Raw genomic sequence first — 112,033 nt, 5'->3', positions numbered from 1 at the left:
GCGTGGCGAAGGCCCTGGGGGTGCCGCCGCGCCATCCGATGGCCTGCCTGCGCTGAGGGCCTCCCCTCGTCTCTGCCCCGCGACCTTCCCCCATGAACGCAGCCTCAACGCCCTCGGCGAGCGAGATCTACGGCAGGGCCTTGCCGCCCCACCCCGTTGAGGGCGCCGTCGCCGGCCTGGCGGCGGGGGTGATCCTGGGCTTCACGGCCGGCGCCTGGCTGGCGGGCGGCGGCGGGGCGATGGGAGCCCGCACCGAGCAGCGCCTGGCGCTGGGAGCGGGGGGGATGGCCTTCGGTGGCGCAGCGGGCCTGGTGGACGTAGGCCTTCGGCGCCGCCGGTTCAGGGCCGAGGCAGCCCGGAGCTGGCGGGGCTGGCGCCCCTTCCGGGTGATCCGCAAGCAGCCCGAGAGCCGGGAGATCACCTCATTTCACCTCGCTCCGGTGGATGGCCTGCCCATTCCCACCTTCTCCCCCGGCCAGTTCCTGACCATCCAGCTGCCGATCCCGGGGCAGGGGCGACCGACGGTGCGCACCTACTCCCTCTCCGACGACCTGGCGGACGGGAGCCGGCCCGGTGCGCAATACCGACTCTCGATCAAGCGCGAACCCGCGCCCCGCGGCCTGGATGTACCGCCGGGCCGGGCCTCCTCCTGGATGCACGACGCGGTGGAGGAGGGCAGCACGCTGCTCTGTCGCCCCCCCGCCGGGGCCTTCGTGCTCCACGGGGATCGCGACCGTCCGATCGCCCTGGTGAGCAACGGGGTCGGTATCACGCCCATGCTCACGATGGCCAGAGCCGCCAGGCGCCTGGGGCTTCAGCAGCCGATCTGGTTCATTCACGGCGCCCGCGACGGCAGCCACCAGGCCTTCAGCAGCGAGATCCGGGACCTGGCCGCCCCCGGGCCAGCAGGGGTCCCAGCGCCGGTCCACGTCCATCTGGCCTACAGCCGTCCCCGCCCGGAGGACGAGGGCCGCTACCAGAGCCGCGGGCGGGTGGATGCCGCCCTGCTGCAGCGTCTCCTGCCCGAGGACGCAGACATCTACCTCTGCGGCTCCCCACCGTTCATGGAGGGGATGCTCGCTGCGCTGCGGCAGGTGCGGGGCGGGGACGGCGAGGCGATCGAGGGTGTGTTCTTCGAGGTGTTCACGCCGGCGCCGAGACCGCAACACCCCGATCCGGCCGATGGCAGCGCCGCCGGTCAGGCCGCCGAGGTGACCTTTCATCGATCCGGCCGTGAGGCCCGCTGGGCGGAGGCCGCCGGATCCCTGCTGGAGCTCGCCGAGGATCAGGGACTCACGCCCCCCTTCGCCTGTCGGGCCGGGGTCTGCGGCACATGCCGCTGCCGGGTGCTGGAGGGAGCGGTGGAGACCACCGCCACGCCGAGCGCTCCGCTGGGCGAGGGCGAGGCCCTGATCTGCATCTCCCGGCCAGCCGGCGGGCGAGTGGTGCTCGATCTCTGAATCCATGGCCCCGCTGCTGAGAGGATCCGTGCACTGGTTGGTCGGGCGGGACGCGGCCTGAGCCCCATGGACGCCCTGATCGCCTGGTTCCACGAGGAGCCCCTCGGCTCCTTCGCCCTGCTGCTGGCGATCAGCCTGGCGGTGCCGCCGCTGTTCGAGCGGATGCGGCTGCCGGGTGTGCTGGGCCTTCTCGCCGCGGGGGTGCTGCTGGGACCGCAGGGGCTGCGGCTGCTCAGCGGTGAGCTGCCGGTGGTGCAGCTGCTGGCGGATGTGGGCCTGCTGTATCTGATGTTCGTGGCGGGGCTGGAAATCGATCTCAACCAGCTGCGCAAGGTCAGGAACCGGGCCCTGGGCTTCGGGACGCTGACCTTCCTCGTGCCGCTGCTGGCCGGGTCGCTGCTGGCCCGGGCCTTCGGTTTCGGATGGACGCCATCGATTCTGATCGGGTCGCTGCTCTCCTCCCACAGCCTCATGACCTATCCCCTGCTGCGCCGGTTGGGAGTGGTGGCCAATGAGGCCGTGACAGTGACCATCGGCGCCACGATCCTGACCGACATCGCCGCCCTGATCCTGCTGGCGGTCTGCCTCGGCATCCATGCCGGGGGATTCAGCGCCGGCCGGCTGGTGAGCCTGCTGCTGCTCCTGAGCCTCTACACCGTTGTGGTGCTGGTGGGGATCGACCGGGGTGGCCGGATCTTCTTCCGCCGCTCCGGCAGCGACGAGGGCAAGCAGTTTCTCTTCGTGCTGCTCGCCGTCTTCCTGGCGGCGCTCACAGCCGAACTGGTCGGGGTGGAGAAGATCGTCGGGGCGTTCCTGGCCGGCCTGGCGGTCAACGACGTCGTCGGGGACGGCCCGGTCAAGGAGAAGGTGGTCTTCGTGGGCAGCGTGCTGTTCATCCCGATCTTCTTTGTCGACATCGGCCTGCTGGTGGATGGCCCGGCCCTCCTCAACAGCGTCGATTCGCTGGGTCTTGCCGCGGCGATCGTGCTGACGCTGCTGATCAGCAAGCTGGCCGCAGCGGCGCTGTGTGCCGGGCCCTGGGGCTACAGCACCCGCGAGACGCTCACGATGTGGGCGATGTCGATCCCCCAGGTCGCCACCACCCTCGCCGCGGTGCTGGTGGCCCATCGCGTGGGGCTGGTCTCCGACGCCGTGCTCAACAGCGTGGTGGTGCTGATGGTGGTCACCGCCACGCTCGGCCCCCTGCTGATCTCCCGGGTGGCCGTGGGGCTCAACGTGCCGGAGGCCAGCCTGGAGATCCCCGAACGGCGCCAGCTGGCCGCCGCTGACGGCCCCATGACCGTGATGGTGCCGCTCCACAATCCCGGCACCGAACCGCGGCTGATCGCCCTGGCCGCCCTGATCGCCCAGCGTCACCAGGGCCGGATCGTGCCTCTCACAGTGGCCCTGGCCCGCCCCCTGCGGGACCGCGCCGGGCAGGAGGCGGACAACCGCCGCAACCAGCAGCTGCTGCGGGATGCGGAGGCGCACAGCCGCCGCTTCGCTGTCTCGACCGAGCCGCTCTTCCGGCTGGACGACAGCATTCCCCTGGGAATCGTGCGGGCCAGCCAGGAGCAGCAGGCCGACCTGGTGGTGATGGGCTGGAGCGATTCCGGCACCCTGCCGGCCCGGGTTCTGGGCAGCGTCATCGGCAGCGTCTTCAGCCAGGCGCCCTGCCCGGTGGTGGTGGCCCGGATGCGGCAGGCCCCTCAGGATGTGCGCCGCATCCTCGTGCCGGTCGAGACCTTCACCAGCCGGGGCATCCGCATGGCGGCCTACGCCCGCCTGCTGACCGAGGCCCTCGATGCCCGCGTCAGCCTGCTGCACGTGATGTCACCGGCCCGTAGCGGCCGCCGCCGAAGCTGGGCGGGCGACCAGCTGGAACAGCTGGCCGCCAGGGTGGGTCTGCCGGAGACCAGCGAGATGCGCGTGCGCGATGCCGTGGATGTGGCGGGCGCCATCGTGCGGGAGGCCGAGGGGTTCGACCTGGTGATCCTGCACTCCCAGCGTCAGCCTCTTGCGGCCGAAGGCTTCGGCTTCAGCATCCTCACCAATGCCCTGATCCGGCGCCTCGCCAGTTCCTCGATCGTGATCGGCGAAGCCCCCGAGAGCTGAAGCCAGCTCAGGTGAGCGGGATGCCGTTCCCTAGGCTCCAGCTCTGTCCTGCCCGGGCCAGGCCGATCACGGCTCCGGGAGGGCCTTCTCCCCCTTCCGTATGACCACCACCGCCAGCTCGGCACCGAAAGCCGGTCGGATCTTCAACTACATCGGACGCCACAACATCCGCGGCGACTTCTTCGGTGGCCTCACGGCCGCCGTGATCGCCCTGCCGATGGCCCTCGCCTTCGGTGTGGCCAGCGGTGCCGGCGCCGCAGCCGGCCTCTGGTCGGCGGCCATCATCGGCATGGTCACGGCTCTGTTCGGGGGCACCCCCGCCCTGATCTCGGAGCCCACCGGCCCGATGACCGTGGTCTTCACCGCCGTTCTGGCGACGCTGACCACACGCGCCGACTCGCCGGCCCAGGCCCTGGCCATCGCCTTCACCGTGGTGATGCTGTCCGGGGTTTTCCAGATCCTCTATGGCGTCTTCCGGCTCGGGCGGTACATCACCCAGATGCCGTACACGGTGATCTCGGGGTTCATGAGCGGCATCGGCACGATCCTGATCGTGCTCCAGATCGGCCCTCTGCTCGGCCAGGCCCAGCCCCCGGGCGGCGTGCTCGGCACCCTCCAGAGCCTGCCGGAACTGCTGCGGGGGATCGAACCTCTGGAATCCCTGCTGGCCCTGATCACGCTGGCGGTGCTGTGGTTCACCCCGGAGCGCCTCAAGCGCGTGATTCCGGCCCAGCTGTTCGCCCTGATCGTGGGAACGATCATCTCCCTGGTGGCCTTCCGTGGGGTGGAGCTGCGCCGCATCGGAGAGATCCCCAGCGGTCTGCCGCAGCTCACCCTGCCGGCGCTCTCCCCGGATGTGCTGCAGCTGGTGCTGATCAACGCCGCGCTGCTGGGCATGCTCGGCTCGATCGACTGCCTGCTGACCTGCCTGGTCTCCGACAGCCTCACCCGCACGGAGCACCAGTCCAACAAGGAGCTCGTGGGTCAGGGGGTGGCCAACATCGCCGCCGGACTCTGCGGCGCCCTGCCAGGCTCCGGGGCCACCACCGCCACGGTCGTGAACATCCAGGCCGGTGGACGCACCGGCCTTTCGGGGATCCTCAGGGCCGTGATCCTGGCTCTGCTGATCCTGGCCGGATCGGGGCTCGCGTCCCGGATCCCTCTGGCCGTGCTTGCGGCGATCGTGTTCAAGGTGGGCATCGACATCGTCGACTGGGAGTTTCTGGGGCGGGTGCCCCGCCTCTCACGCAAGGGTGCCCTGATCACCTACGTCGTGATCGCCCTGACGGTTCTGGTGGATCTGATGGTGGCTGTGGGCGTGGGCATCTTCATCGCCAACATCATCACCATCGACAAGATGAGCGCCATGCAGACCCGCGGCGTCAAGTCCGTGAGCACGGGAGATGATGATGCGGACATCAGCGACAGCGAGAGGGATCTGCTCCAGCGGGCCGCTGGCCGCGTGCTCCTGTTTCAACTCAACGGGGCCATGATCTTCGGGGTGGCCAAGGCGATCAACCGGGAACACAACGCCATCGGTGAATGCGATGCGGTGATCTTCGACCTCAGCGAGGTGGAACATCTCGGTCTCACCGCCGCCCTGGCGATCGAGAATGCCGTGGAGGAAGCGATTGAAGTCGGCCGCAACGTCTACGTGGTCGGAGCGCATGGCAACCCGCGCCGCCGGCTCGAACAGCTGAAGCTCTACGAGCAGCTGCCCGACGACCACACCGATCTCACCCGCCATCAGGCTCTGGTTCACGCCGTGGGCAGCCTCACCTGAGCGGAACCCGGCGGCAGCTGATGGCGACGGCGACCGTCACACTGTCGCCCCCTCAACCGCCTCAGCCCCCCCCCAGCCACCGCCCGGCGTCGAGTCCCTCCCTTAACAGAGTGAGCCAGCCGGCGGCTTCCACATAGCTCTGGGCGGGAATCACGGTCAGTCCGAGGGCAGCGGCATCCACAGTCAGAGCGCAGGGGTTCTGCACGGCGATCACGGGAATGCCCCGCTCGGCGCAGGCCAGCACGGCCGCACCACCGAGTGCCCCGGCCGGTGCCACGACGGCCCCGATCCGGTCGCTCGTCAGATCGCCGGGCCCCACGTCCCCCGGCGCCACCAGGTCCGGTGCCTGCGACAGGCCCACCAGCACGCAACTGAGGAAGGTATGGCCGATCTCCTCCGCGGCAGCGCGCGGATCCAGATCCGCCATCACCGGCAGCGGGGCGAGGGCCGGGGCGTGGGCACAGGGCAGGCCCAGCTCACAGACGAGCAGGTGGCTGATCACGGCCTCAGCGCCGGCGAGCCCGTCGACCCCGTCACCGCGGCGATAGGCCGCCAGGGCCTCACTGTCGGGCTCATCGGGAAAGCGGGCCACCACGGCAATGGCCTCGGCACCGGACGCGACCAGAGCCTCCCCCCCTCTGAGCAGGCTGGACGGGTTCTCGAGTCCGCCCCAGCTGGTGCCTGAGGACCCCAGACGAAGGCTCACGCCAAAGGGGGCATCGCTCACCAGGACCGGGCCGATTGGCAGGCCGAGGCTGACGCGCACCGCATCGGCAACCTGGCGATGACGCCGTTGCAGCTCCGGCTCCAGGCCGGCATCGATCAGCAGCCCGACTCGCCTGGACCGCCTTGGCCGCAGGGCCAGCTCCGCCGCACAGAACCGATCGAGAGCCCACCCCTCCACGTAAAGGAGTCGGGGGTCTGGCCAGTACAGCGCCGCGGCATTCAGCACATTGGGGTGGGTGATCAGGCCGCCGCTGGCGGCGGCCAGAAGCCGTGCCGCCGGAAGTGCATCGCCGGCATACCCGCCAACCTCACAGCCGATCCCGGTGGGCACCACCATCACGGTGGGGAATGGGGCAGCGGCACTCATGCAGGCCGCAGAATCACCGCCTCGACCGTGAGACGTCGCCCGCCGGAGGCGGGGTCCGGGGTACAGGCCGTGATCGCCCATCGAAGCGGCTCACCATGAGCAGCCAGGGCACTGAGAACGGCTGGCCTGAGCGGACCGTCAGGGACGACCAGGCTCAGTTCGATCCCATCGGGGGTCGGGGGCATCGGGGACGAGCCGCTTCGGAGTCTGACGGCCGATTTGCTTATTTCTGGTACTGACCGAACTGGGCCTGATAGAGGGCATCCTCCTGCTGCGCCAGCAGGCTCAGGTCGCTGCGGGGGTAGGCGACGCAAAGCAGGGCGTAGCCCTGCTGCTGCAGCTCGGCCTTCACACCCATTGCATCAGGCTGGTGCACCTCACCGGCAAGCAGCCTGGCGGCACAGCTGGTGCAGACGCCCGAGCAGCAGGAGCTCGGCAGGGGAACGCCCTCCGACTCGGCCGCCGAAAGGACGGTCTGATCCTCACGGCAGACGAAGCTGTAGGTGGAGCCATCAAGCTCCGCAGTGATGGAGAAGGACTGGGACACCGGCGCAGCGACGGGGACGAGGGGGGAGAGGCTCAGCTCATCACGGCCGAACCACCCACCACTTCCAGGATCTCCTGCGTGATGGCCGCCTGACGGGCCTTGTTGTAATCCAGCGTCAGCGTCTTGGCGAGAGCCTTGGCGTTGTCGCTGGCATTGTTCATGGCGGTCATTCGGCTGGCCAGCTCGGAGGCTGCCGCTTCCTGAAGCGAACGCAGGAGCTGGTTCTGGAGGTACAGAGGCAGCAGAGCGTTCAGCAGCTGGTCAGGGCTCTGCTCGAACACCATATCCGAGGGGAGCGCCGGCTGCTCATTGCTGGGTGCACTGCCGGTCTCCACGGTGAGTCGGCCTTCGCGGGTTGTCAGACGGAAGATTTCATCATCCGGGCTGGCGATCCCCTGGGGATCCAGGGGGAGGAGGGTCTGAACGACCGGCCTGCAGCTGACCAGGTTGATGAACCGGGTGTAGATGATCTCAACCCGATCGGTTGTGCCGGAGAGAAACTCCGCCAGGATCTCGCCGGAGATGGTGTTGGCCTCGTCAGCGGTGGGCACCTGCTCCAGGCCACTGAAGGTGGCCCGCATGGGATAGGAGCGGTTCTTGAAGTAGGTGATGGCTTTGCGGCCCACCAGCACCAGCTCCACGTTGTAGCCCTGCTGCTTGAGCTCGCTGAAGCGACGCTCCGTGCGCTTGATCACATTGGTGTTGTAGCCGCCGCAGAGACCACGGTCTCCGGTGACGGCCATGAGGGTGATCGACTCCACCTCCCTGTTTTCGAGGAGGTTGGCATCGGTTTCATCGAAACCGACCCGGGTGAGGATGTTCTCGAGCACACGGGCGAGCCGGTCCGCGAAGGGACGGCTGCGCAGCACCTGTTCCTGGGCCCGGCGCACCTTGGCTGCGGCCACGAGCCGCATGGCTTCGGTGATTTTTCGGGTGTTCTTGACCGACTTGATGCGGTCGCGGATTTCCTTGAGATTGGCCACGCTTGTCCCTCCCTCAGACCGTGGCCAGGAGCGTGGACTTCACCTCAGCGATGGCGTCCTTGAGGATGGCCTCCGACTCGGGGCTGAGCACCTTCTCCTCCTGAACCTTGGCGATGAACTCAGCCTTGTTGGTACGGAGGTATTCGCGCAGCTCACGGGTGAAGCTGGTGACCTGATCCACCGGCACCTCATCGAGGAGCCCCTTGACGCCGGCGTAGACGATTGCCACCTGCTCAGCGAGGATCAGCGGGCTGAACTGCGGTTGCTTGAGCAGCTCGCGCAGGCGCTTGCCGCGACCGAGCTGCTTCTGGGTCGCCGCATCCAGATCGGAGGCGAACTGAGAGAAGGCCGCCAGTTCATCGAACTGGGCCAGCTCGAGCTTGAGGGTGCCGGCGATCTTCTTGATGGCCTTGGTCTGGGCAGCACCGCCGACGCGGCTCACCGAGATGCCCACGTTGATGGCGGGCCGGAGACCGGAGTTGAACAGATCGGAGCTGAGGAAGACCTGACCATCCGTGATCGAGATCACGTTGGTGGGGATGTAGGCGGAAACGTCACCGGCCTGGGTCTCAATGATCGGAAGGGCGGTCATCGAGCCCTTGCCCATGGCATCGGAGAGCTTGGCGGCACGCTCGAGCAGGCGGCTGTGGAGGTAGAAGACATCGCCGGGATAGGCCTCACGACCGGGGGGGCGACGCAGCAGAAGCGACATCTGGCGGTAGGCCTGAGCCTGCTTGGTCAGGTCGTCGTAGACCACAAGGGTGGCCTTGCCCTTGTACATGAACGACTCGGCGATGGAGGCGCCGGTGTAGGGCGCGAGGTACTGCAGCGAGGCGGGTTCGGACGCGCTGGCAGCGACCACGACGGTGTAGTCGAGGGCACCACGCTCCCTGAGGACGTCGACGACGTTGGCAACGGAGGCCGCCTTCTGGCCGATGGCCACGTAGACACAGACGACGTCCTGATCCTTCTGATTGAGGATCGTGTCGATGGCGATGGCGGTCTTGCCGGTCTGACGGTCGCCGATGATCAGCTCGCGCTGGCCGCGACCGATCGGAATCATGGCGTCGATGGCCGTGATGCCGGTCTGCATGGGTTCATGCACCGAGCGTCGCTGGATGATGCCGGGGGCCGGCGATTCAATCAGGCGGGATTCATTGGTGGCGATGTCACCCTTGCCGTCGATGGGCTGGCCGAGGGGATTGACCACACGCCCGAGCATGGCATCGCCGACGGGCACGGAGGCGATGCGACCAGTGGCCTTGACGGTGCTTCCCTCCTGGATTCCGAGACCTTCCCCCATCAGCACGGCCCCGACGTTGTCGTCCTCAAGGTTGAGGGCGATGCCTTCGGTGCCGTCCTCGAATTCGACGAGTTCACCGGCCATGGCCTGTTGAAGGCCGTAGATGCGGGCGATCCCGTCTCCCACCTGAAGCACGGTGCCGACGTTGCTGACCGAGACGGACTTGTCGTAATCCTCGATCTGCTGCTTGAGGATCGCGCTGATCTCGTCGGGGCGAATGGAAACCATGGTGAAAGGCGGTGAGGAGGAGAGGCCGGGAGGGAGACCGGAGGGGGTGAGAGGGAGAGGGGTTCAGGCCGTGCGGGCCAGCGCCAGTCCGAGGCGCCTGACCTGACCGGACAGGCTGGCGTCAATGACCTGCGATCCGAGACTCACGACGAAGCCCCCGATCAGGGAGGGATCCACAGTCAGATCCATGTCGACGGACTCGGTTCCAGCCACCTGGAGAATCCGGCGCCGAAGCGCCGCCTGCTGGTCATCACTCAGAGCGGTGGCGGAACGCACGGTGGCCAGGGCGATGCGCTTCATCTCGCGGTAGAGCTCGAGGTAGCGGTTCAGGACCGAATCCAGCACGGCGGTGCGATTGCGATCAGCCAGAAGGCGCAGCAGATTGAGGAGGGCCGGGGTCACCTGCTCGGCGAAGAGCAGCTCCAGTGCCGCTTTCTTGGCGGCGGGTTCGAGCACGGGGCTCGTCATGGCCTGCCTCAGCTCATCCGAGGACTCCCAGACAGCAAGAATGTCCTTGATCTGCTGGAAGGCGAGATCGCTTTCATCCCTGGCCTCGCACACCTGGAGGAACGCTTCGGCGTACGGAGTGGCAATGGCATTGAGCAATGGCATCAGGCTTGCTCCAGATTGGAAAGGGCTGTGTCGATCAGGCGTTGCTGGCCATCGGTGTCCAGCCTGGAGGGGAGCTGCTCGAGAACCCGCTCGATCGCAGCGAGGGCTGCCTCACGACGCAGCTCCTCGGTGATGCGAGCGCTCTCGGCACTCATGTCGGCGAGGGCATCCTGCTTGAGAGCAGCCATGGCCTCAACGGTTCGCATCTCACTCTCACGACGGATGCCCTGCGCCCTGGCCTCGCCATCGGCGCGGATCTGCTGGGCCTTGGCCTGGGCGGCGGAAAGCTCGCTTTTGGCGGCCGCAAGAGAGGTTTCCGCTTTGGCGAGACGCTGCTCGGCGTCACTCAGGTCGCTGAGGATCGCCTGACGGCGGCGCTCGAGGATGCCGCCGAGAAAGCCTCTCAGGAACCAGGTCAGCACCGCGATGGTGATGACGAGGTTGACCAGATTGGTCTCAAGCGGATTGAAGTTGAAGCCGAAGCCGCCGTGGCTGGCCAGAACGAGATGGTGGAGGTCAGCGTGCATCAGGCGGCCAGGAGACGGTCAATGATCATGGAGCTCATCCGGTCCACATCGGACTGGAGAGCCGATGTGGCTTCACGCCGCTGGATCTCGATCTCCTTGCGGGCCTTTTCGCGGGTGGCATTGGCTTCAGCTGTGGCCTCAGCGAGAGCATCGCGATAGAGGCGATCCATTTCCTGCTCGGCCTCGAGGATGAGGGCCTGGGCCTGCTGGCGTGCGCCGCGGAGCTGCTCGGTGAGATCGGCTTCGAGACGCTCGACTTCGGCCAGCTTGCGCTTGGCCTCGGCGCGACTGGTGGTCACGTAGCTCTCACGCTCCTCGACGGCCCGTCCGACAGGGCGGAAGAACAGGGCGTTGAGAATGAAGGTGAGAAGGACCACCTGAACCGCCATCAGCGGCAGGGTGGCATCGAGGTCGAACAGGCCTCCCTCGGGGGCCGCGGCGGCGGCGAGCTGGAGCCAGCTGGTCATGGATGCGAAGGGCTGAAGCGCTGACGTGGATGGGAGCGCGGCGGAGTGCCGCCGACGGAACCGCCGGCCGACCCGGTTCAGGGCCGACCGGCGATTGGATCAGCCCGCGAAGGGGTTGGCGAACAGCAGCACCAGAGCCACCACCAGGCCGTAGATGGTGAGAGCTTCCATGAAGGCCAGGGAGAGGAGCAGGGTGCCCCGGATCTTGCCCTCGGCCTCGGGCTGGCGGGCGATGCCCTCAACGGCCTGGCCGGCAGCGGTGCCCTGTCCGATGCCAGGGCCGATGGCGGCGAGTCCAACGGCGAGGGCAGCGGCCAGAACGGAAGCGGCGGAGGTCAGTTCACTCATGGGTGGAAAGAAAGGCTTGGAAGCGCAGGTGGTGTTGGGGAGCGCAGGAGGTGCTCGGTATGGGCTGGCGCGCCCGGGACACCCATGGGGTGGGCCCGGTTCCACCCGGACCTGCGCGCCGAAGATTTAGCAGACGGAGGTCGACACAACGTCGGGTTCCGCCTGCCGTTAAAGGGACTCAGTGTTCTTCGTGAACGGCCTCGCCGATGTAATTGGCGGCGAGCGTCGCGAAGATCAGGGCCTGGATGGCACTGGTGAACAGGCCGAGGAACATCGCCGGCAGCGGCACGAGGACCGGAACCAGGAAGGCCAGAACGGCAACGACCAGTTCGTCGGCAAGGATGTTGCCGAACAGACGGAAGGACAGGGACAGAGGCTTGGTGAAATCCTCGATGATCTTGAACGGGAGCATGATCGGAGTCGGCTCCACGTAGTACTCGAAGTAGCGCAGCCCCTTCCGGCTGAGGCCGGCATAGAAGTAGGACAGCGACACCAGCAGAGCCATGGCGACGGTCGTGTTGATGTCCGCCGTGGGAGCGCCGAGCTCACCGCTGGGGAGTTCGATCAGGCGCCATGGGATCAGTGCTCCACCCCAGTTGGAGACGAAGATGAACAGGAACAGGGTGCCGACGAACGGCAGCCAGTCGCGGTAAGCCTTTTCGCCGATCTGCTCGCGGGCGAGGTCACGCAGGTAGTCCCAGAGGAACTCGAGCAGGTTCTGAACACCGCGCGGATCGCGCTCCATGCGCCGGGTGCCGGCGATGATGAGCGCCAGAAGGGCACCGATCACAACCCAGGAGCTCAGGAAGACCTGGCCGTGCAGGTTGAGGTTGCCGATTCGCCAGTAGAAGTGCTGGCCGACTTCGAGTTCGGCGAGCAGCGGAGGCATGGGCAGCGGGGGCATGGAAGCGGAGATCGGTTGGAGACAGCTCAGGGCTCGAAGGCGGCCTGAACCAGCAGAGCGGGCTTGTAGACGAGAAAGCCGAGGATGGCCGGGAGGAGGTCCAGAGACGGCAGTCGGGACACACCGACCACCAGCAGAACCGGGACGACCAGTTGAAAGCGTCCAATCTGACGACTGTTGCTCCCCAGGCGGGCCACGCTGCGGGCGAGCAGACGCAGGTAGAGAACACCGGCGACGGCACCGACCAGCACACTCAGGGAAGTGGTCATCCCCCAGATCAGAGCACTGATCAGAGAGGCGACGACGCCGAGTGCCGCTGTGGCCAGCAGACAGCGGATCTGCAGTTGCAGATACGCGTCCATCCCGCTATCAACGGCACAGGGAACGGGTTCCGGTCCTTCGACGTAGGAAACCTGCACGTGCAGCGCTGATGGCAGGAAAGCGCGCGGAATCTATCACGCGCCCTCCGGCGCAACCTGCGAGACATCCCGCAGCATCAGCACCTGCTCCCGCACCAGATCGCGGATCAGGCGCGACCTCTCGTCCGGCCCCATCGCGAGTGGAAGCGCGTGGAACGGTGTGCCGGGCGCAGCCCGCTCCAGGGCATCCAGCAGGGACAGGGCGGCTTCCGTGAGATGGATGGGCTGCATGTCCCGTCCGAGAAGCTGCTGGGACGGGTAGCCCCAGAGGCACGGACTCCGCTCACCGGTCAGGGAGAGCAGCGCATGATCCTCCGAAGGGTCCCGGCGCACGAGCGGCTCTCGGCTGACGAAGAATTCCAGATGGCTGATGGCGGGATCCAGGAGCTCGACCAGTTGCCAGCGGCGGCGTTCCGGCAGGGCCAGCGCCCGTTCCAGCAGCTCTCCCTGCAGCAGACGGGCCGGGTCCCAGACCTCGGGGTTGGAGAAGCCGGCGAAGGACAGCCCCGCGGCCTCGATCAGGTCGAACAGACCGTTGAGGTCGTACACCGCCTCCTGCGGGTGCAGATACATGTCCGCGAAGTTGGACTCGGCAGCGGTGTCGATGGCCCAGCGTTCCTCGTGGCTGCGGCGCAGCGCATTGGCCTCCGGCAGATCGGCCAGAAGCCGGCGCGCCAGGCCCACACCCTCACCATCCGGCTGGAGACCGAGGCTGGCCAGAGCGGCCTGGGTCCGGCGGATCTCCCATCGGCCCGCAGCGGCATACAGAAAGAGATGCATCACTCCATCGGGGGCCAGAAGATCCGCCAGGGCGCGAAGTCCGGCCAGAGGGTCACGCAGGTGGTGCAGCACACCCACGGAATTGATCAGATGGAAGGGACCTTCCCCGGCGAGGTCGAGCAAGCTGCGCTGTTCCTGGCGCAGGAGGACCCGCTGGTCCCCGCCCGAACGCTGCAGGCGGGTTCTCGCCAGGTCCAGCGCCCCGCCGCTGATGTCCACCGCCAGGATCTCGGCACCGGGGTTGAGATGGGCGAGGTAATCGGTGCTGACTCCGGTGCCGCAGCCGGCGTCCAGGATGCGCAGGGGGGAAGGGTCCGAGGCGGGCAGCACTCCGATGCAGGCGCTGACCACGCAGCGATGGCACCAACGCCAGTTGTATCCCGGCGGCGGCCCGTCCTGCATCGGATCGCCGGGGTAGGGGAAGCGGTCGTAGAAGGCGCTCACGACGGGAGTGGCGGCATCGCTGGCGGGCGATGGCGTGGCCGCGGTCATGGGCGGGATGACAGGGGTGAGGGCAGCTTTTCACGCCGCCGCATGGCGGGGCAGGGACGCTGCAAACATTTGTTCATCAGCCCCGGAGCGGATCAGGGCACAGCCGTAACGTGCCTGGACCAGGCTTGATCGTGTCCATGACCGTGACCGCCAGCAGCGGCAGCCCCAGAGTCTCTCCTCAGCTCTATGACACCCTGCCGCTCTCGAGCGTCCGTCAGGCCGAGCAGGAGGACCGCTTCCCCGACGGCGGCGAACTGGAGACGCTGAAGACCTTCTTTCAGAGCGGGCGGGAGCGGCTTGAGGCGGCACGACGGATCAGTGCCAATGCGGAGCAGATCGTGGCCCGGGCGGCCAACCGGATCTTCGTCGGTGGCACGCCGCTGTCGTACCTCGACCAGCCCCTGATTCCGCGCGGCCGTCCCGCCGAGGCGGGCGTGGCTCTGGCGGCGGATCAGGAAGCGTTCGCCTCGTCGGTTCAGACGTTCGCGGGCACCTCGTCGCAGGAACGCGGCGGCCCGTCCAAGCTGCTGTCGCGAATCCTGGAGGGCACGTCCTCCGATGTGGAGACCCGCGTGGTGCTTCCCGCGGGATTCACCCCGATCAGCGTCTCCCTCTACGGACCCGCCCGGATGCGCAAATCGGTGCGCGATCTGGGCTGGTTCCTCCGCTACGTGGGCTACGCCCTGGTCAGCGGCGATCCCAGCATCCTGGCGGTGAACACCCGAGGGCTCCGGGACGTGCTGATGCGGGCCTGCTCGCTGGCCGCCACCAATGTGGCCCTCCAGGAGATGCGGGCAGCCGCAGCCGAGCTGGTGGTGGATCTTCCAGCCGGACGCAGGCAGCTGCTCCTCTGCTTCAACGTTCTGCTGAAGGAGCTCTCCGTTCCCACCCCCAGCACGCGCCGTCGCCTGGGCAGCCCGGTGAACCAGGGACTGGAGCTGCCTGCGATCTATGCCCTGGCCGCCGAGGGGGCTCAGCGGTTCGTGATGACGCCGGGCCTCTCCGGGGCCGAGAAGAGCGAAGTGATCCGCGCCGCCTATCGCCAGGTGTTCGAGCGCGACATCGTCAAGGGTTACTCCCAGGTGGTGTGCCCGGTGGAAGCCACACAGGTGGCTCAGGGTCAGATCTCCATGCGCGAGTTCATCCGCGCCCTCTGCCGCAGCACGGAATATCGGCGTCAGTTCTATGGCCGCTTCGTCAACTCGCGAGTCGTTGAGCTGGCCTACCGACACATTCTGGGCCGTGGCATCAGTTCGATTGAGGAATTCAGACGCAGTTTCGCCATCGTCAGTGAGCAGGGATTGGCGGGTCTTGTGGATTCCCTGGTCAATTCCATGGAATACGCCCGTGTCTTCGGCGAAGAGACCGTCCCCTACCTGCGCGATCTCGGAGAAGAAGCCCAGGAGAGTGCGGGCTGGGGCTCCAACCGCAGGCTGTTCCGCTACAGCGCCCCATTTGAGGGGGCTCCTCAGTACATCACTCTCTACGCCAGTTACAGGCAGCCAATCGCCGATCAGCATGCCTATGGCGGAGCCAATGATCCGCTCGCTCTCACCTACGGCGCGATCTTCCCGTCCAGCACGGCCTCCGTCAGCACCCGCCCTGCACCGGTGAGTTACGACAGCCGCCGCCTGCTGGTGGGCAACGGCATGAATCAACCGGGACAGATGAACAGCCCCGCCTTCCGTGCCTCCCGCCCCAGGCGGGTGGGACCCAGGGTGGTGCGCCTGCAGCAGATCGCCACAGGCGGAGCCTCAACCCCGATCCGGTCCGGCCAGCCCAGCCTGCGATCGACCGAGTCGAGCACCCAGTCGGTGATCCAGGCTGTGTACATCCAGGTGCTCGGCAGCTCGGGCTACGCAGGCGAGCGGGTGAAGGTTGAGGAAATCAAGCTGGAGAACGGCGACATCTCCCTCCGGGAATTCGTCAGGCAGGTCGCACGGTCGGCGGCGTTCCGCCGCCGCTACTGGAATGGCCTGTACATCACCAAGGCCATTGAGGTGATGCATCGGCGTCTGCTGGGCAGGCCCACCTTCGGCCGCTGGGAAATCGACGCGCTGTTCGACACTGCAGCCCGCCAGGGCTTCTACGGACTGGTCGATGCTCTGGTGAACGGCAGTGAATACAACGACTGCTTCGGAGAGGACACTGTGCCATTCGAACGCTTCATCACACCGAACGATCTCAACACCCGGCGTGCCCCCGGCCTCTGCAGGCCGCTCAACCCGGCCGCCATCGCCGACCTCACCCCAGCCAAGCGCCCCGACACCCCGAGACCACGCCAGTTGAGAACAATCGGCGATCTGACGGAGCGCAATCTGCCCGATCGCAGGCGCGTCATCCGCGGCGTGTGGACAGCCAGGATTCAGGGAAGCGATCCCTCGGCCCCCACGTCAGCACCGGCTGCCGCGGAATCCGGGCCGGGAACGATTCGCAGACCGCCCGTGCCGCAGCGGCGCTGGAACCGCTGAGAGCCAGGACCCGGAATCCAGCCCGGAGTTTCGAACGCCAAACACCGGCCGGGATCAGTGCGATCCCGGCACCGATTCCCTGTCGGTTGATTCCATTCATGCGACATGAATCCAGGGCCAGGTTGGCCTGAACGGCAGGGGGATCCGACGCTGTCTGTCCTGCCAGCGCCTCAGGGCGCTCGACGAGGCAAGACATGATGCAGACCGGCAGAAGTTGGTGCCCTTTCTTGCGATGAAGAACTGTTACCAGCGCTCGGGCCCCCGCTCAAGCCTGCCGCAGACTGACATCACAATCGTTCATCGATTGTCCGTTGGTAACCAAGTGCTTCGCGGCGCCTGGAGCCCCTGACCAGGGCTGTACGCTTACCGACGAACCATCTCACCCCATGGATAACGGTCTCCGTCACGGTGGCCGCTTGTTTCGAGGCAGAACTGCATGAGCATCGTCTCCAACTCGATCATCAACGCGGACGCTGAAGCCCGCTACCTCAGCCCTGGCGAACTCGACCAGATCAAGTCATTCGTGACCGGCGGCCAACGTCGCTTGCGCGTGGCCCAGGTTCTGGCCGAGAGCAGGGAACGCATCGTCAAACAAGCCGGCGGCCAGCTCTTCCAGAAGCGCCCCGACATCGTTTCTCCCGGAGGCAATGCCTACGGCGAGGAGATGACGGCGACCTGCCTGCGTGACATGGACTACTACCTCCGCCTGGTGACCTACGGCGTCATTGCCGGTGATGTCACCCCGATCGAGGAGATCGGAGTGATCGGAGCCCGCGAGATGTACCGCGCCCTCGGCACGCCCCTCGAAGCCATGGCCGAGTCCATCCGTGAGATGAAGTCCGTCGCCATGGGTCTTCTCACTGGCTCCGACGCCGAGGAGGCTGGCTTCTACTTCGACTACGTCATCGGCTCACTCTCCTGAAGAGCCACCTGCCTGCTCCTCGCACCCATCCCAGCTCACCATGCAAGACGCGATCACCAACGTCATCAACCAGGCCGACGTCCAGGGGCTCTATCTCGACACCGGTTCCATGGATCGGCTCGAGCAGTATTTCGCCAGCGGCGAACTGCGCGTTCGTGCTGCCGCCACCATCAGCGCCAATGCGTCGGCGATCATCAAGGAAGCCGTGGCCAAGGCACTGCTCTATTCGGACATCACCCGTCCGGGCGGCAACATGTACACCACCCGCCGCTATGCCGCCTGCATCCGCGATCTGGATTACTACCTGCGTTACGCCACCTACGCCATGCTCGCGGGTGACACCTCCATCCTTGATGAGCGCGTGCTGAACGGCCTGAAGGAGACCTACAACTCCCTCGGCGTTCCCATTGGTGCCACGGTGCAGGCCATTCAGGCCATGAAGGAAACCACGGCGTCGCTCGTGGGTCCCGATGCCGGCAGCGAAATGGGCGTTTATCTCGACTACATCTGCTCAGGCCTCGGCAACTGACGTCGCCGGGTCATCGCCCCTGCGGCGAACCCTGTGTTCACCCTGATTCCACATCATGCGCCTGTTCAAGGTCACTGCCTGCATCCCATCACCTGAAAAGGTGAGAAGCCAGCGTGAGCTTCAGAACACCTATTTCACCAAATGGGTTCCGTATGAGAGCTGGTTCGCGGAGCAGCAGCGAATCATGAAGCAGGGTGGCAGGATTCTCAAAGTGGAGCTGGCCACTGGAAAGATGCAGGTGAATGTGGGCAACTAAGCCCACGATCCCTGCGCACAGCATCATCCACTTCACCGCATCTCAACGGACTGGGGTCCCAATCCGTCGAGAAGAACATGGCCCGGTCTGAAGGACCGGGCTTTTGTCTTGGCAGAGCAGCACGGCCATGACGTGTGACGCTCGGCGCTGAGCGGCTCACGGCAGAGATCCACCCGCCCATCCGGCCACCTTGGCGCGGGGCTCCGGATCCGGCTCAATGGTTGTGGTTCACGATCAACAACGGGGTGTCCAGCGCGGCTCATCAACACCGCGGCCGGAGCAGGCGTGCCGCCGGCCCGGGACGTGACGGTCGTCCGCGGAACACCGCGGACGGACGAAGGAGAGCCTGGCTTCCACTCCCCTGGGAGCAATGGCCCTCTGAGGCCCGCCTGATGCTCGGGCTGGTGGCCATCTGGAGTCTGGCCGGCCTGCTGATCCTGGCGTCCGCCAGCTGGTGGGTCGCTGAGCGGGAGATGGGAGATGGTGCGTACTACGTGAAGCGACAGCTGGTCTGGCTCGCGGCGAGCTGGAGCCTGCTGGCACTCGCCATGAAGGTGAGCCTGCGCCGCTGGTTGCGTTTCGCCGGCACCGGACTCTGGCTGGGCTGCCTGCTGGTGGCGGCCACGCTGGTGGTCGGCAGCACCGTGAACGGTGCGAGCCGCTGGCTGGTGATCGGACCGTTTCAGATTCAACCCTCCGAGCTGGTGAAGCCGTTCGTGGTGCTGCAGGGCGCCGCGCTCTTCGCCCACTGGCAGCGCAGCAGCATCGATCAGAAAGGCCTCTGGCTCTGCACGTTCGCAGGTCTGATCCTGCTGATCCTCAAACAGCCCAACCTCAGCACCGCGGCGCTCACGGGGCTGCTGCTCTGGCTCATGGCGCTCGCCTCGGGCGTGCGCCTGCGTCTGCTGCTCGGCACGGCCGTCAGCGGTGTGATGGTGGGCTGCCTCAGCATCGCCCGGAACCCCTACCAGCTGGAGCGGGTGGTGTCCTTCCTGGACCCGTGGAAAGATCCGCAGGGCAGTGGCTACCAGCTGGTCCAGAGCCTTCTGGCCATTGGATCCGGCGGGGCCACGGGACAGGGTTATGGCCTGTCGACTCAGAAGCTGCTGTACCTGCCGATCCAGTCGACCGATTTCATCTTCGCTGTCTTCGGCGAGGAATTCGGCTACGTGGGTTCGCTCGGACTGCTGCTCTTCCTCCTGGTCTTCGGTTTCGTCGGTCTCCGCATCGCACTGCACTGCCGCAGCAACCAGGCCAGGCTCGTGGCCATCGGTTGCACCAGCCTCCTGGTTGGGCAGTCGATCCTGAACATCGCCGTGGCCACCGGGTCCATGCCCACCACCGGCCTGCCCCTGCCGATGGTCAGCTATGGCGGCAACTCCCTTCTCTCCAGCCTGATGGTGGCTGGACTGCTGCTGCGTTGCTCCCTGGAGTCGAGCTCTCATCTGGCCATGGGGCGCTCCCGGTCACTCAACCGGGAGCTGCCATCTGCCGGATAGGGTTGACGGCCTACACAACCCCGCAGACATGGATGGGCTTGGGCTCATGGTGTCCGACCTCGCCCTCCGCGCCGAGGAGATGCTGGAAGCCGCTCTCGGGGCCCCATCGGCAACCACCCTGCTGGTGGTGTTCGCCGGCGGGCTGATCACCAGCCTCGGCCCCTGCTCCCTGTCGCTTCTGCCGGTGACCCTGGCCTATCTAGCGGGGTTTGAGGACGGTCCACGCTCCCCCTGGCTGCGCAGCGGCAGTTTCGCCTCCGGAGTGATCCTCTCCCTGGTGATCCTCGGCCTGATCAGCGGCACGCTGGGTCGCCTCTACGGACAGATTCCCGGCCTGATTCCGACACTGGTCGCCCTGCTGGCCCTGCTGATGGGCCTCAACCTGCTGGGAGTCGTGCCGCTGCGCCTCCCGGCGGGCCCCGATCCGGAACGCTGGCGCAGCCGTGTTCCCTCCCCCCTGGCGCCGATGGCCGCGGGCCTCGCCTTCGGACTGGCCGGCTCCTCGTGCACCACACCCGTGCTGGCGGTACTGCTGGCCTGGATGGCCCGCACCGGTGACCCCGTCCTCAGCACGATCGTTCTCACCACCTTCGGAGCCGGGCAGGTCGTGCCGCTGCTGCTGGCAGGAACGGCGGCCGCCAGCCTGCCGACCCTTCTCAGCCTTAGGGGAGCCGGCCGCTGGGTTCCCTCCCTCAGCGGTGTGGTGCTGGTCAGCATGGGTCTGCTCACCCTCGTCGCCCGCTGGAGCTGAGCGTGGCGCGCCTGCTCTCCTGGATCTCCAGCCTCAGGCTGGCCATCGTTCTGCTGCTTCTGATCAGCCTGGCGAGCGGGCTCGGCACCGCCCTGCCTCAGCAGGAAGCCAGCAGCTTCTACACCCGCTACGACGCCGCCCCCTGGCTCGGCGTCGTCAACGGCACCTGGATCCAGCGGCTGCAGCTGGATCACGTGTACTCCAGCGCCTGGTTCCTCGGCCTGCTCGCCTGGCTGGGACTGGCCCTGATCCTCTGCAGCTGGCGGCGCCAGTGGCCCGCCCTGCAGCAGGCGCTGCGCTGGGTGGACTACCGGGAGCCCCGTCAGCTGAGCAAGATGGCCCTCTCGGAGCGGGTGCCCTGTGACCGGCCGCAGGCGGTGGTGCCGGGCCTGGCCGAGGAACTGCGCCGCCGAGGCTGGCAGGTGCGGCTCGCGAACGATCGCCTGGCCGCCCGCCGTGGCCTGGCGGGCCGGATCGGGCCACTGCTGGTCCACACCGGCCTGATCGTGCTGATGGTGGGAGCGGTCTGGGGCAGCCTGGCCGGAGCCCGGCTGGAGCGCTATCTGGCACCGGGGCATGACATCGAGATGCTGGATGCCTCCGGTTCAGCCCAGGTCACGCTCCGCCTGGACTCCTTCAGCGTCGAGCGGGATCCGGCCGGCCGGCCCGAGCAGTTCCGCTCCATGCTCCGCCTCTGGCCGGGGGCCGCCGATGCCGCCGGCGATGGTCCGACCGTGCAGCGCGAGATCAGCGTGAATCACCCGCTGCGTTACCGGGGCATGACCGTCTACCAGGCGGACTGGTCACTGGCGGCGATCACGATCCGTTTCGGCAACAGCCCGCCGCTGCAGATTCCGCTTCAGCCTCTCGAGCAGCTCGGTGATCAGGTGTGGGGTGTGGTGCTGCCGACGCAGAAGGACGGCAGCGATCCCGTGCTGCTCGCCCTCACCAGCGAGCAGGGGCCTGTTCAGGTCTTCGGCGGCGATGGCCAGCTGCTGGGCAGCCTTGCGGTCGGCCCGGGGGGGGACTCCCTGCCCTCCCTGCCGCTGCGGGTGCAGTCGGTGCTTCCGGCGAGCGGACTGCTGTTCAAGCGCGATCCGGGCGTGCCGCTGGTCTACGGGGGCTTCGGCGTGGTTCTGATCGGTGGCGGCCTCAGCGTGATCGCCACCCGGCAGATCTGGGCCATCGCGGATGCCAGTCACGGCAGCCTGTACCTGGCGGGCCTCTGCAATCGCAACCTCACCGGCCTGGCGGATGACCTGCCGGTTCTGACCGCCGCGGCCTTCAGCAGGGCCGGCGGGACCCGTGGCTCACCCGGATGACGGTGTGTACATTGCCGCGCGGGTGAAAGTCCGCCTCGATCTGCATCCAGTCGGGTTCAGAGGCCTCCACACAATCGTCGAGGATGCGATTGACCACTTCCTCGTGGGAAATCGAACGATCCCGCCAGGAGTTGATGTAGAGCTTGAGAGCCTTCAGCTCCATCACCCTGGGACCGGGCTGATAGAGGAGCCGCAGCACAGCGAAGTCGGGATAGCCGGAGAACGGGCACAGACAGGTGAACTCCGGCAGTTCGATGGCGATTTCGTAGGTGCGGCCGCGCCTCGGATTCTCGAAACACAGCAGTTGTGCTTCGGCGATCGCCCGCTGCCCGTACAGGGGACGCACGGTCGCGGCGTCGCTGGATGCATCGGTCTCCGGCCCTGCAGCCGCCGGTTGCGGCACTGACACCGTTGACTCCATTCTCGCTGTCCCGCGTCAAGGGGTCACGCTACCGATCCGCAGACCGCGGCCACCACCGAGGACCTGTGACGCCGCGTGACGAAGCCCTGGAAACGTTCACCATGGACAGCGACAAGCCGCTAAAAAGGCATCGAAGGACAAAACGTTGAGCGGCGCCTGACCGTCGCTCCTCCCCAACCGGAGGAAGCGACCAGTCGTCCACCGCTGGAAGTAGCCCCACCGCACGGCGAAGCAACGCTCTTTCTCGAAAAGCGGCGCCGGACCCATCCGGACGTTTCTTTCCTTGAGGGACCCAGCCATGACCAGCCCCACCCTGTCGTATCGCGGTGTGCGCTACGACGCCTCCAGCCACACGCAGCCGGACAAGGCCGATGTGGAGCACGTGTATCGCGGCCACCACTACCGCTCCTCGCTCCGTCACGAGGCCGCGCCCGTGGACGAGAGCGTGACACTGCAGTACCGCGGTCAGCGTTACCACCATCACGCCGCTGCCGGCAAGGCCTGATCCAGAGCCAGGAGCCACGGCCGCCTGGTGCCCAGTCAACCCCGTGGCGGAGTCCGGGTTTCAGGACGCCGCCAGGGGGGAACCACCTCGCCGTGACATCTCGTAGCAACGGCTACGCCAGAGCCAGGTGCGTTGGACGGTAATGGTCTCAGCGCACATGATCGCGATGGATCTGAGCCTGGTCGGCAGCAACGGCGCCTTTCGACTTCAACCGTCGTCCGTGCTCGGGATGCTCTGGCTGCAAACTCATTTCGAAACCGATCACTGGGATCTTCTTGCGGCCGGTCGGGCCAGCATCAGTGCTGACTCGATCGACACCCTCTGCGAAGACGCCGAAGCAGGTGGACTTCGCCTTGTGAAATCCAGCGCTGACGCCAACCGTGTGGCTCAGGATCAGTCCTGACATCACCTTTCATTCCCTTCCCTTCATCTGCCGAGCCAGAGTCAGCTTCCATGAAGAAAGTCGAGGCCATCATCCGTCCGTTCAAGCTGGAGGATGTCAAACTCGCCCTCGTGAACGCGGGCATCATCGGCATGACCGTCAGTGAAGTCCGAGGCTTCGGGCGTCAGAAAGGCCAGGTGGAGCGTTACCGGGGCTCGGAATTCACCGTCGAGTTCCTGCAGAAGCTAAAACTTGAGGTCGTTGTGGATGATGAGCGGGTGGATGCGGTGATCACCGCGATTGCCGAGGCGGCCAAGACCGGTGAGATCGGCGATGGCAAGATCTTCATCTCTCCCGTCGACTCCGTCGTGCGCATCCGAACCGGCGACAAGGACAGCAGCGCACTCTGAAGCAGAGCCACAGTCCAGCCGCGACCGGCTCTGAACCGAGCCTCCCATCCCAACCTGTGGACGGGAGGCGCGTTAGTTGGTGAGGACGGGCCAGCCGCTCAGCCTGTTCCGGTGGCTTCAGCCACCACCCGGGCCATCACGACATGGCTCAGGGGCGATCCACCCTCCCGGGCTGCGAGCACCTCGTCCCGCAACCAGAGCAGATACTCCTGATTGCCGGCGGGTCCACGGATCGGGGAGGCCACGGTCCCGGCCGCTGACCAGCCCAGCTCCGCGGCGGCTCCAGCCACCTGGCTGATGGCCATCAGCTGATCGGCCGGGTCGCGCACCACGCCTCCCTTCCCCACCCGGGAGCGCCCCACCTCGAACTGGGGCTTGACGAGAAGAACCGCCTCGCTGCCCTCGGAACAGGTAAGACTCCTCAGGGCCGGCAGCACCTTGATCAGAGAGATGAACGACACGTCCGCCACGGCCAGATCGGGCCAGGGTGCGCCCGGGGTGTAGAGGTCCGGGGCCGTCAGATGGCGCAGGTTGGTGCGTTCCCGCAGCGTCACCCGGGGATCGGTTCTCAGCGACCAGGCGGTCTGGCCGTAGCCCACATCGATGCCATAGACCCGTTCGGCCCCGCGCTGCAGGAGGCAGTCCGTGAAGCCGCCGGTGGAGATGCCTCCATCAAGGCAGCAGCGCCCCTCCACCTGGATCGGGAACGCCTCCAGAGCGGCCTCGAGCTTCTCTCCTCCGCGGGAGACAAAGCGGGGGGGACGCGACACGCAGGGACGAAGCTCCTGGCTGACAAGCTGACCGGGCTTGTCCAGGCAGGAGCCATCCGGTGAGCGCACCCTGCCGGCTCGGATCCACTGCTGCGCCTGCTGACGGCTGGCGGCGAGCCCCAGCTCGACAAGCCGTCGATCCAGGCGTTGCTTGGAGGCCATGCCGTCATAAAACCACAGAGGAATCGGAAGCAATTCCTCAGTCCGGGCTGCAGCTTCCCGAGGAGGCAGATGATGATTTCCCTGCCTCGAACCCGATGGGACAACCAGTCGAGCAGTCGCGCTGTCTTCGCCCGACGCCACCGTCCCCCAGCCGTGGCAACCGGGTGGTGGAGCTTCTGCACCCCGGCATGTTCGTGACCCTGAGGAACCAGCCCCGGGATCTGCCCCCCTTTCAGGTGGTGCGTTGCCGTGGGGGACGCTGCTGGGTGCGGCAGCAGAGCTGGGGACCCCACATCTGCTGGGAAGTGCCTCACCACCGCCTGAGCAGCGGCAGGGCCTGAGCGGGTCCGCACCCCCCCGCCGCTCGACAGGCCGGGTTCCAGTCGGTTCCTAGATTCCCGGGCTGAGCCGCCACCGGGTCGCCGTGATCGAGCGCTACACACTCCCCGAGATGGGGCGCCTCTGGAGCGAGGAGGCCAAGTTCCAGAGCTGGCTGGACGTGGAGCTCGCCGCCTGCGAAGCCAACCATCAGCTGGGTCGCATTCCCACCGACGCGATGGAGACCATCCGGGCGAACGCTGGATTCGATCCGGCACGGATTCTGGAGATCGAAGCCGAGGTCCGTCACGACGTGATCGCGTTCCTCACGGATCTGAACGAGCGGGTCGGTGATCCGGGCCGCTACATCCATGTGGGCATGACCAGCAGCGACGTGCTGGACACCGGGCTGGCGCTGCAGTTACGTCGTTCGGTGGCCCTGCTGCGCCAGGAGCTGAGCGGCGTCGAAGAGGCGGTGCGCGACCTGGCGATCCATCACAAGGACACGGTGATGATCGGCCGCTCCCATGCCATCCACGGTGAACCGATCACCTTCGGCTTCAAGCTGGCCGGCTGGCTGGCGGAGATTCGCCGGCACGGCGAGCGACTGGAACGGCTGGAGCGCGACGTGGCCGTGGGCCAGATCAGCGGCGCGATGGGCACCTACGCCAACACCGACCCGGAGGTGGAGCGGATCGCCTGTGAGCGGCTGGGACTGACGCCCGACACCGCCAGCACCCAGGTGATCTCCCGCGATCGCCATGCCGACTACGTGCAGTGCCTGGCCCTGGTGGGGGCCTCGCTCGACCGCTTCGCCACAGAGATCCGCAACCTGCAGCGCACGGATGTCCTGGAGGTGGAGGAGAGCTTCGCCAAGGGGCAGAAGGGCAGCTCCGCCATGCCCCACAAGCGGAACCCGATCCGCAGTGAACGCATCAGCGGCCTGGCCAGAGTGCTGCGCAGCTATGTGGTAGCGGCCCTCGAGAACGTGGCCCTCTGGCATGAACGCGACATCAGCCACAGCTCCACCGAACGGATGATGCTGCCGGACTGCTCGGTCACGCTGCATTTCATGCTGCGGGAGATGGCGCAGGTGGTGCGGGGACTCGGCGTGTACCCCGACAACATGCGCCGCAACATGTACCTCTACGGCGGCGTGGTGTTCTCCCAGCGGGTGCTGCTGGCTCTGGTGGAGCAGGGGCTGGAGCGGGACGAGGCCTACCGGCTGGTTCAGCGCCACGCCCATGCCGCCTGGAACACGGAGGGGGGTGATTTCCGCGCCAACCTCGCAATGGATCCCGCGGTGAGCGAGCGCCTGGGTCCCGATCAGCTGGAGGCCTGCTTCAGCACGGACCAGCACCGCGCCAACCTCGGGGTGATCTGGCAGCGTCTGGGACTCTGAGATGGGGCACACGCCGAACAGCCTCCGGGATGAAGCCTCTGCAGCCACCCGGGAGGAACGGGACAGCCTGGGAACGGTGCCGGTGGCGGCTGACCGGTACTGGGGAGCCCAGACCGAGCGGGCCCGGGGCAACTTCGCCATCGGCGACAGCCGGATGCCGCTGCCGATCATTCATGCCATCGCCACGATCAAGAAGGCGGCGGCTCTGTCCAACTGCCGTCTGGGCGTTCTGGACCGGGAGCGGTGCAACTGGATCGTGGCCGCCGCCGATGAGGTGATCGCCGGGAGGCTCGATGATCACTTTCCCCTGAGCGTCTGGCAGAGCGGCAGCGGCACCCAGACGAACATGAACCTCAATGAGGTCATCGCCAACCGGGCCTGCGAGCTGGCCGGCGGTGAGAGAGGCACCAAGGTTCCGGTCCATCCCAACGACCATGTGAACCGCTCGCAGTCGACCAATGACGTGTTTCCGGCCGCCATTCACCTGGCCGTGGAACCGCTGCTCCGATGTGAGCTGCTGGCTGAACTGGAACGGCTGATCAGCACGATGGAGCGGAAGGCCGCCAGCTGGGCCCAGGTCGTGAAGATCGGCCGCACGCACCTGATGGATGCGGTGCCCCTCACCTGCGGTCAGGAGGTGGGCGGCTGGGCGGCCCAGCTGCGGGCCGCATCCGCCCGACTACAGGTGAATCTGGATGAGCTGCATCAGCTGCCCCTGGGCGGCACGGCCGTGGGAACAGCACTCGGCACGCCTCCCGGCTATTCCGATGCGGTCTGCAGCCTGCTGCGGGATTGGACCGGCCAGCCCTGGCGCCAGGCGGACAACCTCTTCGCCGTGATGGGCAGTCACGACGGGCTGGTGGACCTGATGGACCGGGTGCGGATGCTGGCGATCGCCCTGCACAAGCAGGTGAACGACATCCGGCTGCTGGGATGCGGGCCGAGGGCCGGCTACGGCGAGCTGGCGCTGCCGGCGAACGAGCCCGGCAGCTCGATCATGCCCGGCAAGGTGAATCCCACCCAGTGCGAGGCCGTGGCGATGGCCACCGTGCAGGTGATGGGCGATGCCGGCGCCATGGCCATGGCGGGCGCCGGTGGCCACCTGCAGATGAATGTCTACAAGCCGCTGCTGGGCCTGACCCTCATCCGCAGCATCACCCTGATGCGCGACTGCTGCCGCTCCCTGCGGGACAACCTGCTGGAGCACCTGGAGCTCAACCGCGAGCGGGTCGCGGAACTGCGGGACCGCTCCCTGATGCTGGTGACGGCCCTGGTGCCGGAGATCGGCTACGACGCCGCCTCACGGGTGGCCCTGCATGCCCACGAGCAGCAGCTCTCGCTGCGGGAGGCCGCTCTGGCACTGGAGGCCATCAGTCCGGACCGCTTTGATGCGGTGGTGGATCCGATGCGGATGGCCCATCCGCATCAGTCGGCGGAGTGAGCGCCGCGCCAGCGGGGGGTGTGCCGGGAGGCACCCGTTCGGTGGCGGGATTGGCGGCGGCTGCCTCCGCGGCCGCGGCGGCGAGGATGTCCTCTGATTCACAGACGGGGAAGCGGTTGATGGCCCGCAGCGCCGCGCGGGCGCCCCGACGCAGCTGCTCGCTCACGGCTTCGCAGTAGGGAACCTGGGTCAGCAGATCGACGGTGCGGCGCAGCAGGCGCACCACATCGCCCTCATCGAGGGAGGTGTTGGCGATCAGGTCATTCCAGGAGCAGCCGCGGGCCCAGGCCTCGACCAGTCCCATCAGCTCCGGTTCCCACCAGGCGGGCATCACCACCTGGGCCCGTTCCTGGGCCCGGAGCAGCTCGCGACGCAGGCCGGCGATGTCCTGAAGGGCTTCCTCGGCGGCGGGAGGGGGAGGGAAGCCGCTCCAGAGGTCGGGGCGACTCACCTCGGTGCTGATGGCCTCCAGCACCGCGGCCAGCTCGGGGGGCTCGAGGGCATCCAGATGGCCGCTCATCAGAGCGAGGCCCAGCCAGAGCTCGTTGTCGCCCCGGAGGGCCGCCACGCTGCGACCGATCTCCGTGGGTTCGAGATCATCCAGGCAGCCGAACTGCTGCAGGATTCCGATCAGGGCCAGGAAGGTCTCCCAGTGGCGGTTGGCACGGTGGTGCAGCAGCTTCTGGCGCTCGCCGATCTCCAGCTCCAGCTCCTCCATGCGGCGACGGTGCTTCTTGAGCTGCTTGCGGTCGCCCCAGCGATGGGCCGGATGGAGCGTCAGCTCCTCCTCGAGCTCCGCCACCAGCCGGGCCTGGGCCTGCACCTCGCCGGCGAGGTCGTACTGGGGCGTGCTCATGTCATGGCGGGAGGCCATGTGCCCCACCGCCAGGGCCAGCCCCGCACTGGCTCCGTCTCCATGCCGGAGCTCGCCGGAGCGTCGCAGATCCGGCGGATCGAGGTCGCGCACCTGCAGGCAGCTGAGTTCGGCATGGAGGCAGACCACCGCCTGGCAGGGCAGCAGCAGCCAGAGGTTGTCGTCGGTCAGACAGAGCAGCAGCGGGAACTGACCGGGCCCGTCGCGCTTGGCCACCAGCACGGCCGGTGTGACCCGTCCCCGCAGCTGGGGGGACTTGAGGCTGATCAGGGTGCCCTCGCTGGCGAACTGCAGCGCCAGGGTCAGCTCATTGGCCAGGGTCTCCTCCGCCTGCTGCTGGAGGATGCGGAGCAGGCGCCGTTCCTCCCGCAGCCGGCCGCGCTGTTTCTCGTAGGTCTCGAACACCTCCCAGGGAACGTCCCCGGCCGTGTCCTGCAGGCTGTCCAGCTGGCTGCGGAGCTCGTCGAGCAGCGCTTCTTCCTCCACCAGGTCGAGGCTGGCGAGATAGCGGCCGAAGCTGCACTCCACCAGCTCGCGGGCCCGCGCCAGCTCGTAGCGCTGCAGCAGGTTGAGCACCATCCCGTAACTGGGGGTGAACTGGCTCACCAGGGGGTCCGGTGGGCTGATGGCCAGCTGCCCGGCTTCCCGAACCCCCTCGAAACGACTCTGGACGGTGACCACGTAGCCGCGCGTGTCGAGCCCCCGGCGGCCGGCCCGGCCCGCCATCTGCAGGAACTCGCTGCTCATCAGCGGGCGGTGGCCGCGCTCGGTGCGTTTGGAGAGGGCCGAGATCACCGTGGTGCGGGCGGGCATGTTGATGCCGGCCGCCAGGGTCTCGGTGGCGAAGACCACCTTGACCAGACCCTGCTGGAACAGGTCTTCGATCAGCTCCTTCCAGGCCGGCAGCACGCCGGCATGGTGGGAGGCGATGCCGCGCAGGAGCGCATCGGCATGCTGGCGGTCGCGCACGGCCTCGGGGTTGGCGGCGCTGTAGGCGGCCAGCCGCTCCTCGAGCAGGGCCCGCTCCCGGGGATCCAGCAGGCAGAGAGGACCGAGATCCCGCACCGCCCTGTCACAGCCGCGCCGGCTGAAGATGAAATAGATCGCCGGCAGCATGGCGCGCTGGGCCATCTGGTCGACCACGAAGGCGATCGGCGGCGGTTCGGGCTGGGGCGGCCTGGGGCTGCGCCCCTTGCGCCGGGCTCCCTTCGGCGGTCTCCAGACCTTGCAGTGGGGATGGAGGCCGGTGCGGGCCTCGTTGAGCAGCGGGTGCAGCCCCTTGGCACTGCAGAAGCTGAACTCCAGCGGCACCGGCCGGTGATCGCTGAGCACGAGCGTGGTGGGTCCATGGACCCGTTCGATCCAGTCGGTCAGCTGGCCGGCATTGGCCACCGTGGCCGAGAGGGCCACCAGCTGCACCGGAGACGGGCAGTGGATGATCGATTCCTCCCAGACCGTGCCGCGCTGGCTGTCGTTCATGTAGTGGCACTCATCGAGCACCACTGTTTCCACATCGGCCAGCGGGTCATCGTGCTCATCCGCCTCGGCGTAGAGCATGTTGCGGAAGATCTCCGTGGTCATCACCACGATCCGGGCCTCCCGGTTGAGGCTGAGATCGCCGGTCATCAGGCCCACGCGGTCGGAACCGAACTGGGCGCGGAAATCCCTGAGCTTCTGGTTGGAGAGGGCCTTGAGGGGGGTTGTGTAGAAGACCTTGCGGCCATGGGCCAGGGCCCTGTGAATGGCGTACTCACCGACCAGGGTCTTGCCGGAACCGGTGGGGGCGCTCACCACCACGGAATGGCCCTGGTTCAGGGCATCGATCGCCTCCAGCTGGAAGCCGTCCAGAGGAAACGGAAACAGGTTCTGCAGCGGCGGCACGTCCATCCGGCTCCCGGGGCTGAGGGCGGGAGACCCGCTGCTGGCATCGGGCGGTGGGCCCATGAGCGCGGCGCGCGTTCGAGCACTGTATGGCCGCTCTTCCCGCGTCCGCCTCTCAGACTGGGAACCAGCCCGCCTGCCGTCCCGCCCCGTGGTCCCTCCCAGCCGGGATCCCGCCATCCGGGATCTGGCCCAACAGCTCACAGCGCTCCCCACCGACGGACGTCGCGTGCTGCGCTGCCTGCAGCCGTCGGCGGAGAGCGGCTGTCTGGAGTCCCCCACGGAGCCGGGGCGACTGGTGGACCTGGCCAGCAACGACTACCTCGGTCTCAGCCGCCACCCGCAGGTGCTCGCCGCAGCCGCCCGGGCGATGCGGGAGGAGGGACTGGGCGCGGCGGCCTCCCCTCTTGTGACTGGCCGTCGGCCCAGCCACAGGGTGCTGGAGGAGGAGCTGGCGCGGTGGCTCGGCCGCGAGCGCGCGCTGCTCTTCCCCAGTGGGTTTCAGGCGAACCTGGCCGCGGTGGTGGCCCTCACCGGCCGTCGCGGCGTCGTCCTGGCCGATCGGCTGAGCCATCATTCGCTTCTGGCAGGTGTGCGCTGCAGCGGCGCCCGCCTGCAACGCTTCGCCCACAACGATCTGGCCGATCTGGAGCGGCGCCTCACGGCCTGCGAGGCGTCGCACCGGACCGGGGCTCCACCGCCGCTGGTGATCAGCGAGAGTTGCTTCAGCATGGAGGGAAGCAGTCCGGACGTGGCCGCCCTGGCCGGGCTCTGCGCCCGCCACGGAGCCCGGTTGCTGGTGGATGAAGCCCACGCGCTCGGGGTGCTCGGCGAGGGCGGACGCGGCCTCTGCCACCGGCTCAACGATCCGGTGACCCTGATCACCGGGACCTTCGGCAAGGCCTTCGGCAGCGGCGGAGCCTTTCTCGCCGGCGACGCCGTGATGGGCGACTGGCTGCTGCAGACCAGCGGGGCCTACCGCTACAGCACCGCCCTGGCGCCACCCCTGGCCGCCGCCGCGCTGGCGGCGCTTCAGCTGATCGAGACCCATCCCGGATGGGTGCGGGAGCTGGCGGCAGCGGCAGACATCTGGCGGCAACGGCTGACGGCAGCGGGTTGGCCCCCGCTGCCGGGCCGCGGCCCGATCCTGCCCCTGATCGTGGGCAGCGACGCCGCCGCGCTCACGCTGCAGCAGGAGCTGGAGCGGGCCGGCGTGCTCTGCATCGCGATTCGCCCACCCACCGTGCCGCCGGGCAGCGCCCGCATCCGACTCGTGGTGCGGCGGCAGAATCCCGCTGCGGCCCTCGAGACCGTGCTGACCGTGCTCGACGACGTGGGAGGCAGGCTGAAGGCAGTCCCCCACGCCCCATGAGCATCCCCGGCAGGCTCCGCATCATCGCCATGCACGGCTGGAGCGGCGATGCCGCCGGCTGGGCCCCCTGGGCCGAAGCGGCGCGGCAACGCGGCTGGAGCTGGTCCAGCGGCGAACGCGGGTATGGCGGGGGTGCCCCCTCGATGCCGTCCTGGCAGGACTCCGGCGGCGAGGCCGCTGGCGGGACACGCACCCTGGTGGCCCATTCCCTCGGCTGGCACCTCGTGCCGCGAAGCCTGCTGGAGAGCAGCGAGCAGGTGGTTCTGCTGGCCAGCTTCGGGCGCTTCGTCCCCGAGGGCCGCGAGGGTCGCTCGCTGCGCCAGGCGCTGGAGGGCATGGAGACCTGCCTGGCGCAGGGTGAGGGTGAGGGTGAGGCGATGCTGCAGCGCTTTCTGGCCGAAGCTGCCGCACCGCAGGAGGCCTCCCTCATGCCGCCCGGCCCGGCGGATCGACCGCTGACGGAGGAGGGCCGACGACGCCTGCTGGCCGACCTCGGGCTGCTGCGCGACTGCGAGGGAGTGCCGGCGGGGCTGCCGGTCGGTGCCCGCATCCTCGTGCTGGAAGCGGGCGAGGACCGCATCGTGCCGCCCGCCTCCCGGCAGGCCCTGCTTGCCGAGCTGACCGCAGCCGGGCACCGGCCCGAACGCCGATGCCTGGAGGGGGTGGGCCATGCCCTGCTCAGCCCGCTGCTGCTCCCGACGGTGCTGGCGTGGCTGGAGCAGACAGCGTGAGCGGCTGATGGGAGGACATCTGCGCGCCGTGCAGGGTCACCCGGACTTCCAGAGACGGATGGACTGCTGCTTCTCGGAAGCGGCGGGCCGCTATGAGCGGGAGGCCCGCCTGCAGCAGGCGGTGGCCCGACGACTGGCGCGGCTCTGCGGGCCCCTGCCGGTCCCGGCCGGACCGCAGCTCGATCTGGGTGCCGGAAGCGGTTTCCTCGCCAGGGCCCTGAAGGAGCGGCGGCCCGAACTCGATCCCGTCCTGCTGGACCGGAATCCCAGCTGGGGTGGTGCGGCCGATCCCCGCCGCCGTCTCTGGGATCTGGAGCGGGGGCTGCCCGGCGACCTCCGCCCCGCAGCCCTTCTCGCCTCCAGCTTCACCCTGCACTGGCTGGAAGCCCCGGCACGGACCCTGCAGCTGTGGCGTCGCTCCCTGCGGCCGGGGGGGCTGCTGCTGCTGGCTGTCCCGGTCGCCGGCAGCCTGCAGCAGTGGCATCGGGCCGCTGCCCTCGCGGACGTCCCCTGCACGGCCCTCGACCTGCCGGACGCCACGGGCCTGCTGCGAGCCAGCGACGGGCTGCGGATCCACCGGACCGCAACGGTGGTCTACACCCAGCGGGCCGACCACCCCGGAGCGCTGTTGCGGCAGTTCCGCCGGCAGGGCACCCAGGCCAGCCGTCAGGCCTCCCTCAGCGCAGGCCAGTGGCGGCGTCTGCTTCGCTTCTGGCCGGTGGAGCAGGGGCCTGCCGCCCTCAGCTGGCGCCTCCTGCTGCTGGTGGCACAGGCTGGGGAGCAGCATGGCGGTTGAGAGCGCAGCGATGGTCAGCAGCACGACAGAGCATCCAGGGCCGCCGGCAACGTCGGGGCTGGTGGTGTGCGGGACGGACACCGATGTGGGCAAGACGCTGGTCAGCGCCCTGCTGGTTCAGGGCCTTGGCGCCCAGTACTGGAAACCGGTGCAGTGCGGCCTGGAGGGCGGCGGAGACCGGGACAGGGTTCAGCAGCTTCTGCAGCTGCCGGACGAGCGGTTCCTGCCGGAGGCCTACCGGTTCGAGCAGCCCGTGTCACCCCACTGGGCGGCCGAGCGCAGCGGGGTGACGGTCCGCACGGAGCAGCTGGAGATCCCGTCCCATCCGGGCCTGCTGGTGGTGGAGACAGCCGGGGGCGTGATGGTGCCCCTGCGGCGGGACTGGCTTCAGGTCGACCAGCTGGCGCGCTGGCGCTGGCCCGTGCTGCTGGTGGCGCGCAGCGGGCTCGGCACCCTCAACCACACCCTTCTGACCCTGGAGGCCCTGCGCAGGCGAGGGATCGTCGTGCTTGGTCTGCTGCTCAACGGTCTCCCTCACGAGGACAATCCGCGCACCCTGGAGGCGATGGGCCAGGTCCCGCTGCTGGGGACGCTGCCGCCTCTGCCGTCGCTGCACCGGTCGGCACTGGAGGAACAATGGCAGCAGCTCAACCTGGCCTCCAGGCTCCTTCCATGGCTGCGCGCAACGTCCTGATCACCGCGGCGCTGATCGCGTTGTGCGGGGGGATCCTGGTGCTGTTCACCGATGTGGAGGTCGGCCTGGTGCGCTGGGTCAACTGCGGCCCCCTCTCCACCCCCGGTGAACGTGACAGCAACGTCTGCCGCTAGGGCCGGTACCAGGCGGAGCGCAGCATGATGCGGCCGGCGGGAAGGCCGAGGTGGGCGAGGCCCTGGGGCCACGGGCAGGAGCGCACGGTGCGGGCCACGTAGCGGGTGGCCTGGTCGACGGACCAGCCCTGCTGCAGCCTCTGGTGCACGAACTCGACCTGCTGGGGCGACCATCCGGCCGACTCCAGAGAGAGCTTCAGGTTCGTCCAGGAGCCATCGAGGAACGTCTCCCGCAGGGGGTGGAGCCTCAGGCGGAGCGGGCGCTTATCGAAGGGCTCGACGTGACGCTTGGATAGTGATGAGCGGCGCCGGGACTGCATCGCACCCAACCGTGACACCTTCACTATGCCAAGACCCGCCCTGCCGACCACGACGGATCACGGAGCGCCGACTCCGGGGCGCTGGCACCCCCATCTCTGGCATCCCTTCACCCAGGAGGCCACGTCTCCTCCGCCCCCCCTGGTGCTGGCCGGCGAGGGTGCCGAACTGGTGCTGGAGGGCGGGGAGCGGCTGATCGACGCCATCAGCAGCTGGTGGGTCACGCTGCACGGCCACGCCGAGGCCTCGATCGCCGCCGCCGTGGCGGACCAGGCCCACCGCCTGGAGCAGGTGATCTTCGCCAACTTCCGCCATCCCCAGGCGGAACGCCTCGGCGAGCGACTGGCGGCCCTCAGCGGTCTGGAGCGGTTGTTCTTCTCCGACAACGGCTCCACCGCCGTGGAGGTGGCCCTGAAGACCGCCTGGCAGTGGTGGCGCAACCGGGACAGTGACCGCCGCCAGTTGATCGCCTTCGACGGCGCGTATCACGGCGACACCTTCGGTGCGATGGCACTCGGGGCCCGCTCCCTGTTCAGCGCGCCGTTCGAGCCCCTGCTGTTCGAGGTGGCCCGCTGCCCCTGGCCCGCCACCTGGTGGGACGACGGCGACTGCAACGAGAAGGAGCAGCAGGCTCTGGCCCGGCTCGACGCGCTGCTGGAGGTGCCCACCGCCGCGGTGATCCTCGAGCCCCTGCTCCAGGGGGCCGGGGGCATGCGGATGGTGCGGCCCGCCTTTCTGCGCGGCGTCCAGGAGCGGGTGAGCGCGGCCGGTGCGCTCCTGATCGCCGATGAGGTGCTCACCGGTTTCGGGCGCTGCGGCCACGTGTTCGCCAGCCTCGGTGCGGGCCTGAAGCCGGATCTGATGGCGCTCTCCAAGGGTCTCACCGGCGGATTCCTGCCGATGGGAGTGACCCTGGCCAGCGAACGGATCTACCAGGGCTTCCGGGGCGAGGACCCGCGACTGACCCTGTTTCATGGCCACAGCTTCACCGCCAACCCCCTCGGCTGCGCCGCGGCCAACGCCAGCCTCGATCTGCTCGAACAGGCGCCGGAGCGCTTCGCCGGCTTCGAGGAGCGTCACCGGCCCCACCTGCAGCGGCTGGCCCGGCATCCCGCCGTGCGACGGCCGAGGCTGGTGGGCACGGTGGCGGCCTTCGATCTCCCCGTGGACGACCCCGGCTACCTGAACCCGCGGGGCCGGGCCATTCAGGCCGAGCTGCGGCGGCGGGGCGTGTTCGTGCGTCCCCTGGGAGAAGTGATCTATCTTCTGCCGCCGCTGTGCATCAGCGACGCTCAGCTGCAGCACTGCTACGAGGCTCTGGAAGCCGCGCTGCCGCAGTGACGATCAGGGCCCGGCCTGAATCGCGGCCTCCACATCCGCGCGGGACAGGCCATAGGGGAACAGCCGCTGGTTGCGCTGTTCCCCCTGCCGCCACTCAACCCGCAGATCCTCAACGTCAAGTTCGATCGTGGCTCGCCAGCGCTCCCGCTGCAGGCCCCACAGACAGGGATTACCGGGATCTCTCCGGGCTCCGAGGCGCTCGAGCCACTGCTCCAGGGCCGGCAGGGAGTGGTGGTACAGCGGCGTGCTGCTGGACGGAAGATCAGGCATGGGAGCGGGCCAGGGTCGGCGCGGCAGGAACGACGTCGGCACTCCGATCGGCGGACGCGGCGGAAACCGGCTGAGCCGGAGCTGCGGAACCCCAGCTGGGCGTGGTCACCAGCTGAACCCCACGGGCCCAGGCCAGGCCCAGGCCGATGACCAGGCTGAACAGGAGCGCGACGGCCAGCAGCAGCAGCGCGAACCACTCGCCACCCGACAGATCGCGGCGGCTGGAGGCGACCGTCACCACGCGACGCTGAACCGGAACGGGCTGCGAGAGGCGCCTGAGGGCCTCGTCGTAGGCCTGCCGGCGTTCCGGATCGAGCAGCGTGGCGTACGCCCGCTGCAGCAACTGGAAGCGTGCGGAGGCCTCGGCCGCCGGCAGCGAGGTGGTGTCGGGGTGGTAGCGCTTGCTGAGCGTCCGGAAGGCCTGGCGCAGCTCACCGGCACCGGCCTCGGGGCTCACATTGAGTAGCTGGTAGTAGCTCAACGGGGGCGCCCGGGCGGCCATGATCGATCCTAGGAAGGCTTCCATCTGGGTCTGTGCCGGTTCGCTCCGAGGAGATCAACGGCGATGCGGAGCAGCTCGGCCACCTCATCGGCTGGACGCCCGGCAGCGACCAGATGGAGCAGCTGCGCATGCTGCAGAACCTGCTGCTGCAGTGGAATCAGCGGCTCAACCTCACCCGCCTGGTGGAGGGAGACGACTACTGGATCGCCCAGGTGGTCGACAGCCTCTGGCCCCTCCTCCCCTGGATCGAGCGGGGCGGAGAGCTCGAGGCGATCGATGTGGGCACCGGCTGCGGATTCCCCGGACTGGCCCTGGCCATCGCCCTGCCGGGGGCCCGGGTGTGCCTGGTGGATTCCGTCGGGCGCAAGCTCGAGGCCGTGCAGGCCATGGCCGCCGCGCTCGGACTGGCGGGGCGGGTGCGCTGCCGCCACGAGCGGATCGAGCTCACCGGACGGGATCGGAGCTGCCGGGGCCGATTCGATCTGGCCCTGGCGCGGGCGGTGGCACCCGGCCCCGTCGTGGCCGAGTACCTGATGCCGCTGCTTGCGCCGAGCGGGCGGGCCGTGCTCTACCGGGGCCACTGGAGTGAGGAGGATCAGCAGGGCCTCAGCCGGGCGCTGCGGCCGTTGAAGGGAACCCAGCTGCACCTGGAGCAGCGCCGGCTGCCGGCGGACCGGGGCCTGAGAACCGCGATCGTGCTCGCGCCGGACGGACCCTGTCCGCAGGCCTATCCCAGGGCGGTGGGTGTGGCCGGCAAGCATCCCCTCGGGACGGTCCCCGCTGCCGGCGGCTGAGGCCAGCGCAGCCGCTCAGTCGCCTCCGAGCCGGCGGGAGCCTGCATCGCCGAAGTGGGCCTTCAGCTCCCGCAGCACGGTGGGGATGCGGTGCTGCAGGGGACTGGCCTGCAGCACCGCCAGCAGATCCGCCTCACTCACCCCCTCATCCAGCGCATTGGCATTGGCCCCTGGGAACCAGTGCCCCCCATTGCCGAGCAAGCCGTAGCGGGCGCGCACATAGCTCTCCAGATCCCAGGAGCGCCAGAGGTCATAGAGCCAGAGCAGCACCGGAAGATTGATCTGCCCCGGCGTGGAGGACCAGTCCGGCAGGCCAAGGCGCCAGTGGCTCAGCCAGCTCCGGCCCATGCGCTCGGCCCGTTCGCCCTGGAGCCGGCGCTGAATCGGCGGCAGCAGATCGCCCGCCTCGGGCAGGCGTCGCACCGCTTCGAGGTGGAGATCCAGATCCTCCGGGCGGGCGGCACCGACGCTGATCGTGTGCACCCCGGGTGCCGAGAGGCAGAAGAGGTCGTTGAACACGATCGGATGCAGCGGCCGGCAGAGCTCGAGCAACCGCTGGGATGGGCTGTGGAGATGGCCGCCCTTGTCGGTGGGGCTGATGATGAACACCCCCATGTCGCGGCGCATCGCGGCATCGATCGCCGCCCGGTTGGACTGGTTGATGTAGTACCAGTGCAGGTTCACGTAGGCGAAGGCACCGCTCTCGATCGCCGCGATGATCAGCGCTGTCGGAGCGTGGGTCGAGAATCCGATGTGCCCGATCCGCCCCTCGCGCTGCCAGCGCCGGGCCACCGCGACACAGCCATCGGCTCCGAGGCACCACTCCAGATGGTCCGGCTGGTTGATGCCATGCAGCGACAGCAGATCGACCCGCCGCACTCCCAGACGCTCGAAGCTGGTCCGCAGGCGTGATTCGAAGCCCGCGGCATCGGCTTCCGGCGGCACCTTGGTCTGGAGGATCCGATCGGGATCGGGATGCTCCGGCAGCAGCCAACCGAGCTGACGCTCGGAGCTGCCGTAGAAGCGGGCGGTCTCGATGTGATGGAGCCCGTGCTCACCGGCCCGGTGCAGCAAGGCGTCGAGATTGCGCTGACTGGCGTCCGTGATGTCGGAGGGGGCCACGTCCTGCCAGCTCTGCTGGAAGCGCATGCCTCCGAGCGAGAGGACAGGCATGGCGAGCCCCGTGGCCCCGAAGCGCCGGCTGGGCACCGTGCCCATGACTCAGCCGCCGCGAGGCAGGACCCGCTTGTGGCGGGAGGGGGACGGGAAGCCGAGAGGCTGAATCTCCATGGCGTCGAGCTGGTCGCGCAGATCGGAGAGATCCTCGAAGGGAACCCAGTGAATGCAATCGACGGGGCAGGTGTCGATGGCCTCCTGGATGCGTTCGGTGCTGTCGCCGTCCTGACGGATCACCCGGCTGCGTCCGTAGGTCTCCTCCACCAGGAAGGTGTTGAAGGCCACATGGGCGCAGTAGCGGCAGCCGATGCAGACCGACTCATCGACCCACACGGCACGCTCCCGCAGTGCACCACCGAGGACGGGGTCCAGGCCGCTGGGTGTGTCCCGCGGCGTGGGATCGACGTCGAAGGCGACGCAGGGATCAGGCATCCCAGCGGCTCACCACCAGCTCAATGGAACCATCGACGCCCTGCTGCTGCTCGCTGACCACGAAGCCCTCCTCGGTCGAAGCCTGAAGGATGGTGCGCAGGGCATAGCGCTGGGTCAGCTGGGCGAGAAAGCGCTCGATCGGGACGGGCTGCTTCCAGAGGGCCAGATCGGCCACCAGCTCGTAGGCGCCGGTCTGGGCGTTGAAGCGGAAGCCGATGTCGGGACCATCAGCAAGCGGAACCGCCACATCGGCCTCCACGGACTGGCCCTGATAGCCGCTGACGAGACTCGGGCCTTCGGTGGGGGCATGACCCAGGTCCCGGAGGGCCTCCAGGAGCGGCAGCCGGTGACGCAGTTCGGTCTTGACCGTGCTGAAGTGAGACATGAGAAGCGGCGGTGGTGAGAGGCGCGGGAGGAGGGAACCGTTGGCGGCAGGGGGCGGCTGAACAGGCGTCAGGAGTCGCCGGTGCTGACGGTCTCCCCGGAGAGGGAGACGCCGACCGAAACGGACTCTGAGGCCTGGAGGAACGCCTCGGAGCTGGCGACCCGCTGCTGAACGACACCGAGAGAGGCCTCGATGCGCTCCGTCAGGTCGTGACAGGCGGGGCCTGCAACACCTTCAACGGTCTCCTCAACCCGACCGTCGGCGTGAATACGGAAGCGGATGGAGCGTTGCGGCACGGCAGGCCCGCGAATGCAGCGGATGCTAACGGCGGCAACCGAGCTGTGCCGGAGGCCGGACTGAGTGCGAGAACCTCAGACCAGCAGCCCTTCTTCCACCAGGGTCTGGACCCGTTCGAGCACATCCGGGTCCTCCAGCTGTTCGAGCGCCACCCGGGCCTCATCGCGCACGCCGGGATCCCCGTCATGAACCATGGCGTGGAGGATGGCGGACACCACCTCCTCCTGCCTCAGGGACATCAGCAGGGGATGGAGCCGGCCGAGCCCCCAGATGCTGTTGCTGCGCACCACCGACTCGCTGTCGATCCGCAGGCTCAGCAGCAGCTGCGCGGCGGCGGGGTCCGCCTTGGCCGCGCTGGTGCTGCCGGCATCGGCCAGGGAACTGGAGGCCCAGAGCCTCACCGCGGCGATGTCGAGCTGGAGCGCACGCATCAGTGGATTCAGCACCGGGGCGTCCGGGTAGTTGCCGAGGCTCCAGGCCACCGCCTTGCGCACGTAGCCGTTGCTGTCGTTCTGCAGCAGCTGCAGCAGGGGCTCAACGGCCAGAGGGGAGGGATTGCGGCCCAGGGCATAGACCGCACTCATGCGCTTGATCGGGCAGGCGGCATGAAGGAGACCGAGCAGATGCGGAACCGATCGCGGATCCCTGTGCTCGCAGAAGATGCGCAGCCCCTGCAGCTGCTGGTCATGGCTGCCCTGGAGGAGCAGCAGACCCTGATCGCACTCGGCGGCCGCATCCAGACCCGCCTCGCCCTGATCGGTCAGCTCGTCGAGGGGGTCTCCACTGAGCTCGGCCGCCAGTTCGCGCGCCAGAACCTCGGGATCAAGCGCGAGCTCCTCGGGGCTCTGTGAGCTGGCGGCGGCGGGGCCAGGGTCCGTCATCGGCGCATCGTAGAAGCTGCCTGGTCACAGGTTCCGGGCCTCGGCGCACCGAAGAACCAGCGGCTCACTGCAGCGGCGCCGGAGCCTGCATGTCACCCGGAAGCCACAGGCGCGCGCTCACCACCAGAAGGGCCAGCGAGAACAGCGCAACGATCAGAATCGGCAGAAGAACCGAGCGGAAGAAGCCCACACCTGGAGCACAGCAGAGGGCATCATCCCGCCTGCCGGTCAGCCATCGCGAAGGACCAGGCCATGCGGCGCCAGAGCACGGCAGCAGACGGGACAGCCACCAGCAGCCCGCCCCAGCCCCAGATCGACTGATGCAGCAGGAAGCCGCCGAGGCCGAGCATGGCGCCGAACAGCAGACCGCAGCCGCTCAGCAGCCGCACGATCAGATCGAGAGGGGATTCATCGGCCAGCACGCCCGTGCGCCGGCGCCAGGCCGCCCAGCCCGGCCCGCAGGGGCGCACCGTACGCACGAAGCGCTCCAGCACCTCGGCGGACTCCGGTGGCGTGGCCAGCATCACCAGCACCCAGATGACGGCGGTCAGGCCAGTGGTCACCGTCAGCCGCAGGCCGTAGTCATCGATGCGAAGCAGAGGCACCACCGAGGTGGACAACCCGACGAGGAACCCCCCGAGCATCGCGGCGAGCTCGGCCTGGGCATTGATCCGCCACCAGAACCATCGCAGCAGCAGCACCACGCCGGGGCCGGTGCCGATGGCGATCACCAGGCGGAACACCGTGGCGATGCTGGTACTCAGCAGGGCCATCAACACGCTCAGGAGCACCAGCAGGACCGAAGCCGCCTGGCCCACCAGCAGCAGCTCCCGCTGACTGGCGCCGGGTCTGAGGAAGCGGAGGTACAGATCATGGGTCAGGTAGCTGGCTCCCCAGTTCACGGCCGTGCTGACCGTGCTCATGAAGGCGGCCACCAGGGAGACCACCACCAGGCCGAGCAGCACCGGCGGGAGCAGCTGCACGGCCAGGGCCGGGTAGCTGAGTTCCGGATCGCTCTGATCGGGCAGGAGAACCAGGGCGGCCAGGGCCACCACGATCCAGGGCCAGCTGCGCAGCAGATAATTGACCCCGAGAAAGACCCAGCCGGCCTTGGTGGCCTGCCGTTCATCGCGGGTGGCCAGGAGGCGCTGGATGAATTCGCCGCCGCCGTCGCTGCGTCGGAAGCTCCACCACTGCAGGGCGATGTAGGCCGAGAAGGTGGCGACACTGATCCCGGAGCCCTCCAGCCACTGCAGACCGCCCCCATCCAGCTGCCAGGGCACGAGGCTGAGGAGCTCGGGCCGCTGGAGCTGATCAAGCTTCTCCAGCAGGGTCGTCATCCCGCCGGCGGCACGCACCGCCGCCACCGCCACCGCGAGGGCGCCGGCCAGGGCCAGGATCAGCTGGACCATGTCGGTGACGACCACCGCCCAGAGGCCTCCGAGGGCGGTGTAGATCAGCACGAGCGCACCGATGCCGCCCAGCAGCAGGGCCGCGTCCGTGATCTGCAGCGGGGGCAGTCCACCCGGCAGAGCCCATTGCGCCAGCACCCTCTCATCAACGAGGCCAAGGGCCTGGGCCACCTTGCGCATGGCCAGGAAGGCGTAGCCCAGGCCGATGCAGTTCACCGGAACGGCGAACAGGAACGCCTTGATCCCCCGCAGCCAGGCGGCTGGGGCACCGCCGTAGCGCAGCTCGGTGAAGGCGGCATCGGTGAGCACGCCGCTGCGGCGCCAGAGCGGCGCGAACACCACCGCCATCGCCACGTGGGCCACACCGAAGCTCCACCACTCCCAGTTCCCGGCCAGACCCCTCAGGCCGACCAGCCCCGCCACATAGAGCGGGGTGTCGACGGAGAAGGTGGTGGCCGCCATGGAGGCGCCCGCCAGCCAGCCGTTCAGGGAGCGGCCGGCGGCGAAATAGTCGTCCTCGCTGCGGTTGCGGCGTGACAGCCAGATGCCCAGCAGCAGGCTGAACAGCAGGTAGGCGGCAAGGATGACCCAGTCAACGGCAGCCATGCGGGAGGGGGAGCGGCCGTCTCAGGCCTGGGGTGGACTCTGATGACGGCGCAGCTGGCCACAGGCCGCATGCTCATCGAGGCCGCGGCTGGCGCGCACGCTCACGGCCAGGCCCCGTTGCTCGAGGGCGCGACGGAACCGGCTCACCGCGGCGTCGGCGGGGCGATCGAAGCCGGCCCCGGCGACGGGGTTATAGGGGATGAGATTGACGTGGCTCTGGAATCCGTGAAGCCGATCGGCCAGGGCCGACGCCTGGCGGGGGCTGTCGTTGACACCCCCGAGCAGGGTGTATTCGAAGCTGACGCGACGGCCCGTGCTGGCCACGTAGGCGCGGCAATCGGCCAGCAGCGCATCGATGGGGTAGCCCTCGGCCGTGGGGATCAGATGCTCTCTCAGGGCCTGGTCCGGCGCATGGAGGCTGACGGCCAGGGTGAACTGAACCCGTCCGAGACGCTGCAGGGCCAGCTCCGCCAGACGGGGGATCGTTCCCGGCACGCCGACGGTGCTCACCGTGATGCGGCGCTGACCGATGGAGCACTCCCGCTGGATCGTGCCGATGGCCGACAGCACGGCCTCCATGTTCAGCAGCGGCTCGCCCATGCCCATGAACACCACATGGGAGGGACGCCGCTCCATGGCCTCGCGCACGCTGAGCACCTGGTCGACGATCTCGTGCGGATCGAGGGAGCGCTGCAGTCCACCCATGCCGGTGGCGCAGAAGCGACAGCCCATGGCACAGCCGACCTGACTGGAGACGCAGACGGTCAGGCGCTGATCGGTGGGGATGCCGACGGTTTCGATCAGAGCCCCATCCGCGGCCTCGAGCAGAAGCTTGGTGGTGCCGTCGGAGGCCACAGAGCAGGCGGCCCGGCTGGATCGCCCCACCCGGAGACCATCCGCCGCCAGTTGCTGACGCCAGGCCGAAGGAAGCACCGTGACCTCCTGCAGGTCATGGCAGCCGCGTGTGTAGATCCACTGATGCAGCTGCCGGCCGCGATAGCGGGGCTGGCCGAGATCCTCGGCCAGACACTCGAGTTCGTCCTGGCTGCGGCCGAGGAGGGCCGGGGAAGCCTGGCTCACCAACTGAGCAGACCGTGACCGAGACGGATCTCCACAGCGATCAGGGCGATGAAGCCGAGCATGGCGAGCCTGCCGTTGAGGCGCTCGGTGTGCTGGTGGAAGCCGAAGCGAGGCAGGCGGCGGCTGGGCACATCCCGAGGTTCCGGTAGGGCGATGGGCTCAGTCATCACTCAGCAGCCCCTCCTCCTGAAGGTTTTCCACGGCGGTGGGGTCGGGTGCGGAGGCGGTGCCCGACTCGCTCTCCTCCGAGGGACGCTCGAAGGCCGCGAAGGAACTGGCGGCGGTGGGCTCGATCCCATGGCGGGAGCGGGTCGCCTCCAGGTCCTCTTCGGAGGGATCGTCGAGAACGGCGGCACCGGTGGACTCGGCCGGAGCCGGGGTCTCCACGGTGTAGTCGGGCCGCAGATTGGTGGGGCGGCGGTAGCCCGCTGTCTCCTCATCGAGGATGTCGGGGTGGGGACCGGCCTCGGCGCGCAGTTCCTCCTCGAAGCCGCTGAAGCCAGTGCCGGCAGGGATCAGACGGCCGATGATCACGTTCTCCTTGAGACCGCGCAGCCAGTCGCTCTTGCCTTCGATGGCCGCCTCGGTGAGCACGCGGGTGGTTTCCTGGAAGCTGGCGGCCGAGATGAAGCTGTCGGTGTTCAGCGAGGCCTTGGTGATGCCGAGCAGCACGGGCGTGAACTCGGAGGGGGCACCGCCGGTGATGGCCATGGCCTGGTTCACCTGCTCCACCTGACGGAGTTCCATCAGTTCTCCGGGAAGAAGCGTGGTGTCACCGGCATCCTCCACACGCACCTTGCTGGTCATCTGACGCACGATCACCTCGATGTGCTTGTCATCGATGGTGACTCCCTGCGAGCGGTAGACGTTCTGAACTTCGCTCACCAGAACGCTCTGGAGCTGGGCGATGGCCTGCTGCGCCGCCTCGAGAAGCGGTTTGCGGCCGCGAAGATCGTCAAAGAAGCACTCGAGCAGGTCGTGGGGGTTGATGGGGCCATCGGTGAGCAGTTCACCGGCGCTCACCTGCTGGCCGTCACTGACCATCACATTGCGACCCAGAAGAATGGGGTAGTCGCTGAGGGCATCGTCCGATTCAATCACCTGAACGATGAGTGAATCGTCGTCCTCACCCTGCTTGACCTGAACCGTCCCGGGCTTGCGGCAGAGCACGGCGGCATCCCGCGGACGGCGGGCTTCGAGCAACTCCTCGATCCGGGGCAGACCCTGGACGATGTCACCGGTTTTCTGGCGCTCGAAGACCAGCAGCGCCAGTGGATCGCCCCGCTGAACGAGATCGCCGTCGCGCACATGCAGGACAGACTCCGGAGACACCATGAAGGGCCGGGCCAGACGGATGGTGAGGGTGGAGCCATTCACCGTCTCCACCTGACCGCTCTCGCTGGATGGCTGGGACGGAGCCAGCAGATCCCCCTCCACGATGCGCTGGCCGGGCTGCACCAGGGGTTCGCCACTGATGGTCACCGTTGCGGTGTCATCGTCCCGCTCGACGATCATGCGGCGGACGGGCTCGCCATCGGCGGGTGTCGGCAGCTGCACCAACCCGGACTCCTTACAGAGGATCTGGGTGGTGGCGATCACATCTCCGGCCTTGACGGAGCTGCCTCCTTCCACCTGGAGCTCGGTGTGGGTGGACCCGTGGCTGGCATCGGAGAGAGTATCCCGACGGACCAGAAGGGTTTCGAGGATCACCAGCTGCAGGCGTTCAATCGTCTTGGCACGCCGATCCGGAACCCGTTCCACATCCACGGTCATCTGGGGTGTGGTGTCGAAGGTCTCCAGGATGAGCTGGGTCTTGAGCAGCTCAACGCCCTCGACGGACTTGATCAGTTCACCGTCCTTGAAGGCCAGCCGCTGGGTGGCCTTGAGGCCGAGATGAGGGCCGCTGGGTTGTTTGACCACCGCGAGATCCGGGAGCTTCGCGGCATCGGGGATGGAGTACTCCTCAACGGGGCGCAGCAGCAGCGCACCGCCATCGGGTGTGTCCACGGTCTGGACATAGACCATGGCCTCCGCCGTGAGGTCGTCACTGATGGCTTCGCCGGGATTGACCAGGACGCCATCGCTGCGGAAGCGATCGAGCACCTTGCTGTCGCTGCAGAGATGCAGCGAACCGGAACGGACGATGATCTCGCGCAGAATGTCGTTCTTCTGAGTGACGGTGACAATGCCGGCGGTCTGGCTGAAGATGTCCTTCACCACCTCCGTGCCGGCCTCGATCCACTGACCGTCCTCGATCATCAACAGGGAAATGTCCTTGTTGATCTCGTGGGTTTCCTGCGGGATCCAGAGCAGAGTGCCGCCCTTGTTCACCTCGTAGCCGTTCTTGGCCGAGCGCGCCCGTTTGATGGCCAGTCCAGGTGCGTACTTGACCAAGCCACCGGTCTGGGTGTGGAAGCGATCGTCAGCCAGTTCGGCGATCACCTCGCCGTTGCCGATCTTGCTGCCGGGCTGGGTCTTGAGCAGATAGCGGGTGCCGTCCTTGGCCTCCAAATGCCAGATCTCACCGGAGTGGGTGGACTGCTCCAGCAGTTTGAAGTCCTTCAGCGTGAGGCTTGTGGTGACGATCTGCACCTCGCGTGAGTCGCCGGTGGATTCGCGCAGACGCACGGCACCCCCGTATTCGCTGACGAGGCGGCTCTCAGCCAGCACATCGCCTTCCTTGACCTCCACATCCCCGGGAACACAGGGCTGAGCGTTCGGGGGAAGGTTATAGACATCGCCATTGAGGACCCACATGCGGCCGAGACGGGTGGCCTTGTGGGTGATATTTCCCTGGCGGTCGGTGACTTCACGCGGCTGGATGATCTCTTCATAGCGAACCTGACCGGCCCGATCACAGATCACATCCTTGGTGGCTTTTTCAACGCTCTTCTTGACCGCCGTGCCCGAGACGATCTGAGCAAGGATCGTGTCCGCAGGCACCTCGTCGTCCTTGGAGACGAAGAGCAGCGAGCCATTGGTGATGTCCACATTCTGCTTCTTGCCCTTGCCGCTGGGTTGCACCGTAAGGGTGAAATCCGTTTCAGCCTGCTGCGCTTCCACCCCGTGAGGCGTGCGGTAGGGGCGCAGGCGGGCCTTGCTGCCGAAATGGACGGTGCCGGCGATGGTGGAGCGCACCACGCCGGTTTCCGCGGTGGACACACCCCCTGTGTGGAAGGTGCGCATGGTGAGCTGGGTTCCGGGCTCGCCGATGGACTGGGCGGCGATGATGCCCACCGCCTCACCGAGGTCCACCAGCTGGTTGTGAGCCAGGGCCCAGCCATAACACTTGCGGCAGACCGAACGGGCGGCTTCACAGGTCAGCGGCGAGCGCACCATCACGGTTTTGACTCCGGCCGACTCGAAGCGCGAGGACAGGGGCTGGTCGATCTCGGTGTCCCGCTCCGCCAGAACCTCCCCGTCGGCTCCGGTGACCTGCTCGGCGGTGAGACGGCCCACCAGCTTGGAGCCGAAGCCCCGTTCGTCGGCCGTGACGAAGATGCCACGTGTGGTGCCGCAGTCGTCCTCACGGACGATCACATCCTGAGCCACATCGACCAGGCGGCGGGTCAGATAGCCCGAGTCAGCGGTGCGCAGGGCGGTGTCCACCAGACCCTTGCGCGCCCCATACGAGGAGATCACGTACTCGGTGACCGTGAGGCCCTCGCGGAAGTTGGTGCGGATCGGAAGGTCGATGATCTCACCCTGCGGGTTGGCCATCAGACCCCGCATGCCGACCAGCTGACGCACCTGTGACATGTTGCCGCGGGCGCCGGAGTTGGCCATCATCCAGACGGAATTGAGCGGATCGTTCTCGTCGAAGTTCTTGCGAACGGCACCCACCAGTCGCTCATTGGTTTCCGTCCAGGTGTCAATGACCTTGGTGTGCCGCTCCACTTCGGTGATCTCACCGAGGCGATAACGCTCCTCGGTGGCCGTGATCTCCTCCTCGGCTTCATTGAGCAGCTGCTTCTTGTCGTCGGGGACCTTCAGGTCATCGACTGAGATCGAGACCGCGGCCTGGGTGGCGTAGTGAAACCCGAGGTCCTTCAGCTGGTCGGCCATCGCAGCCGTGGCGGCGGTGCCATGGTGCTTGTAGGCCCAGGCCACCAGTTGGCGCAGACCCTTCTTGTCGATGACCCGGTTGCGGAAGGTGGGCCGCTTCAGATCACCAGCAGGCTCGTTGCTGCCGGGTGCGGTGGCGGAGGGCAGCTGGGAACGGGTCATGTCGGACGCGGAGAGGACGGCGTGTGAGGAGTGAGTGAATCGGGGAGTGGGAGGCTCCGGTCAGACGCGGAGCCGGGTGCGGAGATCAGCCGACAGCGACGGCGTCCATGATCGTGTGGTTGATCACGACGCGCCCGACGGTGGTGAGCAGGTAGCGGCTGATCAGGGCGCCGTCTTCATCGAGCCGGTCACGCCGCAGGGGCCATTGCTCGATGCGCGTGCCGTCGCTGAGTGTGTCGGTCGCGATCGGTTCATCGGAGTCGGCATCGTCTTCAACCTCGCCGTTGAAGCGGACCCAGACCCAGTCGTGCAGGCCGATGCGCTTGTCCTCGAAGGCGGTGAGAACGTCGGAGAGGCTGGCGAAGGTGGCGGCACGATCGCCGAACTCAGGCTGAGGCCGTTCCCGTTGAAGAGCTGTGAGGTAGTAGGCGCCGAGCACCATGTCCTGAGACGGGGTGATGATCGGCTCACCGGTGGCCGGGGAGAGAATGTTGTTGCTGGCCAGCATCAGCATGCGCGCCTCGGTCTGGGCCTCGATCGCCAGAGGCACGTGAACAGCCATCTGGTCGCCGTCGAAGTCGGCGTTGAAGGCGGGGCAGACCAGGGGATGGAGCTGGATGGCTCGACCATCGACGAGCTTGGGCTCGAAGGCCTGAATACCGAGACGGTGCAGGGTCGGAGCACGGTTGAGCAGGATGGGATGCCCATCAATGACCTCCTGCAACACCTGCATCACCTCATCATCGGCCTTCTGAATGAGCTTCTTGGCCGCCTTGATGTTGTTGACGATGTTCTGCCTGATCAGGCGGTGGATGACGAACGGCTGAAACAGCTCGATGGCCATTTCCTTGGGCAGGCCGCACTGGTGCATCTTCAGCTTCGGACCCACCACGATCACCGAACGACCCGAGTAATCGACACGCTTGCCGAGGAGGTTCTGACGGAAGCGGCCCTGCTTGCCCTCGATGATGTCGCTGAGTGACTTGAGCGGGCGGTTGTTGGCCCCCACCACGGTGCGTCCCCGGCGACCGTTGTCGATCAGGGCATCAACAGCCTCCTGCAACATCCGCTTCTCATTGCGGACGATGATCTCGGGAGCCAGGATCTCCTGCAGGCGGGCCAGTCGGTTGTTGCGGTTGATGACGCGCCGGTAGAGGTCGTTGAGATCACTGGTGGCGAAACGGCCGCCGTCCAGCTGCACCATGGGGCGCAGGTCCGGCGGGATGACCGGGATCACGTCGAGCACCATCCACTCGGGCCGGGCTTCGGTGGCGATGAAGTTGTCGATCACCCGAAGGCGCTTGATCAGCTTGGCCCGCTTCTGGCCGCGGCTGCCGCTGATCTCCTCACGCAGTTCTTCAGCGATCTGGGCGAGCTCAAGATCCTCGAGCAGCTCCTTGAGGGCCTCGGCTCCGATGCCGACACGCGGCTCGTTCTCGATTTCGGAGTCTTCAGCGTAAATCTCATCCTCGATTTCCAGCCACTCGTCCTCCGTGAGCAACTGTTTGTACTTGAGATCCTTGTGGTCGCCGGGATCAAGGACCGTGTAGCAGTTGAAGTAGACGATCTGCTCCACATCACGGAGGGGCATGTCGAGCAGGATGGCCACATAGCTGGGGATGCCCTTGAGGTACCACACGTGGGACACGGGCGCCGCCAGCTTGATGAAGCCCATCCGGTGACGCCGCACCCGGCTCTCGGTCACCTCAACGCCACAGCGCTCACAGACGATGCCGCGGTGACGCACCCGCTTGTACTTGCCGCAGTGGCATTCCCAGTCCTTGGATGGGCCGAAGATCTTCTCGCAGAAAAGGCCATCCATCTCCGGCTTGAGGGTGCGGTAGTTGATCGTCTCCGGTTTCGTCACCTCGCCGACCACCTGACCGTTCGGGAGGGTGCGCTGGCCCCACTGCATCACCCGCTCCGGGGAGGCGAGGGTGATCTTCACATAATCGAAGTGATTGCCGGAGCGAAGATTGCTGTTGGACATGGCGATGAGAGATCAGGAAACGGCGAACGGATTCAGAGCAGCACGGAAACGGTGCAGTGAACGGAGTCAGTCATCGTCGTAGTCGGCAACACCCAGCGATTCGTAGGTCGGGCGGTTCGGTGTGCTGCGACGGGGGTTGACGTCCTGCATCAGATCGACCTCCTCACCTTCATCGGTGTACACAGCGATATCGAGGCCCAGTGACTGCAGCTCACGCATCAGCACCTTGAACGATTCAGGGGTTCCGGGCCTGGGAATCGGCTTGCCCTTGACGATGGCGTTCAGCGCTTCGTTTCGGCCCTGCATGTCATCTGACTTCACCGTGAGGAGCTCCTGCAGGGTGTAGGCCGCTCCATAGGCCTCGAGCGCCCAGACCTCCATCTCGCCGAGACGCTGACCACCCTGCTGGGCCTTGCCACCGAGGGGCTGCTGGGTCACGAGGGAGTACGGGCCGGTGGAGCGGGCATGGATCTTGTCGTCCACCAGGTGAACCAGCTTGAGGATGTGGGCATAGCCGACAGTGACGGGCTGATCGAACGGTTCTCCGGTCCGGCCATCCACCAGCTGGATCTTGCCGGGGTTCTCAGGGTCATACACCCACTCCCGACCGGGCTCGCTGGCCGCTTCGGAGAGGTAGGCCTCAACGGTCTGACGGGATTTCTCAGCCCCGTGCATCTCGTCGAAGGGCACCACTTTGACGCGACAGCCGAGGTTCGCTGAGGCCCAGCCCATCAGGCACTCGAACACCTGGCCGACGTTCATGCGGCTGGGAACCCCAAGGGGATTGAGCACGATGTCGATCGGCGTGCCGTCCGGGAGGTAGGGCATGTCTTCGCGGGGAAGAATGCGACTGATGATTCCCTTGTTGCCGTGGCGGCCGGCCATCTTGTCGCCGACCTGGATCTTGCGGCGCTGGGCGACGTAGACCCGCACCACCATGTTGGCGCCGGGGGGTAGCTCATCACCCTGCTCGCGGGTGTAGATGCGCACGTCCACAACACGTCCGCGTTCCGTGCTGGGAACCCGCAGAGAGTTGTCGCGGACATCGCGGGCCTTCTCACCGAAGATGGCACGCAGGAGTTTCTCCTCGGGCGGCTGGTCGGATTCGCCCTTCGGTGTCACCTTACCGACAAGGATATCGCCGGATTCAACGAACGCACCGATGCGGATGATGCCCATCTCATCGAGGTTGCCGAGGGTCTCCTCAGCCACATTGGGGATCTCACGGGTGATCTCCTCGGGGCCCAGCTTGGTCTGCCTGGCCTCGATCTCGTACTTCTCGATGTGCACCGAGGTATAGAGGTCATCCTGAACCAGACGCTCGCTGACAAGGATGGCGTCCTCGTAGTTGTAGCCCTCCCACGGCATGTAGGCGATCAGGACGTTCTGCCCCAGGGCGATCTCGCCCCCCTCACAGGCTGAACCATCGGCCAGCACCTGGCCCGCAATCACGCTCTGCCCCTGCTGAACGATGGGACGCTGGTTGAGGCAGGTGTCCTGGTTGGAACGTTGGTACTTCTGGAGGAGATGCAGGTGCTCCCGCCCATCCTCGTCCTCGATGACGATGGTGTTGGCATCCACGAAGGTCACGGTCCCGTTGACACGGGTGATCGGAACCATGCCGGAATCGCGGGCGACCTGGGTCTCAAGGCCGGTGCCCACCAGGGGACGCTCCGGGCGCAGCAGAGGCACGGCCTGACGCTGCATGTTCGAACCCATCAGCGCACGGTTGGCATCGTCGTGCTCAAGGAAGGGAATCAGGGAGGTGGCCACGGAGATCACCTGGACCGGTGAGAGCTGCACGTAATCGACCTGCTCGGGAGGCACCTTCTCGAAATCCTGCCGGTAGCGGACCGGAATCAGCTCCGCCGTGATGCGACCGTCGGCGTCGGTGGCGACGTCACCGGGAGCGACCCTGCACTCGTCCTCGCGATCAGCGGAGAGGTAGATGGGATTGCCATCCTTGTGAACGATGCCGTTCTCGACCTTCCAGAAGGGAGTTTCGATGAAGCCGTAGTCGTTGACGCGGGCGTGGGTGGCCAGCGAACCGATCAGGCCGGCATTGGGGCCCTCCGGTGTTTCGATCGGGCAGATCCGGCCGTAGTGGGACGGGTGAATGTCACGAACGGCGAAGCCGGCACGCTCGCGGGTCAGGCCTCCCGGGCCCAGGGCACTGATGCGGCGTTTGTGCGTCAACTCAGCCAGAGGGTTGGTCTGGTCCATGAACTGGCTAAGCTGGCTGGAGCCGAAGAACTCCTTGATCGCGGCGACCAGGGGCTTGGGGTTGACCAGCTGCGCAGGCGTGAGGGAGTCGGTCTCGCCGACGGTCATTCGCTCCTTGATGATGCGCTCGAGTCGGTTGAGACCGACCCGGACCTGGTTCTGCAGAAGCTCGCCGACGGAACGGACGCGGCGGTTGCCGAGGTGATCGATGTCGTCGAGGGTGGCGCCACCGACATCGAGCTCAAGATTGATCAGGTAGTCGATCGTCGAGAGGACATCCTCGGCCGTGAGGGTGCGGACCGTGTCGGGAATGGTGAGACGCAGCTTCTTGTTGATCTTGTAGCGGCCGACCCGACCGAGGTCGTAACGCTTGGGATCAAAGAAGCGGCTCTGAAGCAGTTGCTGGCCACCGCTGACTGACGGGGGCTCACCCGGCCTCAGTTTCTTGTAGAGCTCAAGCAGAGCCTGGTCTTCAGAGCTGATGCCCTCATCATTGGCCGCCTCGATCGACTTGGTGTAGTACTCGGGGTGACGGAGCTTGTCGAGCACATCATTATCCGAGAGCCCGATGGCACGCATCAGAACGTGCGCACTGATCTTCCGGGTCTTGTCCACCCGGACATGCAGCAGGTCGTAGCGATCAGTCTCGAACTTCAGCCATGCACCCCGGTTGGGAATCATGCTGGCGTTGAAGGTCTTGCGACCGTTCTTATCCTGCTCCTCCTTGAAATAGACGCCTGGACTGCGAACAATCTGATTGACGATGACGCGTTCAGCGCCGTTGATGATGAATGTGCCGCGTTCCGTCATCAACGGCAGCTCGCCGATGAACACCTCCTGTTCCTTGATTTCGCCGGTTTCCTTGTTGACAAGCCGGCACGTCACATACATCTGGGATGCGAAGGTCGCATCACGACGCTTGGCCTCTTCCACATCGTGACGCGGCCGCTTGAGGCGGTACTCGCTGCCAACGAAGTGCAGCTCCAGCTTGCCGGTGTAGTCGGTGATCGGCGAGAAGCTCTCCAGTTCCTCGATCAGCCCCTTCTCGAGAAACCAGCGGAAGCTGGCCCGCTGCACCTCCACCAGATCAGGCAGATAAGTGGCGGTCTTGGCGACCTGGATCGCGCTGCTCATGCGGGAACCTGGGGCAGGAAGAGGATTGGAGAGGAGGACCCTGTTGGCTGGACACGCAGGCGACAGGCCTGGTGGAACGCAGCGTGGATTCCGATCAGATGCCGCGGAAATGGCACCGGAGGCACCGGAGGCATCGGGATCGAGGCAGGGTCAAGGCGGCCTGGCGGAGTCGGGGCTCAGAGGCGGAAGAGGCAGCCAGAGGAAATGGCAATGGCAGCCCAATAGAAGATCTTACCTCAAGACGAGGCTGCGCTTCACGGAAGGTTGAACAGTGCCCGGGCGTTGGCGGTGCTCTGTTGCGCGACCGTGGCGAGCGAGACCTCTCTCAGCTCAGCCACCCGCTCAGCCACATGGGCCACCAGCGAGGGTTCATTGCGCTTGCCCCGACGCGGCACTGGGGCCAGAAAGGGGCAGTCGGTCTCCACGAGATAGCGATCAGCCGGAACAAGCCGGGCACAGTCGTGAGTGGCCTCAGCCTTGGGGAAGGTGACGATGCCGCTGAAGCTGATGTGGAAGCCGAGGTCCAGAAACGCCGCCATCTCAGTGGTGTCACCCGCCCAGCAGTGCATCACGCCACGCGGACAGCAGCCGCGCGCAGCCCGCTCACGCAGCAGGTCCAGCATCGGCTCGGCGGCATCGCGGCAGTGAATGATCACGGGCAGGTCGAGGTCCACAGCCAGATCCAGCTGCGCCGCCATCACCGCCGTCTGCTGATCGAGGTTGCGAGCCCGGAACAGATCCAGCCCAAGCTCCCCGATGGCCACAACGCGTGGATCGGCCTCAGCCGCCCGGCGAAGCACGCTCTGGGTGTCCGCCTGCCAGTGCTCCACATCCAGCGGATGGACCCCGACGGCATAGCGCAGCTCGGGAATCCGGTCGGCCAGGGCGCGAATCCCCTCGATCTCGCCGGGCACAACGCAGGCGTGCAGAAGGGACACCACACCGGCGGCCCGCCAGCGTTCGATCACCGACTCAAGATCGGAGTCGAACGTGCGGAACACGAGGTGACAGTGGCTGTCGATCAGCTCGGTGGCCGGCCCGGAGGACAACCGGAGGTCAGGAGAGGCCTGCACCCCGGTTGCGCTCACGAGGAGGGAGCTTCGACCGCCTGACGCACGGCGGCACTGAGGCGGGCCTTCTGATGGGCGCCGTTGTTGCGATGAAGCACGCCGGTCTTCACGGCCTTGTCAATCTTGCTGAAGGCCGCATTCATCGAGGTGCTGACCTGCTGCCTGGCCGACTCGGCGGGATCCTTGCTGTAGGCCTCACAGGCCTGGAAGCAGCGCTTCATCAGGGTGCGGACCGCTGACTTGTACGACTTGTTGCGGAGGCGATTGCGCTCCGCGATCAGGACGCGCTTCTTGGAGGATGGGTTATTGGCCACAGGCTGAAGAGAAGTCGCCGCGGGGCGATACTGGTCGATCCGAGATCTTAGATCAGGCCCTGTCGCCGGTCAGCCCATCCCGTCTGCTCGCTGCGCAGCCCGTCCACCCCTGCCCCGCCCACCCGTTGAACGTGACCGAACGGCCGTCCCAGAGGACCGCAACCGCCAGCGCCGATGCCGGTGGGCAGCCCGGGCCGGACATGGCCCGCATCGATGATCCCCGGCAGGCCGGTGCCCGGCTGGATGCCATTGCCGCTCGCACCCGCTCGGACGATCAACGCCAGGCGGAAGCCAGCGTTGCCCAGATCATCGAGGCTGTACGCCGCCGCGGTGACGCCGCGGTTCTCGAGTGCAGCGAGCGATTCGATGGCTGCCGGCCCGAGCCGCTCCGGGTCCCCGAAGCCCGGATCCTGGACGCCTGGGAGAGCTGTGATCCCGGCCTCCGCAGCGCTCTGGAACTGGCCCACCGCCGCATCTCCGATTTCCACCAGCGCCAGAAGCCCTCCGACATCCATGTGAGCGGCATCCACGGCGAGGAGCTCGGCAGGCGCTGGCGCCCCGTTGGCAATGCCGGCCTCTACATTCCGGGCGGCCGGGCGAGCTACCCCAGCACGGTGCTGATGAACGCCGTGCCCGCCAGGGTGGCCGGGGTCCAGCGGATCGTGATGGTGACGCCGCCCTCCGCCGACGGCTCGGTGAACGCCACGGTCCTGGCGGCCGCCCATCTCTGCGGCATCAATGAGGTCTACAGGGTCGGAGGGGCCCAGGCGATCGCCGCGCTGGCTCATGGCACCGAGAGCATCGACCGGGTCGACGTGATCAGCGGGCCCGGCAACCTCTGGGTCACCCTGGCCAAGAAGGCGGTGTACGGAGAGGTGGGGATCGATTCCCTCGCCGGTCCCAGCGAGGTCCTGATCATCGCGGACCAGAGCGCCGATCCCGAACAGGTGGCGGCCGACCTGCTCGCCCAGGCGGAGCACGACCCCCTCGCGGCGGCGATCCTGCTCACCACCTCCCGTTCTCTGGCGGAAGCGGTGCCGATCGCTCTGGCCACGCAGCTGGAACGCCATCCCCGGGCCGAGGTGTGCCGGGCGTCGCTGCAGCGCTGGGGGCTGATCGCTCACTGCCCCTCGCTGGAGGCAGCGGCCCAGCTGAGCGATCGGTTCGCCCCCGAGCATCTCGAGCTGCTGGTGGAACGGCCCGCACAGCTGGCCGACCACATCCGTCATGCCGGAGCGATCTTCATGGGCCCCTGGTCTCCGGAAGCGGTGGGGGACTACCTGGCCGGTCCCAACCACACCCTGCCCACGTCCGGTACCGCCCGTTTCGCCGGCGCCCTCAGCGTGGAGACCTTCATGAATCACACCAGCCTGATCCGGTTCAGCCAGGCAGCCCTGGAGGCCACCGGCGCCGCGGTGATCGCCCTGGCCGAGAGCGAGGGGCTGCACAGCCACGCCCAGTCGGTGCGCCAGCGTTTGAGCTGACACCGGCGGCATCCCCGGGGCGGCCTCCGCAGCGCGGGAGCCCCCCCGCTCAGACCTGCCGGGCCATCTCGCGCACGGCAGGCTCCCCTTCGACGATGTCCCCGACGAGGACGCGGTCGGCCAGGCCGGTGAACAGCCCGTTCTCGAGGACGCCGGGGATGTTGTTGATGCGGGCCTCCAGGGCAGCGGGATCCCCGATCCCGCCCTCGACCATCACATCCAGCACAAGGTTGCCCTGGTCGGTCACGACGGGGCCGGCCTTGCGCGTGGCCATCCGCAGGTCGGCGCTGGAGCATCCCATCCCCATCAGCGTGGCCTGGACCTGACGCCAGGCCCCGGAGAGCACCTCGACGGGCAGCGGGAAGGACAGATTCAGACGGGTGACGAGCTTGCTGGCATCCACGACGATCACGAAGCGATCGGCACGGGCCGCCACCAGCTTCTCCTGCACATGACAGGCGCCGCCGCCCTTGATCAGCTGGAAGGCGGGGTCCACCTCATCGGCACCGTCGATGGCGAGATCGATCCGGTCCACGGCGTTGAGACCCTTGAGGGGAATCCCGAGCTCGGAGGCCAGCACCTCACCCTGAAACGAGGTGGTGACACCCAGAACATCGCGCAGCGAGCCGGACGCCAGACGTTCGGCGAGAAAACGGATCATGTGGGCCGCCGTGGAGCCGGACCCCAGACCCACGACCATGCCATCGGAGATGAGGTCAACCGCCGCACGCGCCACGGCTTGCTTCATCCGGTCCTGCAGATCCGACACATCCCGTCCTCAGAGCGGCGCGACCGTAGCAGCGGGCCTGCGCTGTGGAGGGGATGGCCTCAGGCCTGGCGGGGCATCGCCTCGGGAGTCACGCTCAGCCGCAGCTGGCGTCCGCCACGCAGCACCGTCAACGGAAGCGGCCGATGCAGCTCGGCACCCTCCACCAGCGCCAGCAGGGCGGCCGGATCGGGGATGGAGCGATCGCCTGCCGCCACGACCAGGTCACCACGGCGGAGGCCGGCGTCCTCGGCCGGGCTGCCGGCAATCACCTTCTGCACGAGCGCGCCCTCGCGTTCCGGCAACTGCAGCACGGCGTTGGGATCACGGTTGTGTTCGCGCGCCAGTCGGGCCGTGAGGGGGACCAGCTGTACCCCCAGGTAGGGGTGCAGCACATCGCGGCCATCGCTCAGCTGGGCGGCGACCCGTTCGGCCAGGGCGATGGGGATGGCGAAGCCCAGGCCGGCGCCCGGGCCGGAACGAACCAGGGTGTTGATGCCGATGACCTCCCCGGCCGCGTTGACCAGGGGGCCGCCGGAATTGCCGGGATTGATCGCCGCATCGGTCTGGATCAGATCGAGACGCTTGTCGGCGAAGCCGAGGCTGCTGATGTTGCGATGCAGGCTGCTCACGATGCCGAGGGTCACCGTGCGCTCGAGGCCGTAGGGGGTTCCGAGGGCGATGGCCCAGTCCCCCACATCGAGAGCATCGGAATCCCCGAGTGGAGCCGCCTGAAGCCCCGGAGGGGGCGTGATCCGCACCAGGGCGATGTCCGTGACGGGGTCGGCACCGACAACCGCGCCATCCACCTGTTCGCCGCTGGCCATGGTGACCGCAACCTGGTCGGCGCGATCGACCACGTGGGCGTTGGTGATGATCAGCCCGTCCTCATCGATGACAAAACCCGAGCCCTGGCCCCGCTCCCGGCCCAGAGCCCCCGGGTCCGCCAGCAGATCCCGCAGCAGCGGATCGAGCAGGGCGGGATCGAAGACGGGACGCTGCACCGTGCGTTCGGTGTCGATCCGAACCACGGCCGGTGCCACGCGCCGCGCCGCACCCGAAACGAAGTTGGTCAGCTGGGCCGGGCCCGGCACGGCGTCGGCCGCGCGGGCCACAGGCGCCAGCGGGCCGGCGAGCAGCAGGGCCAGAAGGACGAGGGCGGCCAGCCAGGACCGGCGGGTGATCGGAAGCACAGCCGTGGCACGAGTCTGAGCAAGCACGCTACTGAGATGGATCGGGCCAGCGCAGCAGGGTGTCCCTCCAGCCACCATCGGGCCACAGCTGCAGCAACCGGCCGCCGGGCCATTCGGGCCGGCCGAGCGGACAGGGCTGAACCGGCGGGGCCTGCACAAGGGTGGATGGACACCCCAGCAGGGCAGAGCTCAGGCCGTGGCGATCGGCGCCGCGCCAGTGCTGATGAATGTGCCCGAAGACAACCACGCGGATCCGCGGCTCGGCCCGGACGACATCCATCAGCCGGTCTCCATCCGCTAGCCCCATGGCATCGAACCCTGGATCGCCGATCGGCACGGGTGGGTGATGGAGGGCCAGCAGCACCGGTCCCTCACTGTTGGTCAGGTTGTGCGTCAGCCAGCGGATCTGCCGATCTCCGAGCCGGCCGCCGGCACAGCCCGGCTGATGGCTGTTCAGCAACACCAGAGTCCACGAGCCGAGACGACACCAGGAGGGAGCCACCAGAGCCCGGCGTCCGAGCACGGCCCGGAGCAGCGAACTCTGCTCATGGTTGCCGGGCGTGACGGCGACAGGGAACGGCAACTCCGCCAGCAGGGCCCGCAGGTGCACGTAACCACCCCAGCTCTCGTCCTGGCAGAGATCACCGCTGATTAGCAGAAGGTCCGGGCGGGAGCCGCACTGCCGCAGCGCCGCCGCCAGACCGTGATGCAGCTGAAGCAGCGCGTCCCGGCCCCGGCAGCGGCCGCGGGCGTCGGCGAGCAGATGCGGATCGCTGAGCTGGAGAAGGGTGAGCGTGCGCTCTGACGGTGGCATCGACTTAGGTTGATGCTGTGTTGAGTGGTCCGTTCATGGTCTCCGCCGCCTCCGCCAACCGCCAGCGCTGCAGCCTGTGCAAGGTGGAGATCGAAGCCCTGCCAGGAGGCCGCGAGCAGGTGCTGTTCAGCCAGGGGGAGCCCGGCAGCCGGGCCAAGCTCTGGGCCCGCGTCTGCCAGTACTTGCGGACGCCGGAGCAGTGCGCCCAGTGCATCAACCAGGATCCGGGCCGGCGCGGAGCCGTCCAGGAGACGGATTACTACGCTGAAGCTCCTCGGCTGGACCTGCCCCAGCAGTGAGCCAACTGAACCGTCCGGGGCATTGGAGGGCGATCCCCTAGGTTGGATGCGCCGGATGGCATGTCTGTGCTGATCCGTTCCCGAGCAGCGCGAGGGGCGGTTCCACGCAGATGGCACATCGCCCCAGATGCCGGAGGCCGCCCTTCCGTGCGTCCGCCCTCTTGCCTCACCCCCTGATCCCTGATCTGGAGCGCCTGGCGGCGGACGCCGCAGCCAGCGATGCCAAGCAGGTCTGTGGCGTCCATCTGTTCACCCACAGCGCGCCGATGACCATCCAGGTCCAGATCCGCCAGGCCGATGGCTCCGATGTGAGCCTGGACGACTGCGCCGGATTCAGCGCGGTTCTCGACCGGCTGCTCGAGGCCAGCGAACTGATCCGGGAGGCCTACGTGCTGGAGATCAGCAGTCCCGGCCTGGGCGATGTGCTCAGGGATGACCGCGATTTCCGCAGTTTCAGGGGGTTCCCGGTCGAAGTGAGTCTCCGCGACGCCGAGGGAGCCAGCCGCAGCCGCGAGGGCCGGTTGCTGGAGCGCACCGAGACGGACCTGCTGCTGACGATCCGCGGCCGGGTGACCCGAATCCCGCGCGAGACCATCCTCCAGGTCCGGCTGCGTCAGAGCGACGAGGAGCCCTGAACCCGCTGGAACCACCGCCAGCCTCCCCTCCACCCTTCACCGCGCGTCCCGCGCAAGCCCGAACGACCCATGGCTCTCGTACTGCTCCCAGGACTCGCCAACCTGATCGACGACATCAGCGAGGAGAAGAAGCTGCCGCCACAGGTGGTGGAAGCGGCCCTGCGCGAGGCGCTGCTCAAGGGCTACGAGCGCTATCGGCGCACCCTCTATCTGGGCATCAGTGAGGACCCGTTTGAAGAGGATTACTTCAGTAATTTCGATGTGGGCCTCGACCTGGACGAAGAGGGCTACCGCGTTCTCGCCAGCAAGATCATCGTCGAGGAGGTTGAAAGCGAGGACCACCAGATCGCCCTGGCCGAAGTGATGCAGGTCGCTGAAGACGCCCAGGTCGGAGACACGGTTGTCCTGGACGTCACTCCTGAGAAGGACGACTTCGGCCGCATGGCCGCTGCGACCACCAAACAGGTTCTGGCTCAGAAGCTGCGAGACCAGCAGAGGCGGATGATCCAGGAGGAGTTCGCCGACCTCGACGACCCGGTGCTGACCTCACGGGTCATCCGCTTCGAGCGTCAGTCGATCATCATGGCGGTGAGTTCCGGTCTGGGCCGGCCGGAGGTGGAAGCCGAGCTGCCCCGACGCGACCAGCTCCCGAACGACAACTACCGGGCCAATGCCACCTTCAAGGTGTTCCTGAAGGAGGTCTCCGAAGTGCCGCGGCGTGGGCCGCAGCTCTTCGTGTCGCGGGCCAATGCGGGCCTGGTTGTGTATCTCTTCGAGAACGAGGTGCCCGAAATCCAGGAAGGCTCGGTCCGAATCGTGGCTGTGGCCCGGGAAGCGAACCCACCCTCCCGTTCCGTGGGCCCCCGCACCAAGGTCGCTGTCGACAGCAACGAGCGTGAGGTGGATCCGGTGGGCGCCTGCATCGGCGCACGCGGCTCGCGCATCCAGCAGGTGGTGAATGAACTTCGTGGCGAGAAGATCGACGTGATCCGCTGGTCACCGGACCCCGGCCAGTACATCGCCAACTCCCTCAGTCCGGCCCGCGTGGAGGTGGTGCGCCTGGTGGATCCCGACGGCCACCACGCCCACGTGCTCGTGCCGCCGGATCAGCTCAGCCTGGCCATCGGCCGGGAAGGTCAGAACGTCCGCCTGGCGGCCCGGCTCACCGGCTGGAAGATCGACATCAAGAACGCTCGTGAATACGACCAGGCCAGTGAGGACGCCACCGTGGCCGAACTGATCGCCCAGCGTCAGGAGGAGGAACAGCTTCAGGCGGAAGCGGAGGCTCGACTGGCCGCCGAGCAGGCTGCACGGGCCGAGGAGGACGCCAGGCTGCGCGAGCTTTACCCCCTGCCTGAGGACGAGGAGGAGTACCTGGACGAGAGCATGGCGGCGGTGGAGGACGCCGGGGAGCACTCCGGGGAAGCCGAGCCGGAGCCTGCTCCCGCCCAGGGGGTCGAGGGCGAGGGCCCGGTCGAAGGCGAGGGCGAGGGCGAGGTCCGGTGATGGCCCGTCCCGTCCTCAGGCGCTGTGCGGCCTGCCGCCTGCTCGCTGACCGGAGCACCCTCTGGCGGGTGATCCGGGATCATGAGGATGGAGTGGTGCTCGATCAGGGGTTCGGCCGTTCGGCCTACCTCTGCCGGAGCACCGAGTGCCTCGGGGAGGCCATACGCCGCAAGCGGCTTCAGAGGGCTCTTCGCTGCCCGGTGCCGCAGGCTGTGATCGCCGCTCTCGAGGAGCGTCTGCGCGCTGACGCCACCGCGGACGCTGAGGCAAGATGACCACTGGCCCCTAGGGAGGGCCCCGGCGCCACACCGTGCCCGGATCCATTGGAGACCTGAATGACCAGCAGCGGCAAAGTCAGAATTTATGAGCTCTCCCGGGACCTGGGCCTGGAGAACAAGGACGTGCTGGACGCTGCCGAGAAACTCTCCATCGCCGCGCGCAGCCACAGCAGCTCGATCAGCGAGGCCGAAGCCGGACGGATCCGCCAGCTCGTGAGCGGCAGGAAGGGCGGCGGCGACGCCCCAGCGCCGGCTGCGCCGAAAGCGATCCTGTCGGTGCGCAAGGCCGCCCCGACCGCTCCGTCGGCCGCCCGCAAGCCGGCCCAGGTGCGCCAGGCCAGCGGCGAGGGCGCTCCCTCGGCCGCTGCCCCGAAGCGATCCGCCCCGCAACCGGCCACTGCTCCGTCCGCCTCCAGCCCGGCCGCTCCCGCGAGGCGCAGCGCGCCCCAGAGCCCACCCGAGCGTCCCGTGGCGCGCAAGCCGGCTCCCAGCCGCCCGGATCGACCTGCGGCGCCCGCGCGACCCGCCGCCCCATCCCAGAGCCGGACCAGCCCTCCCTCCAGGCCCGCATCACCGGCTGCCACGCCGGCCCGGCCCGCGCCAGGACGCCCCCCGAGCCCGGCAACCCCGGCCAGACGCCCCGCCGCCGCCACGCCGCCACCGCCGGCCCGACCCGCCCCCGCCAGGCCCGCACCCCGGCGGCCGGGCGCTCCGGCCCCCACCCCGGCAACGGGAACCGGCCGACCCCGCACGCCGGCCAAGCCCCAGCTGGTGGGCAGGCCTCAGCCCACGCGCCCGGGCGCTCCGGCCGGGGGTCGACCCACGGGAGCCGCCGGCCGCCCGGCACCGGCAGGGCGGCCGGCGTCGCCTCAGCGCGCCGGTCAGCCCCAGAGAGCTCAGGCTCCCCTGCGTCCAGGCGCACCGACCCCAACTGGCGCCGGCCGGGGTCAGGCGCCCGTCCGGCGTCCGGCGCGATCGCTGGAGCTGGTGGGCAAGCCCATCCGGCGCCAACCCGAGGGCAGCGGTGGCCGCCCCGGTGCCCCGACCCGTCCCGGTGGCATGCCCGCCGGCATGCGCCGGCCGGTCGCCCCCGGCGAGCTGATGCAGCTGCAGAAGCCCGGGGCCCGGCAACCGGCTCCGCCGCCGAGGCGCCCGGGCAGTGCCCCGGCCGGTGCCCCCGGAGCCGCGGGCGGAGCCCAGGCCACGGCACCGTCGGCGACACCGCCATCAGCGCCGAGGCGCCCCGCTTACAGGCCTGCAGGCCCAGGTGCGGCCGGGCGACCCAGGCGGCCCGACTGGGACGACAGCGCCCGCCTGGAAGCCCTGCGCAGCCGGGCACCGCAGCGGCAGCGCCAGAAGGTTCACATCATCGGTGAGAACGATGATCAGCTGGCCACCCAGACCGGCGGCTTCGCCGGTGGGCAGGATTCATCGGTGCTCCAGGCGAGCCTGGCCCGCCCGGCCAGGCCCCGCGGCCAGCAGAAGGTCAGCGGCTCCAAGCCGGTGGCGGCCCTGCGCAAGCGCCGCAAGGAGACCACGCGCCAGCGCCAGCGACGCCGCGCCATGGAGCTGCGAGCCGCCCGGGAGGCCAAGCTGGTCCGGCCCGAGATGCTCATCGTTCCCGAGGGCAATCTCACCGTGCAGGAGCTGGCCGACAAGCTCGGCGTGGAGAGCTCCGACATCATCAAGTCGCTCTTCTTCAAGGGCATCATCGCCACAGTCACGCAGACACTCGATCTGCCCTCGATCGAAGCCGTCTCCCAGGAGTTCGGCGTGCCGGTGCTGGAGGACGACGTCGAGGAGGCCGCCAAGAAGACCGGCGAGATGATCGAGGAGAGCGACCTGGCTCACCTCATCCGTCGCCCGCCGGTGGTGACCGTCATGGGTCACGTCGACCACGGCAAGACGAGTCTGCTGGACGCCATCCGTCAGACCCGTGATGCCGCCGGAGAAGCCGGCGGCATCACCCAGCACATCGGCGCCTATCAGGTGGCCGTCGACCACGGCGGCGAATCGCGCCGCCTCACCTTCCTGGACACCCCCGGGCACGAAGCCTTCACCGCCATGCGGGCGCGGGGCACACGGGTCACGGACGTGGCTGTTCTGGTGGTGGCCGCAGACGATGGCGTCCGGCCCCAGACCCTGGAGGCCATCAGCCACGCCCGCGCCGCCGAGGTGCCGATCGTGGTGGCCATCAACAAGATCGACAAGGAAGGCGCTCAGCCCGACCGGGTCAAGCAGGAGCTCTCCGAGCGTGAGCTGGTGGCTGAGGAGTGGGGTGGTGACACCGTCATGGTGCCGGTGAGTGCCATCCGGGGCGAGAACATCGACAAGCTCCTGGAGATGATCCTCCTGGTCAGCGAGGTGGAGGATCTCCAGGCCAATCCCGACCGGCTGGCGAAGGGCACCGTCATCGAAGCCCACCTCGACAAGGCCAAGGGTCCGGTGGCCACCCTGCTCGTGCAGAACGGCACCCTCAGAGCCGGCAATGTCGTGGCGGCCGGCCCTGTTCTGGGCAAGGTGCGGGCCATGGTGGATGACTCCGGCCAGCGCGTCAAACAGGCCGGCCCCTCCTCCGCCGTCGAGGCCCTGGGCTTCAGCGAGGTCCCATCGGCCGGCGATGAATTCGAGGTCTATCCCGATGAGAAATCCGCCCGGGCCGTGGTCGGCGAACGCGCTTCGGAAGCGCGGGCGAGCCGCCTCGCCCAGCAGATGGCGTCCCGCAGGGTCAGCCTCACAGCCCTCTCCGGTCAGGCCAGCGACGGGGAACTCAAGGAGCTCAACCTGATCCTCAAGGCCGACGTGCAGGGCTCGGTGGAGGCCATCCTCGGCTCCCTCGAGCAGCTGCCCCAGGGCGAGGTTCAGGTGAGGGTGCTGCTCTCCGCACCGGGCGAGATCACCGAAACCGACGTGGATCTGGCTGCCGCCTCGGGTGCCGTGATCGTGGGCTTCAACACCTCCATGGCCTCCGGCGCCAAGCGGGCGGCGGATGCCAACGGTGTCGACGTGCGCGACTACGACGTCATCTACAAGCTGCTGGAGGACATCCAGCTCGCCATGGAGGGCCTGCTCGAACCCGAACTGGTCGAGGAAGCCCTCGGGGAAGCCGAGGTGCGGGCCGTCTTCACCATCGGCAAATCCGCCGTGGCCGGCTGCTACATCACCAGCGGCAAGGTGCTGCGGAATTCCAAGGTGCGGGTGCACCGGGGCAAGGAGATCGTCTTCGAAGGCGACCTCGACTCCCTCCGCCGCGGCAAGGACGACGTCAAGGAAGTGGCCACCGGCTTCGAATGCGGCATCGGCTGCGATCGTTTCGCCAACTGGCAGAACGGGGATCGCATCGCCGCGTACCGACTGGTCACGCAGCGCCGCTCCCTGAGCACCTGACCTGAGACGCCAGCGTGACCGTCAGCCCGGCCTCGCCTTCTCTCTCACCCGTCCGGGCGAGCCGTGAGGACCCCCTGATCTGGCTGCAGCTGCTCGGCCCGACCATCTGGCCGCTTGAGACCCTGCTGCTGCTGCTGGTTCTGGCCAACGACGGCCCGGTCGGCCTGCCGGCACTCGAGCGCTTGTTCGCCTGGGGGATCGGGGCCGTGCTGCCGGCGACGCTCCTCTGGCGCATGCCCCCGAGTCCGTTCTCCCTGCTGCTGATCCAGAGGCCTGAACAGGCGTTGAGCGCCTGGCAGCAGCGCCTGCTCAGGCCCGATGCCATGCCGCGGCCGGTGCGCGTCCTTGCCGCCGCAGGACTCCTGCCCCTCCTCGCCCTCCTGAGCCGGATCGACGGCATGGCCCCCCAGGCCTTCAGCTGGTCGCCGTTCCGCGACAGCCCCCGGCTCCTGGGTCTGCTGCTGGCGGCCGGGCTGCTGGCCGTGATGCTCTGGCAATGGCAGCAATGGGTTCAGGCGCTCTGGCTCCTGACCCGGGGCCCATCTCCCGGATCTGAGGAGCCTCAGCCCGGCACGCCGGGTTTCGATGCCGGCAGTCCCGCTGGCGAGCGGCTCAGCCTCGGCCTGCCGCTGCTGCTGCTGCAGCCCCTGTCCTGGGCCAGAGCAGCCGGGCAGGATGTCGCACCCCAGCCCGCTCCGGAGGACTCATCTGTCGAGATCCCCCCCGGGACTGCCGGAGTCGCGGTTGCGGTCCCACCAGAGCAGCGCGGCGAAGAGGAGGAAGGCGCCGAGTTGCAGGAGCAGATCGCTGCCGGCGACCTCCCCGCCACCGAGCAGACGGGAGAGCATGACCATCAGGCCGATGGCGCCGGAGCCAGCGAAGGCGAGCCAGAGCCCCCGCCGGAGTCCCCGCCAGGGGGTGCGTGATTCAGCCAGCAGGCGGCGGCGCAGCTCCGGATCAAGGCCGGAGGAGCGGTCCTGTTCACCCATGCGCTGCCCAGTGGCTGACCTGCTAATTTCACACCAGCGCCGGTGTAGCTCAGGGGTAGAGCAACTGATTCGTAATCAGTAGGTCGCAGGTTCAAATCCCGTCACCGGCTTACATCGTCAACTGACGATTGACTACCCTGCTTTGTTCGTTCTGCCGGGATTCTGCCCAGCGGAAATGATCTTTGGCCTTCTCGATGGCGGCTGGCTTGCCGCGGCGCAGGCTCTGGCAGCAGCGGCGGCGACAGCACCGATCATGAAGATCAGACACCGGCCCGAGCATGCGCGCGCCACTGGAGGACTCCGACACCGCCGACGGCAGCGGTCTGCGGCGGGTGGCCCTCACCTGGGTGAATCACGCCGGAGCCACGCTGGTGAAGGTGGTTCCCATGCACGCCTTCCGGCGCAGTGTGACGGAGGGCGTGGGCTTCTCGCCGGTGTCGGACGCGTTCCGCACGGATGGCGCCATCGCGTCGGGACACCGTCTGGCGGTTCCCGATGGAGACCTGCGCCTGAGGGCTGATCCCGCCTCCCTCGCCCCCCTGGAACCAGCGACGGGCTGGGGCTGGGCAGCGGGTGATCGCTGGCAGCGCGACGACGTGCCCTATGCCGCTGATCAGCGCCTGTTCTGCCGCGCCCAGTCGCAGCGGCTGGCCGCCGCCGGACTGAGTCTGAGCGCGGGTTTCGAGCTGGAGTGGATGCTCGCGGAGCCCGGCGCGGACGGGAGCTGCCGGCCCACCGTTGCCGGCGGTCCCTACGGAGGGGATCGCCTGGTCAACGGACTCGACTACGCCAGCGCGCTCCTGGACGCACTCGAGGATGCCGATCTGCCCTGGCTGCAGTTCCACCCCGAATACGGAGCCTCCCAGTTCGAGCTGTCTCTGGCTCCGGCTGCAGCACTGGAGGCCGCCGATCGGCTGGTGCGGGCCCGGTTGGTCATCCAGCGCGTGAGTGAGCGGATCGGTGCCCACTGCAGCTTCAGCCCGAAACCGTGCCTGGACGGCGTCGGCAATGGCGGTCACCTGCACTTCAGCGTGCAGCGCAACGGCACACCCCTCCTTGAAGGGGGTGGGGGTGAGGCCGGCCTCACGGCGGAGGGAGCCTCGATCCTGGCTGCGGTTCTGGACGAGCTGCCGGGCCTGATGGCGCTCACGGCCCCGTCGGCTGTGTCCTATTTGAGGCTGGTGCCGGGCACCTGGGCGGCCCCGTTCCAGGTGTGGGGGGTGGAGAACCGGGAGGCCGCTCTCAGGCTGATCCCCGCGGCAGCGGATCACGCGCCCGCCCATGCGGAGATCAAGGTGGTGGATCTGATGGCCAATCCCTACCTGGTGCTCGGGGCCCTGCAGGCGGTGGTCGGCGGCGCGCTGCAGCCGCTCCGGCAACTGCCGGCCCCGGTGCACGGCGATCCGGAGCGCGACCCGAACGCCCGCCAGCTGCGGCTGCCCCGCTCCCTGGAGGAATCGTCCGCCGCCTTCGCCGCCTCAACGGTGCTGGTGCAGGCGATGGGGGAGAGCCTGCACGGGTCCCTGCTGGACAGCATGGCCGCGGAACTCCAGCGCAGCGCGGGGCGGACACCAGCCCAGCTGGTGCAGGGGCTGCGCTGGTGGCCCCTGGTGGGCGGAGCGCCCGCGCCAGTGCGGCAATCCGGCGGCTGAAACAATGGCCAACCCACGGCGGCTCCAGGCCGCCGGGATCCGTGCCTCACTGCCTGGTTGATGGAGCCCTCACGGCTGGAGACGCTGAGGCGGAGCTACCGCCTCGACGCAGCCCTCAGCGAAACCTTCCTCGTGCTGACCCTCGGGGCCAGCCTGATCGGCACCCTCGGGCTGCTGGCCAACAGTGCCGCCGTGGTGATCGGGGCCATGGTGATCGCCCCCTGGATCCTCCCCCTGGGAGCGGGCGCCTTCGCCGTGATCCAGGGCGATCTGCCCCTGCTTCGGCGTGCCCTGATCACCCTGATGACCGGTGTGGCTCTCACCACACTCCTGGCCATCGGACTGGGCCTGGCGGCCGGACTGCCCAGCTTCGGGAGCGAGGTGAGCAACCGGATCCGTCCCAATCTGCTCGATCTGGCCATCGCCCTGGTGGCCGGAGCCATCGCCACCTACGCGAAGTTGCGGCGCGGTGCGGTGAGCTCCGTGGCGGGAACGGCGATCGCCGTGGCGCTGGTGCCACCGGTCTGTGTGATGGGCCTGCTGCTGTCGCATCGCCTCTGGCAGGAGGCGGCCGGTGCCGGACTCCTGTTCACCACGAACCTGCTCGGCATCCTCAGCGGCGGCCTTCTGGTGATGGGGGCACTGGAGCCGGCCTTCCGCCAGCGCCTGAAGCGGAGCCGCATGAGCTACACCAGCTTTGTGCTCACGGCCCTGCTGCTGGTGCCATTGACCGGCAGCTTCTGGGATCTGGTGGGCAGTGCCAGGCGCGAATCCACGCGCCAGAAGGTCGCTGAAACCATCTCCGAAATCCTCCGGCGCGAAACGCTCACCCTGGGCGAGGAGGCGACCATCGAATCCGTCCGCATCGACTGGTCCCAGAACCCGCCGCTGGTGCGGACGGCGGTGCGGGTGAGCGATCCGGACCTGCCGACGCCCAAGCAGGTGGCGGCGGTGCAGGCCTACCTGAATGAGCGGCTGGGCCTGCGGTTCCGCCTGCTGGTGGAGCGATCCGCCGTGGTGATCATCGGTCCGGAGACACGGCCCAACGCCCCGGAGGACCTGCCGGTGCGGGAGGGCGAACGCACCGAGGCACAGCGCTATCCGCTCGAGCCCCCACCGCCTCTTCCCCCCCTGCCGCCGGACGAGCCTCTGCCGTCGTTCGACTCGATCACGGAACAGGGCGACCGGGAGCCAACGGAAGGCGCCCGAGAGGTCGCGCCCTGACTTGATTGATCAGGGGAAGCCGGTACGTTAATGGTGGTTTTCCGTTTCGGTTGGGCGAACGTTCAGAGCCACCGACCTCGGCGAGTCCTCATCCGAGGGCGATCGGTCTGACGGTGGATGCTCTCGAGAGCGCCAGGGCCCGATTTCCCGATCTGGGGTACCGCGAATTCCGGGTGCTCAGCCTGATTGCCGCCACTCCCGGCATCACAGCACGCCAGCTGCAGGATGTGACGGGCTACGACCAGGGACAGGTCGCCCGCATCCTCCTGGCTCTGTATGACCAGGAGCGCGTGCAGCGCGGTGCAGATCCGGAGCAACCGAGGCGCTACTGCTATTCGATCGCCCCGGGTGAGGCCGCGGCAGCCCTGGAGCAGGCGGGCCGAGAGGTTGCACAGCGCTGGTGCTCCGGCGAGTCCGCAGGCCTGGAGCTGGTCCTCGCCGGGATCTCACGGGCTTCAGCCAGGGAGCGACGGGCGATCTGGAATCAGGTGCGTGCCGCGTTCCGATCTGAGATCCAGGCGGATCTGCAGGACGGAACGCTCAGTGCGGACGGCGAAACCACTCCGGTACGGGTGCGCATCCTCAAGCGGGACAGCGACGACGCGTCCCTGAAGCGTCTGATCGACATGCTCAACTACCGCATCTCGGACGATGCCACCCTCAAGCGCCTGATCGAGATCCTCAACTACCGCGTCATCTAGGGCCCTCATCATGAAAAGAGCCCCCGCTTGTGCGGGGGCCGTCTGCAGGCAGCCGGGTGATCCGGCCCTGGCAGTGGGGGTGGATCAGCCGATCGCCGGAGCGGTCAGGGCCACAGGCGTGGACTCGGCAGCAGCCAGGTCCAGCGGGAAGTTGTGAGCGTTGCGCTCGTGCATCACTTCCATGCCCAGGTTGGCGCGGTTCAGCACGTCAGCCCAGGTGTTCAGCACACGGCCCTGTCCATCAAGGATGGACTGGTTGAAGTTGAAGCCGTTCAGGTTGAACGCCATCGTGCTCACGCCAAGGGCGGTGAACCAGATGCCGATCACAGGCCAGGCAGCCAGGAAGAAGTGCAGGCTGCGGCTGTTGTTGAAGCTGGCGTATTGGAAGATCAGGCGACCGAAGTAACCGTGGGCAGCCACGATGTTGTAGGTCTCCTCTTCCTGGCCGAACTTGTAGCCATAGTTCTGGCTCTCGCTCTCGGTGGTCTCACGAACCAGCGAGGAGGTCACCAGCGAACCGTGCATGGCGGAGAACAGGCTGCCGCCGAACACACCGGCCACACCCAGCATGTGGAAGGGGTGCATCAGGATGTTGTGCTCAGCCTGGAACACCAGCATGAAGTTGAAGGTGCCGCTGATGCCGAGGGGCATGCCGTCGGAGAAGGAGCCCTGACCGAAGGGGTACACCAGGAACACGGCGCTGGCAGCAGCCACGGGGGCGCTGTAGGCGACGCAGATCCAGGGGCGCATGCCCAGGCGGTAGGAGAGTTCCCACTCACGGCCCATGTAGCAGAAGACGCCGATCAGGAAGTGGAAGACAACCAGCTGGTAAGGACCGCCGTTGTACAGCCACTCATCCAGAGAAGCGGCTTCCCAGATGGGGTAGAAGTGCAGGCCGATGGCGTTGCTCGAAGGCACAACAGCACCGGAGATGATGTTGTTGCCGTAAAGCAGCGAGCCGGCAACCGGCTCACGGATGCCGTCGATGTCGACGGGGGGTGCCGCGATGAAGGCGACGATGTAGCAGATGGTGGCGGCCAGCAGCGTGGGGATCATCAGCACACCGAACCAACCGACATACAGACGGTTGTTGGTGGAGGTGACCCATGCACAGAACTGGTCCCACACCGAAGCGCCGGAGCGCTGCTGAATGGTGGTGGTCATGAGATCGGAAAAGATGTCTGCAACGGAACCGGGGCGAAACCCAGCCCCGCCAGCAGGCGGGATGGAAGGGGCGCGGGCGGAAACCCGTCCCACGTCCACAACGACTGTAACAGAACATTGCGGGTTCGTTACATGGATTTAAGGATCGGGAGGCGGGGGCAGGGGCCTTCCAGCCGGTGCCGGGAGGGTGCATCCTGAAATTCGCGCACGCGGCCCCGGCCATGACCTTCTCCCTGCGGAACCTTGCGACCGCCGTCATGGCCGCCGCCGGCACGCTCGCGCTGACCGCATGCCAGCCGGGAGGCGACGCGACGGCCCTGACCGAGGAGCTGAAGCGGCTGGAGCTGAGAATCGACCAGCTCGAACAGCGTCTCAGCGGCTCGGGCAACGAAGGCGGTTCCGGCGAGGAGGACCCGACGGTGCCCGCCGGTGCGATTCAGTCGCTCACCTTCCGCATGGGCACCGAGGACGACCGGCTGAGGGTGTATTGGGCCGACGGCAGCACCAGCGACCTGCCCTGCACCAAGGAGCAGGCGGTGTGGGCATGCGGATGACCCAGCTCGGACCGGCAAGGACACGGCTGGGCCCGCCGGCCTTGAGTCTGGTCGCGGCTCTTGTGCAGGCAGGGGCCGCTGTGGCCCAGGTGGACAGCGAAGCCGTGTTCGCACGGGCACGGGCCGTGAATCTGGCGCGCATGCACGCCGAACGCCTCAACGGCGGGCTCTCCGGCTACCGGGCCGCCGCCTGCATGCACAGAACCGGCAGCACGGACTGTCTCATCGGTGAGGACGGTGAGGGCTACACCTTCCGCTTCCGCGGAGGCCCCCCGGGCTGGGAGCAGGAGGTGCCGCCGGTCCCGACGGTCGAGAGCGTGGTGACCATCGCCCTCGACGGCCGCTCCGTGGTCGCCGTGCCCTACAACGGCCCGCTCGTGCCGGACGATGAGCCGGCGGCGGCCGGGGACAGCTGAGGCGAAGGCGGGACAGCAAGCACCCGCTGGAGCGCTTCGATCCATGCCGGCTCGACAGGCCAGCACTCTCTCACGGTGAAGCTCATGGCGATGCCCTTCTCCCGGTAGGCCGCTTCATTGATGAACACCGGCACCAGGGGCCCGGCCGCCCCTCCCCCCTCGCTCCACTGGGCGAGGTGATGCGGCTCCAGCACCATGTCCTCACCGCCATGGGCCTCGAACAGCGGATCCCCCAGGGCCAGAGGCTGCCAGTCCCGCCCCTGGCGGGCCGGATGGATGCAGGCCATCGCTTCGCCGCTGCCATCCCTGGGCACATCAAGACTACCCAGGTGGCGGTGCACCTCCAGGTGAGCCGGCCAGTTCAGCGGCGCGCCGGAGCGGCAATCCTGGAGGACCTCGATCGCGGTCTCGAGCGCCAGTCGCGTCTGGCGGATGATGCGGGAGTCGAGCACGCCCTGCGCCACCGGTCCCACCTCGATCACCACCCCGCAGGGCCAGGCCTCCACCAGAAAGCCGGTCTGGGAGGCATCGCCTTCGTGCAGATAGACCGGCAGCCCCAGGCGTCGCTGAATGCCCGCGGCCAGGGCGAGATCGCCTCCGCGGCGGCCGTACACCACCAGGCAGGCCCCCATGGCGGCCGTGGTGCTGTGCAGATCGATGGCGACGGAACAGGGCTGCTCACCGCCTGTGCCCCAGAACCGCAGCAGATCCCGGGCGCGCCGCACCTCGAGCGGATCGCCGGCAGCAGCAGGGGCATTCCGCGCCTTCAGAAAACTGCGGTTGAGATCGCAGTCGATGTAGCGGCGGTTGCACGCCAGGGCGTCGGGATTGGCCGTCACCGGCCGCACCCTGATGGCCCCGGGCCACGAGGGCTCCGGCCAGGACTCAAGCAGCCAGGCGGCATTGGGCTCATTGCCGTGAGTGGCGGCTGTGATGAGCACCTGCGGCGTGCCGTCCTCGCCGGATGGCCTCTGCATCGACGGGTCAGCCCAGCGGTTCGCTGCACACTACGAAGTGCATTGCACCAGCGCTCCCATGAGCCTGCCCCGATGGCTGGTCGCTTCCGTTCGAGCGGGATGGCACTGGCAATGGCTGCAGCTGATGGGCGGGCTGGGTCCGGCGGACCGCCAGGGCAACTACCGCCGACCGGCGAGTGCGGTGCCGGAGGCGGGAGCGGTCCCGGCGAGCGCCGATGAGGCCGGCCGGCACTGGCTGGTGATCGGTCGCAGCTGCCCGTGGGCCCACCGCGTCTGGCTGGTGTGGTCGCTGCGGGGCCTCGGCTCCACGCTGACCCTGGCGGAAGCCAGTCCCGACCTGCGGGGAGGCCGGTGGATCCTCGATCCTCCCCGCGATGGGTTCAGCACCCTCGCTGACCTCTACCGGGCCCACCGGACGCCCAGGCAGCACCGGCCAACGGTGCCGGTGCTGCTGGATCGGATCGGAGAGCGGGTGCTCTGCAACGACAGCGCCGGGATGATGGACCTGCTCAACCGCTGGCCCGCTGAGCCCGGGAGCATCGATCTCGACCCACCCGACTGCCGGGAGGCCAGCCAACGCTGGCGCCTGCGGTTGCAGGACACGGTGAACGACGGCGTTTACCGCTGCGGCTTCGCCCGCTGCCAGAGCGCCTACGAGCAGGCCCACGCTGAGCTGATGCAGGCGCTCGAATCCGCGGACCGGGAGCTGAGCCAGGCCGGTCCCTGGCTCTGCGGAGCATCACTGACGCTGGCGGACCTGTGCCTGTTCACCACCCTGATCCGCTGGGAGCTGGTGTACGAACCGCTCTTCGGCTGTTCCGGCCGACCGCTCTGGTCGTTCAGTTCCCTGTACCGCTGGCGGGCGGCCCTCTACAACCTGCCGGAGGTGCGCGCCACCTGTGATGGCGCCGCCTGGCGGCAGCACTACTTCGCCGGCCTGTTCCCCCTGAATCCCGGGGGTATCGTTCCGCTGCCGGCGCCACTCGAGCAGATCGTCACCGGCATGTCCGCACCAGCACCGGCCCGACCATGACGCGCTCCGGTAGCCCCGACCCTGCCCCAGCGGAAGCCAGGACCGAGGTGTTCGAGGGCGTGTACGGCAGCTTCACCATCACCCCCGCGGACCGGCGTGAGGTGCTGGCCTACCGGCTGAGCCTGATCAGCCTGGCTCTGTGCCTGGGAGGGCTTCTGATCAGCTGGGATCTCCCATCCCTGGAGATCCGCCCGTGGCTCTGGCCCGCCGGCATGGTGATCAGCCTCGGGCTGGCTCTGAACTGGATCCACATCTATCTCCGCCCGCTCCACCGTCTGCTGCAGGTCTTCTGGCTGGTCGGATCGATGGGGATGGCCGCCCTGCTGGTCCGCTCCGATGCGGGCGAGCTGCCCGCAACCCTGCTGGACCAGCGCCTCTGGCTTCTGGCGGTGGGCCCCTTCTTCGCCGCGCTCACCGGCATCGGCTTCAAGGAGTTCTTCTGCTTTCGCCGGCCGGAGGCCATCGGCGTGACCCTGCTGCTGCCCCTGGCCCTGCTTGGCCTTCTGCTGGGGGTCCTGCCGCCACTGGCCAGCTACCGGCTGATGCTGATCGCGGCTGCCTTGCTCCTGGTGCTGGGCCTCCGCAAGCTGCCGATGGAGGCGGCGGCGGACGTCGGCGACAAGAGCGTCTTCGCCCATCTGGATGGGGCCGCCCCCGGCATTGCCGCCTGACCGGCTTCTGCCCCCGCCCTCGGAGCGCCCCGGAGATCCGGGGGCAGCGATGGGCCTGCCTGCGCTGCTTTGTGCTTCTTTCCTGATCCTCGGCATCAGCTGATGATGCGGGCGTTCCGCCGATGGAGGACTGCCCGTAAGGTGGAACAGACATGGAGCGGCAGGACACGCCGGCCTTTCTCATGAAATCCATCGACGAGCACATCCAGAAGGATCAGAGCGAGATCCAGCAGGCACGCGCCGAAGGCAATACCGGCAAAGTCCGCCACCTTGAGGAGGAACTGCAATCCCTCAAGGAGTACAAGGACCACCATCCCGGTGACCAGCACGATCCCACCTCGCTGGAAATGTATTGCGACACCAACCCTGAAGCGCCGGAGTGCAGGGTCTACGACGACTGAAACAGTCCTGCAGCCCGGCTGAAGCCGGGCGTTTCTGTATCACCGCGGGCAGCATGGTTTTCGAGGGCTGCTCCAGGAGAGAATGAGCTGATCTGTCGCCTCCAGGCCGAATTGGATCACCTGGATTGAGACGACGTCGTCACAATCCACGCGTCTGGGTTGCTTAGCAAGCGGATCCATCAGCCCTCAATGCATCAGTCTGTATCCGATGAAACGGATACCACCGATTGCATGACTGGTGAACCGAAGTACTTGGGACCGGCAGCCCGACAGATCACTCACCTGTTTCAAGGTGCTTCAACGAAACAGAAAAAAAGGGAGCTTCAACCAAGCAGGAATAAAAGATAACCTCCTCACACCACCACTGCATCTCATCGCTGGCGGCGCTTCGGGGCTGCCGCGGAGATCCCTGGCGGGTGAAGAGAAGCCAACCAGCGAAAGCCTGTTCTCAAGCGCATGTCTCCGCCCCCTTCCGGCGTCACCCACCACTTGTTGCGGCGAAATTGTTGCGGCGAAACCCACCACCTGACGGGGTCTTCAGGCTCCCCGCCGATGAGCGAGATCAGACGTCCTCGTTGAATCCGGCGGGTGTGTCCGTCAGGCGGCAGGTGACCGACTCCTCTTCGCGCAGCGGCGCGACCTTGGCGATGGGGCGACCCATGGCCCGGAGCTGATTGATCTCCTCTCGTGTCTGGCAGCGGGCGATCACCCGACCATCCTTGTGGTAAGCGGTGTAGAAGGTCATGGTGGACAGACCTGGCGTAACCCCGTTATGGCCATGGATGCAATCGGCCACAAGCCGCTGTAACCAAGCCCTCACCGTTGCTCGGCCAGCGCCTCCCAGACCGAGGCGGTCAGCGCCTGAAGGCCCTGCCCGGTGACCGCAGCGATGGGCAACACCGCCCGTCCGGATGCGGCTGACAACAGATCACAACGCCGGCGGCACTCCTCCTCATCGATCAGGTCGCACTTGCTGAGCACCAGCAGCCTTGGCCGCTCAGCCAGTCCGTGGCCGTAGGCCTCCAGCTCCTGCAGCACCACCCGGTGGTCCTGCTCCACCGATTCAGCCGAGGCATCCACCAGATGCAGCAGCAATCGGGTGCGTTCGATGTGGCGCAGGAACGCATGGCCGAGGCCCGCCCCCTGCGAGGCCCCGGCGATCAGGCCGGGGATGTCGGCGAAGACGGTGCCATCGCCACTGGGCCGGCGCACCACACCGAGATTGGGCACCAGCGTGCTGAAGGGGTAGGCGGCGATCCGGGGACGCGCCGCCGACAGCACGCTGATCAGGCTGCTTTTGCCGGCGTTGGGCAGACCGATGATGCCCACCTCCGCCAGCAGCTTCAGTTCCAGCTGCAGCGGCAGGCACTCGCCCTCGACTCCCTCGGTGCAACGCTCGGGAGCCCGGTTGCGATTGCTCAGATAGTGGGCATTGCCCCAGCCGCCGCGGCCGCCGCTCGCCACCCGCAGCCGATCGCCGGCGGCGGTCAGGTCACCCAGCAGTTCACCGTTGTCCGCATGGCGCACCTCGGTGCCGCAGGGAACGGTGATCAGGCGATCCTCGCCGCCGGCGCCGGTGCAGCGGTTGGGCCCGCCGCGGCGGCCATCGCCGGCCTTGAACTCCCGCTGGTAGCGGAAATCCAGCAGCGTCTGGAGGTTGGCATCGGCCTGCAGCCACACGTCGCCGCCTTTCCCGCCATTCCCGCCGGCCGGCCCTCCGGCGGGCACGTACTTCTCGCGGCGGAACGCCACGATGCCGTCCCCACCGCGGCCGGCACGCACGTTGATCGTGGCCTGATCGATGAACTGCAAGGCCGGGTGGGGCAGCCGATCCACAACCCTAGGATCGGCGTCACCGCAGTCAGACCTTGGCCGAGGTCCGCTTCGAGCAGGTCAGCAAGAGCTTCCCCGGCCGCGGCGGTGGCGAGCCGGTGCAGGTTCTCGATCGGGTGGATCTCACGGTTCCCGACGGCGAGTTCCTCGTGCTGGTGGGGCCCTCCGGTTGCGGCAAGAGCACCCTGCTGCGGTTGCTCGCCGGACTCGATGAACCCACAGGCGGGGAGATCCTGCTCGACGGCCAGCCCATCAGTCGGCGCCCGCCGGCCCGGCGCGATGTGGCGATGGTGTTCCAGAGCTACGCGCTCTATCCCCACCTGAGCGTGGAGGACAACATCGGCTTCGGGCTGAGGCGGCGGCAGAAGCGCGGACCGCGTGAGGTGCTGGTCGACCAGCTGCACCGCTGGTCACGCCGCTGGCCCCGGGCGATGCGGGTGCGATCCCTCCGCGAGGAGCGCGTCGAACGGCGGGTGGCCGAGGTGGCCGAACTGCTGGAACTGGACGCGGTGCGGCAGCGACGGCCCAAAGAGCTTTCCGGCGGTCAGAAGCAGCGGGTGGCTCTGGGTCGGGCCATCGCCCGGGAGCCGTCGGTGTTTCTGATGGATGAACCCCTGAGCAACCTCGACGCCAAGCTTCGCTCCGGCACCCGGGCCCAGATCGTGGGCCTGCAGCGCAGCCTCGGCACCACCACGATCTACGTGACTCACGACCAGGTGGAGGCGATGACCATGGGCCATCGCATCGCCGTGCTCAACCAGGGGCGGCTGCAACAGCTCGGTACCCCGATGGAGCTCTACCGCTGGCCCTCGAACCTGTTCGTGGCGCAGTTCATCGGCAGCCCGCCGATGAACCTCCTGCCGGTGCAGGTGGCCGCCGGCGGCACGCTGCTGCTGGGAGAGCGGCGTTTCCCGATCGATGGCGTGCTCGAGGCGGCGGTGGAGGGCCGGGTGGGTGCATGCCTCACCGCTGGCCTGCGGCCGGAGGATCTGAGCGTGGCCCCGGCCACCAACCGCAACCTGCCGGCGGATGTGGTGCACTGCGAGGCCCTGGGCAATGAGCAGATCGTCAGCGCCCGACTTCTGGATGGGGACCATCTGGTGCATGTTCGTGCGCCCGCCAGTCCGGAGCTGGCGATCGGCCAGCGGCTGCATCTCGAGGTGAATGCCGCCGGCTGGCGCCTGTTCGAAGCCGACGGCGAAGCGATTGCCATTCCCCGCCCGCAGGCGGCCTCATCCGAGCCGGTGCTGCCCAGCTTCACGACCTGAATCCGGCCGGTGCCTCAGCGCGGCCAGATCACGCTGCAGCCGGTGCCGCCATCGCCGGGTTCCGCATCGCTGACCCTCTCGACGTAGGGAACGGTGTCGAGCCAGGAGCGGAGGCCGCGCTTGAGGCGTCCGGTGCCGATGCCGTGGATGACCCAGAGCGGTCCGCGGGCATGGCGCAGCTGCTCCTCCACCATCGCCTCCGCCTCGTGCACCCGCAGGCCGCGGACATCGATGGTGTTGGCGGCAGTGCGCACCTGAGGTCCGGCTCCGGTCGCCGGCAGGCGGTGACGCACCTGCACCGCCGCTGCCGGTGGATCGGGAGGAGCCGGGCGGCGGCCATCGAGGGCCTCGATCGCGCTCAGCTCCACCGTCATCCGCATCACACCGCAGCGCACCACCAGCTGGCGTCCTCCCTCCACCAGTTCCAGCACCTCGGCCGCCTTACCGAGGGAGAGCACCCGCACCCGCTCGCCGGGCACAGGCCGCCAGCCGCTGTGGTCGCGCCGTTCCGGGTGGGGCCTGTGCTGCTGCTGGAGGCGCTTGAGCCGCTGGCCGGCCTGGCGGGCCTGCTCTCCATCCGGAGTTCCCTCCCGCAGGCGCCGGATGATGCGGCGCACCTCCTTCTGGCCGGAGCGGATCGAATCCTCCAGCTGACGGCGCCCCTCCTGCTGCTGCTCGGCGGTGCGGTGCTGCTGCCGGCGCCAGCCCTCCATCAGCTCCTCATGCAGCAGCTCGGCGCGCATCAGCAGCGCCGCGGCCTCCTCCGCCGCTTCCTGCTGGCGCTGCCGCTGGTCCTCCAGGCCGGCGATCACCGCGTTGACCTCTCCCACGGCCGCCGGAGCCAGCAGCTCCCCGGCCGCATCCACCACAGCGGAGTCCAGGCCGAGGCGGGCGGCGATGGCGAGCGCATTGCTGCGGCCGGGGATGCCCCATTGCAGGTGATAGGTGGGCGAGAGGGTGTCGTCGTCAAAGGCAACGGAGGCGTTCTCGAAGCGCTCGTCGTTGTACTTGAGCGCCTTGAGCTCACCGAAATGGGTGGTGGCGATCGTGAGGCGGGCCGCGCCGGCGAGGTGGCGCAGCAGGGCGGTGGCCAGGGCGGCCCCCTCCGAGGGATCGGTGCCGGCTCCCACCTCGTCGAGCAGCACGAGGGCCGGTGCGGTCGAAGCGGCCAGGGCGGCCAGGATGCGACTGATGCGGCGGATGTGGCCGCTGAAGGTGGAGAGGTTCTGCTGCAGCGACTGCTCATCGCCGATGTCCGCCAGCACCTGGGCACACCAGGGCAGGCTGGCGGTGCCGTGGCAGGGCAGGAACAGGCCGGCGCGGGCCATCAGCGCCACCAGACCCACACTCTTGAGGGTCACGGTCTTGCCGCCGGTGTTGGGGCCGGTGATCGCCACCACCCGGATCGCGGCCGACACCTGCAGATCGACCGGCACCACCGGCGCACCCCCCTGGCGGCGCTGCTGCCAGAGCAGCAGCGGATGGCGCAGACCGCGCAGCTGGAACGGCGCCTGCGGATCGGACTCCAGCACCGGCGGCACACCGCCGATCCACTGGCTGTAGCAGGCCCGGGCCGTGCCCGCATCCAGCTGCTCCAGCACATCCTGCAGCCGGCGCAGAGCCGGCACGTGCGTGGCCACCAGGCCACTGAGCTGACGCAGCAGCTTCTGTTCCTCCTCCCGCTCCCGGCTCTCCAGATCGCGGATGCGGTTGCCCAGGGGAACGAGGGCCTGGGGTTCGATGAAGACGGTCTGACCGGAGGCCGAGCTGTCGTGCACCAGGCCCGCCAGCTGGGACTGGGCTCCGGCCTTGACCGCGAGCACGGGCCGGCCGCGGCGCTCGCTGATCACCGTGTCCTGCAGGATCGAGGCATGGCGCCGCATCACCTCCTGCAGCCGCTGGCGGCGCTGCTCACGGCTGGCCTCCAGCTGCAGCCGCACGGCGGCGAGATCCGGGCTGGCCCGATCGGCCAGGCGCCCTCCCTCCTCCAGGCAGAAGCGCAGCCGCTGTTCCAGCTCCGGCAGGGAGGCCACCGGCTCCACCAGGGCGCTGCAGACCGGCCGCAGCTCCGGATCGAGAATCTGCCGCCGCAGCCGGCGCCCCGCGCCCAGGGTTCCGGCCAGGGCCAGCAGGTCCTCACCCTGAGCCGTGCCCTCCTTCTCGCAGTGATCGAGCAGGGGGGTGAGCGTCACCACCCCGTCGAAGCTGAGACCTCCCTCCAGCAGACCATCGAGGGCGAGCAGCTCACGGGTCTCCGAGAGACGGGCCTGGCTGGCCTCCAGGCTGCCGGGGAGCTGCAGATGCAGGCAGCGATCGCGTCCGGCAGCGGTGCCGGCGAAATGGGCGAGGTGCTCGAGCAGGCGGGGCCACTCCAGCAGGGCCAGCGCCTCCTCCATCACCGCCGCGGCCTCAGCGCCGGCGGTCGGCGGGGGGCTGAGACAGGCCGCGCCGCTCACGCCCCGCCGGGCTCGCGCAACCAGGTGGCCGCATCGCAGGCGTGGTAGGTGAGGATCAGATCCGCACCCGCCCGCTTGAAGCAGAGCAGGGTCTCCAGCACCACGGCCTTCTCGTCGATCCAGCCGCGCTCGGCCGCCGCCTTGACCATGGCGTATTCGCCACTCACGTTGTAAGCCGCGATCGGCTGCTCGCTCTCCTGGCGCAGCCGATGGATCACATCGAGATAGGCCAGGCCGGGCTTGACCATGAGGATGTCGGCACCCTCCTGCTCATCGAGCAGAGCTTCGGTCAGGGCCTCCCGCGCATTGGCCGGATCCATCTGATACGTGCTCTTGTCCTCCGGGATCGGCTTGGAGGCATCCGTGCGGGGGGCGGAATCGAGCGCCTCGCGGAAGGGGCCGTAGTAGGCGGAGGCGTACTTGGCGGCGTAGCTGATGATGCCCACGTGCTCGAAGCCGTGCTCATCGAGCGCCTCGCGGATGGCCCCCACACGGCCGTCCATCATGTCGCTGGGACCGATCAGATCGGCTCCGGCGCGGGCCTGGGCCACCGCCTGCCGGCAGAGGATCTCCACTGTCTCGTCGTTGAGCACCACGCCCTCGGAACTGACGATGCCGTCATGGCCGTCGCAGGAATAGGGGTCGAGGGCCACGTCGGTCATGATCGTCATGCCCGGGTGGGACTCGCGCAGCCGGCGTATGGCGCGCGGGATCAGGCCGCCCTCGTTGAAGCACTCGGCTCCGTCCTCACTCTTGAGGCCATCGGCGACTTTGGGGAAGAGCACCACGCAGCGGATGCCCAGATCCCAGGCCCGCTGCACCTCACCGATCAGGCCATCCAGGCTCCAGCGGACAGCGCCGGGCATGGCACCGATCGGCTCGTTGTCGGTCCCCTCGTGCACGAACAGGGGATAAATGAAATCGGCCGGCCGCACATGGCACTCCCGCACCATCTCACGCAGGGCAGGGGTGCGCCGCAGACGGCGGGGGCGGTAGGTGAGCTCCATCGAGGGCCGTGTCCTGGGGCGATCCTAGGCAGCGTCAGAGCGCGGCCTGGCGCACCCAGTCGGCCCGCAGGTCCTCCCGGCGGGCCTCCCGCAGCTCCCTGAGCAGCTGGCGCTCCCGCTCGCTGATCGAGCGCGGGGTCTCCAGCCGCAGGCTCAGGAGCAGATCACCGCGACCCTTGGGCGAGGGCCAGCCCTTGCCCTTGACCCGCAGCACCGCACCGGGGCGGGTGGCCGGCGGCACCGTGATCGTGGCGGGGCCATCGGGGGTGGCCACCGACACGTCTCCGCCCAGCACCAGCTCATCGACGCTCACCGGCAGTTCGGCCCGGAGCTGCTGATCCGTCACCCGCCAGATGGGGTGGGGCTCGAGGCGGATCAGCAGGTAGAGGTCGCCGCGCCGGTCGCGGCTCGGCTGCAGATTGCCCTTGCCCTTGAGGCGCAGACGGGTGCCGTCCTGGACGCCGGCGGGGATGCGCACCTGCACGCGCTCATCGTTGACCGAGAGGGTCCGCTCGCAGCCGCGGAAGGCATCCCGCAGCGACAGGGACAGGGTGGCCTCCGCATCGAGGGACACCCCGCCCCGCCCGCCGGCGGGACCGCCGAAGCCGCCGCTGCGGGGGAAACCGCTGCCGAAGCCGAAGCCGCCCGGTGCGGCTCCGCCGCCGCCGAAGCGACCGAGCAGGTCGTTGATGAAATCGTCGAAGCTGCCGTAGCGGCCGAAATCCACATCCACGCCAGCGGGCCCGGCGCCGCCGCCCACCTGGTTCCAGTACTGGCCGAACTGCTCGTAGCGGCGGCGCTTGTCGGGATCGGAGAGCACCTCATAGGCCTCGCTGATCTCCTTGAAGCGGGCCTCGGCCGAGGCATCGCCCGGATTCACATCGGGGTGGTACTGGCGCGCCAGCTTGCGGAAGGCCCGCTTGATCGTGTCGGCATCGGCGCCGCGATCCACGCCCAGCACCTTGAAGTAATCGCGGTAGTCGCCTGCCGCCATGGAGACCCTGCCCGATTCCGAACCGCCGGACCAGTCTCCCAGCTGGGCTCAGCAGATGCGGGGCAGCAGTTCGCCGCTCACCGGTGGCAGGCAGCGCTGGGTGCCGTAGGGCGTGCGCAGCACCACATCCGGCACCGGGCCGGCCTCAGCGGGCCGGCCCACCTCACCGATGCACACCCCGCCCTCGGGTCCGAGCACGGCCATGGCCGCCTCCAGCTGGTCCGGGGCCACCACCAGCAGAAAGCGACCTTCGTTGGCCAGCTGCAGGGGGTCGAGGCCGAGCAGATCGCAGACCCGCTCCACGGCCGGATGGAGCGGCAGGGCACCCTCCTCGATCCGGAAGGGGCAGCCGCTGTCCTCCGCCAGTTCCTGCAGCACCGCCGCCAGGCCGCCCCTGGTGAGATCCCGCAGGAGGTGGGGATGCACCCCGGCCTGCAGCAGCCGTTCCACGGCGGGCCAGAGGGGCGCGCAGTCGCTGGCCACCGGTGGCTCAAGCTCCAGGCCGTGGCGGATGGCCAGGATCGCCAGGCCATGGCGGCCCAGGTCACCGCTCACCACAAGCCGGTCACCCGGGCGGATCGAGCCCGGGCCGATCGGCCGCGAGGCCTCCACCTGCCCCACGCCGCTGGTGGTGATGAACAGGCCATCGCCCTTGCCCCGCTCCACCACCTTGGTGTCGCCGGTGCGGATCACAACGCCGCACTCCCGGGCGGCTGCGGCCATCGACGCCACGATCCGCCGCAGCTGGGCCAGGGGCAGCCCTTCCTCCAGCACCATCGCCACGCTGAGGTGCAGGGGTCGGGCACCGGCCATGGCCAGGTCGTTGGCCGTGCCGGTCACCGCCAGCCGGCCGATGTCGCCACCGGGGAACTCCAGCGGCTGCACCACGTAGCCATCGGTGGTGAAGGCCAGCCGCCCCCCGGGCGGTTCGATGGTGGCCGCGTCGTGAAGGGGAGACCCGCCGCCGTGGAGGGGACGGAACTCCTCGGCGATCAGCTGCCGCATCAGCTGTCCACCGCCGCCATGGGCGAGGCGGATGCACTCGCTCATCCGCAGCGGGCGGGGATCCCGGCACCGCGGTAGCGGTGGTAGGCCGCGCAGGCCCCCTCGGACGACACCATCGGCGCACCGAGGGGATGCTCGGGGCGACAGCGGCCACCGAAGGCCGGGCAGTCGCTCGGCAGGGCACGACCCTGCAGGATGCGGCCGCTGATGCAGGGGTTGTCCTCCGGGGCGGCGGCTGTCGGCCCCGGCGGATCCAGCAGCGGAAACGCATCGAAGCGGCGGTAGTCCTCCCGCAGGGCCAGGGCACCACCGGTGATGGTCCCCAGCCCCCGCCAGGGCGCCGACACCGGCTCGAACACCGCCTCCATGGCGGAGCGCGCCTGCGGGTTGCCGTCGGGCCGCACCACGGCGCCATAGGCGTTGCGGACCCCGCAGCCACCCTCCTCCAGCAGCCGCACGCAGGTGACCACCCCCTGCATCAGCTCCTCGGGCTGGAAGCCGGTCACCACCACCGGCAGCCGATGCCGCTCGGCCAGGGCCTGCAGCTCACCGAGCCCCATCACCGCCGCCACGTGGCCGGCGGCGAGGAAGCCGTCGATGGCGCAGTCCGGCTCCGAGAGCACCGCCTCCATCGCCGGCACCACCCGCACGTGCGAGGCGAGCACCCGCAGGTTCTCGATCCCCTGCCGCCGGGCCTGCAGCAGGGCCACGGCGGTGGCCGGAGCCGTGGTCTCGAAGCCCACGGCCAGGAACACCACCAGCCGGTCGGGATGGCGCCGGGCCAGGCTCAGCGCCTCCAGCGGCGAGGTGAGCAGGCGCACATCGCCGCCCGTTGCCCGCAGCCCCAGCAGGTCCGCACCACCGACCGGATCGCTGCCCGGCACCCGCAGCATGTCGCCATAGGAGGCCAGGATCACCTCCGGCCGCCGGGCCAGGGCCAGGGCGGCATCCACCGTGGCGGCCGGGGTGACGCAGACCGGGCAGCCGGGCCCGTGGATCAGCCGCATGCCAGAGGGCAGCAGCTGATCGAGCCCCCAGCGCACGATGGCGTGGGTCTGGCCCCCGCAGACCTCCATCAGGGTCCAGGGACGACTGGCGAGGTCCTCCAGCTCAGCGGCGAGGGCATTGACGCGCGTGGGCGGCGCATCGGCCGCCACGGGGGATCCGGTGAGGAGAGTCATGCGTGGGGGCCGGCGTGCAGGCTGTGCAGGGCGCGCACGTACTGGGCCCGCTCGAAGGCACTGGGTTCGGGGCAGCGACGCTGGCTCATGCAGCCGATCAGGGAGCGGGCGGAGGCGTACTCGTGCTGGTGCAGCCAGTCGCTCAGCTCGCGGCGCAGCAGGCTGAGGCGGGCCGGGCCGTGGCGGAGCAGGGCACCCACCACCTGGGTGACGCTGGCCCCCGCCATCAGCAGCCGCACCACATCGGCGCCCCGCTGCACGCCGCCGCTGGCGGCCAGGTCCATTGGCACACGACCATGGAGCAGGGCGATCCAGCGCAGCGGCAGCCGCAGCTCATGGCTGTTGCTGAGAATCAGATTCGGGCGGATCTCCAGCGTCTCGATGTCGATGTCCGGCTGGTAGAAGCGGTTGAACAGCACCAGGGCATCCGCGCCGGCCTCGGCCAGGCGCCGGGCCAGGGCACTGAGATTGGTGTAGTAGGGGCCCAGCTTCACGGCGAGCGGCAGGCGGGTGTCCCGGCGCACGTCGGCCACCAGCGACACCAGCTCCTGCTCAATCGCCTCGGAGGAAAGGCCTGGGTCGGTGGGCACGCTGTAGACGTTGAGCTCGAGCGCCGAGGCTCCGGCCGCCTCGATCCGCCGGGCCGTGTGGACCCAGCTGCCGGGGTGAAGGCCGTTGAGGCTGGCGATCACGGGGATGCTCAGCCGCCGCCGGGCCTCCTCCACATCGCGCAGGTAGAGGTCCTCGCCGCCGTGCACGGCCGACTCCTCCGGCAGGTAGCTGAGGGCCTCGGCATAGCTCTCGGCCCCCTGCATCCAGTGGCTGTGCAGCATCATCTGCTCGCGCTCGATCTCCTCCTGGAAGAGGGAGTGGAGCACCACCGCACCGGCACCGGCGGCCTCCAGGGCCGGCAGGGCCTCGGGGCTCTCGCTCAGGGGTGCCGCCGCGCCCACCACCAGCGGATTGGCCAGCCGGAGGCCGAGGTACTCGACCGAGAGGTCCGGCCCGAAGGCATCGTGCTGCTGTGGGCCGGCGGGCCCGGGCGTGGTGGTGGTCATGGCTGCTCCTCCCGGGCGGGACGGGTGTCGGCGGCGGGGCGGCTGTCCCCCGGCTGGGCGCTGTCGGCCAGGGCCCGGTAGAGGGCCATGCGGCGGGCGTGGTTCCGCTCGGCCTGCTGCACCAGCGCCCGGGCCCGCTCGGGCTGGGAGAAGCGCAGCATGCGGAAGCGGTTCTCACCCTCCATCGAGGCCGCCAGGCCGCGGGGGTTGGAGCGGCTGTCGATCTGCAGCGGGCTCTCGCCCCGCTCCAGCCGGCGCGGGTCGTAGCGGTAGAGCAGCCAGCGGCCCGAATCCACGGCCGATTTCTGGTGCGCCAGGCCCTGGGTCATGTCGATGCCGTGGGCGATGCAGTGGCTGTAGGCCAGGATCAGCGAGGGACCCGGGTAGCTCTCGGCCTCGAGGAAGGCGCGCAGGGTGTGCTCATCGCGGGCCCCCATCGCCACGCTGGCCACATAGACGTGGCCGTAGGTCATGGCCATCAGCCCCAGATCCTTCTTGGGCATGGCCTTGCCGCCGGCGGCGAACTTGGCCACCGCTCCCAGCGGCGTGGCCTTGGACATCTGCCCGCCGGTGTTGGAGTACACCTCGGTGTCGAGCACGAGCACATTCACGTCACGGCCGGAGGCCAGCACGTGATCGAGGCCGCCGTAGCCGATGTCGTAGGCCCAGCCGTCGCCGCCGATCAGCCAGACGCTGCGGCGCAGCAGGCCATCGCAGCAGTCGAGCAGCCGCTCCGCCTGCCGGCGCGACTCCCGCTGCTCCGGTCCGGCGGCGGCGATCAGCGCCCGCAGGCGATCGCGCAGCTCCTCGACCCGCTGGCGCTGCTCGGCCAGGCCCGCCTCACTCGACTGATCCGCCCGCACCAGGGCCTCCCTCAGCTGCAGCGGCAACGCCTCGCCGAGGGCCTCGAGCAGGTTGAGGGCCGTGCTGCGGCGCTGATCCAGCGCCACGCGCATGCCGAAGCCGAACTCGGCGTTGTCCTCGAACAGGGAGTTGCTCCAGGCCGGTCCCTGGCCGGCCGCATTGGCCGCCCAGGGAGTGGTGGGAAGGTTGCCGCCGTAGATCGAGGAACAGCCGGTTGCATTGGCCACCAGCATCCGATCGCCGAAGAGCTGGGTGGCGAGCTTGATGTAGGGGGTTTCGCCGCAGCCGGCACAGGCTCCGGAGAACTCGAACAGGGGCTGCTGCTGCTGCTGCTGACCGATGCGGTGCAGATCGAGCGAGCGCCGGTCGCGCTCCGGCAGGCCGAGGAAGAAGTCCCAGCTGGCGCGGCCGGAGGCCCGCAACGGACGCTGCTCCTCCATGTTCAGCGCCTTGCGCCGCGGCTCCTGCCGGTCGCGCACCGGGCAGACCTCCACGCAGAGGTGGCAGCCGGTGCAGTCCTCCACCGCCACCTGGATCGTGAAGCGCTGCTCGCGGGGGGCGGGCGGGCGGGCCGGGGCGTGGCGGAAGCCGGCGGGGGCGTCCTGCAGCGCAGCGGGCTCCACGGTCTTGGCGCGGATCACGGCGTGGGGGCAGACCATCAGGCACTTGCCGCACTGCACGCACAGGTCCTCATCCCAGACGGGAACCTCCTCGGCGATGTTGCGCTTCTCCCAGCGGGAGGTGCCCACCGGCCAGGTGCCGTCGCAGGGGAGGGCGCTGACCGGCAGGTTGTCGCCCCGGCGCTGCAGCATCGGGCCGATCACATCGCGCACGAAGGGGGGCGCAGCGGCCAGGCGCTCGGACAGGGGCGGATCCGCGTCCTCAGGGTCGGCATCGGCACCCGCCGCATCGCGCTCGAGCCGATCGCGCTCACAGGCCAGGGGATCCAGCGGCAGCAGATGGTCGAGGGCCGCCTCCAGGGCCTGCAGGTTGCGGGTCACCACGGCCTCACCCTTGCGGCCATAGACCTTGCGGATGGAGGCACGGATGCGCTCGATCGCCTCCTCCCGCGGCAGCACGCCGCTCACGGCGAAGAAGCCGGCCTGCATCACGGTGTTGATGTGGCGTCCCATGCCGGCCTCGCGCGCCACCCGGGAGGCATCGATGACCCAGACCGTGAGCCCCAGCTCCAGGATCCGCACACGCAGGTCCGCCGGCATGCGCCGCCAGCTCTCCTCGATGCCGTAGGGGCTGTTGAGCAGCAGGGTGCCGCCGCGGCCCAGGCCGTCCAGCACATCGAAGCGCTCAAGGAACTCCCACTGGTGGCAGGCCACCAGGGTGGGGTTCTGGATCAGGTAGGCCGAGCGGATCGGTCTGGGCCCGAAGCGAAGATGGGAGACGGTGACCGAGCCCGATTTCTTCGAGTCGTAGACGAAGTACCCCTGGGCATGGAGCGGGGTGCTCTCGCCGATGATCTTGATGCTGCTCTTGTTGGCGCCCACCGTGCCGTCGGAGCCGAGGCCGTAGAACACGGCCCGCACCTCGTCGTCGGGCTCGATGCGGAAGCCGTCGTCGACGGCGATCGAGGTGCCGCTCACATCGTCCTCGATGCCGACGGTGAACCCGCCCCGGCCGCCGGCGGCGAGGTGGTCGAACACCGCCTTCACCATCGCGGGGGTGAACTCCTTGGAGGAGAGGCCGTAGCGGCCGCCGATCACCCGCGGCATCGGGCGGCCCGGATGGCCGCTGCTCCAGTGCTCGCTCAGAGCCGCCAGCAGATCGAGGCAGAGGGGTTCGGCCGGGGCGCCGGGGTCCTTGCAGCGGTCGAGCACGGCCAGCTGCCGCACCGAGGCGGGCAGGGCGTCCACCAGAGCCGAGCCATCGAAGGGCCGGAACAGACGCACCTTGAGCACACCCACCGCCTCACCGGCGGCCGTGAGGGCATCGACGGTCTCGTGGGCGGTCTCGCAGCCGGAGCCCATCAGCACCAGCACCCGCTCGGCCTCGGGCGACCCCACGTACTCGTAGGGCGCGTAGCGGCGTCCGGTGAGGGAGGCGAACCGGGCCATCGCCCCGGCCACCAGCTCCGGTGCGCGCCGGTAGAAGGGATTCACCGACTCGCGGGCCTGGAAGTACACATCCGGGTTCTGGCTGGTGCCGCGGATCACGGGGCGATCCGGCGTCAGCCGCCGCTCATGCAGCTCCCGCAGCGCGTCCTCCGGGATCAGCTCGCGCAGGGTGGCGTCATCGATCGGCTGCACCTTCTGGATCTCATGGGAGGTGCGGAAGCCGTCGAAGACGTGCAGGAAGGGCAGCCGGCTGCGAACGCTGACGCTGGTGGCGATGGCCGCCAGATCGGCGGCCTCCTGCACCGAGGCGGACACCAGAACGCCCCAGCCGGTGCCGCGGGTGGCCATCACATCGCTGTGGTCCCCGAAGATCGAGAGTCCCTGGGCCGCAAGCGACCGGGCCGCCACGTGCAGCACGGAAGGGGTGAGCTCGCCGGCGATCTTGTAGAGGTTCGGCACCATCAGCAGCAGCCCCTGGGAGGCGGTGAAGCTGGTGGTGAGGGCCCCGGCCTGCAGGGCGCCGTGGATGGTGCCGGCGGCGCCGGCCTCGCTCTGCAGCTCCACCACCCCGGGCGACTGGCCCCAGAGGTTGGGCCGGCCGGCACTGGCCCAGCTGTCGGCCCATTCGCCCATCGGCGAGGCGGGGGTGATCGGGTAGATGGCGATCACCTCGCTGAGGCGATAGGCCACCCGCGCCACGGCCTCGTTGCCGTCCACGGTGATCGGCTGGAGCGCGGTGGTGTCCGCCGAAGGCCTTGGGACTGTGGAGGTCATGGGGCCGGGTCCTCCTCAACGATGCTCAGAGCCACGCCCACGTGCACGAGCACGGCATCACCGATGCGGGCCTGGGGCAGGCAGGCCAGGCTCACCGGCTGCCGCACGCCGCCGAAATCCACCTGGGCCCGGCGCCAGAGATCGGCATCAGCCTCTGCGGCCGCCACCCCCTCCGGGGGCGAGATCTCGATCGAGACGATGCGACCGGGGGTGGCCAGGCACATGGGACGCGCTGGGGCCTGAACGGGGCTCTACAGGGGTCATAGCCAGATCGCCCGCCAGCGCCCAGAGCTGGCCGAGCGCCAGGCCGCCGTCACCGGCCGGGAGGGCCTCAGCCCAGTGGGGAACAGCCTTCCGGGCGGTGAGGACCTGCTGGCATTCCTCCACCAGCAGCCGGTTCTGAAAGCAACCGCCGGCCAGCAGCACCGGCCGGGGCCGCCCGGCCGCAGGCTCCGCCGCGGCCCCATCGCAGGGCCCGGCGGCCTCCACCAGATCCGCCAGACCGCGGGCCAGATCGCGGTGAAACGCCCAGGCCAGCGCATCGCGGGCGGGCGAGGGCTGATCGGGCGCCATCCCCGCTGCGGCCAGGGGCGCGAGGCGGTCCAGCAGCGCCCCGAGCCAGGGACGCCAGTCGAGCAGGACCCGGCCGCCCTCCCGCCGCACGGGCATCGCCGCGAGCGCGGGGCAGCCGCTGGCTCCCGATCGCAGCGAAGCCGGCCGGTGCCGCTCGGCGGCGGCCTGGAGCGCCAGGGCGGACTCCCCCTCGAAGCTGTTGCGACGGCTCAGCTGCAGCAGGGCCGCCACACCATCGAACAGGCGGCCGAGGCTGCTGGTGAGTGGCGCGTTCAGCCCTCGCTCGAGCGAGCGGAGCAGCAGGGCCACATCCGGCTCCGGCAGGGCCAGCAGCCGGCCCGCCGCCGCCGGCGAGGGAACGGCACCCAGCACCTGGAGCAGCCCGAGCGCGACCCGCGGCGGCTCCCGGTGGGCCTGTTCACCACCCGGCAGGGGGAAGGGCAGCAGCTGGCCGCGGCGCCGCCAGCCGGAGCGGCTGATGTGCAGCAGTTCACCGCCCCAGAGCGGCGAACCGGCCCCGGGCCCGAAGCCCAGACCGTCGCAGCAGAGGGCCGCCAGCGGCAGGGGCAGACCGTGCTCGGCGGCCACCGCCAGGGCATGGGCCAGGTGGTGCGGCACCGGCAGCAGACGGGCCACGGCCTCCTGCTGCTGCAGCTGGCGGGCCAGGGCATGGCTGAGGTAGCCGGGGTGGGCATCGCAGGCGAGATCCACGGCGCCGGCCTGCTGGGCCAGGGCAGCCCGCACCCCCGCACCGAGGCGCTGCAGCGCGCGGGGATCAGCCGCATCACCCATGTGGGGCGCGGGCCAGACCCTCCCCTCCAGAGCCAGTGCCGGGGCCAGCTTGAGATCGCCGCCCAGGGCGATGAGCGGACGCTGCTCCGGCAGGGCCAGTTCCAGCGGCCGGGGGGCATGGCCGCGGGCACGGCGCAGCAGGCTGGGCCGGCCGGCGATCACCTGCACCAGGGAGTCGTCCAGGGGCCGGGCGATGGGCCGGTTGTGCACCAAAAAGCCATCGGCCACCTGCTGCAGGCGTTCCAGCGCTTCGGCCGGATCGATGGCCAGCTGCTCGCCCGAGCGGTTGCCGCTGGTGGCCACCAGCGGCCCGGCGAAGGCCTCCGCCAGCAGCAGGTGCAGGCCGGAGGCGGGCAGCATCACGCCCAGGCAGGGCGAGCCCGGCGCCACGCCGCCTGCGATGGAGGCGTCGCCGGCCCGGTCGCGGCGACGCAGCAGCACGATCGGAGCCTGGGGGCTGTGCAGCAGCCGGCGCTCCTCGGGCCCGATGCAACAGAGCGGCTCGATCGCTCCCGGATCGGCCACCAGCAGGGCCAGGGGTTTGGCGGGCCTGCGCTTGCGGCGGCGCAGCCGGGCCACGGCGGCCTCCGATCCCGCATCCACCAGCAGCTGGAAGCCGCCCACCCCCTGCAGCGCCACGATGCCGCCACGCCGCAGCAGGGCGACGGCCCCATCGATCGGATCACCGGGCAGCGGCTGCCCACTGCGGTCCAGGTGCCTCAGACGCGGGCCGCAGCGCTGGCAGCCGATGGTCTCGGCGTGGAAGCGGCGATCGGCGGGATCGTGGAATTCACGCCGGCAGTCCTCGCAGAGGGGAAAGGCGGCGAGGGTGGTGTGGGCCCGGGCGTAGGGCTCGGCGGTGGCGATCGAGTAGCGGGGCCCGCAGCAGCTGCAGCTGATGAAGGGATAGCGGTGGCGGCGGCTGGCGGGATCGGCCAGCTCGGCGCGGCAGGCCGGACAGGGCGCCAGATCGGGCACCAGGGCCGGGGCGATCAGCCCGGCGCCCAGGGGCCGGGCCGCGGACGCGCCGATGTGCACGCCGGTGGGGCCGTCGGCACGGGGCGGCAGCCAGCGCGGCTGCAGCCGCTCCAGCCGGGCCGGGCCGGGCAGCTCACGGCCGAGGCGATGCAGAAAGCGCTGCAGGGCCCGGCGCTCGCCCTGCAGATCCACCCGCACCGAGCCGGCGACGTTCTCCACCTCCCCCGCCAGGGCGAGCTGGCTGGCCAGCCGATGCACGAACGGCCGGAAGCCCACACCCTGCACGGTGCCGCGGCAGTGCAGCAGCAGGCGAGCGGGCCGGGGCACGGGCTCCGCTCAGCGCACGGCCAGGGCCCGGGCCGTGATCGCCTCCCGCAGCTCGGCCATGCCCGCACCGGTTCGGGCCGATCCTTCGAGAATGCGGGCGGTGGGCGCCACCTGAGCGATGTGGCGGCGGGCGTGGGGGCGATCGAACGCCACCGCCTCCGCCAGATCGATCTTGTTGATCAGCACCAGATCGGCGCTGTGGAACATGGCCGGGTACTTCAGGGGCTTGTCCTCCCCTTCGGTCACCGCCAGCAGCACCAGCCGCAGGCTTTCGCCCAGGTCGTAGGCGGCCGGGCAGACCAGGTTGCCCACGTTCTCGATCACCAGCAGCCCCAGGCTGCCCAGATCGAGCTGCTCCAGCGCCGGCTCCAGCATCGACGCCTCCAGGTGACAAGCCTGGCCGGTGGTGATCTGCACCGCGTCGATGCCGGCGGCCCGCAGACGGCGGGCGTCGTTGTCGGTGGCCAGATCGCCCACGATCACCCCGAGCCGGCCAGGGCCGGTCCAGTCGCGACCCAGCCGTTCCAGCAGGGCCGTCTTGCCCGAACCGGGAGAGGAGAGCAGGTTGATCACCGGCAGCCCGGCCGCCTCGAAGCGCAGGCGCAGGGCGGCGGCGTGGGCGTCGTTGCGGGACAGCAGGGCCCTGCCGAGCTCCAGGCGCTGGGGTGACGGGGCCGGCGCGGCGATCACGCCGCAGTTGCAGGTGGTGCACATCGCAGCGGTCCTCTCGGCGGGGAGTCAGCGGGGAGCGGGATCGTCCAGCTCGATGGAGGCCAGCTGCAGTTCGCGGCCGCGCAGGAGCTGGCGGCTGATGGCCCCGCAGCGGGGGCACTCACACACTCCATCCTGAGCAGGAAACGGCGTCCGGCAACTGCCGCAGAAACACTCGGCGGCCACCGTCTCGATCTCCAGACGCGCCCCCGCGGCCGCTGTGCCGGCCATCACCACGCTGAAGGCGAGCGTGAGGGCATCCACCTCCACGCCCGCCAGGCTGCCGATCCGCAGCGCGATGGCCGTGATGCAACCGCCGCCATGCTGCTCGGCCTGCTCGAGCACCTGGTCGCGCACCGCCTCCATCAGGCTCAGCTCATGCATGGCCGCCCCTCGCGTTACCGGCCACCACGCAGCCCTCCTGCAGCCAGCGCTGCAGCAGATCGCGCGCCACCGGCAGGGAGTACTCCAACCGGGCCGAGAACTCCGTGCCGTGGGCGAAGGCATGGCCGGGAACCCGCAGCCAGGCCGCGGCTGGAGCCCGTCCGTAGAGCGCCGCGCTGATCGCCAGCAGCTGGGGGGGCTCGAGCCGGTGGCTGACGCCATCGACGCCACCGCATGCGCCAGCCGGGAGCGGGTCGAGCCGGGGCTCCGGGACCGGGGCCTCCACATGCGCATGGGCATCCGACGGGTCCGGCGGCGCCAACCAGGCATCGATGAACAGCACCCGCTGCAGCGGCGCCAGCTCGGCAGCGAGTTCCGGCGTGAGCTGGTGCACGCTGCGCCCGCCCGCCTCCTCGGCGAGGAGCGCCCCCACACCGTCGTCGCCGCGCAGGGGATTGCCGATCCCGATCACAAGAGCAGCCGGGCCAGAGCGCTGTGGCGTCGCCATGAGATCAGGCTGGGAAGCAGCCAGGGCGTGTGCACATCAGCGTGATGAAGTGAAAACTTGGAGCGCCCTCCTCGCGCAGTGAGCAGGAATCAGCCCAGAAGCAGCCGTGTCGGCCGCGGGCAGCAGATGCTGGCTCAGACGCTGAATCCGCTCAGGAGGAACAGCTGTAGTGCGACACACCGCCCGCATTGAAGAAGCGGCGCGGCCTGCGTCGGTAGTAGGTGTCTTCGATCTCCTTGGATTGCTCGTCGTAGGGGCGACTCAGCACCTCCTGCAGCTCCCGGACCAGGGTGAAGTCCCCCTCCATCGCCTGCTCGTAGGCGGGCACCACCAACCACTCACGCCAGGTGTACTTGGGATTCACCTGCAGCATCGCGGCGGACACATCGGCTGCGGAAGCACTCTTCAGCACCTGATGGCGCCAGCTGCTGAGCCACTCCTGCCACTCCTGGCTGAGCGGCTCAGAGGGCGGCAGGTAAAAACTCTCCTTCAGAGCCGAAACCGACTCCGGGATGCGGGAGAGTTCGCGGAAGAAGATGGTGAAATCCACCTTGGTGTGGGCCATCAGCTGCAGCAGGCGATGCACGAGCTTGCTGTTCACCTCGGGCAGTCCCAGCTTGGCGGCCCACATGCGATCAACCCGCTCGTGCATGGCATCGTCAAAGCCGAGGCGGATCTGATCGAATTCCTCACACAGCGGCGAGGCATCGTCGATCAGGGGCTTCAGGGCCGACCAGAACATGTGGTAGTTGGCTTCCGCCGCCACCGGCTGGTTGAAGAAGGAGAAGTGGTCACCCCCACCGACCCAGGGCTGGAAGCCGGGATCGAAGAGCTCGCAGAAGCCGAATGGGCCGTAGTCGAGCGTGAAGCCACCGGCGGCACAGTTGTCGCTGTTGAAGTTGCCCTGGCAATACCCCACCCGGAGCCAGTCGGCCACCAGGGCCGTCAGGCGATCGCGGAAGCAGCGGGCCAGGGCCACCACCTGCTCAGGGAAGGTCAGCGCGGGATCGATCTCGCGGCGGTATTCCCTGTCGATCAGATGGGAAACGATCATCCGCAGCTCCTTCAGGGCCTGCGGCTGCGAGCCGCCGCGACTGCGACGCGCGAAGAGCTCAAGCTGGCCGACGCGCAGAAACGATGGGGCGACGCGGGTGGAGATCGCCGCTGGGTTTTCCACAAGGATGTCGGGGTCGGAGGCCCGGGAATCCTCCGAGTACCAGGGCCGCATCACCGTCTCCAGGCCGGACACGTACAGCGTCAGCGACCGCGATGTGGGCACGCCCAGGGCATGCATGTGCTCCTGAGCCAGGAACTCCCGCACGCTGGAGCGAAGCACGGCGCGCCCATCGGCACCGCGGCAGTAAGGGGTGGGGCCGCCACCCTTGAGTTGCAGTTCCCAGCGCTGCCCGTTGAACAGCCCCTCAAAGACCGAGATCGCCCGGCCATCGCCGTAGCCATTGCCGGTGCCGAAGGGACACTGGCGCGTGTACTCCGTGCCGTAGATCGACAGGGCATAGCCTGTGGCCCAGCCCACGGGGCGCATCGGCGCCACCGCGGCGCTGAGGTCACCGGAGAAGATGCGGCGGAAGCGATCATCGAACGCCAGCTCATTGCTCAGGCCGAGTTCACTGAACAGGGAAGAGCTGTGGGCTACATAGGTGGATGCCGGCAGCGGCGTGGGCTTCACCGGCACGAAGTGACCAGAAAACACCTGGCGGGGATGATGATCGATGCCGTCGTCACTCGCATCCGGATCGGCGTTGAGAGACTCCATCAGGGAGTAATCGGCCGCCTGAGCAAACTCCTCAACACTGGAGATGCGCGCCTGTTCCGACGTCGCCGGCGAAGGAGGCAGCGTGGCCGTCTGCTCTGTGCTGGACATCGAAACGGCAGCTATCGATCGTGAAAAGCCATCGTAATGGCGTGGCCACAAGACGTGTCGCCGCCAGCGACGCCCCGGACGGGGCAGGGGAAGGACGGTGTCCGTCCTCAATCGGTTGCGGAACCCACCACCCGATTCCGACCGGCTCGCCTGGCGCTGGAAAGCGCCCGATCCGCTCTGGCCAGCTGTGTGTGCAGACAGACCACCAGAAACGCATCCGTGGAATCAGGGCGAACGTGACACCAGCTAGAACGATCATTGCCAGAGCACTCCATGACCTCCAGCAGCCCATCGCATGTGGTCGTGATCGGAGCCGGCTGGGCGGGCTGGGGCGCCGCCAAGGCCCTCTGCGAGGCGGGGGTTCGCGTGACCCTGGTTGATGGGATGGCCGATCCGACCGGCCGCCAGCCAGTCACAACCGCAAGCGGCAAGCCCTTCGAGGCGGGAACCAGAGGGTTCTGGAAGGACTATCCCAACATCAATGCCCTCACCGACGAACTGGGGCTGGACGGCATCTTCACGGACTTCACCAGCAGCGCGTTCTGGTCTCCCGATGGGCTGGAAGCCACTGCTCCTGTGTTCGGGGCCTCACCGCAGTGGCCCAGTCCCCTGGGCCAGATGGTGGCCACGATCGAACACTTCAAGCGCCTCCCGATTCAGGATCGCCTCACCATCGCCGGGCTTCTCTACGCGATGCTCGATCTGTACCGGAGCGAGGAGGTCTTCGAGGACTACGACGCGCTGACGGCACAGTCGCTCTTCACCAGGCTGGGCATCAGTGAACGACTGATCAATGATTTCCTCAGGCCAACCCTGCTGGTGGGCCTGTTCAAGCCACCCGAAGAGCTCTCAGCCGCGGTGACGATGGAGCTCCTCTACTACTACGCCCTGGCCCATCAGGACTCGTTCGATGTCCGCTGGATCCGATCGAAGAGCATTGCGGAACACCTGTTTCAACCCCTGAGCCAGAGGCTGATCGCACAGCATCAGCTCCGGGTGCTGGGAGGAACCCTGGTGACCCGGCTGAACGTTTCCCCGGCGACGAAGGCCATCACCTCGGTTGAGCTGAAGAACACGACCACCAACGAAGTCGAGAGCCTGGATGATGTGGACGCCGTGGTGCTGGCCGTGGGAGCCAAAGGCCTCCGGTCGCTGCTGGCTGAATCACCGGACTGCAGCGCGGCGGTGCCCGAGCTGAGCGCTGCCGCATCGCTCGGCTCGATCGATGTCGTGTCCACGCGCCTGTGGCTGGACCGCTACGTGCCGGTCGCCCACCCGGCCAATGTGTTCTCGCGCTTTGAATCGCTTGAGGGAGCAGGCGGCACCTTCTTCATGCTCGACCAGCTGCAGAAGGGATGGGAGCGAGAGCTCTGGGGCGGCGATGAACCCCAGGGTTCCGTGATCGCCAGCGACTTCTACAACACAACGACAATTGCAACGCTGAGCGATGAGGCCATCATCGATCGACTGATGCACAACCTGCTGCCCACGGCCCATCCAGACTTCCGGGCTGCCAGGGTGCTGGATTCCGAGGTCCGCCGCTATCCAGGCTCGGTGTCGCTCTTCTCGCCCGGCAGTTTCCACAAGCGGCCGCCGCTGGAGAGCTCAGCAGAGACGATCGTCTGCGCCGGTGACTGGGTGCGGATGGGCGAGCGGGAACATGGCGCCAAAGGCCTGTGTCAGGAACGCGCCTATGTGTGCGGCCTGGAAGCGGCCAACTCCCTGATCCGGCGCGGGATCGTCAGCGGCACGGGCACAACGGTCTCCGCTCAGCATGCCGTGATCCCGATTCGCCCCGATGAACCGCAGGTGATTCTGGGCCGGGCACTGAACAAGCTGGTGATGGATCCGATTGAGGCTTTGGGGCTGAAGCTGCCTTGGTTGGACGATTAAAGCCTGAGCTCACCAGTCGTCAAGGTGACGAAGGCTTTCCGGCAACTAAACCGCCTAGAGGGTCAAATACACCCTGCTGCGCGATTGGCTAGTCGCGGCCTTCCCCACCGCAACTTATAATCAAGGATTTCAGTTCTTTAATCGACAGGACTGACTTCCCGCGATGAAGCATTGCATGGCAGTTTGGACAAACCGGGCGAAGGTCGATAATAGGATCAACTTTGTATTCCTCCCCAATCTCTAACAAAGGCTTTAAATGATGCACGTGGATATAGCCCTTTCCTAGTTCGCCATAAAAGCTCTGAAAATGGAAGCCACAAACACTGCAACTATGCCCCCATCTGCCGATGCACCTGTCCCTTGCTCTTGGATCTCGCTCATAGGCATTGACTGTGACCTGCTTCTTGGTTCCCTCTGAATAAGTCAATCCCTCAAGCAGCTCATCTGCATATGGAAGGGAATAGTCTCCGCACCTCTCCGACCATAGTCGTTCAATCTGTACCGCGACATCAAGTGGTATGGATTTCCCTGATCCCTGAGACCGCCACAAAGACGGATGAAACCGCTTAAACTCGTCAGGAGTGATCTTAATTCCAGAGGTCGGATCGAATAACCGATCAAAGCGCACCATGACGTAGTTGGCCTTCTTTCCCTCAAGCCGCTTAGCTTCGTTGTAATGGTCATCGGCAAACGGCTCGCGAACAACTTCCCCTGAACCGAATAAGCCCGTTAATCCAGACCCCTGACGCATCAGGAAGAACCGGGAGCCATTAGGAATATTCTTCGTGCCGCCGCAACTCCACCGCTGCTCGTTCTGGCCGGAACGAAACTCACTGATGTACTCATCAAGTTTCTCTTCGGCCCATTCGGATGGTTTCCAGGTCAGGAGGTATGCACTCATGGTTTAGTAGCTGACAAGACTTAAGCTCAGCGGCGGGAAGCAGCTCAAGGCGGCAGTCATCGCGCATGTCAGCCCCGCTCGCCGAATCTCGATGCTAGATCCCGCACTTGGCAATTTCATCTCTAACATCCACACCAAGTACCAGCTTAAGAGAGACAATCTGCGGTGGAATCAAACCTCCAAGCACAAGAATTGATGAGCATTCTCTTCGCCCTTGCTTCATGGCTTCTTCGGCACGCAACACCGCCTCATATTTCACGCACTGGAAGACCCCTCTTACCAAATCTGCTAGTGACGCGCCTTCAGGCTTGATTTCAACTGCGATTTGGTGTCGATCATCCGAGAACACGATGTCTACTCGATCTGCAGAGTAAAGAGAGAACTCCATCTTGCCTTTGCCAAGCGATTGAGGGAGGCCGAGCCACTCAGGGTGACCAGCAACGGCAATCTTGAGGCGGCGGTGCTCATCGCCTTCTCCCTCGTCATGTCCAGTTGTGGAGAATATTTCGCTGACACCTGGCAGGCCATCACTTAATGGGGGTAGCGGGCTTAAATCGTAGGCCCTCAGCACCTCATCCCAACGATTGAACTCGTAAACCTCGAACAGCATCGTATCCACAATCTGCCTGCGTACTGAATTAGCTGCAGCCTTGAACCTTGCTGCATCAGGCGCAAACCATGAGATCCCATCTCCTGGCAAGCCAGAGGCTTTGCTTACAACTAAAGCTTGAATCGGCGGCACTTTGCATCCCCACTTGCTTGCAAGCGCCAGCATTTCATTCCCAATTGCACCTAGCGGCCAGTTCAGCGTGCGGGGGTTTGAGATCCTTAGCTCAGACGCGAGCTGACTGTAGAGAATTGTTTGTCTGGCCTTGGCCTGCCTGACGAGAATTGGTAGCGCTTGTCGAGCGCGCCTTTGGTAGAGCTTGTTACCAACAAGCCCTCCGACTGAAGCCTCGCCTGTTTCGCTCACAAGTATTCCTCACGAAGATCGCACAAGCACTAGCCGGATCCGTCGATTACCGACTGAGGCGATGCTCTGACACCCTAAGACTCCCGAGTGAGTCGCGGCCCTTGATCAAAGAGGCTGTGCTTTATCAGCGGCTCAGCCCAGCACCTCACACAAGCGCTGCTCTTGGACGGATGTGCGAACCACCAAGCCCCCCTGCCACCCTCACTCCCGCATCCGCTCCGCCAGCAGCGCACCGCCGGCATCGCGCAGCTCGATGTGGAGCGGCATCTGGCCGGCGGCGTGGGTGCTGCAGGACAGGCAGGGATCGAAGCAGCGGATGCCGGCTTCCACCCGGTTGAGCAGGGGCTCGGGGATCTCGGCATCGGCGGCCACGGGCTCGTTGATGAATTCGCGGGCGATCTGGGCCACGGTGCGGTTCATCGCCAGGTTGTTCTGGCCGGTGGCGATGATCAGATTCACCCGAGTGATCAGGCCGTTGTCGTCGACGCGGTAGTGGTGAAACAGGGTGCCGCGCGGTGCTTCGCTCACGCCCACCGCCTCGTTGGCATTGAGTGAGGCGCTGGCACGGATGCGGTCGGTCATCAGGCTGTCGTCCGCCACCAGCTGCTCGATGCCCTCCAGGCAGGCCACGATCTCCACCAGCCGGGCGTGGTGGAAGGCGAACGACGACGTGACGATGCGGCCGCCGCTGGCCTCCGTGCCGCTGCGCTGGCGGAACTCCTTCAGTTCGGCATCGGCCCATGGGCTGCCGATCGACTCGCACACGTTGAGCCGCGCCAGCGGCCCCACCCGGTAGATCCCCGCCGGGTAGCCCATCGGTTTGTAGTAGGGGAACTTGAGATAGCTCCACTCCTCCACCGCCTCACCGAGGTAATCGGCGTAGTCGTCCTCCGAGAGGCCATCGGCCACGATCCGGCCCTCGCTGTCCACGAAGCGGATCAGGCCGTCGATGCACTCCCAGCGGCCGCCGGGCCCCACCAGCCCCATGAACAGGGAGGGGAAGTCGCCGAAGCAGCGCTGTTCGTGCTGCAGCGGCCCGTCGAGCAGGCCCTTGAACAGCTCCAGCGCCGTGGTGATCGTGGCCTTCGCCTCCGGCAGCCGCTCCAGAATCCAGGCCCGGGCCTCGGCGCTGAGATGCGAGCGCACCCCACCGGGCACTGCCCAGGCCGAATGGATCTTGCGCCCTCCCAGCAGCTCGAGGATCTGCTGGCCGAACTGACGAAGGCGGATGCCGGCGCGGGCCAGATCGGGATCGGCCGCCATCAGGCCGAACACGTTGCGGCGGGCCGGATCGCTCTCCCAGCCCAGCAGGAAATCGGGGCTGCTGAGATGAAAGAACGACAGGGCGTGGCTCTGGCAGAGCTGGGCCAGGTTGAGCAGCCGCCGCAGCTTGCGGGCCGCCGGTGGCGGCTGCACCGCCAGCAGCTTGTCGCCGGTCTTGGCGGCGGCCAGCAGATGGCTCACCGGGCAGATGCCGCAGATGCGGGCCGTGATGCCCGCCATCTCGGTGAAGGGCCGCCCCTCGCAGAACTTCTCGAAGCCGCGGTACTCCACCACGTGGAAGCGGGCATCGTCCAGGCGCCCGTCCTCGCCGAGATGGAGGGTGATCTTGGCGTGACCCTCGATGCGGGTCACCGGATCGATCACAACGGTGCGGGCCATGGGGATCGCGGGAGAACGGAACGGGCGCTGGAACGAGGGGGCGGCGCAGCCTCAGCCGAAGCGGAGCATGTCGGCCCCCTCCATGGCGGGCCGCTGCCCCGCCAGCAGCGGAGCGATGGCCTCACGGATGCGGTCGGCGGGAGGCGGGCAGCCCGGCAGATAGACATCCACCGGGATCACCGCATGCAGCGGCAGCACCCGCTCGAGCAGCTCGGGAACCACGCCGGGGGAGTGGGGCAGGCGGGCCGTGTCGTCGGCCAGCTCGAGGTAGCTGCGCCGCAGCACGTCCTCCGGACTGGCGAGCAGATTGCGCAGGCCGGGCACATTGGCACTGATGGCGCAATCGCCGAAGGAGATCACCGTGCTGGTGCGCTCGCGCACGATCCGCGCCAGCTCCAGGTTCTCCTCATTGGCCACGGCACCCTCCACCAGGGCCACATCCACCCCCTCGGGGTAGGTCTTCAGGTCGCTGGCAACGGGCGAGAACACCACATCCACCTTCTCGGCCAGATCGAAGAGGAACTCATCGAGATCGAGGAAGGACATGTGGCAGCCGGAGCAGCCGGCGAGCCAGACGGTGGCGAGACGGATCTTGGGCATGGCGGTCACTGGTTGAGCCAGACGTGCTGCTCGCGGGCCGATCGCAGCAGTTCGGGCCAGTTGCGATGGGGGCGCTTCTCGGCGGTGGTGTCCTCCCGGCGCACGATGGCGCCGGTGGGGCACACCTCCACACACTTGCCGCAGGAGGTGCAGGCCTCCACCTCCCCCCAGGGCTGATCGAGCCCGGCGATGATGCTGCAGCTGCCGCCGCGGCTGGCCACATCCCAGACGTGAGCGCCCTCGATCTCGTCGCAGACCCGCACGCAGCGCGTGCAGAGGATGCAGCGGTGGTGGTCGATCGTGAACTGGGGATGGGAGGCATCCACCTGCCGCTGCGGGTAGCGGTACGGGTAGCGGCTGTGGTCCATGCCCACCTCGGTGGCCACGTTCTGCAGCTCGCAGGCCCCGTTGGCCACGCAGAAGGCACACACGTGGTTGCCCTCCGCGAAGAACAGCTCCACGGCCATGCGGCGGTAGGCCTGCAGCTCGGGGGTGTGGGTGGCGATGGCCATGCCCTCGCTGGCCTCGGTGGTGCAGGCGGGGAAGAGGCGGCCGGTGCCCTCCTGCTCCACCAGGCAGAGGCGGCAGGCGCCAACGGGGGTGAGCCCCTCCAGATGGCAGAGGGCGGGAACGGAGGCGCCGGCGGCCTTGATCGCTCCCATCAGGGAGGTGCCGGCGGGAACGGCCACCTCCTGGCCGTTCACGGTGAGGGTGACGACGCTCATGACGCGGAACCTCCCTGTGACGGGACGCCGCCGGCGGCTTCGTACTCGGCGCGGAAGAAGCGCAGGGTGCTCAGCACCGGATTGGGAGCCGCCTGACCGAGGCCGCAGAGGCTGGTGGCGCGCACCATGCCGCAGAGCTCCTCCAGCCGCTCCAGATCGCCCGGACCGGCGCGGTGATCGGCGAAGCCGTTGAGCAGCTCCAGCATCTGCACCGTGCCGGCCCGGCAGGGCAGGCACTTGCCGCAGCTCTCGTTGACGCTGAAGCGCATGAAGTGGCGCGCCACATCCGGCATGGAGGTGGTCTGGCTCATCACCACCATCCCGCCGGAGCCCATCATCGAACCGAGCGCCTTGAGGCTCTCGTAATCCACCGGGGTGTCCAGCTCGGAGGCGGGGATGCAGCCGCCGGAGGGTCCACCGGTCTGCACCGCCTTCACCGAGGTGCCGTCGGTGACGCCGCCGCCCATCTCCTCCACCACCGTGCGCAGGGGGATGCCCATCGGCACCTCCACCAGGCCGGTGTTGTGGATGGCGCCGGAGAGGGCGAACACCTTGGTGCCTTTGCTGCCCTCGGTGCCCATGGCGGCATACCAGTCGCCGCCCTCCCGCAGGATTACGGGAATGGAGGTGAAGGTCTCCACGTTGTTGATCAGGGTCGGCGCCCCCCAGAGGCCCGACTGGGCCGGGTAGGGCGGCCGCGGGCGCGGCTGGCCGCGCTGACCCTGGATCGACTGGAGCAGGGCGGTCTCCTCACCGCACACGTAGGCCCCGGCGCCCACCCGGATGTCGATCTGGAGATTGAAGCGGCTGCCGCAGATGGCATGGCCGAGGAAGTGCTTCTGGCGGGCCTGGCGGATGGCCAGCTGCAGGCGCTCGATCGCCAGGGGGTACTCGGCGCGCACATAGACGAAGCCCCGCTCGGCGCCCACGGCGAAGGCCGCGATCGCCATCCCCTCCAGCAGCCGGTGGGGGTCGCCCTCCAGCACGCTGCGGTCCATGAAGGCGCCGGGATCGCCCTCATCGGCGTTGCACACCACATAACGGGGACCCGGTGGCTGCAGGGCGACCGTGTCCCACTTCAGGCCGGTGGGGTAGCCCGCGCCGCCGCGGCCCCGCAGACCGCTGCGGCGCACCTGGTCGCGCACCTCCTCCGGGCTGAGCTGTTCGAGGCAGCGGCGCAGCTGGCCGTAGGCGCCGTGCTCCAGCGCATCGGCGATGGAGGAGGGGTCGATGCGGCCGCAGGTCTCCAGCACCACGGGCCGCTGCAGATGGAAAAAGGGGTGGGCGGGATCCAGGTGGTGCGGGGCCAGCTGATCGGCGGTGGCGGCCCGGATCGGCGAGGGGGCGGCGGGCAGGCCCGCGCCGGTGGCCCGGATCAGTTCGGCGGCCTCACTGGAGGGCACGCCGCCATAGAGAGAGCTGGCACCGGAGGTGTCGTCGCAGGCCACCAGCGGCCCGCGGCCGCACAGGCGCAGACAGCCCACCGGCTTGATCGGCAGGTCGGCGGCGCTGAGGCCCGCCGCATCGCGGGCCTCCAGCAGGGCCTGGCGCAGGGCGCCGCTGCCGGCGGAGCGGCAGCCGCTGGAATCGCAGCAGCGCAGCTGAGGAGAGGTCATGAGGCGGCTCCGCGGGTGGCCGATGGCAGATCGAGCGCATCGAGGCGGGCATCGAGGGCCTCGGGGTCCTCGGCCGGAAGCTTGGTGATCAGGTTGCCGTCGATGACGGCCACCGGCGCCTGACCGCAGGCCCCGAGGCAGCTCACGTGCTGGAGCATCCACTCCCCGCCGTCGGGCGGGGCGTCCATCGTCACCCCGAGGCGGGCCTCGAGCTGAGCCGCCAGATCGGCGCCGCCGCGCACGAAGCAGGCCGTGCCCAGGCACACGGCGCAACGGTGCCGTGCCGGGGGATCGAGGGAGAACAGGTGGTAGAAGCTGGCCACCCCGAAGACCCGGCTCAGGGGCATGCGCAGCTCCTCAGCCACCTGGCGCAGGGCCGGCTTCGGCAGGTAGCCATGCATCTCCTGCACCCGGTGCAGGACCTCGATCAGGCTGTCGGCCCGCCCGCCCTGCTGGCGGATCAGCCGGCTGATGCGCTGACGCGTGTCGGCTGGGGATTCAGGGGTACTGGTGGCCATGGGGCCCCTCGCGCTCCACTGTCGGGCTAGCCATGGGGTCAGGGAGCCGTCCATAGATGAGCACTCCATGACCTCCGCCAGCGCGGCACCGCCCACCGGGCTCCTGCTCGATGCGCGCTTCCGCGACCACCTCACCCCCGCCTGGCATCCGGAAGCGCCCGCCCGCATCGACGCGATCGCCGCCGCCCTGCGCCGCAGCGACCTGGCCGGGCGCTGCCGGCCCCTGCTGCCGCGGCCGGCGAGCGACGCGGAACTGGAGCGCTGCCACAGCCGCGAGCACGTGGCGCGGGTGGAACACGAAGCGGCCGCAGGGCGGCGCGAGCTCTCCAGCGGCGACACGCCCCTTTGCCCGGCCAGCGCGGCCGTGGCCCGGCTGGCCGCCGGCGGTGTGCTGAATGCAGTGGACGCGGTGCTCTCCGGGCAATGCCGCAACGCCTTCGCCGCGGTGCGCCCGCCCGGGCATCACGCCAGCCGCGACGTGGGCATGGGGTTCTGCCTCTACAACAACATCGCCCTGGCGGCCCGCCACGCCCAGCAGCAGCACGGCCTGGAGCGGGTGCTGATCGTGGACTGGGACGTGCACCACGGCAACGGCACCCAGGCCATCTTCTGGGACGATCCCTCGGTGCTCGTGTTCGGCACCCACCAGGAGCTGCTCTATCCGATGAGCGGCTTCCGCCGGGAGCGCGGCGCCGGCGCGGGCCTGGGCACCACGATCAACTGCCCGCTGCGGGCCGGCAGCGATGGCGCCGCGGTGCTGGCCGCTGTCCGCGAGCAGCTGCTGCCCGCCGCCGACGCCTTCGCGCCGCAGCTGGTGCTGATCTCAGCCGGGTTCGATGCCGCCGCGGCCGACCCGCTGGCCGATTTCCAGCTCACGGCGGCCGATTTCGGGGCCCTGAGCCGGCTGGTGCTGGAGCTGGCGGAGCGGCTGAGCGGCGGCCGCCTGCTCTCGGTGCTGGAGGGGGGCTATCACCTGCCGAGCCTGGCGGCGGCGGTGGAGGCTCACGTGGCGGAGCTGGTGGCGGCCGCGGATGCGGCCTCGGGCGCGGCGGGAGGTTCCGCCTCCAGGTCGTAGGCGGCCAGCACCACCTCGGGAGTGCGCTGGAGGCGGAATCCGAGCTTCTCGGCGATGCGCTGCATCGGCCGGTTCTCGTGGAGGATCTCGGCGGTGATGCGGCTGAGGCCCTCGTCGCGGCCGATCTCCAGCAGCAGAGCCAGCACCCGCGTGCCAAGGCCCTGCTGCTGGTGGGGATCGCTCACCAGCAGGGCGAATTCGGCCTCATTGGTGCCGTGGCTGCGGCTGAGGCGGCCCACCGCCAGCACCTCATGCCGGCCGCTGCCGGGATCCTTGCGGTCCACCACCACCGCCATCTCCCGGTCGTAGTCGGTGAAGCAGATGCGCAGCAGCCGTTCATGGGCCGTGCGCTGGCTGAGCGACATCATGTGGAAGTAGCGCAGGTAGACGCTCTCCTCCGAGAGGGTGCGGTGGAACGCCACCAGCAGCGGCTCGTCCTCGGGGCGGATCGGCCGCACCGTGGCCACGCCGCCGTCGTTGAGGGTCAGCTGGCGCACGTACTGGCTCGGGTAGGGCCGGAAGGCCGGCCGGGGAGCCAGGCAGGTGGCCCCCTCGGTGACCTCCAGCACGATGCGGGCATCCAGCGCCATCAGGCTGGGGCTGTGATCGCCGGGGAAAGCCACCAGGGGGTTGATGTCGAGCTCGCGGATCTCCGGGTGCTCCAGCACCAGCTGGCTGATGCGCACCAGCAGCCGTTCCAGCGCCTCCAGATCGGCGGCGGCCTCGCCGCGCACCCCCTGCAGGGCCTGGTGCACCTGGGTCTGCTCCATCAGGCGCCGGGCCAGGGTGGTGTTCAGCGGTGGCAGGGCCACGGCGCTGTCGCGGTAGACCTCCACAAGGCGCCCGCCCGTGCCGAACAGGATCACCGGGCCGAACTGGGGATCGAGGCTGCTGCCCACGATCAGCTCCAGGCCGCCCTGCAGCGGCAGCATCGGCTGCACGCTCACCCCGGCGAAGGCGGCCTCACCGTGGCGCTCCAGCACCGCCTCGCGGATGCCCCTGAACGCGGCGCGCACGGCCGCCTCACCGCGCAGGTTGAGCCACACCCCCTTCACATCGCTCTTGTGGGTGACGGTGAAGGAGTGCAGCTTCAGCACCACCGGGTCGCCGAGATCCCGGGCGGCGGCCACCGCCTCCTCCTCGCTGTGGGCCAGACGGATGCTGTTCACCGGGATGCCGTAGCCGGCCAGCACCTCACTGGCCTCCCATTCGCTCAGCAGCGTGCGACCACCGGCCCGGGCCTGCTGCAGCACCTCATCGACGCGGCGGCGTTCCGGCGGACCGCCGAACTCCGATTCCGGCAGCAGGGCCGGCGTCTCGTAGAGGCCGCGCAGGTTGTAGCTGTACTGCCAGAGCCGGCAGAACAGGCGGGCGGCGGCATCGGGGAAGGCGTTGGTGGCGATGCCCGCGGCATTGAGGCGGGCCTCACCGGCGGCCACCTGGGAGCCGCCCATCCAGCAGGCCACCAGCGGCTTGGTTGCCGACCGGGCCAGCTCCAGCAGCCGCTCGGCCGTTTCCGAGGGATCGGTCATGGCCTGGGGGGTGAGGATCACCAGCAGGCCGTCGCTGGTGGCATCGGCCAGCACGATGCGCACCGCCTCGGCGTAGCGGTCCGGATCGGCGTCGCCAAGGATGTCGATCGGGTTGCCGTGGCTCCACTGCGGCGGCAGCAGGGCATCGAGCGCGGCGGTCGTGGCCGGCTCCAGCAGCGCCACCCGGCCGCCCTCCATCACAAGGGCATCGGTGGCCAGCACACCCGGGCCGCCGGCATTGGTGAGGATCGCCAGGCGCGGCCCGGCCGGCCGGCGCGGCTGCTTCGAAAGCAGCTCGGCCATGTCGAACAGATCGGAGAGGCGATCGACCCGCAGCACGCCACAGCGGCGGAAGGCGGCATCGAGCACCGCATCGCTCACCACCAGCGCCCCGGTGTGGGAGGCGGCGGCCCGGGCCGCCTCGCTGGTGCGGCCGCCCTTGATCACCACGATCGGCTTGGTGAGCGCCACCTCCCGCGCCGCCGAGAGGAAGGAGCGGGCGTCCCCGATCGACTCCATGTAGAGCACGATGCTGTGGGTCTGGGGGTCGTCGCCCAGGTAGGTGATCAGATCGCCCCAGCCCACATCGATCATCGAGCCGATCGAGGCGAAGACGCTGAAGCCCACGTTCTCCTGGGCGCTCCAGTCGAGCACCGAGGTGCACACCGCGCCGGACTGGCTGAGAAAGCCCACATGGCCGGGCTGGGCGCTGGCGCCGGCGAAGGTGGCGTTGAGCCCGAGGCGGGGGTTCATCAGCCCCAGGCAGTTGGGCCCGAGCAGGCGCATGCCGCTGCGCCGCAGGCTGTCCTTGATGCGGGCCTCGAGGGCGATGCCCTCCGGGCCGATCTCGCGGAAGCCCGCCGAGAGCACCACCGCGGCGCGCACACCCGCATCCACGCACTCCTGGATCAGATCGGGAACGGTGGCGGCGGGTGTGGCGATCACAGCCAGATCCACCGCTTCCGGGATCGCCGCGATGGAGGGGAAGGCGCGGATGCCGAGCACGCTGTGGCGCTTCGGATTCACCGGGTAGACGGTGCCACCGAAGGGATGGCTGATCAGATTCCAGAGCAGGGTGCGCCCGACGCTGCCGCGCCGCTCGGAGGCCCCGATCACCGCCACCGTGCGCGGCTCGAACAGAGCCTCCAGCGGCTGGTGCTCGCTGCGGAGGATGTCGTAAGTGCGATCGGTGATGCGCCCCGACGGCGCGGCGCTCGCTTGAAGGTCCCGATGCGACTCAGCAGCCATGGGTCCACCTCGGCAGCGGTGTGCAGGCCATGGGTCCGTGGCTCCTCGAGATCGGCGCGGGGCCCTTGCCTCCTGCAGCGTAGGAAGGCGAACTCAAAAGGAAACCAAGCAGGGAGGGGGATGTCAGCTGATCAGCTCCTGGGGTGACCACTGATGCGTGTCAGGTCACCCCGAGCCCGACCTCCTCGATGAAGCAGACGCAGCCGAGGTGGGCGCAGGGGCGCTCGTCGACGCACTGCTGCTGGAGCTCGGTGGCCTTCTCCAGGGTCATCGGCAGAGGTGGGGCGTCCGTGTGGACCTTCTTGCCGCGCCTGAGCGTGAGCCAGCGCCGTTCACCGTCCGGAGTCACGACAGCGATCCGGTAACCGGTCGGTGTGGACATGGCGCTCCCTTCCGTTGATCCAAGACTGGCCTGTCGGTTGCCGCACCGCAGCGACCACAGGCGACTCGTGCACCCGACCGTCATCTGGGGCTTGACTGGGGCGGTTCCTGTCGCCGCCATGCCCCGCCTGACCGACCGCCACCCATGGCTGTTTCAGGCGCGGGTGCACCAGAAGCGACTGGAGCGGCGCTGGCAGGACGCGCTTGGGCGCACACCCTTCGCACGCACGGGATCGAGCGAGAGCCTGGCCTGCCGGCAGACCCGGCATCAGTCGCTGTTGCGGCGGCGGCTCGGGGATTCGGACCCGCAGCTGCAGGAGAACAAGATCATCAATCTGGGCCTGGCCAATCGCCACATCGACGGGTTGATCCTCCAACCCGGTGAGGTGTTCTCCTTCTGGAGCTGCGTGGGCCGCACCACCGCCGCCAGGGGCTATGTGGACGGCATGCAGCTCTCACGCGGCGAGGTGCGCACGGGCATCGGAGGCGGCCTCTGTCAGCTGGCGAATCTCCTGTACTGGATGGCCCTCCACACGCCACTCACGGTGAGCGAGCGGCACCACCACAGCTTCGATCCCTTCCCCGACGAGCAGCGGACCCTGCCCTTCGGCAGCGGTGCCGGCGTCTTCTACAACTACATCGACCTCCGCTTCACCAACCCCACAAGCCAGCCCTTCCAGCTGCGGGTGTGGCTCACGGACCATCATCTCAAGGGCGCGATTCACACCTCGGACACCTGGCCGGTGAGCTACCACGTCTTCGAACGCCAGCACAGGTTCAGGCGGGATGGCGACCGCATCATCCGCAGCAACGAGATCTGGCGCTCCCGCATCGACAAAGCCAGCGGCAAACAACTGGGTGAGGAGTTGTTGATGCACAACCGGTCGGAGGTGAAATATGCCGTGGATCCGGCTGTGTTGATGGAATGCCAGACGGAGAGTCGATCCTCGGAAGACAGAGCGCAAGACCGAGTTGATTCGGACGAGTGGCCCGGTGTCAACGAGGCCGCAGAAGCGACCTCTGACCAAGACAACTCGGCACTGCTCGATTCCAATCCTGGCGAGGAGCAGCGCGTGGACTCCTCATCAGGCTGAGGTGCCTGGCAGCAGTTGCCGCTCACGCCGCAGGAACAACGCCGCGATGCCGCTGCCGAGAATGGCGAGGGCGGCCATCACATAGAACACGGCTCCATAACTGCCGAAGAGATCGCGCAGACGGCCGGCTAGGAGGGTGCCCACGAGGGCGCCGGCGCCGTAGGCCGTGAACACGATGCCGTAGTTCTGGGAGTAGCGCTCCGCATCGAAGAAGCGCAGCGTGATGGTGGGCGCCATGGCCAGCCATCCCCCCAGACTGAACCAGAACAGGCTGAAGGCGACGAGGTAGCTGACCACCTGGCCCGGCTGGGCGTTCACCATGAGCACACAGGCGATCAGCACCAGCCCATAGGACAGCAGCGCCACGTGATGGGGCTGGAAGCGATCACTCAGCCAGCCGAACAGAGGCCGGCTGACGCCATTGAACAGGGCGAAGAGCGACACGCTGGAGGCGGCCACAGCGGGATTGATGGCGATGATCTCCTGTCCCACCGGGCTGGAGATGCCGATCGCACTCAGCCCCACCAGCGTTCCGATCGCATAACAGCTCCAGAGGGCATAGAACGACCGCTGACGCCACAACGGCCGCGGCCGGCAGGCCGGGGCCACAGCACTCGCCTGAGGTGTTGGCTCGGTGGAACCGTCTGGCAACCAGCAGCGGGGCGGGAGACGCATCAGCAGCGACAGGGCCACGATGATCACGGCGATGGCGATGCCGAGCAGCCGAAGGGTGGGGCGTACCCCGTAGGCGGCGAGCAGCTGATTGGCCAGTGGCGCGGTGATCAGCGGCGAGAGCCCGAAGCCCACGATGGTGAGCCCCACCGCCAGACCCTTGCGGTCGGGAAACCAGCGCGACACCACCAGAATCGGCACGCCATAAACGATGCCGATGCCGGTGCCGCCGATGGCGCCGTAGCAGAACGCCAGGCTGCCGATGTCCTGAGCGAAGCTGGCCAGGATGTAACCGCAACCGATCACCAGGCCGCCGATGGCCGTGGTGCGCCTGGTGCCGACGCGGGGGATGGCGAAACCCGCAATCGGCATCACCAGCGCATAGAACACCAGAACGAGCGTGAACGGCAGCAGGCTCTGCGTTGCACTGATGGCCAGTTCCTGCTCCAGCGGCGTGCGAAAGATGCTCCAGGCATACACCGTGCCCATGCAGAGCATCACGATGAGGCCGAAGAGAATCAGCAACCAGCGCGACAGCATGGCCGAGCGGCCGAACAGCAGCACGTTGCCGGGATGAACAGACGCCGACTCCAATCGTCCTCTGAATCGCATCGTTCAGAGACTGTAGAGAGGGTGTCTGGGTGCTTCCAGGCTTCGTTGCACAAACGCCGGCAACCAGGACTGGTGGCGAGGCTTCAGTCGTCCTGCTTGAGGAAGCGGCCGGATAGACGCACCGCCAGATAGATGGCGGCGGCGGCATAGGACACGAACGTGACGGCCTGGCCGGGGGTTCCGGTGGCGTAGGCGCCCCGCTCCAGCAGCACGAAATCGGCCAGGGAGGCGGCGGTGCCCCAGAGCACCACCCACACACTCACGTACACGACGCCGCGAACGGTGCTGTTCATGGATCCCCGATGGCGACGCAAACCCTACGGCCCATGGCCGCATGGCAGGCTGACCTCTGGTCAGGGCAACGGGATGAGCATCACTGGACCCGATGGCGTGGACGCGGCCATCGCCGCCGGAATCGACCTCGATGGAACGCCGATCCCACCGGCCATGCTCAGCCTCTATCGGGAGGTGATGGCCCTGGAGGGCGCCCGCACCCGCAGCGGGGTGACCAAGTCGATGCGCAACCGCATCGTGCGCAGCGGCGCCAAGCACCTGGATCAGGCCACTCTCGATCAGCGGCTGCGCGATGCCGGCTGGGATGGGCTCAAGGCCAAGGAGATCGCCTTCTTCTACGGCTGAGCGCCCGCAGCGGATGGTCAGGCCTGTTCCGCCGTTCCCCAGGCGTGCAGGCTCTCGAGAACGGGGATCAGATCACAGCCCTTGGCCGTGAGCGAATACTCCACCTTCGGTGGCACCTCCGGGTAGACGCGGCGGTGCACCACACCGGCCTGCTCCAGATCGCGCAGCTGGCTGGCCAGCACCTTCTCACTCACGCCATTGAGGGCGCGGCGCAGGGCCGAGAAGCGCTGGATGCCGTCGGCCAGCTCACGCAGGATCTGCACCTTCCAGCGCCCCCGCATGACCTGGAGCGCGAGTTCCGCCGGGCAGTCGTCGTGCCGATGGCTGTTGAGGAAGCTGTCGGATTCAGCCATGCGAACCAAACGGTAAGGATCCCACTTTCGCGTACGGTCTTGTGCCGCGACGGAGGAATGACACACACTTTTTTCAGTCACTCATCAACAGCGATGGCACATCCCGCCGCACTGGAACTGGACGCTGGAACCCATGCCCTGTGCATCTGTGGCAACAGCAGCAACGGAGCCTTCT

Annotated in this window: 106 protein-coding genes, 1 tRNA gene and 3 pseudogenes (2 of these 110 only partly in view); 46 read left to right on the top strand and 64 right to left on the bottom strand. The window is 68.2% G+C overall.

The genetic code is table 11. The features are described from left to right. The 4 genes from ald to EVJ50_RS13710 all read left to right on the top strand — a co-directional run. Window positions 1–56, top strand: partial view of an alanine dehydrogenase gene (gene ald, locus EVJ50_RS13725; protein WP_150884594.1) — the final stretch only. The gene continues 1,084 nt to the left of window position 1, outside the view; 56 of the gene's 1,140 nt are visible here — the last part of the coding sequence; the start codon falls outside the window, past its left edge; the stop codon is at window positions 54–56. 36 nt (window positions 57–92) lie between these two features. Further along, the gene (locus tag EVJ50_RS13720; protein ID WP_150884592.1) at window positions 93–1,460 is read left to right on the top strand and encodes a 2Fe-2S iron-sulfur cluster-binding protein; all 1,368 of its coding nucleotides are present in this window, start codon (window positions 93–95) and stop codon (window positions 1,458–1,460) included. A gap of 66 nt (window positions 1,461–1,526) precedes the next feature. Next, on the top strand, window positions 1,527–3,575 hold the full coding sequence (locus EVJ50_RS13715; protein WP_150884590.1) for a cation:proton antiporter: 2,049 nt from the start codon (window positions 1,527–1,529) through the stop codon (window positions 3,573–3,575). A 100-nt stretch (window positions 3,576–3,675) separates the two neighbouring features. Beyond that, entirely contained in the window at window positions 3,676–5,358 is a 1,683-nt protein-coding gene (locus tag EVJ50_RS13710) for a SulP family inorganic anion transporter (protein WP_150884588.1), read from the top strand. A gap of 61 nt (window positions 5,359–5,419) precedes the next feature. Here the strand turns inward: EVJ50_RS13710 and EVJ50_RS13705 are convergent, their stop codons facing one another. The 11 genes from EVJ50_RS13705 to EVJ50_RS13650 form a co-directional block, all read right to left on the bottom strand. Beyond that, window positions 5,420–6,451, bottom strand: a complete 1,032-nt coding sequence (locus EVJ50_RS13705) for a DUF3326 domain-containing protein (protein WP_150884586.1) — start codon at window positions 6,449–6,451, stop codon at window positions 5,420–5,422. 223 nt (window positions 6,452–6,674) lie between these two features. Next, complete coding sequence (locus tag EVJ50_RS13695; RefSeq protein WP_150884582.1) at window positions 6,675–6,998, bottom strand: 2Fe-2S iron-sulfur cluster-binding protein; 324 nt, start codon at window positions 6,996–6,998, stop codon at window positions 6,675–6,677. Window positions 6,999–7,030: 32 nt separating this feature from the next. Next, complete coding sequence (locus EVJ50_RS13690; RefSeq protein ID WP_150884581.1) at window positions 7,031–7,981, bottom strand: F0F1 ATP synthase subunit gamma; 951 nt, start codon at window positions 7,979–7,981, stop codon at window positions 7,031–7,033. A gap of 13 nt (window positions 7,982–7,994) precedes the next feature. Further along, entirely contained in the window at window positions 7,995–9,512 is a 1,518-nt protein-coding gene (gene atpA, locus EVJ50_RS13685) for a F0F1 ATP synthase subunit alpha (protein ID WP_150884580.1), read from the bottom strand. A 63-nt stretch (window positions 9,513–9,575) separates the two neighbouring features. Then, window positions 9,576–10,124 (bottom strand): ATP synthase F1 subunit delta, encoded by a 549-nt coding sequence (atpH, locus tag EVJ50_RS13680; protein WP_150884579.1) that lies wholly within the window; start codon window positions 10,122–10,124, stop codon window positions 9,576–9,578. After that, window positions 10,124–10,651: a F0F1 ATP synthase subunit B gene (locus EVJ50_RS13675; protein WP_150884578.1), complete on the bottom strand. Its 528-nt coding sequence runs from the start codon at window positions 10,649–10,651 to the stop codon at window positions 10,124–10,126. The genes atpH and EVJ50_RS13675 overlap by 1 nt, the downstream gene beginning before the upstream one ends. Continuing rightward, on the bottom strand, window positions 10,651–11,118 hold the full coding sequence (locus EVJ50_RS13670; protein ID WP_150884577.1) for a F0F1 ATP synthase subunit B': 468 nt from the start codon (window positions 11,116–11,118) through the stop codon (window positions 10,651–10,653). Before EVJ50_RS13670 ends, EVJ50_RS13675 begins: the two co-directional genes overlap by 1 nt. Window positions 11,119–11,217: 99 nt before the next feature. After that, window positions 11,218–11,466 (bottom strand): ATP synthase F0 subunit C, encoded by a 249-nt coding sequence (gene atpE / locus EVJ50_RS13665; RefSeq protein ID WP_150884576.1) that lies wholly within the window; start codon window positions 11,464–11,466, stop codon window positions 11,218–11,220. A 178-nt stretch (window positions 11,467–11,644) separates the two neighbouring features. Further along, window positions 11,645–12,370 carry a F0F1 ATP synthase subunit A gene (gene atpB, locus EVJ50_RS13660; protein ID WP_150884575.1) on the bottom strand — a complete coding sequence of 242 codons (726 nt, stop codon included), beginning with the start codon at window positions 12,368–12,370 and terminating at the stop codon, window positions 11,645–11,647. A gap of 26 nt (window positions 12,371–12,396) precedes the next feature. Next, complete coding sequence (locus tag EVJ50_RS13655) at window positions 12,397–12,789, bottom strand: hypothetical protein (RefSeq protein ID WP_225322962.1); 393 nt, start codon at window positions 12,787–12,789, stop codon at window positions 12,397–12,399. 36 nt (window positions 12,790–12,825) lie between these two features. Further along, complete coding sequence (locus EVJ50_RS13650) at window positions 12,826–14,061, bottom strand: bifunctional 2-polyprenyl-6-hydroxyphenol methylase/3-demethylubiquinol 3-O-methyltransferase UbiG (protein ID WP_150884574.1); 1,236 nt, start codon at window positions 14,059–14,061, stop codon at window positions 12,826–12,828. Between the two features lie 137 nt (window positions 14,062–14,198). On the opposite strand from EVJ50_RS13650, the pseudogene EVJ50_RS13645 reads away from it, so the two are divergent. The 7 genes and pseudogenes from EVJ50_RS13645 to EVJ50_RS13615 form a co-directional block, all read left to right on the top strand. Then, a pseudogene (locus EVJ50_RS13645) lies at window positions 14,199–16,523 on the top strand (phycobilisome rod-core linker polypeptide); the annotation flags it as partial. A 445-nt stretch (window positions 16,524–16,968) separates the two neighbouring features. After that, window positions 16,969–17,454, top strand: a complete 486-nt coding sequence (locus EVJ50_RS13640) for an allophycocyanin (RefSeq protein ID WP_150884572.1) — start codon at window positions 16,969–16,971, stop codon at window positions 17,452–17,454. Between the two features lie 40 nt (window positions 17,455–17,494). Further along, window positions 17,495–17,983 (top strand): allophycocyanin subunit beta, encoded by a 489-nt coding sequence (gene apcB / locus EVJ50_RS13635; RefSeq protein ID WP_150884571.1) that lies wholly within the window; start codon window positions 17,495–17,497, stop codon window positions 17,981–17,983. Window positions 17,984–18,038: 55 nt separating this feature from the next. After that, window positions 18,039–18,239 carry a phycobilisome linker polypeptide gene (locus EVJ50_RS13630; RefSeq protein WP_150884570.1) on the top strand — a complete coding sequence of 67 codons (201 nt, stop codon included), beginning with the start codon at window positions 18,039–18,041 and terminating at the stop codon, window positions 18,237–18,239. A gap of 392 nt (window positions 18,240–18,631) precedes the next feature. After that, window positions 18,632–19,738, top strand: coding sequence for an FtsW/RodA/SpoVE family cell cycle protein (locus EVJ50_RS13625; RefSeq protein ID WP_150884569.1), 1,107 nt, complete (start codon window positions 18,632–18,634; stop codon window positions 19,736–19,738). Window positions 19,739–19,784: 46 nt separating this feature from the next. Further along, on the top strand, window positions 19,785–20,489 hold the full coding sequence (locus EVJ50_RS13620; protein ID WP_370455525.1) for a cytochrome c biogenesis CcdA family protein: 705 nt from the start codon (window positions 19,785–19,787) through the stop codon (window positions 20,487–20,489). A gap of 2 nt (window positions 20,490–20,491) precedes the next feature. Beyond that, on the top strand, window positions 20,492–21,811 hold the full coding sequence (locus EVJ50_RS13615) for a cytochrome c biogenesis protein ResB (RefSeq protein WP_150884567.1): 1,320 nt from the start codon (window positions 20,492–20,494) through the stop codon (window positions 21,809–21,811). Here EVJ50_RS13615 and queF read toward each other — a convergent pair. After that, window positions 21,774–22,232 carry a preQ(1) synthase gene (gene queF, locus EVJ50_RS13610; RefSeq protein WP_150884566.1) on the bottom strand — a complete coding sequence of 153 codons (459 nt, stop codon included), beginning with the start codon at window positions 22,230–22,232 and terminating at the stop codon, window positions 21,774–21,776. The genes EVJ50_RS13615 and queF overlap by 38 nt on opposite strands. 298 nt (window positions 22,233–22,530) lie before the next feature. Between queF and EVJ50_RS13605 the strand changes: the two genes are divergently transcribed. From EVJ50_RS13605 to EVJ50_RS13595, 3 genes are all read left to right on the top strand, one after another. Then, window positions 22,531–22,737, top strand: coding sequence for a DUF4278 domain-containing protein (locus EVJ50_RS13605; protein WP_150884565.1), 207 nt, complete (start codon window positions 22,531–22,533; stop codon window positions 22,735–22,737). 166 nt (window positions 22,738–22,903) lie between these two features. Beyond that, window positions 22,904–23,140, top strand: coding sequence for a hypothetical protein (locus tag EVJ50_RS13600; protein ID WP_150884564.1), 237 nt, complete (start codon window positions 22,904–22,906; stop codon window positions 23,138–23,140). Window positions 23,141–23,190: 50 nt separating this feature from the next. After that, window positions 23,191–23,529 carry a P-II family nitrogen regulator gene (locus tag EVJ50_RS13595; protein WP_150884563.1) on the top strand — a complete coding sequence of 113 codons (339 nt, stop codon included), beginning with the start codon at window positions 23,191–23,193 and terminating at the stop codon, window positions 23,527–23,529. A gap of 98 nt (window positions 23,530–23,627) precedes the next feature. On the opposite strand, the gene EVJ50_RS13590 is transcribed toward EVJ50_RS13595, so the two are convergent. Further along, on the bottom strand, window positions 23,628–24,461 hold the full coding sequence (locus EVJ50_RS13590; protein WP_150884562.1) for a TlyA family RNA methyltransferase: 834 nt from the start codon (window positions 24,459–24,461) through the stop codon (window positions 23,628–23,630). Window positions 24,462–24,556: 95 nt separating this feature from the next. Between EVJ50_RS13590 and EVJ50_RS13585 the strand changes: the two genes are divergently transcribed. The 3 genes from EVJ50_RS13585 to EVJ50_RS13575 all read left to right on the top strand — a co-directional run bounded on the left by EVJ50_RS13585 (window position 24,557) and on the right by EVJ50_RS13575 (window position 27,622). After that, the gene (locus EVJ50_RS13585; protein WP_150884561.1) at window positions 24,557–24,802 is read left to right on the top strand and encodes a hypothetical protein; all 246 of its coding nucleotides are present in this window, start codon (window positions 24,557–24,559) and stop codon (window positions 24,800–24,802) included. An 83-nt stretch (window positions 24,803–24,885) separates the two neighbouring features. Then, on the top strand, window positions 24,886–26,181 hold the full coding sequence (gene purB / locus EVJ50_RS13580; protein WP_150884560.1) for an adenylosuccinate lyase: 1,296 nt from the start codon (window positions 24,886–24,888) through the stop codon (window positions 26,179–26,181). Between the two features lies 1 nt (window position 26,182). Continuing rightward, window positions 26,183–27,622, top strand: a complete 1,440-nt coding sequence (locus EVJ50_RS13575; protein ID WP_150884559.1) for a lyase family protein — start codon at window positions 26,183–26,185, stop codon at window positions 27,620–27,622. On the opposite strand, the gene EVJ50_RS13570 is transcribed toward EVJ50_RS13575, so the two are convergent. After that, complete coding sequence (locus EVJ50_RS13570; RefSeq protein ID WP_150885067.1) at window positions 27,552–30,383, bottom strand: RNA helicase; 2,832 nt, start codon at window positions 30,381–30,383, stop codon at window positions 27,552–27,554. The genes EVJ50_RS13575 and EVJ50_RS13570 overlap by 71 nt on opposite strands. Before the next feature lie 145 nt (window positions 30,384–30,528). Between EVJ50_RS13570 and EVJ50_RS13565 the strand changes: the two genes are divergently transcribed. From EVJ50_RS13565 to EVJ50_RS14750, 5 genes are read left to right on the top strand one after another with little or no spacing between them, the layout of a single operon-like run. Then, on the top strand, window positions 30,529–31,749 hold the full coding sequence (locus EVJ50_RS13565) for an 8-amino-7-oxononanoate synthase (protein ID WP_225322960.1): 1,221 nt from the start codon (window positions 30,529–30,531) through the stop codon (window positions 31,747–31,749). Then, complete coding sequence (locus EVJ50_RS13560) at window positions 31,746–32,480, top strand: alpha/beta hydrolase (RefSeq protein ID WP_150884557.1); 735 nt, start codon at window positions 31,746–31,748, stop codon at window positions 32,478–32,480. Before EVJ50_RS13565 ends, EVJ50_RS13560 begins: the two co-directional genes overlap by 4 nt. A 7-nt stretch (window positions 32,481–32,487) precedes the next feature. Beyond that, a complete protein-coding gene (locus EVJ50_RS13555; RefSeq protein WP_191964791.1) occupies window positions 32,488–33,276 on the top strand; it encodes a methyltransferase domain-containing protein in 789 nt (262 codons plus the stop codon). 10 nt (window positions 33,277–33,286) lie between these two features. Then, window positions 33,287–33,970, top strand: a complete 684-nt coding sequence (gene bioD / locus EVJ50_RS13550; RefSeq protein WP_150885065.1) for a dethiobiotin synthase — start codon at window positions 33,287–33,289, stop codon at window positions 33,968–33,970. Beyond that, window positions 33,949–34,104 (top strand): hypothetical protein, encoded by a 156-nt coding sequence (locus EVJ50_RS14750; protein ID WP_191964790.1) that lies wholly within the window; start codon window positions 33,949–33,951, stop codon window positions 34,102–34,104. The genes bioD and EVJ50_RS14750 overlap by 22 nt, the downstream gene beginning before the upstream one ends. Here the strand turns inward: EVJ50_RS14750 and EVJ50_RS13545 are convergent. Further along, window positions 34,101–34,424 carry a hypothetical protein gene (locus EVJ50_RS13545; protein ID WP_150884555.1) on the bottom strand — a complete coding sequence of 108 codons (324 nt, stop codon included), beginning with the start codon at window positions 34,422–34,424 and terminating at the stop codon, window positions 34,101–34,103. The two genes, EVJ50_RS14750 and EVJ50_RS13545, sit on opposite strands and share 4 nt — an antisense overlap. Before the next feature lie 25 nt (window positions 34,425–34,449). Between EVJ50_RS13545 and bioA the strand changes: the two genes are divergently transcribed. Next, window positions 34,450–35,763, top strand: a complete 1,314-nt coding sequence (bioA, locus tag EVJ50_RS13540; protein WP_150884554.1) for an adenosylmethionine--8-amino-7-oxononanoate transaminase — start codon at window positions 34,450–34,452, stop codon at window positions 35,761–35,763. Between the two features lie 3 nt (window positions 35,764–35,766). On the opposite strand, the gene EVJ50_RS13535 is transcribed toward bioA, so the two are convergent. Beyond that, entirely contained in the window at window positions 35,767–36,033 is a 267-nt protein-coding gene (locus tag EVJ50_RS13535; RefSeq protein ID WP_150884553.1) for a DUF3143 domain-containing protein, read from the bottom strand. Then, window positions 36,026–36,559 (bottom strand): J domain-containing protein, encoded by a 534-nt coding sequence (locus EVJ50_RS13530; RefSeq protein ID WP_225322959.1) that lies wholly within the window; start codon window positions 36,557–36,559, stop codon window positions 36,026–36,028. The genes EVJ50_RS13535 and EVJ50_RS13530 overlap by 8 nt, the downstream gene beginning before the upstream one ends. Window positions 36,560–36,648: 89 nt before the next feature. Between EVJ50_RS13530 and EVJ50_RS13525 the strand changes: the two genes are divergently transcribed. Then, entirely contained in the window at window positions 36,649–37,329 is a 681-nt protein-coding gene (locus EVJ50_RS13525) for a 16S rRNA (guanine(527)-N(7))-methyltransferase RsmG (protein WP_150885061.1), read from the top strand. A 15-nt stretch (window positions 37,330–37,344) separates the two neighbouring features. Here the strand turns inward: EVJ50_RS13525 and EVJ50_RS13520 are convergent, their stop codons facing one another. The 14 genes and pseudogenes from EVJ50_RS13520 to rpsT form a co-directional block, all read right to left on the bottom strand. Further along, window positions 37,345–38,547: an aldo/keto reductase gene (locus EVJ50_RS13520; protein ID WP_150884552.1), complete on the bottom strand. Its 1,203-nt coding sequence runs from the start codon at window positions 38,545–38,547 to the stop codon at window positions 37,345–37,347. 3 nt (window positions 38,548–38,550) lie between these two features. Further along, on the bottom strand, window positions 38,551–38,937 hold the full coding sequence (locus EVJ50_RS13515; protein WP_150884551.1) for a ferredoxin: 387 nt from the start codon (window positions 38,935–38,937) through the stop codon (window positions 38,551–38,553). After that, a complete protein-coding gene (locus EVJ50_RS13510) occupies window positions 38,930–39,322 on the bottom strand; it encodes a DUF1257 domain-containing protein (protein WP_150884550.1) in 393 nt (130 codons plus the stop codon). The genes EVJ50_RS13515 and EVJ50_RS13510 overlap by 8 nt, the downstream gene beginning before the upstream one ends. Before the next feature lie 68 nt (window positions 39,323–39,390). Further along, a complete protein-coding gene (locus EVJ50_RS13505) occupies window positions 39,391–39,618 on the bottom strand; it encodes a DUF2997 domain-containing protein (protein WP_150884549.1) in 228 nt (75 codons plus the stop codon). Window positions 39,619–39,693: 75 nt separating this feature from the next. After that, window positions 39,694–40,500, bottom strand: coding sequence for a HEAT repeat domain-containing protein (locus tag EVJ50_RS13500; protein WP_150884548.1), 807 nt, complete (start codon window positions 40,498–40,500; stop codon window positions 39,694–39,696). Window positions 40,501–40,564: 64 nt separating this feature from the next. Continuing rightward, complete coding sequence (locus tag EVJ50_RS15240) at window positions 40,565–40,690, bottom strand: hypothetical protein (protein WP_255452568.1); 126 nt, start codon at window positions 40,688–40,690, stop codon at window positions 40,565–40,567. 22 nt (window positions 40,691–40,712) lie between these two features. Next, a complete protein-coding gene (locus EVJ50_RS13495; protein ID WP_150884547.1) occupies window positions 40,713–42,518 on the bottom strand; it encodes a sodium:solute symporter family protein in 1,806 nt (601 codons plus the stop codon). A 21-nt stretch (window positions 42,519–42,539) separates the two neighbouring features. Further along, window positions 42,540–43,601, bottom strand: a complete 1,062-nt coding sequence (gene rlmN / locus EVJ50_RS13490; RefSeq protein WP_370455521.1) for a 23S rRNA (adenine(2503)-C(2))-methyltransferase RlmN — start codon at window positions 43,599–43,601, stop codon at window positions 42,540–42,542. Continuing rightward, window positions 43,595–43,765 carry a chlorophyll a/b-binding protein gene (locus EVJ50_RS13485; RefSeq protein ID WP_150884545.1) on the bottom strand — a complete coding sequence of 57 codons (171 nt, stop codon included), beginning with the start codon at window positions 43,763–43,765 and terminating at the stop codon, window positions 43,595–43,597. Before EVJ50_RS13485 ends, rlmN begins: the two co-directional genes overlap by 7 nt. Further along, window positions 43,758–47,756: pseudogene (locus EVJ50_RS13480) on the bottom strand (DNA-directed RNA polymerase subunit beta'); the annotation flags it as partial. The gene EVJ50_RS13485 and the pseudogene EVJ50_RS13480, both read right to left, overlap by 8 nt. Before the next feature lie 154 nt (window positions 47,757–47,910). Then, on the bottom strand, window positions 47,911–49,815 hold the full coding sequence (locus tag EVJ50_RS13475) for a DNA-directed RNA polymerase subunit gamma (protein ID WP_150884543.1): 1,905 nt from the start codon (window positions 49,813–49,815) through the stop codon (window positions 47,911–47,913). 66 nt (window positions 49,816–49,881) lie between these two features. Next, window positions 49,882–53,172, bottom strand: coding sequence for a DNA-directed RNA polymerase subunit beta (gene rpoB, locus EVJ50_RS13470; RefSeq protein WP_150884542.1), 3,291 nt, complete (start codon window positions 53,170–53,172; stop codon window positions 49,882–49,884). A 254-nt stretch (window positions 53,173–53,426) separates the two neighbouring features. Further along, window positions 53,427–54,221 (bottom strand): TatD family hydrolase, encoded by a 795-nt coding sequence (locus EVJ50_RS13465; RefSeq protein WP_225322958.1) that lies wholly within the window; start codon window positions 54,219–54,221, stop codon window positions 53,427–53,429. Between the two features lie 35 nt (window positions 54,222–54,256). Beyond that, a complete protein-coding gene (rpsT, locus tag EVJ50_RS13460; RefSeq protein ID WP_150884541.1) occupies window positions 54,257–54,556 on the bottom strand; it encodes a 30S ribosomal protein S20 in 300 nt (99 codons plus the stop codon). 200 nt (window positions 54,557–54,756) lie between these two features. On the opposite strand from rpsT, the gene hisD reads away from it, so the two are divergent. Then, entirely contained in the window at window positions 54,757–56,040 is a 1,284-nt protein-coding gene (gene hisD / locus EVJ50_RS13455) for a histidinol dehydrogenase (protein ID WP_150885057.1), read from the top strand. A 49-nt stretch (window positions 56,041–56,089) separates the two neighbouring features. Here hisD and rpiA read toward each other — a convergent pair whose 3' ends face one another. From rpiA to EVJ50_RS13440, 3 genes are read right to left on the bottom strand one after another with little or no spacing between them, the layout of a single operon-like run. Next, window positions 56,090–56,809 (bottom strand): ribose-5-phosphate isomerase RpiA, encoded by a 720-nt coding sequence (rpiA, locus tag EVJ50_RS13450; RefSeq protein ID WP_150884540.1) that lies wholly within the window; start codon window positions 56,807–56,809, stop codon window positions 56,090–56,092. Between the two features lie 59 nt (window positions 56,810–56,868). Then, a complete protein-coding gene (locus EVJ50_RS13445) occupies window positions 56,869–57,999 on the bottom strand; it encodes a trypsin-like peptidase domain-containing protein (protein ID WP_370455519.1) in 1,131 nt (376 codons plus the stop codon). 28 nt (window positions 58,000–58,027) lie between these two features. Further along, window positions 58,028–58,813: a metallophosphoesterase gene (locus EVJ50_RS13440; RefSeq protein WP_150884538.1), complete on the bottom strand. Its 786-nt coding sequence runs from the start codon at window positions 58,811–58,813 to the stop codon at window positions 58,028–58,030. Between the two features lie 35 nt (window positions 58,814–58,848). On the opposite strand from EVJ50_RS13440, the gene EVJ50_RS13435 reads away from it, so the two are divergent. The 6 genes and pseudogenes from EVJ50_RS13435 to EVJ50_RS15140 form a co-directional block, all read left to right on the top strand. Continuing rightward, window positions 58,849–59,112: a hypothetical protein gene (locus EVJ50_RS13435; protein ID WP_150884537.1), complete on the top strand. Its 264-nt coding sequence runs from the start codon at window positions 58,849–58,851 to the stop codon at window positions 59,110–59,112. Between the two features lie 161 nt (window positions 59,113–59,273). Further along, entirely contained in the window at window positions 59,274–59,747 is a 474-nt protein-coding gene (gene rimP / locus EVJ50_RS13430; protein WP_150884536.1) for a ribosome maturation factor RimP, read from the top strand. A gap of 69 nt (window positions 59,748–59,816) precedes the next feature. Beyond that, window positions 59,817–61,253, top strand: a complete 1,437-nt coding sequence (gene nusA / locus EVJ50_RS13425) for a transcription termination factor NusA (protein ID WP_150884535.1) — start codon at window positions 59,817–59,819, stop codon at window positions 61,251–61,253. Further along, window positions 61,253–61,528: a YlxR family protein gene (locus EVJ50_RS13420; protein WP_370455518.1), complete on the top strand. Its 276-nt coding sequence runs from the start codon at window positions 61,253–61,255 to the stop codon at window positions 61,526–61,528. The genes nusA and EVJ50_RS13420 overlap by 1 nt, the downstream gene beginning before the upstream one ends. 60 nt (window positions 61,529–61,588) lie before the next feature. Further along, window positions 61,589–64,918, top strand: coding sequence for a translation initiation factor IF-2 (infB, locus tag EVJ50_RS13415; RefSeq protein WP_150884533.1), 3,330 nt, complete (start codon window positions 61,589–61,591; stop codon window positions 64,916–64,918). A gap of 14 nt (window positions 64,919–64,932) precedes the next feature. Then, window positions 64,933–65,502, top strand: a pseudogene (locus EVJ50_RS15140) (low-complexity tail membrane protein); the annotation flags it as partial. A 120-nt stretch (window positions 65,503–65,622) separates the two neighbouring features. Here EVJ50_RS15140 and EVJ50_RS14745 read toward each other — a convergent pair. Beyond that, window positions 65,623–65,907, bottom strand: coding sequence for a DUF3493 domain-containing protein (locus EVJ50_RS14745; RefSeq protein ID WP_191964789.1), 285 nt, complete (start codon window positions 65,905–65,907; stop codon window positions 65,623–65,625). 38 nt (window positions 65,908–65,945) lie between these two features. Here EVJ50_RS14745 and EVJ50_RS13405 point away from each other — a divergent pair. The 4 genes from EVJ50_RS13405 to EVJ50_RS13390 all read left to right on the top strand — a co-directional run bounded on the left by EVJ50_RS13405 (window position 65,946) and on the right by EVJ50_RS13390 (window position 69,484). Further along, window positions 65,946–66,017 (top strand) — tRNA-Thr (locus EVJ50_RS13405). A 168-nt stretch (window positions 66,018–66,185) separates the two neighbouring features. Beyond that, a complete protein-coding gene (locus EVJ50_RS13400) occupies window positions 66,186–67,559 on the top strand; it encodes a glutamine synthetase (protein WP_150884531.1) in 1,374 nt (457 codons plus the stop codon). 60 nt (window positions 67,560–67,619) lie between these two features. Then, window positions 67,620–68,783, top strand: a complete 1,164-nt coding sequence (locus EVJ50_RS13395) for a DUF389 domain-containing protein (RefSeq protein ID WP_150884530.1) — start codon at window positions 67,620–67,622, stop codon at window positions 68,781–68,783. A 113-nt stretch (window positions 68,784–68,896) separates the two neighbouring features. Then, on the top strand, window positions 68,897–69,484 hold the full coding sequence (locus EVJ50_RS13390) for a MarR family winged helix-turn-helix transcriptional regulator (protein ID WP_150884529.1): 588 nt from the start codon (window positions 68,897–68,899) through the stop codon (window positions 69,482–69,484). Between the two features lie 84 nt (window positions 69,485–69,568). Here EVJ50_RS13390 and psbA read toward each other — a convergent pair whose 3' ends face one another. Then, window positions 69,569–70,648 carry a photosystem II q(b) protein gene (psbA, locus tag EVJ50_RS13385; protein ID WP_150882476.1) on the bottom strand — a complete coding sequence of 360 codons (1,080 nt, stop codon included), beginning with the start codon at window positions 70,646–70,648 and terminating at the stop codon, window positions 69,569–69,571. A gap of 221 nt (window positions 70,649–70,869) precedes the next feature. On the opposite strand from psbA, the gene EVJ50_RS13380 reads away from it, so the two are divergent. Both EVJ50_RS13380 and EVJ50_RS13375 read left to right on the top strand, forming a co-directional pair. Then, window positions 70,870–71,202, top strand: a complete 333-nt coding sequence (locus EVJ50_RS13380; RefSeq protein ID WP_150884528.1) for a hypothetical protein — start codon at window positions 70,870–70,872, stop codon at window positions 71,200–71,202. Between the two features lie 41 nt (window positions 71,203–71,243). Beyond that, on the top strand, window positions 71,244–71,618 hold the full coding sequence (locus EVJ50_RS13375; protein ID WP_225322957.1) for a hypothetical protein: 375 nt from the start codon (window positions 71,244–71,246) through the stop codon (window positions 71,616–71,618). On the opposite strand, the gene EVJ50_RS13370 is transcribed toward EVJ50_RS13375, so the two are convergent. Beyond that, entirely contained in the window at window positions 71,564–72,595 is a 1,032-nt protein-coding gene (locus EVJ50_RS13370) for an aspartoacylase (RefSeq protein ID WP_150884526.1), read from the bottom strand. The genes EVJ50_RS13375 and EVJ50_RS13370 overlap by 55 nt on opposite strands. Before the next feature lie 58 nt (window positions 72,596–72,653). Between EVJ50_RS13370 and EVJ50_RS13365 the strand changes: the two genes are divergently transcribed. The 3 genes from EVJ50_RS13365 (at window position 72,654) to EVJ50_RS13355 (ending at window position 74,700) form a co-directional block, all read left to right on the top strand. Next, complete coding sequence (locus EVJ50_RS13365) at window positions 72,654–73,628, top strand: glutathione S-transferase C-terminal domain-containing protein (protein WP_150884525.1); 975 nt, start codon at window positions 72,654–72,656, stop codon at window positions 73,626–73,628. Continuing rightward, on the top strand, window positions 73,625–74,299 hold the full coding sequence (locus EVJ50_RS13360; RefSeq protein ID WP_150884524.1) for a DUF2301 domain-containing membrane protein: 675 nt from the start codon (window positions 73,625–73,627) through the stop codon (window positions 74,297–74,299). The genes EVJ50_RS13365 and EVJ50_RS13360 overlap by 4 nt, the downstream gene beginning before the upstream one ends. 182 nt (window positions 74,300–74,481) lie before the next feature. Next, the gene (locus EVJ50_RS13355; protein ID WP_150885055.1) at window positions 74,482–74,700 is read left to right on the top strand and encodes a CP12 domain-containing protein; all 219 of its coding nucleotides are present in this window, start codon (window positions 74,482–74,484) and stop codon (window positions 74,698–74,700) included. 562 nt (window positions 74,701–75,262) lie between these two features. Here the strand turns inward: EVJ50_RS13355 and EVJ50_RS13350 are convergent. Further along, window positions 75,263–75,445 (bottom strand): hypothetical protein, encoded by a 183-nt coding sequence (locus EVJ50_RS13350; protein ID WP_150884523.1) that lies wholly within the window; start codon window positions 75,443–75,445, stop codon window positions 75,263–75,265. A gap of 71 nt (window positions 75,446–75,516) precedes the next feature. Beyond that, window positions 75,517–76,512 carry an Obg family GTPase CgtA gene (gene cgtA, locus EVJ50_RS13345; protein ID WP_150884522.1) on the bottom strand — a complete coding sequence of 332 codons (996 nt, stop codon included), beginning with the start codon at window positions 76,510–76,512 and terminating at the stop codon, window positions 75,517–75,519. Window positions 76,513–76,568: 56 nt separating this feature from the next. Between cgtA and EVJ50_RS13340 the strand changes: the two genes are divergently transcribed. Beyond that, window positions 76,569–77,801, top strand: coding sequence for an ABC transporter ATP-binding protein (locus EVJ50_RS13340; protein WP_150884521.1), 1,233 nt, complete (start codon window positions 76,569–76,571; stop codon window positions 77,799–77,801). A gap of 14 nt (window positions 77,802–77,815) precedes the next feature. Here the strand turns inward: EVJ50_RS13340 and EVJ50_RS13335 are convergent, their stop codons facing one another. From EVJ50_RS13335 to EVJ50_RS13275, 13 genes are all read right to left on the bottom strand, one after another. Continuing rightward, on the bottom strand, window positions 77,816–80,197 hold the full coding sequence (locus EVJ50_RS13335; protein WP_150885053.1) for an endonuclease MutS2: 2,382 nt from the start codon (window positions 80,195–80,197) through the stop codon (window positions 77,816–77,818). Between the two features lie 56 nt (window positions 80,198–80,253). Continuing rightward, the gene (gene hemB, locus EVJ50_RS13330; RefSeq protein WP_150884520.1) at window positions 80,254–81,264 is read right to left on the bottom strand and encodes a porphobilinogen synthase; all 1,011 of its coding nucleotides are present in this window, start codon (window positions 81,262–81,264) and stop codon (window positions 80,254–80,256) included. Window positions 81,265–81,298: 34 nt separating this feature from the next. Continuing rightward, the gene (locus EVJ50_RS13325) at window positions 81,299–82,258 is read right to left on the bottom strand and encodes a DnaJ C-terminal domain-containing protein (protein ID WP_150884519.1); all 960 of its coding nucleotides are present in this window, start codon (window positions 82,256–82,258) and stop codon (window positions 81,299–81,301) included. A gap of 48 nt (window positions 82,259–82,306) precedes the next feature. Beyond that, entirely contained in the window at window positions 82,307–83,308 is a 1,002-nt protein-coding gene (gene hypE / locus EVJ50_RS13320) for a hydrogenase expression/formation protein HypE (protein ID WP_150884518.1), read from the bottom strand. After that, entirely contained in the window at window positions 83,305–84,444 is a 1,140-nt protein-coding gene (gene hypD, locus EVJ50_RS13315) for a hydrogenase formation protein HypD (protein WP_150884517.1), read from the bottom strand. Before hypD ends, hypE begins: the two co-directional genes overlap by 4 nt. Then, window positions 84,441–85,502 carry a dihydroorotate dehydrogenase-like protein gene (locus EVJ50_RS13310; RefSeq protein ID WP_150884516.1) on the bottom strand — a complete coding sequence of 354 codons (1,062 nt, stop codon included), beginning with the start codon at window positions 85,500–85,502 and terminating at the stop codon, window positions 84,441–84,443. Before EVJ50_RS13310 ends, hypD begins: the two co-directional genes overlap by 4 nt. Further along, window positions 85,499–89,209, bottom strand: a complete 3,711-nt coding sequence (gene nifJ, locus EVJ50_RS13305) for a pyruvate:ferredoxin (flavodoxin) oxidoreductase (RefSeq protein WP_150884515.1) — start codon at window positions 89,207–89,209, stop codon at window positions 85,499–85,501. The genes EVJ50_RS13310 and nifJ overlap by 4 nt, the downstream gene beginning before the upstream one ends. After that, window positions 89,206–89,376, bottom strand: coding sequence for a HypC/HybG/HupF family hydrogenase formation chaperone (locus EVJ50_RS13300; RefSeq protein ID WP_255452566.1), 171 nt, complete (start codon window positions 89,374–89,376; stop codon window positions 89,206–89,208). Before EVJ50_RS13300 ends, nifJ begins: the two co-directional genes overlap by 4 nt. Further along, complete coding sequence (gene hypF / locus EVJ50_RS13295) at window positions 89,357–91,879, bottom strand: carbamoyltransferase HypF (RefSeq protein ID WP_225322956.1); 2,523 nt, start codon at window positions 91,877–91,879, stop codon at window positions 89,357–89,359. The genes EVJ50_RS13300 and hypF overlap by 20 nt, the downstream gene beginning before the upstream one ends. A gap of 9 nt (window positions 91,880–91,888) precedes the next feature. Further along, on the bottom strand, window positions 91,889–92,593 hold the full coding sequence (gene hypB, locus EVJ50_RS13290) for a hydrogenase nickel incorporation protein HypB (RefSeq protein WP_150884513.1): 705 nt from the start codon (window positions 92,591–92,593) through the stop codon (window positions 91,889–91,891). Window positions 92,594–92,617: 24 nt separating this feature from the next. After that, window positions 92,618–92,974 (bottom strand): hydrogenase maturation nickel metallochaperone HypA, encoded by a 357-nt coding sequence (gene hypA, locus EVJ50_RS13285; protein ID WP_150884512.1) that lies wholly within the window; start codon window positions 92,972–92,974, stop codon window positions 92,618–92,620. After that, complete coding sequence (locus EVJ50_RS13280) at window positions 92,967–93,482, bottom strand: hydrogenase maturation protease (RefSeq protein ID WP_150884511.1); 516 nt, start codon at window positions 93,480–93,482, stop codon at window positions 92,967–92,969. Before EVJ50_RS13280 ends, hypA begins: the two co-directional genes overlap by 8 nt. A 151-nt stretch (window positions 93,483–93,633) precedes the next feature. After that, a complete protein-coding gene (locus tag EVJ50_RS13275; protein ID WP_370455516.1) occupies window positions 93,634–95,364 on the bottom strand; it encodes a YdiU family protein in 1,731 nt (576 codons plus the stop codon). A 273-nt stretch (window positions 95,365–95,637) separates the two neighbouring features. Between EVJ50_RS13275 and EVJ50_RS13270 the strand changes: the two genes are divergently transcribed. Next, entirely contained in the window at window positions 95,638–97,257 is a 1,620-nt protein-coding gene (locus EVJ50_RS13270; protein ID WP_150884510.1) for an FAD-dependent oxidoreductase, read from the top strand. An 88-nt stretch (window positions 97,258–97,345) separates the two neighbouring features. On the opposite strand, the gene EVJ50_RS13265 is transcribed toward EVJ50_RS13270, so the two are convergent. The 7 genes from EVJ50_RS13265 to EVJ50_RS13235 form a co-directional block, all read right to left on the bottom strand. Further along, complete coding sequence (locus tag EVJ50_RS13265) at window positions 97,346–98,158, bottom strand: HNH endonuclease (protein ID WP_150884509.1); 813 nt, start codon at window positions 98,156–98,158, stop codon at window positions 97,346–97,348. Window positions 98,159–98,252: 94 nt separating this feature from the next. After that, complete coding sequence (locus tag EVJ50_RS13260) at window positions 98,253–99,131, bottom strand: hypothetical protein (RefSeq protein ID WP_150884508.1); 879 nt, start codon at window positions 99,129–99,131, stop codon at window positions 98,253–98,255. A gap of 201 nt (window positions 99,132–99,332) precedes the next feature. Further along, window positions 99,333–100,793: a Ni/Fe hydrogenase subunit alpha gene (locus EVJ50_RS13255; RefSeq protein ID WP_150884507.1), complete on the bottom strand. Its 1,461-nt coding sequence runs from the start codon at window positions 100,791–100,793 to the stop codon at window positions 99,333–99,335. A 51-nt stretch (window positions 100,794–100,844) separates the two neighbouring features. Next, complete coding sequence (locus EVJ50_RS13250; protein WP_150884506.1) at window positions 100,845–101,393, bottom strand: oxidoreductase; 549 nt, start codon at window positions 101,391–101,393, stop codon at window positions 100,845–100,847. Between the two features lie 5 nt (window positions 101,394–101,398). Next, window positions 101,399–102,118: a bidirectional hydrogenase complex protein HoxU gene (hoxU, locus tag EVJ50_RS13245; protein WP_150884505.1), complete on the bottom strand. Its 720-nt coding sequence runs from the start codon at window positions 102,116–102,118 to the stop codon at window positions 101,399–101,401. Further along, a complete protein-coding gene (locus EVJ50_RS13240) occupies window positions 102,115–103,734 on the bottom strand; it encodes a NuoF family protein (protein ID WP_150884503.1) in 1,620 nt (539 codons plus the stop codon). Before EVJ50_RS13240 ends, hoxU begins: the two co-directional genes overlap by 4 nt. Beyond that, window positions 103,731–104,252 (bottom strand): NAD(P)H-dependent oxidoreductase subunit E, encoded by a 522-nt coding sequence (locus tag EVJ50_RS13235; protein ID WP_150884501.1) that lies wholly within the window; start codon window positions 104,250–104,252, stop codon window positions 103,731–103,733. The genes EVJ50_RS13240 and EVJ50_RS13235 overlap by 4 nt, the downstream gene beginning before the upstream one ends. A 67-nt stretch (window positions 104,253–104,319) precedes the next feature. On the opposite strand from EVJ50_RS13235, the gene EVJ50_RS13230 reads away from it, so the two are divergent. Further along, window positions 104,320–105,327, top strand: a complete 1,008-nt coding sequence (locus EVJ50_RS13230; protein WP_150884499.1) for a histone deacetylase — start codon at window positions 104,320–104,322, stop codon at window positions 105,325–105,327. Here the strand turns inward: EVJ50_RS13230 and EVJ50_RS13225 are convergent. Together EVJ50_RS13225 and EVJ50_RS13220 are read right to left on the bottom strand one after the other, a co-directional pair. Then, window positions 105,255–108,107, bottom strand: coding sequence for a bifunctional acetate--CoA ligase family protein/GNAT family N-acetyltransferase (locus EVJ50_RS13225; RefSeq protein WP_150884497.1), 2,853 nt, complete (start codon window positions 108,105–108,107; stop codon window positions 105,255–105,257). The two genes, EVJ50_RS13230 and EVJ50_RS13225, sit on opposite strands and share 73 nt — an antisense overlap. 160 nt (window positions 108,108–108,267) lie before the next feature. Next, window positions 108,268–108,489: a hypothetical protein gene (locus tag EVJ50_RS13220; RefSeq protein WP_150884495.1), complete on the bottom strand. Its 222-nt coding sequence runs from the start codon at window positions 108,487–108,489 to the stop codon at window positions 108,268–108,270. A gap of 118 nt (window positions 108,490–108,607) precedes the next feature. On the opposite strand from EVJ50_RS13220, the gene EVJ50_RS13215 reads away from it, so the two are divergent. Continuing rightward, window positions 108,608–109,582: a VanW family protein gene (locus EVJ50_RS13215; protein ID WP_150884493.1), complete on the top strand. Its 975-nt coding sequence runs from the start codon at window positions 108,608–108,610 to the stop codon at window positions 109,580–109,582. On the opposite strand, the gene EVJ50_RS13210 is transcribed toward EVJ50_RS13215, so the two are convergent. Beyond that, window positions 109,574–110,848, bottom strand: coding sequence for an OFA family MFS transporter (locus tag EVJ50_RS13210; protein WP_255452565.1), 1,275 nt, complete (start codon window positions 110,846–110,848; stop codon window positions 109,574–109,576). The two genes, EVJ50_RS13215 and EVJ50_RS13210, sit on opposite strands and share 9 nt — an antisense overlap. Before the next feature lie 101 nt (window positions 110,849–110,949). After that, entirely contained in the window at window positions 110,950–111,159 is a 210-nt protein-coding gene (locus EVJ50_RS13205) for a hypothetical protein (RefSeq protein ID WP_150884489.1), read from the bottom strand. A 73-nt stretch (window positions 111,160–111,232) separates the two neighbouring features. On the opposite strand from EVJ50_RS13205, the gene EVJ50_RS13200 reads away from it, so the two are divergent. Next, window positions 111,233–111,505, top strand: coding sequence for a DUF4090 family protein (locus EVJ50_RS13200; protein ID WP_150884487.1), 273 nt, complete (start codon window positions 111,233–111,235; stop codon window positions 111,503–111,505). Window positions 111,506–111,522: 17 nt separating this feature from the next. Here EVJ50_RS13200 and EVJ50_RS13195 read toward each other — a convergent pair whose 3' ends face one another. Then, a complete protein-coding gene (locus tag EVJ50_RS13195; RefSeq protein ID WP_150884485.1) occupies window positions 111,523–111,858 on the bottom strand; it encodes a helix-turn-helix domain-containing protein in 336 nt (111 codons plus the stop codon). A 93-nt stretch (window positions 111,859–111,951) separates the two neighbouring features. Between EVJ50_RS13195 and EVJ50_RS13190 the strand changes: the two genes are divergently transcribed. Then, window positions 111,952–112,033, top strand: partial view of a CDGSH iron-sulfur domain-containing protein gene (locus EVJ50_RS13190; protein ID WP_225322955.1) — the 5' portion only. Its footprint extends 131 nt past the window's final position; only the first 82 of its 213 coding nucleotides appear in the window; it begins with the start codon at window positions 111,952–111,954; its stop codon lies off the right edge, out of view.

Origin of the sequence: Synechococcus sp. RSCCF101 (assembly GCF_008807075.1) — a bacterium.
In the GTDB taxonomy this organism is placed as follows: domain Bacteria; phylum Cyanobacteriota; class Cyanobacteriia; order PCC-6307; family Cyanobiaceae; genus RSCCF101.
The sequence above is the reverse complement of the archived record's forward strand: the minus strand, read 5'-3'. Positions and strand labels throughout refer to the sequence as shown.

Bases quoted from the DNA above. Each gene is read 5' to 3' on its own strand.
- EVJ50_RS13720 (WP_150884592.1), top strand. From the start codon at position 93: ATGAACGCAGCCTCAACGCCCTCGGCGAGCGAGATCTACGGCAGGGCC.
- EVJ50_RS13715 (WP_150884590.1), top strand. From the start codon at position 1,527: ATGGACGCCCTGATCGCCTGGTTCCACGAGGAGCCCCTCGGCTCCTTC.
- EVJ50_RS13710 (WP_150884588.1), top strand. From the start codon at position 3,676: ATGACCACCACCGCCAGCTCGGCACCGAAAGCCGGTCGGATCTTCAAC.
- EVJ50_RS13705 (WP_150884586.1), bottom strand. From the start codon at position 6,451: ATGAGTGCCGCTGCCCCATTCCCCACCGTGATGGTGGTGCCCACCGGG.
- atpA (WP_150884580.1), bottom strand. From the start codon at position 9,512: ATGGTTTCCATTCGCCCCGACGAGATCAGCGCGATCCTCAAGCAGCAG.
- atpH (WP_150884579.1), bottom strand. From the start codon at position 10,124: ATGCCATTGCTCAATGCCATTGCCACTCCGTACGCCGAAGCGTTCCTC.
- EVJ50_RS13675 (WP_150884578.1), bottom strand. From the start codon at position 10,651: ATGCACGCTGACCTCCACCATCTCGTTCTGGCCAGCCACGGCGGCTTC.
- EVJ50_RS13670 (WP_150884577.1), bottom strand. From the start codon at position 11,118: ATGACCAGCTGGCTCCAGCTCGCCGCCGCCGCGGCCCCCGAGGGAGGC.
- atpE (WP_150884576.1), bottom strand. From the start codon at position 11,466: ATGAGTGAACTGACCTCCGCCGCTTCCGTTCTGGCCGCTGCCCTCGCC.
- atpB (WP_150884575.1), bottom strand. From the start codon at position 12,370: ATGCCCCCGCTGCCCATGCCTCCGCTGCTCGCCGAACTCGAAGTCGGC.
- EVJ50_RS13650 (WP_150884574.1), bottom strand. From the start codon at position 14,061: ATGACCGCGGCCACGCCATCGCCCGCCAGCGATGCCGCCACTCCCGTC.
- EVJ50_RS13640 (WP_150884572.1), top strand. From the start codon at position 16,969: ATGAGCATCGTCTCCAACTCGATCATCAACGCGGACGCTGAAGCCCGC.
- apcB (WP_150884571.1), top strand. From the start codon at position 17,495: ATGCAAGACGCGATCACCAACGTCATCAACCAGGCCGACGTCCAGGGG.
- EVJ50_RS13630 (WP_150884570.1), top strand. From the start codon at position 18,039: ATGCGCCTGTTCAAGGTCACTGCCTGCATCCCATCACCTGAAAAGGTG.
- EVJ50_RS13625 (WP_150884569.1), top strand. From the start codon at position 18,632: ATGCTCGGGCTGGTGGCCATCTGGAGTCTGGCCGGCCTGCTGATCCTG.
- EVJ50_RS13620 (WP_370455525.1), top strand. From the start codon at position 19,785: ATGGTGTCCGACCTCGCCCTCCGCGCCGAGGAGATGCTGGAAGCCGCT.
- queF (WP_150884566.1), bottom strand. From the start codon at position 22,232: ATGGAGTCAACGGTGTCAGTGCCGCAACCGGCGGCTGCAGGGCCGGAG.
- EVJ50_RS13605 (WP_150884565.1), top strand. From the start codon at position 22,531: ATGACCAGCCCCACCCTGTCGTATCGCGGTGTGCGCTACGACGCCTCC.
- EVJ50_RS13600 (WP_150884564.1), top strand. From the start codon at position 22,904: ATGGATCTGAGCCTGGTCGGCAGCAACGGCGCCTTTCGACTTCAACCG.
- EVJ50_RS13595 (WP_150884563.1), top strand. From the start codon at position 23,191: ATGAAGAAAGTCGAGGCCATCATCCGTCCGTTCAAGCTGGAGGATGTC.
- EVJ50_RS13590 (WP_150884562.1), bottom strand. From the start codon at position 24,461: ATGGCCTCCAAGCAACGCCTGGATCGACGGCTTGTCGAGCTGGGGCTC.
- EVJ50_RS13585 (WP_150884561.1), top strand. From the start codon at position 24,557: ATGGGACAACCAGTCGAGCAGTCGCGCTGTCTTCGCCCGACGCCACCG.
- EVJ50_RS13575 (WP_150884559.1), top strand. From the start codon at position 26,183: ATGGGGCACACGCCGAACAGCCTCCGGGATGAAGCCTCTGCAGCCACC.
- EVJ50_RS13570 (WP_150885067.1), bottom strand. From the start codon at position 30,383: ATGGACGTGCCGCCGCTGCAGAACCTGTTTCCGTTTCCTCTGGACGGC.
- EVJ50_RS13560 (WP_150884557.1), top strand. From the start codon at position 31,746: ATGAGCATCCCCGGCAGGCTCCGCATCATCGCCATGCACGGCTGGAGC.
- EVJ50_RS13555 (WP_191964791.1), top strand. From the start codon at position 32,488: ATGGGAGGACATCTGCGCGCCGTGCAGGGTCACCCGGACTTCCAGAGA.
- bioD (WP_150885065.1), top strand. From the start codon at position 33,287: ATGGTCAGCAGCACGACAGAGCATCCAGGGCCGCCGGCAACGTCGGGG.
- EVJ50_RS14750 (WP_191964790.1), top strand. From the start codon at position 33,949: ATGGCTGCGCGCAACGTCCTGATCACCGCGGCGCTGATCGCGTTGTGC.
- EVJ50_RS13545 (WP_150884555.1), bottom strand. From the start codon at position 34,424: ATGCAGTCCCGGCGCCGCTCATCACTATCCAAGCGTCACGTCGAGCCC.
- bioA (WP_150884554.1), top strand. From the start codon at position 34,450: ATGCCAAGACCCGCCCTGCCGACCACGACGGATCACGGAGCGCCGACT.
- EVJ50_RS13535 (WP_150884553.1), bottom strand. From the start codon at position 36,033: ATGCCTGATCTTCCGTCCAGCAGCACGCCGCTGTACCACCACTCCCTG.
- EVJ50_RS13530 (WP_225322959.1), bottom strand. From the start codon at position 36,559: ATGGAAGCCTTCCTAGGATCGATCATGGCCGCCCGGGCGCCCCCGTTG.
- EVJ50_RS13525 (WP_150885061.1), top strand. From the start codon at position 36,649: ATGGAGCAGCTGCGCATGCTGCAGAACCTGCTGCTGCAGTGGAATCAG.
- EVJ50_RS13520 (WP_150884552.1), bottom strand. From the start codon at position 38,547: ATGGGCACGGTGCCCAGCCGGCGCTTCGGGGCCACGGGGCTCGCCATG.
- EVJ50_RS13515 (WP_150884551.1), bottom strand. From the start codon at position 38,937: ATGCCTGATCCCTGCGTCGCCTTCGACGTCGATCCCACGCCGCGGGAC.
- EVJ50_RS13510 (WP_150884550.1), bottom strand. From the start codon at position 39,322: ATGTCTCACTTCAGCACGGTCAAGACCGAACTGCGTCACCGGCTGCCG.
- EVJ50_RS13500 (WP_150884548.1), bottom strand. From the start codon at position 40,500: ATGACGGACCCTGGCCCCGCCGCCGCCAGCTCACAGAGCCCCGAGGAG.
- EVJ50_RS13495 (WP_150884547.1), bottom strand. From the start codon at position 42,518: ATGGCTGCCGTTGACTGGGTCATCCTTGCCGCCTACCTGCTGTTCAGC.
- EVJ50_RS13485 (WP_150884545.1), bottom strand. From the start codon at position 43,765: ATGACTGAGCCCATCGCCCTACCGGAACCTCGGGATGTGCCCAGCCGC.
- EVJ50_RS13475 (WP_150884543.1), bottom strand. From the start codon at position 49,815: ATGTCCAACAGCAATCTTCGCTCCGGCAATCACTTCGATTATGTGAAG.
- rpoB (WP_150884542.1), bottom strand. From the start codon at position 53,172: ATGAGCAGCGCGATCCAGGTCGCCAAGACCGCCACTTATCTGCCTGAT.
- hisD (WP_150885057.1), top strand. From the start codon at position 54,757: ATGGCCCGCATCGATGATCCCCGGCAGGCCGGTGCCCGGCTGGATGCC.
- EVJ50_RS13440 (WP_150884538.1), bottom strand. From the start codon at position 58,813: ATGCCACCGTCAGAGCGCACGCTCACCCTTCTCCAGCTCAGCGATCCG.
- EVJ50_RS13435 (WP_150884537.1), top strand. From the start codon at position 58,849: ATGGTCTCCGCCGCCTCCGCCAACCGCCAGCGCTGCAGCCTGTGCAAG.
- nusA (WP_150884535.1), top strand. From the start codon at position 59,817: ATGGCTCTCGTACTGCTCCCAGGACTCGCCAACCTGATCGACGACATC.
- EVJ50_RS13420 (WP_370455518.1), top strand. From the start codon at position 61,253: ATGGCCCGTCCCGTCCTCAGGCGCTGTGCGGCCTGCCGCCTGCTCGCT.
- infB (WP_150884533.1), top strand. From the start codon at position 61,589: ATGACCAGCAGCGGCAAAGTCAGAATTTATGAGCTCTCCCGGGACCTG.
- EVJ50_RS14745 (WP_191964789.1), bottom strand. From the start codon at position 65,907: ATGGGTGAACAGGACCGCTCCTCCGGCCTTGATCCGGAGCTGCGCCGC.
- EVJ50_RS13400 (WP_150884531.1), top strand. From the start codon at position 66,186: ATGCGCGCGCCACTGGAGGACTCCGACACCGCCGACGGCAGCGGTCTG.
- EVJ50_RS13395 (WP_150884530.1), top strand. From the start codon at position 67,620: ATGGAGCCCTCACGGCTGGAGACGCTGAGGCGGAGCTACCGCCTCGAC.
- psbA (WP_150882476.1), bottom strand. From the start codon at position 70,648: ATGACCACCACCATTCAGCAGCGCTCCGGCGCTTCGGTGTGGGACCAG.
- EVJ50_RS13380 (WP_150884528.1), top strand. From the start codon at position 70,870: ATGACCTTCTCCCTGCGGAACCTTGCGACCGCCGTCATGGCCGCCGCC.
- EVJ50_RS13370 (WP_150884526.1), bottom strand. From the start codon at position 72,595: ATGCAGAGGCCATCCGGCGAGGACGGCACGCCGCAGGTGCTCATCACA.
- EVJ50_RS13365 (WP_150884525.1), top strand. From the start codon at position 72,654: ATGAGCCTGCCCCGATGGCTGGTCGCTTCCGTTCGAGCGGGATGGCAC.
- EVJ50_RS13360 (WP_150884524.1), top strand. From the start codon at position 73,625: ATGACGCGCTCCGGTAGCCCCGACCCTGCCCCAGCGGAAGCCAGGACC.
- EVJ50_RS13355 (WP_150885055.1), top strand. From the start codon at position 74,482: ATGAAATCCATCGACGAGCACATCCAGAAGGATCAGAGCGAGATCCAG.
- EVJ50_RS13350 (WP_150884523.1), bottom strand. From the start codon at position 75,445: ATGACCTTCTACACCGCTTACCACAAGGATGGTCGGGTGATCGCCCGC.
- EVJ50_RS13335 (WP_150885053.1), bottom strand. From the start codon at position 80,197: ATGGAGGAGGCGCTGGCCCTGCTGGAGTGGCCCCGCCTGCTCGAGCAC.
- hemB (WP_150884520.1), bottom strand. From the start codon at position 81,264: ATGGAGCTCACCTACCGCCCCCGCCGTCTGCGGCGCACCCCTGCCCTG.
- EVJ50_RS13325 (WP_150884519.1), bottom strand. From the start codon at position 82,258: ATGGCGGCAGGCGACTACCGCGATTACTTCAAGGTGCTGGGCGTGGAT.
- hypE (WP_150884518.1), bottom strand. From the start codon at position 83,308: ATGAGCGAGTGCATCCGCCTCGCCCATGGCGGCGGTGGACAGCTGATG.
- hypD (WP_150884517.1), bottom strand. From the start codon at position 84,444: ATGACTCTCCTCACCGGATCCCCCGTGGCGGCCGATGCGCCGCCCACG.
- EVJ50_RS13310 (WP_150884516.1), bottom strand. From the start codon at position 85,502: ATGACCACCACCACGCCCGGGCCCGCCGGCCCACAGCAGCACGATGCC.
- nifJ (WP_150884515.1), bottom strand. From the start codon at position 89,209: ATGACCTCCACAGTCCCAAGGCCTTCGGCGGACACCACCGCGCTCCAG.
- hypB (WP_150884513.1), bottom strand. From the start codon at position 92,593: ATGTGCACCACCTGCAACTGCGGCGTGATCGCCGCGCCGGCCCCGTCA.
- hypA (WP_150884512.1), bottom strand. From the start codon at position 92,974: ATGCATGAGCTGAGCCTGATGGAGGCGGTGCGCGACCAGGTGCTCGAG.
- EVJ50_RS13280 (WP_150884511.1), bottom strand. From the start codon at position 93,482: ATGGCGACGCCACAGCGCTCTGGCCCGGCTGCTCTTGTGATCGGGATC.
- EVJ50_RS13275 (WP_370455516.1), bottom strand. From the start codon at position 95,364: ATGTCCAGCACAGAGCAGACGGCCACGCTGCCTCCTTCGCCGGCGACG.
- EVJ50_RS13270 (WP_150884510.1), top strand. From the start codon at position 95,638: ATGACCTCCAGCAGCCCATCGCATGTGGTCGTGATCGGAGCCGGCTGG.
- EVJ50_RS13265 (WP_150884509.1), bottom strand. From the start codon at position 98,158: ATGAGTGCATACCTCCTGACCTGGAAACCATCCGAATGGGCCGAAGAG.
- EVJ50_RS13255 (WP_150884507.1), bottom strand. From the start codon at position 100,793: ATGGCCCGCACCGTTGTGATCGATCCGGTGACCCGCATCGAGGGTCAC.
- EVJ50_RS13250 (WP_150884506.1), bottom strand. From the start codon at position 101,393: ATGCCCAAGATCCGTCTCGCCACCGTCTGGCTCGCCGGCTGCTCCGGC.
- hoxU (WP_150884505.1), bottom strand. From the start codon at position 102,118: ATGAGCGTCGTCACCCTCACCGTGAACGGCCAGGAGGTGGCCGTTCCC.
- EVJ50_RS13240 (WP_150884503.1), bottom strand. From the start codon at position 103,734: ATGACCTCTCCTCAGCTGCGCTGCTGCGATTCCAGCGGCTGCCGCTCC.
- EVJ50_RS13235 (WP_150884501.1), bottom strand. From the start codon at position 104,252: ATGGCCACCAGTACCCCTGAATCCCCAGCCGACACGCGTCAGCGCATC.
- EVJ50_RS13230 (WP_150884499.1), top strand. From the start codon at position 104,320: ATGACCTCCGCCAGCGCGGCACCGCCCACCGGGCTCCTGCTCGATGCG.
- EVJ50_RS13225 (WP_150884497.1), bottom strand. From the start codon at position 108,107: ATGGCTGCTGAGTCGCATCGGGACCTTCAAGCGAGCGCCGCGCCGTCG.
- EVJ50_RS13220 (WP_150884495.1), bottom strand. From the start codon at position 108,489: ATGTCCACACCGACCGGTTACCGGATCGCTGTCGTGACTCCGGACGGT.
- EVJ50_RS13215 (WP_150884493.1), top strand. From the start codon at position 108,608: ATGCCCCGCCTGACCGACCGCCACCCATGGCTGTTTCAGGCGCGGGTG.
- EVJ50_RS13205 (WP_150884489.1), bottom strand. From the start codon at position 111,159: ATGAACAGCACCGTTCGCGGCGTCGTGTACGTGAGTGTGTGGGTGGTG.
- EVJ50_RS13200 (WP_150884487.1), top strand. From the start codon at position 111,233: ATGAGCATCACTGGACCCGATGGCGTGGACGCGGCCATCGCCGCCGGA.
- EVJ50_RS13195 (WP_150884485.1), bottom strand. From the start codon at position 111,858: ATGGCTGAATCCGACAGCTTCCTCAACAGCCATCGGCACGACGACTGC.